This is a genomic window from Kitasatospora sp. NPDC043949 (assembly GCF_056435365.1).
In genome coordinates this window covers 1-115,343 of sequence record NZ_JBWKEQ010000008.1, presented here as the reverse complement: position 1 = coordinate 115,343, position 115,343 = coordinate 1, and the positions used below count along the sequence as shown (strand labels likewise).

The following is a 115,343-nucleotide window of genomic DNA, read 5'->3' as shown; positions in this document are numbered from 1 at the left end:
CCCGGCACGGCCGGGTCGGACCACCCCCGTACCGGACCGGTCAGGCGAAGGAGGAGAGCATGCGCATCACCGGCGACCACAGGGCGCTGGCCATCGAAGGCCGCCTCGACGTGCGCACCGCCGCCGATGCGCGCGCCCGGCTGCACCAGGCCGTGGACGGCGGCCTCGGCGACCTCGTGCTCGACCTCGCCCGGCTGGAGTTCTGGGACGCCACCGGCCTCGGCGTGATCATGGGCACCCACCGCAGGGCCGGCCGGATCGGCCGGCGGCTGGTGCTGCGCTCCGTCCCGGCCCAGCTCCAGCGGCTGCTGGTGGCCACCAAGCTGCACCGCATCCTGGCCGTGGACGGCGTCACCGAGGCCCACGGGATCGCCCTCTAGGGCCTGGCCGCTCCTGCCCCCGTCCGGCCCCGGTGCTCGTTCGTTCCCTGCCTTCGTTCGTTCCCCGCCCGCTCTTCGTCCGGCCCCCGACCTGGCTCTGATCAGCCGTCGTCCGGGCCCCGACCGGGCTCTGATCGGCCGTCGCCCGGCCCCCGACCGGGCCGCCCCTGCGCGGGCGGGCCCGGATGTGCAAGAGTCTGCCCGTCAGATGACGGCCGCCCCAGCCAGCTGCCCCCAGCCCGCGCGCGGCCGCGACCGAGACGTCAGCCGGCCGGCGCGGGACGCCGGCGGCCGAGCAGGATGCGGAGCAGAACGTGGCACAGCCAACCGGGGAGTTCCGGCAGGAGGCCGCCCGCACCCGAGGCGGCGAACTCGTCTCCGGCGCCCTGCTGGTCGGCGTCGGCGCCCCGGACGGCTCCGAGGTCAGGCCCTGTCCCGAGGAGTGGCGGCCCCGCCCGCGCCGGATCGAGCGCAGCGAGCCCGCCCGGGGCCCGGTCGGCGGCGTCGGCCGCGCGGTCGGCCCGCTCGCCCTCGGTGCCGGGCCCGCCGACCTGCCGCTGCTCGACCGCGAGGCCGACGTCGCCGAACTCCTCGGCCTGCTCGCCGAGGGCCGCTCGATACGCCTGGTCGGCCAGGCCGGCTCGGGCCGCAGCGCGCTGCTGTCGGCCGTCGCCGAGGCCGCCGCCGACCTCGCCCCCGGCGGCGTCGTCCAGCTCTGCGGGCACCGCCGCACCGCCGCCGACCTGCTCCAGGACCTCTTCGCGGCCACCCACCACGCCCCCGGCTACCGGCCCGACCCGGGCCAGCTGGCCGTGCACCTCGCCGAGGTCGGCGCGATCGTGGTCGTCGACGGCGCGGAGCAGTCCGGCGCCGAGCTGGAGGACCTGCTCGCCCTCGCCCCCGGCTGCGCCTTCCTGATCTCCGCCGCCCCCGGGAGCCCGGCGCTGTCACCCGGCTCCCGCTTGCAGGACCACCTGGTCGCCGGGCTCTCCCGCTCCGCCTGCCTCGCCCTCGCCGCCCGCCAGGCCGGGCGGCCGCTGGACGTTGAGGAGAAGGCCTGGGCGGTCGACCTCTGGTTCGAGTCCGAGGGGCTGCCGCTGCGCTTCGTCCAGGCCGCCGCGCTGCTGCGCCAGCGGGACGTGGCGGTGGACGCGCTGGTCGCCGCCGAGGAGGACCGGATGGGGGTCTTCGGCGCGGTCGAGGAGCCCGTCCACGACCCCGATCCGGCCGTCCGCGAGAACGCGCTGCGCCGCACCGTCCCGCTGCCGTCCGTCGCCGAGACCGCCTCACCCGCCGTCCGGCTCGCGGAGGGGCTGAGCGAGCCCGCCCAGGCCGTCCTGAGGCTCGCCGTCGCGCTCGGCGGCGAGTGTCCCACCGCGCCGCACCTGCCTGCGCTGATCGACGTCGGCCAGGGCGAGAGCGCCCTCGCCGAACTCGCCGACGCCGGGCTGGCGGTGTCCATCGGCGGGCACCACCGGCTGACCGCCGGGGTGCTGGACCTGCTCGCCCCGCACTGGCCGGCCCGCGGCTGCCTGGACGGCGCCGCCCAGCACTTCGCCTGGTGGGTCGGGCACAGCTCGGTGTCGCTGGAACAGGTCGCGGCCGAGGCGGAGGTCGTGGTCGGCGTGCTGGTCGCGGACCGGGCGGCCGGCCGGCACGACGCCGTCGTGCGCCTGGCCCGGGCGGCCGCGCCCGCGCTGGCGCTGGCGCTGCGCTGGGGCGCCTGGGAGAGGGTCCTGGAGCTGGGGCTGGAGGCGGCCCGCCGGACGGGCTCCGGCACCGACCAGGCCTGGTTCCACCACGAGGCGGGCGTGCACGCGTTCTGCGTCCGGGAGCCGTCCCGGGCGATGGCCGAGCTGGAGACGGCGCTCACCCTGCGGTCCGCCGCCGGCGAGCAGCGCGGCGTCGCGGCAGCCGGCCGGATGCTGGACCTGCTGCGTGCCGACGGGCGGCAGCTGCCGCCCGCGGCGTCCCCCGGGCCGGCGCCCGTGCGGCGGCCCGTCATCCGCGCGATAGCCAAGGTGCCGTCCAGCCTGCGCTCCGGGACCAGGCGTCGGGTGATCGCCGCGTCGGCGGCCGTCCTCGCGCTCGGGGCGCTCGGGACGGCGGTGGCGATGAGCGCCACCGGTCCGGAGCAGCACCCGGGCAACGACCCGCACACCCGGCTCGACGACCCCGACGGCGGGCAGGGCGGGCCGCTCCCGTCCCCGCACGTCGGTGGCCCGACCGCCGGGGCCGGTGCCACCGGTACGGGGGTGTCAGGGACGGGAGCGCCGGGGACGGACGCGGGGGGCGGTGCGGCGGCGGGCGGGACCAGCCCGGAACCGTCGGCGAGCGGTGGCGCCTCGCACTCGCCGAGCGCGTCGAAGAAGCCGAGCCGTGGGCCGAGCGAGACCGCGGGGGCCACCGAGCAGGCGCAGCAGTCGCAGCCGCCCGCACCGGGACAGTCGCAGCCGCCGGCCCAGCAGTCCGGCCCGCCGCAGGGTGGCAGCGGCGGCGGCAGTGGTGGCGGCACCGGCGGCGGCAGCGGTGGCAACTCCGGGGGCACTCAGCCTGGCGGAGGCGCCAGCACGCCGCCCCCGCCGAAGCCGTCGACCACGTCGCCCTCGGCGACCGCGACCACCCAGCCGCCCGCCACGGGCCCCGCGACCGGGACGTCCAGTCCTCCGCCGCCGACGCCCTCGCCGTCCGCGAGCTGACCGGTCAGAACAGCTTGAGCTTGTCGTCGTCGATGCCGCGCAGCTCGTCGTAGTCCAGCACCACGCAGCCGATGCCCCGGTCGGTGGCCAGCACGCGGGCCTGGGGCTTGATCTCCTGGGCGGCGAAGATGCCCTTGACCGGGGCCAACAGTGGGTCCCGGTTGAGGAGTTCGAGGTAGCGGGTGAGCTGCTCGACGCCGTCGATCTCACCGCGGCGCTTGATCTCGACGGCCACCGTGGCACCGTCCGAGTCGCGGCAGAGGATGTCGACCGGGCCGATCGCGGTGGGGTACTCGCGGCGGATCAGGGACCAGCCGGCGCCGAGCACCTCCATCCGGTCCGCGAGCAGCTCCTGGAGGTGCGCCTCGACGCCGTCCTTGATCAGGCCCGGGTCCACCCCGAGTTCGTGGGAGGAGTCGTGCAGCACCTCCTCCAGCGTGATGATGAGCTTCTCGCCGGCCTTGTTCTCCACCGTCCAGACCCCGTCCGCCTCCTTGAGCGCGCACGGCGGGGACATCCAGTTGAGCGGCTTGTAGGCGCGGTCGTCGGCGTGGATGCTGACGCTGCCGTCGGCCTTGACCAGGATGAGCCTGGTGGCGGAGGGCAGATGGGCGGAGAGCCGACCGGCATAGTCGACTGAGCAGCGGGCAATTACGAGACGCACGGTCGACCACGCTAGCCCACCGGGGCCAGTTGATGCGATTCCACGACGACCGGGTGAAGAAACCGGGAACCCCGCGAACATGGAGGCTCGGCAATTCCGCTCACCTCCCGTCGCGGTCTGGCGCCCACGTCCTGGGGTCGCTACCGTACGTGACGGCACGCGTGCGGGATCGCTGTCAACGGGGACGGAGACTTCAGATGAACGATCCGACGGGATCCGGCCAATGTGGTGCACCGCCGCGTATTTCCGAAGCAATCCACAGGAATGACCGGCCCGTCCCGCCGTTGACTGCCACGCTGTTCCGAGCGCGGTCGGTGTCCGGGACGTCACGTCCCGTGGTGCCGCCGCCTTCGCGGGGTGTCAAAAACGCCCGTTCCACGGCGTTCCGGACACCACGCGCGATCCGCCCACCCTCACTGTGAGCTTGGACTACGCACGACCACCCGGGCGCCGCGCGGGTGGACCGCGAGAGGAGAATCCATGTCGCTCGACGTCTCACCGGCCCTGCTGGAAAAGGCCGAGCGGGGCGAGGTCGACGAGCGGGAATTCGTCGACTGCGTCCGCGTCTCGCTGCCGTACGCCTGGGACCTGATCAGCTCGCTGGTCGCCCAGGCGAAGGTCGACGGTACCGACTTCGCCGACAACCAGGTACCGCCGCCCAGCGAGCAGGCCCGCGGCCAGCTCCTGCGGGCCCTCGCCAGCGACGCCATCCGGGGGGCCCTGCAGCGGCACTTCGGGGTGCGGCTGGCCTTCCAGAACTGTCACCGGGTGGCGGTCTTCCTGCCGTCGGACGCCAACGAGGCACGGCACGCACGCTTCACCTCGGTCCGGGAGCAGCTGCTCAACCAGTCCGAGGAGCTGCGGGACTGCTGACCCGGCAGCACCGCCGATGCCGGGCCCTAGGTCCTGTCCGGCCGACCTTGCCGGGCCCGCGACGCCGGACATCCCGCCTGGACGCACGCCCGAATCGCCCAAGTACGCCCAGTACGAGGGCGATCCGGGCGCACGCCCAGCCGGGCGCCCAACGCCGCGGGCTGATCCGCCAAGATCGACCGGATAGGACCTAGCGGCCCGGAAGGTCGTCGGGCCGCCCCCGTCCCCCGGTGCGGGGGGAGGGGCGGCGGCCCGGACCGGGCCCGGCCGCTCCACCCCCGGGCTCACCCCAGCTGCGGCAGCACCTCGGAGCCGAGCCGGGCGATGTTGTGCAGGGTCGCCTCGCGGTCGCCGCTGCCCTCCGCGAGCAGCGCGAAGCGGCGGATGCCGGTCCGCTCGGCGGTGGCCAGCAGCCGGTCGGCGCACTGCCGCGGCGTGCCCACCGCGTGCAGGTCGCAGAGGAGTTCGGTGTACTCGCGCGGGTCGCGCATCTTGCGCTCCCGGCCGTCCACGGTGCGGTGGGCGCCGAGCCCGTACTCGAACCAGCCCGGCATGGCGTTCAGCAGGGTGGCGCGGGCCGCCGAGGTGCGGTCGTCGACCTGGGCCACCCCGGCCGCGACGTGCCGGCGGTTCACCCGGCGCAGCTGCTCCTCGCCGCGCCCGGCGGCCAGCCAGGCGCTGCGGTACAGCTCCAGCATGCGCAGCTTGTCGTCGTCGCCGGAGTGCATGCCGAGCAGCATCGGCAGGCCGCGTTCGGCGGCCAGCCGCACCCCGCTCGGAGAGGTGCACGCGACCACCATCGGCGGTCCGGCCACCGGCCGCCCGGACGGGTCGAGTTCCTCACCGAAGCCCTCGCCGAGGCCCTCGACGTCCTGGCGCTGGCGCGGGAAGCGCACCGGGCCGGACCGCTCGCCGAGACCGAGCCAGCTGCCCAGTCCGGACCGGCGCACCGGTTCGGTGGCGCGCGGCACCACCGCCACCTCGGGGAAGGCGAACTGCGGGCCGTCCGCGCCGACCCGGGAGCCGCGCAGCCAGCGCAGCAGCAGGTCCAGCCGCTCCGGGAAGCCGTTCTCGAAGGCGTCCACGCCGCCGCCGAACACGTCCAGGTCGATCCAGGGGCCGCCGCGGCCCACCCCGAGCGTGAAGCGCCCGTCCGAGGTGAGGTGCAGCAGCGCGGCCTGCTCGCCGAGCGCCACCGGGTGGGCGGTGGAGAGCACGCTGACCGCCGTGCCGACGCCGATCCGGCGGGTGCGGCCGAGCAGCAGCGCGGCCAGCGTGGCGGCGTTGGGGCAGACCCCGTACGGGACGAAGTGGTGCTCGGCCAGCCAGACGCTGTCCAGGCCCGCGCGTTCGGCCTCGACGGCGGCCCGGACGGTGCGGTCCAGCGCCTCGCGGTGGCTCTGCCCGGGGAACTGCGCGGACAGCAGGAACGCGCCGACCCGCACCGGCGCGGTGTCCGGCGGGAGCGCGCCCGCCCGCTGCGGAACGGGCAGCGGCTCGCCCGCCGCGGCCGTGACCGGGGCGGGCGAGGTCAGCACCGGCCCGGGGGCGGGCGGCCGGACTCCGACGGGCCGACGGGTCTCGGCGCGGGCGCTGGTCTTGGTCATGGTGGGGCCTCCTCGGGTGCGCGCAGGGTCTGCGGGCCCCGCCTGTTCCCCTTGTGGGTATCCGATGTCATGTGCCAATGGCACGCGGAAACCCGGATTTCGTCGAAGATCGGGTGGATCTCGGCAAAAACGCGGGAGCGTCGGACGATGCCGTGATAGTGGCCTGCCGGAGGGGCGGCCGGCCGTAGGCTGGAACGACCCGAAATCCCGGAAGAGAGGTAGTCCGACGTGTCGCCGCGCCGCAACCGGATCAAGAGCGCCGACCCGGGCGGGAGCGCCGAGCAGGCCTCCCCGCTCGGCGGATCGCTGCGCCGCACCGAGAGCCACCAGGGCGACGACTGGGTGGTCCAGACGGTCGCCGGGACGGCCGGGCGGCACTACCGGTGCCCGGGCTGCGACCAGGAGATCCCGCCCGGGATGGGCCACGTGGTGGCCTGGCCGATGTACGGCGCGGGCGTGGACGACCGGCGGCACTGGCACCGCGCCTGCTGGGGCGCGCGGGAGCGCCGGGCCTCCAACGTCCTGCGGGGCCGCGGCGCTCCGCGGTACTGAGCCGGTCAGGCGTCCCGGTTCTTGAGCACCAGCGCGCCGCCGAGCAGGGCGGCGAGCGTCCAGGCCAGGCAGATCACGAAGCCCTCCCACGGCCCGTACGGCTGGCCGTGCTGCTCGTACACCAGCAGCATCCGCGAGCCCGCGTAGTCCGGGAAGTAGTGGGCCAGGGTCTTGACCTTCGGCACCGCCGAGAGGATCGGCGAGAGCAGGAAGAAGAACGGGACCAGTACGCCCAGTGCCAGCGTCTGGCTGTGCAGCATCGTGGTGACGCCGGCCGAGAACAGGCAGAGCATCGTCAGGTACAGCGCGGCGCCGAACACCGCGCGCAGCACGTGCGGTTGGTCGAGGCTGGTGGAGTGCGAGCCGAGCAGCGCCTGGCCGGTGAAGAAGGTGACGAAGGCCGTCACCACCGAGACCGCCAGGGCCATCGCGCCGAGCACCACCGCCTTGCCGGTGAGCAGGGTGCCGCGCTGCGGGACGGCGGCCAGGGTGACCCGGATCATGCCGGTGCTGTACTCGTTGCCGATGGCCAGCACGCCGAACACGATGATGGCGAGCTCGCCGAGCATGATGCCGGAGAAGGCCGTGCCGGTGGCGTCGAAGACGGACTGGTCGCCCCGCCGGAACTCGCCGAAGTTGCTGTTGGTGAGCAGGGACAGCAGCGCGCCGATGCCGACGGTGACGACGAAGGTCAGCGCGAGCGTCCAGATCGTCGAGCGGACGCTGCGGATCTTCGTCCACTCGGAGCGCAGGATCGCCGGGAAGGACGTCATCTCAGTTCTCCTCCTGCCGGGCCGCCGCAGTCTGCGGGGCGCCGTCCGCCTTCCAGCCGGCGCCCCAGACGCCGGGTGCGCCGGCCGCGTCCCGGCCCGGGCCGTCGCCCGCGTGGTACTCCACCGAGTCGGCCGTCATCTGCATGAACGCCTCCTCCAACGAGGCCTGCTGCGGGCTGAGTTCGTGCAGGACGACGCCGTGGGCCGCGGCCAGGTCGCCGAGCCGGGCGAGATCGCCGTCGACCACTTCGTAGGAGCCGCCGGGCCCGGGTTCGGACCGGAGCCCGGCGCCGGACAGGGCGTCGAGCAGGCGCTCGGGGTGCGGGGTGCGCAGCCGGACGGCGGAGCGGGAGTTGCGCCGGATGAACTCCGGCATCGGCAGGTCGGCGAGCAGCCGGCCCTTGCCGATGACCACCAGGTGGTCGGCGGTGACGGCCATCTCGCTCATCAGGTGGGAGGAGACGAAGACGGTCCGGCCCTCGGTGGCGAGCCGCTTCATCAGGTTGCGGATCCAGAGGATGCCCTCCGGGTCCAGTCCGTTGACCGGCTCGTCGAACATGACGATCTCCGGGTCGCCGAGCAGTGCGGAGGCGATGCCCAGTCGCTGGCCCATGCCGAGCGAGAAGCCCCGGGCCCGCTTGCGGGCGACCGGGGTGAGGCCCACCAGGTTGAGCACCTCGTCCACCCGGCGGGTCGGGATGCGGTTGCTCTGGGCGAGCCAGAGCAGGTGGTCGCGGGCGGTGCGGCCGGGGTGGACGGCCTTGGCCTCCAGCAGCGCGCCGATGTACTTGAGCGGTTCGCTGAGCTGCCCGTAGCGCTTGCCGTCGATGGTGACCCGGCCGCTGGTGGGGCGGTCGAGGTCGAGGATCATGCGCATGGTGGTGGACTTGCCTGCGCCGTTGGGGCCGAGGAAGCCGGTGACCACGCCCTGGGGGACCTGGAAGCTGAGCCGGTCCACCGCGAGGGTCCTGCCGTAACGTTTTGTCAGGTCGTGCAACTCGATCATTCGCGCTCCCTTACTCCTGGTAAGGCTAGGACAAAGCGGATATCACGGCCCGCTGAGTGGGCCCGCCGGGCGTGCCGGAATACGGTGGGCCCATGACCCAGCCCCCCTCCGCAGTGTCGGTCCGCGAGAGCGGCACCGGAACACCCCTCGTGCTGCTGCACGCCTTTCCGTTGAACGCCTCGATGTGGTCCGCCCAACTGGACGCGCTGCCCGGTCTGACCGGCGACGAGGCCCGGGTGCTCGCCCCGGACCAGCGCGGCTTCGGCGGCACCGAGCTGGGGGCCGACGAACCCTCGCTGGACCTGGTCGCCGACGACCTCGCCCTGCTGCTGGACGCGGCCGGGATCGAGCGCGCGGTGGTCGGCGGGCTCTCCATGGGCGGTTACGTGGCGCTGGCCTTCGCCCGCCGCCACCCGGACCGGCTGGCCGGACTGCTGCTGGCCAGCACCCGCGCCACCGCCGACACCGACGCCGTCCGGGCCAACCGGGAGCGGATCGCGGCCGCCGTCACCGCCCGGGGCAGCGTCCAACTGCTGCTCGACGAGGAGGTCGCCGCCGGGCAGCTCGGGCCGGACTCGCTGCACCTGGTGGAGCGGGTGCGGTCGCTGGTCGCGGCCGCGTCGCCGGCCGCCGTCGCCTGGGCCCAGCGGGCCATGGCGGCCCGGCCGGACGCGCTGGACGTGCTGGCCGGGCTGCGGGTGCCCACCGCCGTCGTCGCGGGCGCGCAGGACGGCCTGGTGGCGCCGGAGGAGGCCGAACCGATGCTCCGGGCCCGGCCGGACGCCGAACTGACCGTCATTCCCGGGGCGGGCCATCTGAGCGCCCTGGAGGCACCGGAGGCGTTCAACACCGCCGTCCGCGACCTGCTGGCCCGGGTGACGGCGGGATGAGGGAGGAAGCGACCGGCTGGGACTTCTCGGCGCTGGAGGTGACCGGCCGGATGCCCGTGACCAACCGCGGCGAGGGCCTGGTCGAACTGACCCTGGAACCGCTCGGCGAGGACTACTGGCTGCGCCCCGGCGAGACCTTCATCGTCACCTCGTACGGCGACCACGGCTCCGGCCACCCGTTCGAGGTGCAGTACTGGCCGGACTCGGTGTCGGTCTGGTGCACCTCGTGGTTCGGCACCGTCTCCGACGACGAGGGCAACCAGCTCAGCAGCGGGCACCAGCGGCCCGACGGGGCCTACCCCAGGTGACGCCCGCTCACCCAGGTCACCCGAGATGATGACGGTGGAAAGACGGCAGGCCCTCACCCTGGTGGGTGAGGGCCTGTCCGCTGTTCCGCACGTGCCGTCCGTTCCGCACGTACCGCCGGGCGCCGGCGCCCGGCGGCGGCGTCAGCGCGACTGCTGGGCGGGCACGCCCATGGTGTCGTCGCCCGGCAGCGAGGCGGCGGCCACGGCCGCGCCGGTCAGCGTCGCCAGCATCTCGCGGACGTTGGTCAGCTGGGCGTTGATGCTGTCGCGGCGGTTGGTGAGCGCCGCCAGCTCGCGCTCGGACTCGCTGCGGATCCGGTCGGCCTTGGCGTTGGCGTCCGCCACGATGTCCTCGGACTGGCGCTGCGCCGTCTCGACGGTCTGGCGGGCGCGGCGCTCGGCGTCGGTGCGCAGCTTCTCGGCCTCCAGGCGCAGCTGCTCGGCCCGGTGCTCGATCTCGGCCAAGCGCTTCTCGGCCTTGGCCTGACGGGCGGCCAGGTCACGCTCGGACTGCTCGCGGCGCTTGGCCAGGTTGGTCTCGAACTCCAGCGCGGCCTGGGCGGCCTTGGTGCGGGTCTCCTCGAAGAGGGCGTCCGCCTCCTCGCGCTTGTTCTGGGCGTCCTTGTTGGCCTCGGCGCGCAGCTGGGCGCTGTCGCTCTTGGCCTTGTCGACGATCCGCAGACCCTCGTCCTCCGCCTTGGCCTTGCGGTCCTTGGCGTAGTTCTCGGCCTCGGTGCGGACCTGCTGGGCAGCGGCCTCGGCGAGCTCGCGGTGCTGCTCGGAGGCGCGGTGCGCCTCGTCGCGCAGGTCCTTGGCCTCCTCCTCGGCCAGTCGCAGGATCTTCTCGACCCGGGCGCCGAGACCGGCGTACGAGGGCTCCGCCTCGGTGACCGCCGCCTGCGCGGTCTGGGTCTCCAGGTGGAGTTCCTCGATGCGCTTCTCGAGCGCGCTGATCCGGGTCAGGGCACTGTCACGGTCGGCCACCAGCTTGGTGATCCGCTCGTCGACCTGGGCGCGCTCGTACCCACGGCGCACCAGGTCGAAGCCGTGAGGGGAGTGACTGTCGCTCATGGGGTTCTGGGCTTCCTGTCGTCAAACCGCTGAGGTGGTTGAGGGAATCCTGACACGGTACCGGAGTGTCGACGGCGAGATGCCGTCGTCCCGCGGACAATGTCCGCTCAATCGGGTGGTGCGTTCTTGGAACGATTGCCGCCCGACCGGGGGGAACCAATTCCGGCACCCGCCTTGGCACCCCCGTCCTTCTTGGTGCTGCTTCCCCCGTTGGTCTGGGCGACCGGTGCCGGTGCCTCGAACGCCTCCAGCGCGGACAGCACGTCCTGCACCCTGGAGATCTCGGTGTTGATGTCCTTGCGCCGCCGCACCAGTTCGTCCAGCTCGCGACGGCCCTCGTCGGTGACCCGCTTCGCCTCGGCCTGCGCTTCGGCGAGCAGCCGTTCGGCCTCCGCCTTCGCCAGTTCGACCTGCTCGTCCGCGCTGCGGTCGGCGTCCCGCAGCCGCTTCTCCGCCTCGGTGGCGGCGGTCTCCAGCCGCTCCTCGGCCTCGGCCTCGGCCGACTGGAGCTTGGCCTCGGCCTTGACGATCAGCGCCTCGGCGCGGCTGGTGGAGTCGGCGAGCTTGGTCTCCGCCTCCTTCAGCAGCCCCTCGGCCTTGCGGACGGCCGAGATCCGGACCTTGCTGGCCTCCGCGGACGCCTCCGAGGTGAGCTCGCCCGCGCGGTCCTCGGCAGCCGCGACCAGCGCCGCCGCCCGGTCCTCGGCCTCGGCGACGGTGGCCACCGCCTGCTCCTCGGCCTCGGTCAGCTGCTCCTGAGCGGCCGTCACCAGGGCGTCGACCCGCTCGCCGGCCGACTTCATGGCCGCCGCGTTCTCCTTGCGGGCGCGCTCGTGCAGCGCCTCCACCTCGGCGTCGGTGCGCTCGCGCAACTCCTCGGCGCGCTCGCGGATCGCGGTGGAGTCCCGGCGGGCCTCGGCGAGCAGCGTGTCGGCGTCGGACCGGCCCTTCTCCACCTCGGCCTGGCCGGCCGCCTCGCCGGCGGCGACCAGCCGGTCGGCCTCCTTGCGGGCGGCGGCGACCATCGCGTCCGCCTGCTCCTCGGCGGCGGCGGTGGTGGCCAGTGCGGTGGTCTGGGCGTCCTCGCCGAGCGACTCGGCGTCCGCGAAGGCCTTCTCCAGGACGGAGTTGGCCTGCTCGCGGGTGGCCTTGTCGAACTGCTCGGCGGCCTCCCGGGTCTCCGCGTCGTACGCGTCGGCGCGGCCGTGGGCGGCGGCGTCGTACTCGTCGGCGAGGGTCCGGGTGGCGAGCGCGTACTCCTCGGCCTCGGCGCGCAGGGCGGCGGCCAGCTCCTCGGCGTCGGCGACCAGACCGGCCGAGCGCTCGTCGGCGGCGGCCATCGTCCGGACGGCCTGGGCCTCGGCGTCCGCGCGCAACTGCCCGGCGGCCTCCCGGGCCGCGTGCAGTACGGCGTCGGCCTCCGCCCGCAGGTGCTCGTCGTAGGCCTGGGCCTCGGCGCGCTGACGGCCCAACTCGGCCTCGTGGGCCTCGCGTTCGGCGGCCAGCTCGCGGTCGGTCAGGTCGCGCAGGGCGGTGGTCTCGGCGTCGGTACGGGCGCGCAGTTCGGCGGTCTCGTGGTCGGCGAGGGCCCGCTGCTCGGCGGTCTCGGCGTCGGCGAGTTCGCGCAGGGCGGTGGTCTCGTGGTCGGCGAGGGCCCGCTGCTCGGCGGTCTCGCGCTCGGCCAGCTCGCGCAGTTCGGCGGCGGCCTGCTCGGCCCGGTCGCGGACCTCGGCGGCCTCCCGCTCGGCGGCGGCCTTCCGCTCGGCGATCTGCTCGGCGGCGGCCTCGTGCATGCCGGCCACCGACTGGCGGACCTCGGCGGCCTCCTCCTCGGCGGCCTCGACCAGGGCGGCGCCCTCGACGCGGGCGGCGGTGACCAGCTCCTCGCCGTCGACCCGGGCCTGCTCCAGGACGGCGGTGGCCTCGGCCCGGATGCTGTCGGCGGTGGCGCGGGCCTCGGACAGCTCGCGGCCGGCCTCGGCGCGGACCGTCTCGGCCTGCTCGGCGGCGAACGCCAGCTCGGCGGCGGCCTTCTCCCGGACGGCCTTGGCGTCCCGGGCGGCCTCGGCCTGGCGCTGCTCGGCGGCGCTCCGGGCGCCCTCCAGCAGTTCCTCGGCTTCGGCACGCTGGGCGGCGACGTGCTGTTCGGTCGCCTCGCGCTGCTCGGTGGTCTCCCGCTCGGCGAGCTCGCGCAGTTCGGCGCTCTCCCGCTCGGCGAGCTCGCGCAGTTCGGTGGTCTCGCGTTCGGCGAGGGCGCGCAGCTCGGCGACGTGCTGTTCGGTCGCCTCGCGCTGTTCGGTGGTCTCGGCGGTGGTGCGTTCGGTGAGTTCGGTGGCGGCCTGTTCGGCCTTGGCCCGGACGTCGGCGGCGTACGCCTCGGCGGCGGTGCGCTGCTCGGTGGTCTCGCGCTCGGCGAGCTCGCGCAGTTCGGCGCTCTCCCGCTCGGCGAGGGCCCGCAGCTCGGTCGCCGTCTGTTCGGCCTGCTCGTGGGCGGCCTGGGCGGCGGCCAGCTGCTCGGCGGTCTCCTCGCGTTCGCGGTGCAGCCCGGCGGCGGCCTCCTCGTACTCGCGCCGGCTCTCCTCGCGCAGCGCGTTCGCGGCGGCCTCGGCCTCGCTGCGGGCACGGGCGGCCTCGGCGTCGGCCTCGGTGCGGACGCGCTCGGCGTCGGCCACCGCGGCGTCCCGGACGGCGTTCGCCTCGGACTGCGCCTCGGCGCTGAGGGCGGTCGCGGCGGCGTTCGCCTCGGCCCGGACCCGCTGGTCGAACTCGGTCGCGTCCCGGCGGAGTTCGGCGGTCTCGCGCTCGGCGGCGGCGCGGTTCTCGGCGGCTGCGGCCTTGGCGGCGGCGAGGGCGTCCTGGCCCTGCTGCTCGGCGGCGGTGGTGGTCTTCTCGGCCTCGGTGCGGGCCCGGGCGAGGGTCTGCTCGGCCCGGCCCTGGGTCTCGGCGGCCTGTTCCTGGGCCTGCGCGCGCAGCCGCTCGATCTCCCCGGCGGCGCCCGCGCGCAGCTCGTCGGCGTCGGCCTTGGCCCTGGTGAGCAGTTCCTCGGCGTTCTTCGCCGACTCCTCGATCTGCACGACGGCCTGGCGGCGGGCCTCGCCGCGCACCCGGTCGGCCTCGGCGGCGGCCTGGGCGCGCAGCTCCTCGGCCTCGGCCCGCAGGCGGGCCGCCTCGTCCTGCATCTGCTCGATCCGCTCGCGGATCGCGGCGGCGTCGTCGAGCGCGGCGTTCTGGGCCTGCTCGACGGCGGCCTGGGCCTGCTCGCGCAGGCGCTGCGCCTCGGCGGCGGCCTCGGTGCGGATCCGCTCGGCCTCGGTGGCGGCCTCGGTGCGGGCGGTCTCGGCGTCCTGGTCGGCCTGGCCGAGCACCTCCTCGGCGGTCTTGGCGGCCTTGGCGAGGTGGACGGTGGCTTCCTTGGCGCCGGCCGCCCGGCCCTCCTCCTCGGCCGCGTGGCGCAGCCGCTGGGCCTCGGCCTCGGCGTGGGCGCGGAGTTCGGCGACCTCCCGGTCGGCCTGGGCGCGCAGGTCGGCGATCGCGGCCTCGGCCTCGGCGCGCAGCTCGCCGGCCACCGATTCGGCGGTGGCCCGCAGCCGTTCGCTCTCCTCGGCGGCGGCGGCCTTGGCGGCCTCCGCCTCGGCCTGCTTGGTGGTGGCCTCGGCGCGGATCGCCTCGGCCTCCTTGGTGGCGTGGGCGACCATCCGGGCGACCTCGGCACGGGCGGTCTGCGAGCGCTGCTCGTTGGCGGCCTCGCCGTCGGCGGCCTTGCGTTCGGCGGCGGCCTCGGCGTCGGCCTGGAGCTGTTCGGCGGCCTGTTCGGCCTGGGCCCGCAGCTCGGCGGACTCGCGGCGGGTGCGTTCGGCCTCGGCGATCGCCTCGGCACGCAGCCGCTCTATCTCGGCCTGGGCGTGGGCGAGCTGCTGCTCGGCCCGGATCTGCTCGGCGGAGGCCTGCTCCTTGAGCCGGCCGATCTCGGCCTTCGCGACGGCGAGCTGCTGCTCGGCGGCGGCGTGCGCGGCGGCCAGCTGCTGCTGGGCCTCGCCGCGGGCGGCGTCCACGTCGGCGGCGGCCTGGGCGCCGGCCTGCTGGGCGTGCTCGGAGGCGGCGCGCAGCAGGCGCTCGGCGTCGCTCTGGGCCCGCTGGAGGGCGGCCTCGGCGGCGGCCTGGGCCTCGCCGCGGGCGGCGTCGACGTCGGCGGCGGTCTGGGCGCGGGCCTGGTCGGAGAGCGCGACGGCCTCCGCGCGGGCGGCGGCGACCATGCGCTCGGCCTCGGCGCGGGCGTCCTGGAGCAGGCGCTGGGCCTCCTGCTCGGAGCCGGTCCTGGTCTGCTCGGCCCAGCCGTTGACGTGCTGCTCGGCGGTGCGGCGCAGCTCGGTGAGCTCGTCCTCCAGCTGGCGGCGGCGGGCGGTGAGCTCGGCCTCCAGTCGGGCGGTGCGCTCGGCGGCCTCGGCCATGATCCGCTGGGTGGCGGCCTGGGAGTCGCGCAGCTGGCGCTCGGCGTCGGCGCGCAGCTGCTGGGCCTGCATCTCGGCAGTGCGGAGCATCTGCTCGGCCTGGCCGGAGACGGCGTCGAAGGCGCGCGGCTGGGCGAGCATGCGGCGGGACTCGTGCAGCTTGGCCCGGAGCACCTCCACCTGGTAGGCGAGGTCCTCGGCATGCTCGACTGCCTTGTCCCGCTCCTTTCGAGTCCGACCCATCTCGGCCTCGAACTGGGAGAGGTGATCGTCAACCTCGTAGCGGTCGTTGCCCCGCACTCCGCGGTCCCATCCATCTCCTGGTCGCGTCCTCGACCCGGCCGGTCCAGGGCACCCGTTGTCCGGGTACTGGTCCGACTGGCTCCTTGCATCCGCAGCCGGTGGACGGCCCGCCGGTCAATCCGGGGCCGCCCGCCGCGGTCGTCGGAGCCCTGGGCGTGGAAGCGCGGTGATGCCGCGTTCCCCCGTCCGGGTGGACTCCTGGGCGAACTCTTGCCTTGTGGAGAATGGTGACAGATCAGTGTTGCGACTGTTCAGCCGTGCCCGCGTTGTGGACTCCCCTGCGACGGGCCGGCCACCGCTGGGCGGACGGGCCTGTCATCGGCCGTGCCCGTCGCCTCCGTCCCCCGGAGCCTTCGCGCACCTGGGCATTGTAGTGGGAGCGCACCGCGGGGGAATGGCCGCGTGGTGGTTTTCCGGCTGTCGGACGAGGTTACTGACGGGTCATGACCGGCGATTCGGGGGTGCCGCCCGGTCGTGGGCGGCACCTGGCGGGGGTCAGTGGGCGTCGTGGACGCCCGGTTCGGCGGAGGTGACCAGCTCGGTCAGGACGCCGCCGCAGTCCTTGGGGTGCAGGAAGGTGATCCGCGAACCCATCGAGCCGATCCGGGGCTCGTCGTAGAGGACCCGCACGCCCTTGGCCCGGACGGCCTCGGCGTCGCCGTCCACGTCGGCGGTGCCGAAGGCGATGTGGTGCACGCCCTCGCCGTTCTTCTCCAGCCACTTGGCGACGGTCGAGTCGGGCCGGGTGGGCTCCAGCAGCTGGAGGTAGGAGGCGCCGCCGTCGCCGGTGTCGTTGATCTTGAGCATGGCCTCGCGGACGCCCTGCTCCTCGTTGACCTCGGTGTGGAACACCTCGAAGCCGTAGGTGGCGCGGTAGAACTCGACCGTCTTGTCGAGGTCGCGGCAGGCGATGCCGATGTGGTCGATACGGGTCAGCACGGCGACCTCCGGGGGCGGGTTGGGTACCTCGGGAACCAGGTGGCACCAGTGCAGCGCATCGCCGCTGACCGGCGCCAGCGCCGGACGTGCGAGTCTGCTCACACGCCGGAGGTCCACCCGGGCCGCACACCGGGGGCTCACCCGGGGCGGACGCCGGGGTTCACCCGGGCCGCGTTGACACGGTGTTGACTGGAAGGTGCCAGTGCGCTCGATCACACTGTCGCTCCGGTGACGGGCGGGTAACGGGTCAGTACATTGAGCGCATCCTCACCTGGCCACGACGTGCGAAGGGGCTCGTCCCATGACCAACACCACCTCTGTGATCGTTGCCGGTGCGCGGACCCCGATGGGTCGCCTGCTCGGTTCCCTCAAGGGCTTCTCCGGTGCCGACCTCGGCGGCTTCGCGATCAAGGCCGCGCTGGAGCGGGCCGGCATCACGGGTGAGCAGGTCCAGTACGTGATCATGGGCCAGGTGCTGCAGGCCGGCGCCGGCCAGATCCCGGCCCGCCAGGCCGCCGTCCGGGCCGGCATCCCGATGAGCGTCCCGGCGCTCACCATCAACAAGGTCTGCCTCTCCGGCCTGGACGCCATCGCGCTGGCCGACCAGCTGATCCGGGCCGGCGAGTTCGACGTCGTGGTGGCCGGCGGCCAGGAGTCGATGACCAACGCCCCGCACCTGCTGCCGAAGTCCCGCGAGGGCTACAAGTACGGCGCGATCGGGATGCTCGACTCGATGGCCCACGACGGCCTCACCGACGCCTACGAGAACATCCCGATGGGCGAGTCGACCGAGAAGCACAACACCCGGCTGGGCATCGCCCGCGAGGTGCAGGACGAGATCGCCGCGGCCTCCCACCAGCGGGCCGCCAAGGCGCAGGCCGACGGCGTCTTCGACGCCGAGATCACCCCGGTCGCGATCCCGCAGCGCAAGGGCGAGCCGGTGCTGTTCGGCCAGGACGAGGGCATCCGCGCGGACACCACCGTCGAGGGCCTGGCCAAGCTGCGTCCGGCGTTCGCCAAGGACGGCACGATCACGGCCGGCACCTCCTCGCAGATCTCCGACGGCGCCGCCGCGGTGGTCGTGATGAGCAAGGCCAAGGCCGAGGAGCTGGGTCTGAGCTGGATCGCCGAGATCGGCGCGCACGGCAACGTGGCGGGCCCGGACAACTCGCTGCAGTCGCAGCCGTCCAACGCGATCAAGCACGCGCTGGCCAAGGAGGGCCTGGAGGTCTCCGACCTCGACCTGATCGAGATCAACGAGGCGTTCGCGGCCGTCGCCCACCAGTCGACCAAGGACCTGGGCGTCTCCTCGGACATCGTCAACGTCAACGGCGGCGCGATCGCGCTCGGCCACCCGATCGGGATGTCCGGCGCCCGCGTGGTGCTGCACCTGGCGCTGGAGCTCCAGCGGCGCGGCGGCGGGGTCGGCGCGGCCGCGCTGTGCGGCGGCGGCGGCCAGGGCGACGCCCTGATCGTGCGCGTCCCCAAGGACGCCAGCCCGAAGGCCTGATCAGCTGACATGCCTTCGGGGCTGCGGACCGCCACGAGCGGCGCCGCAGCCCCGAAGGCATCCGCGCGAGGAGCTCCCGATGATCGATGTCGCCACGCTGGTCGAACAGGCCCGGGCGGGCCGGCCGCGGGCGGTCGCCCGGCTGATCACGCTGGTCGAGAACGCCGCCCCGCAACTGCGCGAGGCGATGGCCGCGCTCGCGCCGTACACCGGTCAGGCCTACACGGTGGGCCTGACCGGCTCGCCCGGGGTCGGCAAGTCCACCTCCACCTCGGCGCTGGTCTCCGCCTACCGGCGGCTCGGCAAGCGGGTCGGGGTGCTGGCCGTCGATCCGTCCTCGCCGTTCTCCGGCGGGGCGCTGCTCGGCGACCGGGTCCGGATGCAGGACCACGCCACCGACCCCGAGGTGTTCATCCGCTCGATGGCCACCCGCGGCCACCTCGGCGGGCTGTCCTGGACGGCGCCGCAGGCCCTGCGGGTGCTGGACGCGGCCGGCTGCGACGTGATCCTGGTCGAGACCGTCGGGGTGGGCCAGTCCGAGGTGGAGATCGCCGCCCAGGCCGACACCACCGTGGTGCTGCTCGCCCCCGGCATGGGCGACGGCATCCAGGCCGCCAAGGCCGGGATCCTGGAGATCGGCGACGTCTTCGTGGTCAACAAGGCCGACCGGGACGGCGCCGACGCCACCGCGCGCGAGCTCAACCACATGCTCGGCCTCGGCGAGGCCCGCGGGGCGGGGGACTGGCGCCCGCCGATCGTCAAGACCGTCGCCGCCCGCGGCGAGGGCGTCGACGAGCTGGTCGAGGCGCTGGAGAAGCACCGCGCCTGGCTGGAGGAGCACGGCGAACTGGCGGCGCGCCGCCGCCGTCGGGCCTCCGACGAGATCGAGGCGATCGCGTTGGCCGAACTGCGCACCCGGATCGGCGACCTGCGCGGGGACCGCCACCTGGCCGGCCTGGCCGAGCGGGTGGTGGCGGGCGAACTGGACCCGTACGGCGCGGCCGACGAACTCGTGGCCGGCCTCACCCGGGGCTGAGGACGGCGCGGGGCCGGCCCCCGGTGGGGCCGGCCCCGGTGTGCCGGGGGGCGGCGCGTCAGGCGCGGCCGCGGAGGCCGCGGAGGTGTTCGGCGACCGGGGCGAGGGCCTCGTACATGGCGTCGAGCTGCTCCTGGGTGAAGCGGTCGATGAAGTGGGCCCGGACGCTGCGCACGTGGTCGGGGGCGACCCGCTGCATGGTCTCCCAGCCGTGCTCGGTGAGGTGGGCGTAGAGGCCGCGGCGGTCGCCGGGACACTCCTGGCGCAGCACCAGGCCGGCGTTCTCCATCCGGGTGATCTGGTGCGAGAGCCGGCTCTTGGACTGGAGGGTGGCGGTGGCGAGGTCGGTCATCCGCATCCGGCGGTCGGGGGCCTCGGAGAGCACCACCAGGATCTCGTAGTCGTTGATCGCCAGGTTGTGCGGCTGGAGTTCACGGCTGAGCTGGTACTCCAGCAGTTTGGCGACCTCCAGATGGGCGCGCCACATCCGCTGCTCCCTGGCGGTCAGCCAGGGAGTCTCCTCCTCGGGCTGCGACGGAGGGGTGTCCGCAGTGTTGATCGTGTGCGTATCCATGGGCTCAGCATACCCTATTTAGTTCAATCTTGTACAAGTTTACAGGCCGAAACGTCGCCCCAGATCGCCCAGATTGCCGAGGCCCGGCACGTTGAGGTTGCCCCCGCCGTGGCCCGACGCCGCCGGCTGCGACGGCACCCCGCCCACCGGCACTCCCGCCTCGGCGTCCACCTGGCCCACCGACCGCTCGGCCATCAGTTTCTCGCTGGACTGCAGCAGCACCTGGCCGGCGCCGATGAACTCGAACTGGTGCTCCTCGCCGGAGGCCCCGCCCAGCCCGGTCAGCCGTCGGATGCCGCCGATCAGCCCGTGCATGTAGTCGTGGTCGTAGTGGTGGCACGGCGCCGGGCAGTCCGCCCAGCCCACCAGCGCCTGCGGGTCCACCCGGATCGGCGGCTCGACGAAGTGCACCGGCCCGTTGGAGGCGGCGACGAACTTCCCGGTGCCGATCAGGGTCAGGAAGCCCGGGATGATCGACTGCTTGAGCCGCAGCGACGGGTCGAAGGCCAGCAGGTTGCCCGAGCGGACGGTCAGGTTGCCGTCGTCCAGGTCGTAGGAGTTGAGGTCGAAGGCCCGGTCGGCCAGCAGCAGCTTGCCGCGGCCCTGGGCGACCACCCAGTCCGCCGCGTGCATCGGCGAGTTGAAGTGCTGGCCGATCGCCCGGTCCAGCATGCCGGCGCCGACGCCCTTGAAGGTGATGTCGCCGTAGTAGGCGACCATCTTGCCCTTCTGGAGGAAGTACGAGCCGTTCAGGTCGACCGAGAAGGCGTACGGGTTGACGTTGTCGTTCACCGGCAGGCTGTACGCGTCGTGCACCACCGGGCCGGAGCCGCCGTGCGCGCTCGGCAGCGGGGCCTGCGGGCCGCCGAACTGCTCCTGGGCGTAGGCCTGTTGGGGCTGCTGCGGGGGAGGCGGTGGCGGGTACCCGCCCTGCTGGGGGTAACCCTGCGCGGGCGGCGGCGCGTAGCCCGGCGGGGGAGGGGCGGCGAAGCCGGGCTGGGTCGGCTGGTCGTACGGCGACTGCCCGTGCGGCGGCTGCGGCGGGTAGGACATCAGAGCTTCTCCTCGCTCGCCTGGACGTACACCGCGCCCTGTCCGGACAGCTCCAGCTGGAAGGCCTCGCCGGAGCCGCGGCCGATCATGTCGCGCCAGCCCAGCGCCGTGGACAGCTTGTTCTGCACCTGGCCGCGGTGCGCCACGTACGCCTGCGGGTCGACGTGCACCGGCCGGCCCGGGACGATCGGCAGCTCGAAGACGCCGCCGTGCGCCATCACCGCGACCGAGCCCTTGCCGTCCAGCTGGGTGGTGAACAGGCCCTGGCCGGTGACCTGGCCGCGGACCATGCCCATCACCCCGCCCTGCGAGCCCATGAACATGGTGGACTGGCGCAGCGTGCCCTCGAAGGCCAGCAGCCGGTCCGCCTCGACGTACAGGGTGTCGCCGGCCAGGTCGATCACGTGCACGTGGTGGCCGCCGTGGCCGAACATCACCCGGCCCTGGCCCTCGACGGTCATCAGCGGGGTGTCCTCGTTGGCCACCCGGCGGCCGATCATCGACATCACGCCGCCCTGCCCGCCGGTGATGTTCGGCGTGAAGCGGACGTCCCCGGTGTACGCGAGCATCGCGCCGCGCTGGCTGAACAGCCGCTGCCCGGGCAGCACCACGGCCTCGACCATCTTGCCGTTGATCTTCGTGAAGCCCATCAGACGTCGCCCCCGATGGTGACCTTCTCCGACGGCTGCACGTACACCAGGCCCTCTCCGGTGAACTCCACCTGGACGGCCTCGCCGCCGCCCTCGCCGATCACCGTGGTCCAGCCCGCGCCCGACTTCAGGCTGCGGTGCAGGCTGCCGGTGTGCGCCACGTAGGCGCCCGGGTCCACCCGCAGCGGCTGGCCCTGGCCGACCCGCAGGATGATCGCGGGCCCGTTCGAGGTGACGGCGGCCCAGCCGTGGCCCTCCACCTTGGTGGTGAAGAGGCCGTTGCCGGAGGACATGCCGTTGAGTCCGGTGAAGGTGGTGCCGGTGCGCAGCGAGCCCTCCGTGCAGAGCAGGTTGTCCGCCTCGACGAACAGCGTCTCGCCGTTCAGCCGGACCAGGTTGATCTCGGTGGCCTTGTCGGCGAAGTAGCAGGTGCCCTGGCCCTTCACCTCCATGACGGTCATCTGCTCGCCGGTGAGCCGGCGGGCGACCATGCCGCGCAGGCCGTCCCCGCCGCCGGTCAGCTTCTTGAAGCTCATCTGGCCGGTGTAGGCGACCATCGAGCCGTGTCTGGCCTTGACGGCCTCGCCGGCCAACTCGACCGCGAGTACTCGGGATCCCTGAAGTCTGAACTGTGCCACGGCCGCAATCTAGCGGGCGCGGCCGGTGCGGGGGGAGGGGCGGGGGCGGAACTGGTACCGGTCTGCGACAAACGCGCCGGTCACGCCCGCGCGTGCGCCCCCCGAGCGGCGTGCGGGACGGCGCCGGCCGCCTCCTCGACCTCCAGCAGCGAGGCCGAGTGGCGCTCTGCCTCGAAGGCCACCACGCCGCCGCGCAGCCCGAACAGCCGCTTGGACAGCATGATCCAGAGCACCGCGGCGATGTTCAGCACCAGCGTGCCGATCTTCACGGCGCTGACGTGCTCGCTCAGCTCGTAGCCCTCCAACGGCAGGAAGGCGGCGGTGGCCACGACGGTGAGGTACTCGGCCCAGCGCCTGCCCAGCCAGAGGCCGACCGCCTCGACGATCTCGATCAGCGCGTAGGCCAGCAGCGCGCCCGCGACGATCAGCAGGGTGCTCTTCCTGTAGTCGAAGGTCTTGCGGATGGTGTCGACGATCGGGGAGTGTTCGAGGTCCCAGTGGAAGTGGTCGGTGACCGGCCGGAAGACCGACAGGTTCTCGTCGAAGACCCGGTGCACGGCGTCCTGGCTGTTGGAGAACTTCCAGACGGCCCAGGCCACGATGATGATCAGCAGGCCGCGCAGCACCCGCTCGACGGCGAGGAAGCGCAGGATGAAGAGGTCCCGCAGCGCCTTGCCGCGCGGCACCAGCGGGGCGTCCTGCGCCGGGCCGGAGCCGTGCGGGGCGCCGAGCGCGAAGTCGCCGCAGCGCAGGCAGCGCCAGGCGTCGCCGAGGGCGGTGGCGGCGTGCAGCCGGGCGGCCAGCTCGGGCTCGGTCGGCGCGTAGGTGGTGTGGCCGCGCTTGGCGCAGGTCCTTCGGTCCCAGTCCCGCTTGAACATGTGGTCGCTACCCCCGGTCGTCCGATGTCTACGGCGCCCGGTGCGTCGGGCGCGGGCAGCAGGATAGGGGCAGCGGGTGACGGGCCGGCGCGACGAGCCGGGTTCTGGCGCACAGCTGTGACACGGACACGACGGCCGTGGCGCTGGGGCGGGACACGGTGGTTGTGACGTCGGGCACGGTGACCACCCCGGCCGGGGCTTCGGACAGGTGCTCGGTGATAATGGCCGGAAGACTTGTGAGTCGCTTCACAAGCAGGTACGCCTCCGACCCCCGTATTGAGGTACCCATCGTGAACAGCAGCGCCGTCCACCGCCTGCGCCTGGTCTCCGGCCCCGAAGGGGTCTCGTTCATCCTGCTGCTGATCTGCTCCGTGCTGAAGCGGACCACGTCCTTCGACGGCGTCCCGGTGATGGGCATGGTCCACGGGATCCTGTTCATCCTGTACGTCGTCTTCTGGATCCAGGCCTGGCAGGCGCAGAAGTGGGACGCCAAGCGCGGCGTGCTGCTGTTCGTCCTCTCGGTGCTGCCCACCGGCGGCTTCTTCGCCGAGCGGATGCTCGCCAAGGAGGAGCGCGGCGAGCTGAAGCCGGCCACCGCGTAGGGACGCGCGCCCGCCACGCGACGGTCGACAGGCTGCCGCGGCCTCCTCTCCCAAAGGGCCGCGGCAGCCTGTCGCCGTTTCTTACCGGGGGTGGCTGGGGGGTGCTGGGGCGCGCACTAGTTGACGTTGACGCCGCTCCACGCGGCCGCCACGGTCTTGTACTCGGTGCTGGTGGCGCCGTACAGGTCGGTCGCGGCCTTCAGGGTCGCCGTGCGGGCGGCCTTGTAGTTGGTGGTGGAGGTCATGTAGACGGTCAGCGCGCGGTACCAGATCGCGGCCGCCTTGGTCCGGCCGATGCCGGTGACCGTCGAGCCGTTGGAGGTCGGGCTGTTGTAGCTGACCCCGTTGACCACCTTGGCGCCGCTGCCCTCGGACAGCAGGTAGAAGAAGTGGTTGGCGATGCCCGAGGAGTAGTGGACGTCGAGGTTGCCGACGCCCGAGTACCAGGAGTCCGCGGAGCTGCCGTCCTTGGAGGGCTTGTCCATGTAGCGCAGCGGCTTGCCGTTGCCGAAGATGTTGAGCTTCTCGCCGATCAGGTAGTCCGGCGGGTCCGCGGGCAGGTTGGCCGACCACTCGACCATGGTGCCGAAGATGTCGGAGGTGGCCTCGTTGAGGCCGCCGGACTCGCCGGAGTAGTTGAGGTTCGCCGTGGCGGAGGTGACGCCGTGGGTCATCTCGTGGCCGGAGACGTCGATCGCGGTCAGCGGGTTGGTGTTGCCGGAGCCGTCCCCGTACGTCATGCAGAAGCAGGAGTCGTCCCAGAACGCGTTGACGTAGTTGGAGCCGTAGTGGACGCGGCTGGCGGCGCCGACGCCGTTGTTCTTGATGCCGTTGCGGCCGAAGGTGTTCTTGTAGTAGTCCCAGGTGGCCGCGGCGCCGTACTGGGCGTCCACGGCGGCGGACTCGCGGTTGGAGGCCAGGCCGTTGCCCCAGGAGTTGCTGGTCTTGGCGAACAGCGTGCCGTTGCCCGAGGTGGCGCCCTTGAGGTCGGTGGTGGACTGGCCGCCGCGCGTGGCGTCCTTCAGCTGGTACGAGGTGCCGCTCTGGGTGGTGGTCAGCGTGACGGTGCCGACGTTGACGCCCTTGCCGGTGCCGGAGGCGGTCTGCACCTGCTCGCGGGTGGACAGCACCTCGCCGGTGGCGGCGTCGGTGACGACCTGCTGGCTGCTCGGGGTGCCGTCGGCCCGCTCGCCGCGGACCACCGTGCGGTGGGCCAGCCGCGGCGCGCCGTCGGCCGCCCACACCACCAGCTCGGCCGCGCCCGCGCCGTCGACCCGGCTGAGCGCCGCCTCGTCCTCGTCGGCGGCCGTCCCGACGGTCGCCCGCACCGCGGCGGTGGCCCGCTCGGCCGCCTGCCCGGCGGCGAGGCCCGGGGCCAGGCTCGGCAGCGACAGGCTGCCGTCGAAGGCCCGGTCGACCGAGTCCACCGAGCCGTCGGCGCGCTGGTGGACGACCAGGTCGCCGCCGAGCACCGGCAGGCCGGCGTAGGTCCGCTCGTAGCGCAGGTGGCGTTCGCCGTTGGCGTCCGCGACGACGTCCTTGACCACCAGCCGCTCCTGGCCGCCGAGGGCCAGGGCCTGGGCGACCGGGCTGCTCTGCCCGGCGGCCACCGCGAGCAGCGCGGCGCGCTGCTGCTCCGGCGACGGGGCGGCGGCCTGGGCGGCGGGGACGATGGCGATCTGGATCACGCCGGCGAGCAGGGCGGTGGCGGAGAGTATGGCGCCGGCTGTCAGCTTTCGCTTCACGTGCGGGGGTTCCTTCCACGAAACCGCGTGTGCGCGCGGTTGCGCCGCGTACCGGGGCGCCGGGGTTGGCGCCGTGGGGCGGTAGGGCGCGGACGTGCTGCTCCCGTGCGGTACCTGACGATCCGTCGACGGGTGGGGGTGACGGGCGTCGGACGGGGCTTGGGCAGAAGCATGACAATCGATGGCAGGAAATGACAGACCACGGACAGGGATTGGCCGGGATCCGCCAGTGTCGGTGCGGATGGTTCGGCTGCCGCCCAGTGCCCGCTACGGGCGGTTCGTCCGGCTGGCGGGACTTCGCCACCCCGGGAGCGGAGCGGAGCGGTCGGGCACGCGCGGGGGAGGGCGGGCGTGCAGGGGCGGGCGTGCGAGGGGGTGCGCGGACGCCCGGGGCCGCCCTCCACGGGGGCCCCGGACGTCCTGTCACCGTGCGCCGTGCGTCAGTTGACGTTGACGCCGCTCCACGCGGCCGCGACCGCCTTGTACTCGGCGCTGGTGGCGCCGTACAGGTCGGAGGCGGCCTTCAGGGTGCCGGTGCGGGCACTCGCGTAGTTGGTGGTGGAGGTGAAGTAGACGGTCAGCGCGCGGTACCAGATCTGCGCGGCCTTGTCCCGGCCGATGCCGGTGACGGCCGAGCCGTTGGAGGTCGGGCTGTTGTAGCTGAAGCCGTTGATGCTCTTCGCGCCGCTGCCCTCGGACAGCAGGTAGAAGAAGTGGTTGGCGATGCCCGAGGAGTAGTGGACGTCGAGGTTGCCGACGCCCGAGTACCAGGAGTCCGCCGAGGCGCCGTCCTTGCTGGGCTTGTCCATGTAGCGCAGCGGGGTGCCGTCGCCGTTCAGGTTGATCAACTCGCCGATCCAGTAGTTCGGCGGGTTGGAGGGCAGGTTGGCGTAGAACTCGACCATCGTGCCGAAGATGTCGGAGGTGGCCTCGTTGAGGCCGCCGGACTCGCCGGAGTAGTTGAGGTTCGCCGTGGCGGAGGTGACGCCGTGGCTCATCTCGTGGCCGGCCACGTCGATCTCGGTGAGCGGGTGGGTGTTGCCGCTGCCGTCGCCGTAGGACATGCAGAAGCAGGCGTCGCTCCAGAACGCGTTCACGTAGTTGGAGCCGTAGTGCACCCGGCTGGTCGCGCCGACACCGTTGTTCTTGATGCCGTTGCGGCCGAAGGTGTTCTTGTAGAAGTCCCAGGTGGCCGCGGCGCCGTACTGGGCGTCCACGGCGGCGGACTCGCTGTTGGAGGCCAGGCCGTTGCCGAAGGCGTTGGTCGAGTTGGCGACCAGCGTGCCGGTGCCGGAGGTCTTGTTCTTCAGGTTGACGGTCGACTGGCCGCCGCGCGTGGCGTCCTTCAGCTGGTACGAGGTGCCGCTCTGGGTGGTGGTCAGCGGGACGTTGCCGACGAAGACGCCCTTGCCGGTGCCGGAGGCGGTCTGCACCTGCTCGTGGGTGGACAGCACCTGGCCGGTGGCGGCGTCGGTGACCAGCAGCTGGCTGCTGGGGGTGCCGTCGGCGCGCACGCCCTCGACGGTGGTCCGGTACGCCAGGCGCGGGTTGCCGTCGCTCGCCCAGACCACCAGCTCGGCCTTGCCGGTCTGGTGCACGGCCGCCAGCGGGGACTCGTCCTTGTCCGCGGCGACGCCGACGGTGGCCTGGACGGCGCCGGTGGCCTGCGCGGCGGCCTTGTCGGCCGGGATCTGCGGGGCCAGGCTCGGCAGGCTCAGCTGCGCGGAGACCGCCTTGTCGACCGACTCCACCGCGCCGCGGGCGCTCTGGTGGACGACCAGGTCGCCGCCGAGCACCGGCAGGCCGGCGTAGGTGCGCTCGAAGCGCAGGTGCCGGGTGCCGTCCTGGTCCACCACGGCGTCCTTCGCCACCAGTTGCTCCTGGCCGCCGAGGGCGAGGGCCTTCGCCAGCGGGCCGGACTGGCCGCCCGCCAGGGCGAGCGCCGCCGCGTGCTGCTCGGCGGCCTGCGCCTGCGCCGCGGGGATCGGGCTGGCCTGGGCGGCGGTGCTCACCTGGACGACGCCGGTGAGCAGGGCGGTGGCGGAGAGTACGGCGACTGCTGCGAGCTTTCGCTTCACGGACGAGTCCTTCCGGGTAACCGCGTGTGGGCGGTCGCGCCGCGTCCCGGGGGCCGGGGTCGGCACCTGAGGGGCGGGACGGGCGCTGACGTGCGGACCCCGTGCGGTCGAGCGGCGGGCCACCGGTGGGTGGGGGTGGTGGCTACCGGACGGGGTTGGCGGAAAGCATGACAATCGAGCAAATCAAATGACAGGTCTTGCTCATGAATTGGCCAAGTCCCGCCAGCCGGAGGGATTGTGAACGGGCGGACAAAAGGTGTGAATCACCCGGCCTTTCAGCGGGTTACCATCCGAACCGAGGCCTGATAGTGCGGCTGCGGACCGATCGGCCGTCAACTCCGCCGCGCCCCGGTCCCGTTGCCCCGCATTCACACCGGCGCAATGTCCTGGTATGGACCTGGCCGCCCTTTTGGCGGGTTCCCGCCACGCGTCGCGCTTGTCCACCATCAGGACGGCTGGTAGCGCCCGCCCCCTCCGCCGGTACGGTAAGGAGGTGCCCAAGCCCCTAGCCCTCGACTTCGACCCGATCGCCCGCGCCGACGAGCTCTGGACCCGCCGCTGGGGCGGGGTCCCCTCGATGGCGGCGATCACCTCGATCATGCGAGCCCACCAGATCCTGCTCTCCCGGGTCGACGCGGTGCTCAAGCCGTACGGGCTGACCTTCGCCCGGTACGAGGCGCTGGTGCTGCTGACCTTCAGCCGGACCGGCGAGCTCTCGCTGTCCAAGATCGGCGAGCGGCTCATGGTCCACCCGACCAGCGTCACCAACACCGTCGACCGGCTGGAGCGGGCCGGCCTGGTCGCCCGCCGCCCCAACCCGCTGGACGGCCGCGGCGTGCTCGCCACGATCACCGGCCGCGGCCGCGAGACGGTCGAGGAGGCCACCCGGGAACTCATGGCGATGGAGTTCGGGCTGGAGGAGTACGACACCGAGCAGTGTCGGCAGGTGTTCGAACTGCTCAGGCCGCTGCGGATCGCCGCCGGCGACTTCACCGACGACCGCGGCGAGGGGGCTGCGCGGGAGCGGCCGTGAGGACGGTTACCCTCGTGGGAGCGGTGCGCGGATCCGGGCGTACCGGTCGATCCCTGCCGAACGAGGCGATGAAGAGTATGAAGGCGACCCCCCTGCTGGGCTGGTACCGGGCCCTGGCCATTGCGACCGGTGTGGCCCTGCTGGTGTTCTGCGGCTTCATGGTCGCGAAGTACGGCTTCGACGCGGCCGAGGACCTGACCACGTACGTCGCGATGCTGCACGGCTACCTGTACATCGGGTACTTCGTGGTGACCTTCCTGCTCGGGCAGAAGCTGAAGTGGCCGCTCGGCCGGATGATCCTGACCCTGGCCGCCGGCTGCATCCCGTTCGCGTCCTTCGTCTTCGAGCGCAAGGTGGTCCGCGAGGCCGCCGAGCGGCTCTCGACCGGCACGGACGCCCGCCAGCCCGCCGGCGTCTGATCCGACGCCCCGGCGAGTGCCCCTTCCCCCGCGGGGGAAGGGGCACTCGCGTGTTTCCGGGCCCCGGGAGGGCGGCCCGCGGCGTTTCGACCCGGGCATCCATCGACAGCTGCTAGGACGTCCGAGTAAATTAGTAGGACGTCCTAATAGCTGTGCCGCCCCGGTGCCGTGGCGGCCGTACGGAGCGGAGTTCGGGGTCATGGACGCCGAGGAGATCGAGCGCGGACGGCAGCGCTGGCAGCAGCGGTACGACAGCGCCCGCAAGCGGGACGCGGACTTCACCACCCTGTCCGGCGACGAGGTCGAGCCGGCGTACGGTCCCGCCCCCGGGCAGGCCGTCGAGGGCTTCGAGCGGATCGGCTGGCCGGGCGAGTACCCCTTCACCCGCGGGCTGCACCCCACCGGCTACCGGGGCCGCACCTGGACCATCCGCCAGTTCGCCGGCTTCGGCAACGCGCAGCAGACCAACGAGCGCTACCGGATGATCCTGGAGGCGGGCGGCGGGGGCCTCTCGGTCGCCTTCGACATGCCCACCCTGATGGGCTACGACTCCGACGACGCCAAGTCGCTCGGTGAGGTGGGCCACTGCGGCGTCGCCATCGACTCGGCCGCCGACATGGAGGTGCTGTTCAACGGCATCCCGCTCGGCGAGGTCACCACCTCGATGACGATCAGCGGCCCGGCCGTCCCGATCTTCTGCATGTACCTGGTCGCCGCCGAGCGCCAGGGCGTCGACCCGGCGGTGCTCAACGGCACCCTGCAGACGGACATCTTCAAGGAGTACATCGCCCAGAAGGAGTGGCTCTTCGCCCCCGAGCCGCACCTGCGGCTGATCGGCGACCTGATGGCGTACTGCGCCCAGGGCATTCCCGCGTACAAGCCGCTGTCCGTCTCCGGCTACCACATCCGCGAGGCCGGGGCGACGGCCGCGCAGGAGCTCGCGTACACCCTCGCCGACGGCTTCGCCTACGTCGAGCTGGGCCTGTCCCGGGGCCTGGACGTGGACGTCTTCGCGCCCGGCCTGTCCTTCTTCTTCGACGCGCACCTGGACTTCTTCGAGGAGATCGCCAAGTTCCGCGCCGCGCGCCGGATCTGGGCCCGCTGGATGCGCGACCGCTTCGGCGCCAAGACCGACAAGGCGCAGTGGCTGCGCTTCCACACCCAGACCGCTGGCGTCTCGCTGACCGCGCAGCAGCCGTACAACAACGTGGTCCGCACCGCCGTGGAGGCGCTGTCCGCGGTGCTCGGCGGCACCAACTCGCTGCACACCAACGCCCTGGACGAGACCCTGGCGCTGCCGTCCGAGCAGGCCGCCGAGATCGCCCTGCGCACCCAGCAGGTGCTGATGGAGGAGACCGGCGTCGCCAACGTGGCCGACCCGCTGGGCGGTTCCTGGTACGTCGAGGCGCTCACCGACCGGATCGAGCAGCAGGCCGAGGCGATCTTCCAGCAGATCTTGAACAAGAGCCGTCTCGACAAGGGCCGCGAGGACCACGGGATCGGCCCGATCACCTCCGGCATCCTGCGCGGGATCGAGGAGGGCTGGTTCACCGGCGAGATCGCCGAGGCGGCCTTCCAGTACCAGCAGTCGGTGGAGAAGGGGGACAAGCGCGTGGTCGGCGTCAACTGCCACCCGCGCAGCGTCACCCCCGAACTGGAGATCCTGCGGGTCAGCCACGAGGTCGAACGCGAGCAGGTGCGGGTGCTGCGCGAGCGCAAGGAGGCCCGGGACGAGGCGGCGGTGCGGGCCGGGCTGGACGCCATGCTGGCGGCCGCGCGCTCGGGCGAGTCGATGATCCCGCCGATGCTGGACGCGGTGCGCGCCGAGGCGACCCTGGGCGAGATCTGCAACGCGCTGCGCGAGGAGTGGGGGACGTACCGGGAGAACGCGTCCTTCTAGGACGTGCCGGTGGGCCGCCCCCTACGGAGCTTCTCCGTGCGGGGCGGCTTCGCCGTGCGTTCGGCCGGACAGGGCCTAGTCGGCCAGCAGGCTGGGGAAGGGGCCGAGCAGCAGGTTGGTGAAGCGGCGGGTCCAGTCGGCGGTGATCGGCTCGCCGCTGACCAGGACGCGGTGCTCGACCGTCCCGGCGATGGTGTCGAAGATGATGTCGATCTCCTCGTCGGCCGTCCGCGGGTCGGCGTCCGGGGCGAGTTCGCCGCGCGCCTGGGCGGCCGCCCGGCCCTGCCGGACCAGGCGCTTCTGCGGGTCGACGATGGCCTCCCGGATGCGGCGGTGCAGGTGCGGGTCACGGGTGCCCTCGGCGAACAGCGCGAGCAGCGCGGCCTGGGTCTCGGGGCGGGCCAGCAGGTCGGCGAACTGGGCGACCACCGCCTCGATGTCGGCCCGCAGGCTGCCGAGGTCGGGCATCACCAGGTCGTCGAAGAGGCTGGCGACGGCGTCCACCACGAGTTCGTTCTTGGACGGCCAGCGGCGGTAGAGGGTGGTCTTGGCGACCTTGGCGCGGGTCGCGACGTGGCCCATGGTCAGCCCGCCCCAGCCGAGTTCGGCGAGGGCCTCGCGGGTGGCGTCGAGGATGGCGCGGTCGGCGGCGGCACTGCGCGGGCGCCCCTTGGCCCTGGTCGTGGCACCCGCCGAGGGGGCGGGGCCGTCCGCGGTCTCCGGGCCCGTGACGTCCGGGTTCGCGGGGGGCTGGGGGGCCGGCAACCGGGCCTCCTTGCGCTCTACTGGTGAGTAACATGGGTGGGGCTGGTAACGGTAGCGGCTGTTCGCCCGTTCGGGCAGCCGGGCCGCCCCGGAAAGTGGGGCAGGTCACGTCGCGGAACCGCCGATGGGGCTTGCGGCCGGGACCCCGGCTCCAGTTACGCTACGACTCGTAGCGAAAGCAGTGACAACCAGGCGCCGCACCCGTGGGACGGGGCGGCGCGGGCGCGGGTGGGGATCCGCGCCGAACGGTTCAGGCTACCGGGGGAGGGCCACCGCGCCCGGGAATCCGCGCCGCGCGGCCCGTGCGGGGCGACTTTCCCGAGGTTGGTTGCCCGCAGGCGGCGCGGACGGGGGAGGATGGTGCCATGCAGCCACGGAATTCGCGTCTCAACAGCTCCGCCCTGCGCGGTGCGGTCGACCTCGCCGCAGTGAAGGCAGCCGGCGAGGCTGCCCAGAAGGCCGAGCAGGCCCGGGTCGAGCGGGCCCGCCAGGCGGCCGCCGACGAAGCGGCCGGGGTCGCCCCCGCGCAGTCCGCCTACGCGCTCGTCATCGACGTCACCGAGGACACCTTCGAGGCCGAGGTCGTCCAGCGCTCCACCGAAGTGCCGGTCGTCATCGACTTCTGGGCCGAGTGGTGCGGCCCCTGCAAGCAGCTCAGCCCGATCCTGGAGGGCCTGGCCGAGGAGTACGCCGGCCGGTTCGTGCTCGCCAAGATCGACGTGGACGCCAACCCGCTGATCTCCCAGCAGTTCGGCATCCAGGGCATCCCGGCCGTGATGGCCGTGGTGGCCGGCCAGTTGGTACCGCTGTTCCAGGGCGCCGAGAGCGCGGCCAACGTCCGCAAGGTGCTGGACCAGCTGATCCTGGTCGCCGAGCAGCGCTTCGGCGTGGTCGGCGGCGCCGGGGCCCCGGGCGAGGCGTCGGACGCCGCCCCGCAGCGGCCGGAGGACCCGGCCCTGGCCGCCGCGCACGACGCGCTGGACAGCGGCGACCTGGGCGGCGCCGTCCAGGCCTACCGGAACGTGCTGGCCGACCAGCCGGGCAACACCGAGGCCAGGCTGGGCCTCGCCCAGGCCGAACTGCTGCAGCGGATCGAGAGCGTGGACCCGCAGGCCGTCCGCGCCGCGGCCGCGGCCGACCCGAAGGACGTCGAGGCCCAGCTGCGGGCGGCCGACCTGGACCTGGTGGGCGGTCACGTCGAGGACGCCTTCGGCCGGCTGGTGGACACCGTCGGCCGGACCGCCGGTGAGGACCGGGACGCCGCCCGGCTGCGCCTGCTGGAGCTGTTCGAGGTGATCGGCCCGGACGACCCGCGGGTCACCGCGGCCCGCACCGCGCTGGCGCGCGTGCTGTTCTGACGCCGCCTCCGGTTCGGGCCCGGTCGGTCCCGGGCGGGTCCTGGCACGGCGGATGACCTGCGGTGTCGCCGGGTGATTTGGCGACAATCCGGTCAACCGGACAGAGGTTTACCAAATCTTGACAACACCCGTGGACAGTCACACCTGGTGACTGTCCACGGGTGTTTCGTTCGTGTTTCCGGCGGATTTCTTCGTCACGTTTCCTTCAAGACGTCACACACGGTGCATGTCGCGTCGATTTCATGATCAACGCTGTCGGGTGTTGCATTACCCGTCAGTAAGGAACCTCTTGTGCTTCGCCCGGGATTCGAGCACGATCGGCGACGCCCGGTCCCTGACTCCACACCCTCCGATCCGGTCGGCCACGTGGAGCACGGGATCCCCACCGGGTGATCCGTCGGCCCCGGTCGGCGGTAGGGAGGGCAGGGGGGTATCCGCGGTCCCACGGCGGTTCCTGTCCTTCGACCGGCCGCGCGGCCCTGCGCGGTCGCTGGTTGTCGCTCGGGGGTGATCGCCGATGTCGTCGGTCCTGCCCGCCGCCCCGCAAGGGCGGCCGGTGGAGGGACGGGAGTGCCGCTGTGTGCCGGCCGCTCCCGCGTCCGACGACGCCCAAGGCGCTCTCCGCTACCGAGGACGTAGCTCTCTCCCATCCCAGTCCCCCACCGGCGCGGGCGCGCCGCCGGGGAGCCGGAGATGTACGTCCTAGAAGGAGGACTCGCATGTCCCAGACCTACGGCAAGACCCGCTGGAAGCGCTTCGCACTGGTGATGGTGCCGAGCATCGCGGCCACCGCGATGGTCGGCGCCGCCATGGCCAACAACGCGCTGGCGGCTTCGTTCAGCGTCTCCGGCCAGAGCTTCAAGGTCACCACGCCGGAGCTGCACGGCAAGAACTTCGCCCAGTTCGGCTCGATCGACGCCGAGGTGAACGGCACTCCGCACCCGGTCGCGGTCTCGGCCTTCGACGAGGCCACCATCAAGGGCCTCTGCCAGTCGGTGGTGACCGACCCCAACGTCATCCCCGGCCTGCCGTGGAAGCTGCCCAAGATCGTCCTTCGCCTGGAGGCGGGCAACAGCGACGACGTCAAAAAGCAGGTCTACGCCAAGAACCTGCTGATCGACCTCGACCAGCTGAACGCGGACGCCGAGTTCACCAACATCAACATCGGCCAGGACGCCTCGACCCTCAAGGGCGAGGCCACCCAGGGCTGGAAGTCCAAGCTCGGCGGCCTGCCGTCCGGCGCGACCGGCTTCGCCCAGGCCGCCGACAAGGCCGACCTGTACAACGTGCAGCAGACCGCCTGGGCCACCTCGGCCGGCACCTTCAAGCTCCCCGGCCTGAAGCTCGCGCTGCACACCGACGGCACCGGCGAGTGCTACTAGGCCGTTGACGGGCGGCGGACCGGGCCCGGTCCGCCGCCCCGACGGCACCTGTGGGACCGGTGGTGGCGCGTGCGCCGTCGCCGGATCCCGTGTCTCGTCCATCCCTCGTTCACACCATCGAGGAGCTGCACCGTGTCCAGCGCCCTTGCCTCATTCCGGCCCGCCGAGCACGAGAACCCCGTCCAGTGGCTGCGCCGGGTGTTCCGTACCTTCCGTCGGACGCGGCCGTACTACGGCGGCCTGCTGGCCATGATCGCCGGCGTCCCGATCATGTACTTCCCGTACGCCAAGCTCTCGTTGGGCGGCATGACGGTGGCCATGGCCACCACGGCGGGCGCCGGATCGCTGATCATCGGCGTGCTGCTGATCGTGCTCGGGCTGACCGCGTGGTTCCAGCCGACCGTGCGGGTCTTCGCGGGAGTCGCCACCACGCTGCTGACGCTGGTCTCGATCCCGGTCTCCAACCTGGCCGGGTTCGGCCTGGCGCTGCTGCCGGGGCTGATCGGCGGCGGCCTGATGGCGTCCTGGGCGCCACTGCCGGAGCCGAAGGCGGCCAAGACCGCCGTCGCCGCGAGCGTCGCCGCCGAGGCCCCTGCTCCTGAGGCCGCCGCACTTGGGACACCGGCCTCCGAGGCCGCCGTCGGCGAGAGCGCGGCCGTCGTCGAGAGCGTCGCCACCGAGCCCGCGGCGGCCGGAGCGCCCACCGCGAAGCTGCCCGCACAGGCCGCGTCGAACGAGCAGGCCGCCGCCGTGGACCCGAAGGAGGCGCGGTGAGCGCGTCGGAGGACCAACCGCAGCGCGCCGGTCGACACGCGGCGCCGCGCACGCCCGTCCGGGTCCGGCTGAGAGGCCGCGCGTTGGCGATGGCCGCGGTGCCGACGGCGCTGCTGATGGCCGCCGCGTACACCCCCAACCCGGCCGTCGCCGAGTCGACGGCGGGCAAGCCCTGTGGGACCGCGCCCGCCACCGTGCCGGACGTCGCACCGCTGGAGACGCCCGTCCCCAAGAGCGAGCTGCCCGAGCCGCCGCCCGGTCCGTCCACGGCGCCCCCCACCGTGCCCTCGACGGCGCCCTCGACGGGGCCGAGCGCGATCCCCACCCAGACGCCGACCACCGCGCCCACCCAGCAGCCCTCCGCGCCGGCCGGTACGCCGAGCGCCGGCGCGACGCCGACCGGCGCCCCGACCGGCGCGGCCACCACCCCGGCGACCACCCCGGCGACCACGCCGCCGGCCGCCCGCTCCGCCGCTCCCGGCGGTTCGGACACGGTCCACCGGGCCGGGCTGATCGACGACGTCCTGGGCGGCGTCAACCACCTGCTGGACCCGGGTGGTTCACCGAGCCCGACGCCGAGCGCCAAGTCGACCGGCACCCCCGCGCCGGCCACCACCCAGGCCCCCGCGCCGGCCGTCCCGGCCCCGCGCACCGGGACGCCGGCCCAGCCGCAGGCCCCGACGACCGGGGCCCCGGCCGACGCGCGGCCCGGCACCCCGCCGCCCGCCGCCGACAGCGGCGAGCAGACCCCGGCGGGCGACCAGGCCTCGCCCGCCGCGACGGCCTCCGCCGCCGGTGGCCCGGCCGGCGGCACGACGGGGAAGCCGAGCGGCAAGGCGAGCCCGAGTACGGCCCCCGCCACCCCGTCCGGGGCCGCCGGCGACACCCCGGCGTCCTCGCCGAGCGCGAACCCCAACTGCGCGGTGGACACCAGCGGCCTGACCGCCGGCGCGCCCGCCACCGGGGACGTCGTCCCGCAGCAGAACTGGACGCTGGCGACCAGCCGGCTGGCGCTGCACGGCGCGGCCTTCCACGGCGTCTACGACGTGCGGACCCCGACCGGCACCAAGCGGGTGCTGAAGTTCGTGGTGGACAGCGTCGACATCGACAACCTCGACATGTCGACGTTGCAGGGCAACGGCAAGACCTTCCACGTGAAGGGCGCCCCCGGCTCGACCTCGACCATGCGCAAGGGCCCGGTCACGATGTACGTGGAGCGACTGTCCGGCCACCTCTCCAAGGTGCTCGGCCTGCCGATCCCGATCGACCTGGGCGAGATCACCCTCACCCCGGACACCCTGCCGCGCTGGCTGTACGACCTGATCGGCTCGATCCCGATCCCGCTGGACCTGGAGCTGACCGGGGTCACCGCCAAGCAGGCCGGCCAGTTCGGCGGCACGCTGACCATTCCCGGCATGCGCCTGTTCAACGACGACGCGCCCTACAGCGACAAGTAGGCGACCGGTAGCCGCGCCACGGCGGCGGCGACGTCGCGAGAACGCCCGTGGGGCGGCCCTCCACCGGAGGACCGCCCCACGGGCGTCGGAACCACGGGGTGTTACTCGCCCCGGGTGCCCAGGTGGTGCACCTGGACCATGTTGGTGTTGCCGGGGATGCCGGGGGGCGAGCCGGCGGTGACGATGACGGTCGCGCCCTCGGCGAGCTGGCCCATGCTGAGCAGCTCGCGGTCGACCTGGGCGACCATCGCGTCGGTGGACCCGACCTGCTCGGTGACGTGCGCCTCGACGCCCCAGCTCAGCGAGAGCTGGTTGCGGGTGGCGACGTCCGGGGTGAACGCGATCACCGGGATCGGCGAACGGTAGCGGGACAGGCGGCGGGCGGTGTCACCGGACTTGGTGAACGCGACCAGCGCCTGGCCGTTCAGGAAGTCGCCCAGCTCGCACGCGGCGCGGGCGATCGAGCCGCCCTGGGTGCGCGGCTTGCGACCCGGGTTGAGCGGCTGGAGGCCCTGGGAAAGCAGCTCCTCCTCGGCCCTCTCGGCGATCCGGCTCATGGTGCGGACGGTCTCGATCGGGTACTTGCCGACGCTCGACTCGGCGGACAGCATGACCGCGTCGGTGCCGTCCAGGATGGCGTTGGCGACGTCGGAGACCTCGGCGCGGGTGGGGCGCGAGGCGTGGATCATCGACTCCATCATCTGGGTGGCGACGATGACGGGCTTGGCGTTGCGGCGGGCCAGCGTGATCAGCTGCTTCTGGACCAGCGGCACCCGCTCCAGCGGGTACTCGACGGCCAGGTCGCCGCGGGCGACCATGATGGCGTCGAAGGCGAGGACGATCTCCTCCATGGCCTCGACGGCCTGCGGCTTCTCGATCTTGGCGATGACCGGCACGCGGATGCCGACCTCGTCCATGACCTCGTGGACGTCCTTGACGTCGTCCGCGTTGCGGACGAAGGACAGGGCGACCATGTCGACGCCCAGGCGCAGCGAGAAGCGCAGGTCGTCCTTGTCCTTCTCGGACAGGGCGGGCACGTTCACGGCCGCGCCGGGCAGGTTGATGCCCTTGTTGTTCGAGAGCACGCCGCCCTCGATCACCACGGTCTTCACCCGCGGGCCGTCGACGCTGACGACCTCCAGGGCGATGACGCCGTCGTTGATCAGGATCGGGTCGCCGGGCTTGACGTCGCCGGGCAGGCCCTTGTAGGTGGTGCCGCAGATGTGCTGGTCACCGGGGACGTCCTCGGTGGTGATGGTGAACTCGTCGCCGTTGTCGACGGTCACCGGGCCGTTGGCGAAGGTCGCCAGACGGATCTTGGGACCCTGGAGGTCGGCCAGGACGCCGATGGCCTTGCCGGTGTCCTCCGAGACCTGGCGGACCTTGCGGTACCGCTCCTCGTGGTCCGCGTGGTTGCCGTGGCTCATGTTCAGTCGGGCGACGTTCATGCCCGCCTCGACGATGGCCTTCAGCTGTTCGTAGGAGTCCGTCGCCGGACCCAGGGTGCAGACAATTTTCGCTCGGCGCATATGGATCAGTCTATCCGTTCGTGTTATAGGTGCATTCGGCACGAATCGTGAGGAATCGCCAACGAAGGATCCCGAGGGGCGAGACGGCGTCCGGTCAGTCCCCGGACCGCCGGTGGACCAGGGCGAAGGCCTGTCGGGCGATCTCCAGTTCCTCGTCGGTGGGCACCACGGCGACCGCCACCCGGGCGTACGCGGGCGAGATGATCCGGGCCTCGCCGGAGCGCACCGAGTTCAGCTCGGGGTCGACCGCGATGCCCAGTTCGTCCAGCCCGGCGGTGGCCGCCGCGCGCACCGGCGCCGCGTTCTCCCCGACGCCCGCGGTGAACGCGATCGCGTCCACCCGGCCGAGCACGGCGTAGTAGCCGCCGATGTACTTGCGCAGCCGGTGGATGTACGCGTCGAAGGCGAGCTTCGCGTCGGCGTCCCCGGCCCCGGCCCGGCGCATGATCTCGCGCATGTCGTTGTCGCCGCACAGGCCGCGCAGACCGCTGCGGCGGTTGAGCAGGTCGTCGATCTCGTCGATCGACAGCCCGCCCACCCGGTGCAGGTGGAACACCACACCGGCGTCGATGTCGCCCGAGCGGGTGCCCATGACCAGGCCCTCCAGCGGGGTCAGGCCCATCGAGGTGTCCAGGCAGCGACCACCGGCGACCGCCGAGGCGGAGGCGCCGTTGCCCAGGTGCAGCACGATCACGTTCACCTCGGCCGGGTCCTTGCCGAGCAGCCGGGCGGTGGCCCGCGAGACGTACTGGTGCGAGGTGCCGTGGAAGCCGTAGCGGCGCACCCGGTGCTCGTCGGCCACGGCCTTGTCGATCGCGTACCGGGCCGAGAACTCGGGCATCGAGGCGTGGAAGGCGGTGTCGAAGACGGCCACCTGGGGGAGGTCCGGGCGCAGCGCGCGGGCCACCTCGATGCCGGTGATGTTGGCCGGGTTGTGCAGCGGCGCGACCGGGATCAGCCGGCGGATCTCCTTGAGCACGTCGTCGGTGACCACGGTCGGCTCGGTGAACCGCTTGCCGCCGTGCACCACCCGGTGGCCGATCGCGGCCAGCTCGGGGGAGTCCAGCCCGAGGCCGTCGGCGGCCAGCTCCTCGGCGACGGCCTTCAGGGCGGCGGAGTGGTCCGGGAAGAGCTGCGGCAGCTCGCGCGGCCCGCCCGAGTGCGGGGTGTGCACCAGCCGCCCGCCGGGCTCGCCGATCCGCTCCACCAGGCCGGAGGCCAGCCGGGCACCGTCCAGCATGTCGATCAGCTGGTACTTCACCGACGAGGAGCCGGCGTTCAGGACGAGAACGCGCGTTCCTTCGCTCATGCCTTCGGCTCCTTCTCGTCCTGGGCCTGGATGGCGGTGATCGCGACGGTGTTGACGATGTCCTGGACCAGCGCGCCGCGCGAGAGGTCGTTGACGGGCTTGCGCAGGCCCTGGAGGACGGGGCCGACCGCCACCGCGCCCGCCGAGCGCTGGACCGCCTTGTAGGTGTTGTTGCCGGTGTTGAGGTCCGGGAAGATCAGCACGGTCGCCCGGCCCGCCACCGCGGAGCCCGGCAGCTTGGTGGCCGCGACGTGGGCGTCCACCGCCGCGTCGTACTGGATCGGGCCCTCGACCAGGATGTCCGGCCGCAGCTCGCGGACCAGCTCGGTGGCCTTGCGGACCTTGTCGACGTCCGCGCCGGACCCGGAGGTGCCGGTCGAGTACGAGAGCATCGCGACCCGCGGCTCCACCCCGAACTGGGCGGCGGTGGCGGCGGACTGGATCGCGATGTCGGCCAGCTGCTGGGCGTCCGGGTCGGGGTTGACCGCGCAGTCGCCGTACACCAGCACCTTGTCGGCCAGGCACATGAAGAAGACGCTCGACACGATGGCCGCGCCCGGCGAGGTCTTGATCACCTCGAAGGCGGGCCGGATGGTCGCGGCGGTGGAGTGCACCGCGCCGGAGACCATGCCGTCGGCGATGCCCTCCTGGACCATCAGGGTGCCGAAGTACGAGACGTCGGTGACCACGTCCAGCGCCAGCTCGACGGTCATCCCCTTGTGGGCGCGCAGCCGGGCGTACAGCTCGGCGAACTGGCGGCGCAGCGGGCTGGTGGTCGGGTCGACGATCCGGACCTGGGCGCGGTCGGTGCCCGACTGCTCCTGCGGGAGGTCGATGCCGAGGCTCGCGGCCTTGCGGCGCACCGCGTCGGCCTCGCCGAGCAGGGTGAGGTCGCAGATGTTGCGGCGCAGCAGGATCTCGGCCGCGCGCAGCACCCGTTCCTCGGTGCCCTCCGGCAGGACGACGTGCCGCCGGCTCGCCCGGGCCCGCTCCAGCAGCTCGTGCTCGAACATCATCGGGGTGACGCGCTCGGACCGGCCGACCTCGATCAGGTTGGTCAACTCGGCCGTGTCGACGTGCAGTTCGAACAGCCCGAGGGCGATCTCGGCCTTCCGCGGACTGGCCGCGGTGAGCTTGCCCTCCAGGTGGGTGAGGGCCGCGGCGGTCGGCCAGCTGCCCTCCGGGACGACCGCGACCGGGGTGCCGGGGGCGAGTCGGGCGGCCAGCGCCATCACGTTCGGGCCGGGGTGCTGGCCGAGCGTCAGCAGCACGCCGGCGATCGGCGGGGCGCCGGCGGCGTGCGCGGCCAGCGAGCCGATCACCAGGTCGGCGCGGTCCCCGGGGGTGACGACCAGGGCGCCCTCGGTCAGGGCGTCCAGGAAGGTGGGCAGCATGGCGCCGCCGAAGACGAAGCCGCGGACGTCCCGGGCCAGGCCGGCGGCGTCCCCGAGCAGGACCTCGGCGCCGGTCGTCTCGACCAGCTGGGCGACGGTCGGCGCGGCCAGCGCCGGCTCCTCCGGGATGACGTAGGCGGGGATCGGCAGCTTCTCGGTGAGCTTGCGCTGGATCCGCTGCTTGGCGCCCGGGGCGACCCGGTTGGCGATCATCGCCAGGGTCTCGCAGCCCAGGTCGGTGAACGCCCGGTGGGCGTTGCGGACCTCGGCGATGACGGCCTCCGGGTCCTCGGCGTGCCCGCCGACGACCGGCAGCACGGCGGCGCCGAACTCGTTGGCCAGCCGGGCGTTGAAGGCCAGCTCGTCCGGGATGTTGGTGTCGGCGAAGTCGGTGCCGAGCACCAGCACCGCCTGGCAGCGCCGCTCCAGCGCGCGGAAGCGGTCGACCAGGGCGGAGACCAGCTCGTCCTGCCCCCGGGCGGCCTGCAGCGCGGCGGCCTCCTCGTAGCTGAGCCCGTACAGCTCGGAACTCGGCAGGTCGATCCGGTACCGGCCGCGCAGCAGCTCCACCACGTGGTCCGAGCCCGGCTCGGACCCGGCCCGGTGGCCGGCAGACGCCCCCGCGTGCGCGTGCACCAGCGGCCGGAACACCCCGACCCGGTCCACCTGGCGGGTGAGCAGTTCCATGACCCCGAGTTCGACCGCCTGCCGGCCGTCCCCCCGGTCGATACCGGTCACGTACACGCTGCGCGCCACGTGGGTGTCTCCGTCCCGTCGTCTCGGAATATGGCCATATCGACCATACCTTCGCACCACGAACGGGCGTCCGCGAGCAGAGCGGCCGAGTCGGGGCAAGGGCTGAACGTCCTGGGCGTGGGGTTTGCGCCGCCGCCCGCCCTTGATGTACCTACATGACGTAGTTACATTGGAGGGCATGGAGACCATGGGACTGCGTGAGCTGAACCAGAACCCGTCCAAGGCGGTCGCGCGGGTCCGGGCCGGCGCGACGATCGTCGTCACCGACCGCGGGCGGCCCGTGCTGAGACTCGTGCCGGAGGAACCCCCGGCGACGGTCCTCGAACGCATGGTCGCGGCCGGCGAGGTCACCCCGCCCGCCGAGGAGGGCATGCCCGAGCTGGCCCTCGACCTGTTGCCGGAGATCGGCAGCCTCTCGGACCTCCTGGTGGAGGACCGCGAACGGGAGCGGAACCGTTGATCTACCTCGACTCCTGCGCGCTGCTGAAGTTCATCAAGCCGGAGCCGGAGACGGCCGCAGTGCGGGCGTGGCGGCAGGCGCTGCCCGCCGGGACCGAGCTGATCACCAGCGCGCTGGCCCGGCTGGAGATCACCCGCACCCTGCTCCGCGCGGGCCTGGCCCACCAGCAGGTCCCCTACTACGTGGACCAGGCGCTCCGGGGCAGCCACCAGGTCGACCTCAGCAGCGCGGTGCTCGCCCGGGCGCTCTCCTACCGCACTCCGCGCCTCGGCTCGCTGGACGCGTTGCACCTGGCCAGCGCGGACCCGTTCCGCACGGAGCTGACCGAGTTCATCACCTACGACCGCGAGCTGGGCAGGGCCGCGGAGGACCTCGGCTTCCCGGTGTCGGCGCCGAGCTGAGCGCCTGCCCGGCCGGGCAGGCGCTCAGACACTCTGGTGCTCAGGCCCTCAGCGGGCCGGGCGGAGCCAGAGGGTGGCGAGCGGGGGGAGGACCAGTTCGGCGGAGCGGGGCTGGTCGTGCCAGGGGGTCGGTTCGGCCTTGACCGGGTGGGAGTTGCCGATGCCGCCGCCGCCGTAGGCCTCGGCGTCGGTGTTGAGCAGTTCCTCCCACAGCTGGTCGCGGCCGTCCAGGTCGGGCAGACCGACCCGGTGGCCGTGCCGGACGACGGGGGAGAAGTTGCAGACCGCGACCAGCGGCGAGCCGTCGGCCCCGTACCGGACGAAGGAGAGCAGGTTGTCCTCGGCGGCGCCGCCGTCGAGCCAGCGGAAGCCGTCCGGGGTGGTGTCCCGCTCCCAGAGGGCGGGGGTGTCCAGGTAGTGCCGGTTGAGGTCGCGGACCAGCCGGCGGACGCCGCGGTGGTCCTGGTGGGCGGGCCACTGCTCGTCGAGCACCCACCACTGCGGGCCCTGCTCGTGGTCCCATTCAGCTCCCTGGGCGAACTCCTGTCCCATGAAGAGCAGTTGCTTGCCCGGGTGGGACCACATGAAGCCCAGGTAGGCGCGGTGGTTGGCGCGCTGCTGCCACCAGTCGCCGGGCATCTTGGAGACCAGCGCCTGCTTGCCGTGCACCACCTCGTCGTGCGAGATCGGCAGGACGTAGTTCTCCGAGTAGGCGTACACCATCGAGAAGGTGATCTCGTTGTGGTGGAACTTGCGGTGCACCGGCTCCTTGGACATGTAGACCAGCGAGTCGTGCATCCAGCCCATGTTCCACTTGAGCCCGAAGCCGAGGCCGCCGGCGTCGGTCGGGCGGGTGACGCCGTCCCAGGCGGTGGACTCCTCGGCGATGGTGACCACGCCGGGGCAGCGCCGGTAGACGGTGGCGTTCATCTCCTGGAGGAACGCGGCCGCGTCCGGGTTCTCCCGGCCGCCGTGCTGGTTGGGCGTCCAGGCGCCGCCCTCGCGGGAGTAGTCGAGGTAGAGCATCGAGGCGACGGCGTCCACCCGCAGGCCGTCGATGTGGAACTCCTCGCACCAGTAGACCGCGTTGGCGACGAGGAAGTTGCGCACCTCCGTGCGGCCGTAGTCGAACTCCAGGGTTCCCCAGTCGGGGTGCTCGGCGCGCAGCGGGTCGGCCGGCTCGTACAGCGGCTCGCCGTCGAAGCGGGCGAGCGCGAAGGCGTCCTTGGGGAAGTGGGCGGGCACCCAGTCGACGATCACGCCGATGCCGTGCCGGTGCAGGGTGTCGACCAGGTGGCGGAAGTCGTCGGGGCTGCCGAGCCGGGCGGTGGGGGCGTAGTAGCCGGACACCTGGTAGCCCCAGGAGCCGCCGAAGGGGTGCTCCATGACCGGCATGAACTCCACGTGGGTGAAGTTCAACTCCTTGAGGTAGCGCGGCAGTTCCTCGGCGATGGCGCGGTAGCTGGTGAGGTCGGGCCGCCAGGAGGCCAGGTGCAGCTCGTAGACGGACATCGGCGCCCGGTGGTGTGCGGCGCGGGCCCGGCGGGCCATCCAGTCGCCGTCCTGCCAGCGGTAGTCGGAGGAGGTGACCACCGAGGCGGTGGCGGGCGGGCACTGGGCGGCCCGGGCGAGCGGGTCGGCCTTGTCGAGCACCCAGCCCTGCCGGGTGTGGATCTCGTACTTGTACGCGGCGCCCTCGGCGAGGCCCGGGACGAAGAGCTCCCAGATGCCGGACGAGCCGAGCGAGCGCATCGGGTGCCCGGTGCCGTCCCAGTGGTTGAAGTCGCCGATCAGCCGGACGCCGACGGCGTTCGGCGCCCAGACCGCGAAGGCGGTGCCGGCGACGCCGTCGACGGTGCGCACGTGCGAGCCGAGGGCCTGCCATAGCTGCTCGTGCCGGCCTTCGGAGATCAGGTGCAGGTCGAGTTCGCCGAGGGTGGGCGGGGTGCGGTAGCCGTCGTGCTGGGCCAGCGGCTCGCCGCCGGGGTAGGTCACCAGCAGCCGGTAGTCCACGGCGTCGGCGCCGGCCACCAGCCCCGTGAACAACCCGCCCTGCTGATGGGTGAGTTCGGCCGGGCCCTGGGTGGTCTCGACGACCACCCGCTCGGCGAACGGGCGCAGCACCCGGATCGCGGTGCCGCCGTGCACCGGGTGCGCGCCGAGCAGGGCGTGCGGGTCGTGGTGCTGCCCGCCGACCAGCCGGTCCACCTCGGACGGCGGCAGCGGCGCCTCGGGCAGGCGCAGCGAGGCCGTGGGCGGGGCCGTGACCGGTGCGGACGCCGCGACTGGTACGGACTCCTCCGTCGGGGCGGGTTCGCCGGCCGGCACGGACTCCTCGGCCGGGACGGGCTCGGGCCGGGGCGAGTCCGGGCCGGCCAGGAAGGTGGCCGGGACGGGGCGGGTGGTGCGGCCGGGCGGGTCGAGCGGCGTCACGGCTGGGTCCTCCTGCGACGGGGGGTGGGCTAACTCCAGGGCGGCGGAACCGGGGGTGCGGGTGGGGCAGGGGGCGGGCAGGGCAGGGGGTGCGGGCGGGCCGGAGCGGTCAGACGGTGAGGGCGAGCCGGTTGATCGCGGCGAGCGGGATCGGCAGCCAGCTCGGCCGGTGCCGGGCCTCGTACACGACCTCGTACACCGCCTTGTCGATCTCCAGGGCCCGCATCAGCTCCGGTGAGGCCGCCGGGTCGGCGCCGCCGCCGGCGGTGTAGCCGGCGCAGAAGGCGGTGCGGTTGCGCTGGGCCCAGGCGGCGGCGAGGTGGGCGAGTTCCGGATCGACCGGGCCGCCGGCGAGCAGGTGGGCGGCCGCGTAGTCGAAGGAGCGGAGCATGGCGGCGACGTCGCGCAGCGCGGGCTGGGGTTCGCGGCGTTCGTTGACGGACTTGGCGGGTTCGCCCTCGAAGTCCAGCAGCACCCAGCCGTGCGGGGTGCGCATGGCCTGTCCGAGGTGCAGGTCGCCGTGGATGCGCTGGACGGGCAGGCCGTCGGGGTGGGCGTCGGCGAGTTGCTGGAAGGCGGTGCGCAGTGCGGCCCGGTAGCGCAGCAGGCCGGGGACGGCGGCGACGGCGCTGTCCAGCCGGTCGGCCATGGTGGTGGCGAGCCGGCTGGTCTGGGCGCGGTCGAGCCGGGCGACCGGCATCGAGCGGGCCAGGACCCGGTGGACTTCGGCGGTGGCCCGGCCGAGCCGGTGGGCCTCGATGGCGAAGTTGCCGGGGGAGGGGTCGCCCTTGAGCCGGCCGACCTGGTCGAGGGCGAGCTCCCAGCCGTCCTCGGCGTCCGGCAGGTAGCGCTGGAGCAGCCCGAGGGTGGCGGGTTCGGCGCGTTCCAGCCGGCTCTCGAACCAGGCGGCGACCCGGGGGATCCGGGTGGAGCCGGCCCGGGAGAGGGCGAGGGAGAGTTCGAGGTCGGGGTTAGTGCCGGGGTGGATGCGGCGGAACAGCTTGAGGATGTACGAGGTGCCGTAGATGACCGAGCTGTTGGACTGCTCGGCGGTGGAGGCGCGGCCTGGGAGGTTGGCGGGGAGCCCGGAGCCGGGGGTCCGGCGGAAGGACAGCGAGCCGAACCGGTCGCCGGTGGCGAGGTGTTCCAGCAGCCGCCCGGTGAGTTCGGGGTCGTGGACGGCGTCGTAGAGCGCCGCGCCGTCGTACGGGCCCTGGTTGAGCCGGCCGAGCACGGCGCTGGGCTCGATGTCCGCGGGCCCCTCCGAGCGGATGCCGAGCAGGAGTTGGTAGATGTCGCCGTGCGGGGCGCCGGCCGTGGTGGCGTGCTCGACCCGCAGCAGCAGGTGCAGCAGGGCGGGGTCGCCGACCTGGAGCGGGGTTCCGACCATCGGGGTGAGGCCGGTGATGGGCCGTCCCTTTCCGGCGTACCACCGCTGGGTGGGGAGCCACTCGGCGATCAGCGGCAGCGCGGCCTGGACGAGTTCGCTGACCCCCAGGGCGGTTCTCCGGGCCCCGGTGCTCCGCGCGCCCGCCGGCGCGGCGGTGTCGGCGGGGGCGTCCTGCTGCACATGGGCTTGAGAACGGGAGGTTTCGGACATGACTCCCTTTCCCCGGAAGCGGGCGGACTGCCCGACGGGTCTGGCCGGGTCCGTCAGTCTTCCGGATTTCGGCGGCGCGGCGGCGGCGGCACGCGAGCGGGGCTCAGGTGTCACGCCTTCGTGTGGGTGGCCGTTGGGCTGTTCTCCGTACGCGGCGGTGCAGAGAACTCCGGGGGCGCAGGGGTTCAACTCGCGCCCCCGGAGGGTCTGGTGGTGCTGTGGGGCAGGGTGTGGCGGATCGTTACTTCGAGCGCCTGGTCCCGCTCAGCCGCGGCGGCTGCCGGAGCTGGAACCAGTAGAAGCCGTGGCCGGCCAGCGTGAGCAGGTAGGGCCACTCGCCGATGGAGGGGAAGCGCACCCCGCCGATCAGCTCGACCGGGTACCGTCCGCCGTACTGCCGCAGATCCAGCTCGGTCGGCTGCGCGAACCGCGAGAAGTTGTTCACGCACATGACCAGGTCCCCCTCGTGTTCGCGCACGAAGGCCAGCACGGCGGGGTTGCTGGAGGGCAGTTCGGTGTACGTACCGAGGCCGAACGCCGGATTGAGCTTGCGGATCTCGATCATGCGACGCGTCCAGTGCAGCAGCGAACTCGAACTGCTCTGCTGTGCCTCGACGTTGGTCACCTGGTAGCCGTACACCGGGTCCATGATGGGCGGCAGACTGAGCCTGCCCGGGTCGGCGGAGGAGAAACCCGCGTTGCGGTCCGGGGTCCACTGCATCGGTGTGCGCACGCCGTCCCGGTCGCCCAGCCAGATGTTGTCGCCCATGCCGATCTCGTCCCCGTAGTAGAGGACCGGCGAGCCGGGCAGCGAGAACAGCAGGGCGGTGAACAGCTCGATCTGGTTGCGGTCGTTCTCCAGCAGCGGGGCGAGCCGGCGGCGGATGCCCACGTTGGCGCGCATCCGGGGGTCCTTGGCGTACTCCGCGTACATGTAGTCGCGCTCCTCGTCGGTGACCATCTCCAGGGTCAGCTCGTCGTGGTTGCGCAGGAAGATGCCCCACTGGCAGCCGCCGGGGATCTGCGGGGTCTTGCTGAGGATCTCCGACACCGGGTAGCGGGACTCCCGCCGCACGGCCATGAAGATCCGGGGCATCACCGGGAAGTGGAACGCCATGTGGCACTCGTCGCCGCCCGCGGTGAAGTCGCCGAAGTAGTCGACGACGTCCTCGGGCCACTGGTTGGCCTCGGCCAGCAGGACGGTGTCGGGGTAGTCGGCGTCGATCTCCTTGCGGACCCGCTGGAGGAACTCGTGGGTCTCCGGCAGGTTCTCGCAGTTGGTGCCCTCGCGGGCGAACAGGTACGGCACCGCGTCCAGCCGGAAGCCGTCGATGCCGAGGTCGAGCCAGAACCGCAGTCCGGCGATCATCTCCTGCTGGACGCGGGGGTTGTCGTAGTTGAGGTCCGGCTGGTGGGAGAAGAACCGGTGCCAGAAGTACTGCTTGCGGACCGGGTCGTAGGTCCAGTTGGAGGTCTCGGTGTCGACGAAGATGATCCGGGCGTCCGGGTACTGCTTGTCGTCGTCGGCCCACATGTAGAAGTCGCCGTACGGGCCGTCCGGGTCCGTCCGGGAGGCCTGGAACCACGGGTGCTGGTCGCTGGTGTGGTTCATGACGAAGTCGATGATCACGCGCATGCCGCGGGCGTGCGCGGCGTCGACGAACTCCATGAAGTCGGCGAGGTCGCCGAACTCCGGCAGCACCGACTTGTAGTCGGCCACGTCGTACCCGCCGTCGCGCAGCGGCGAGGCGAAGAACGGCGGGAGCCAGAGGCAGTCGACCCCGAGCCACTGCAGGTAGTCGAGTTTGGTGGTGAGCCCCTTCAGGTCCCCGACCCCGTCGCCGTTGCTGTCCTGGAAGGACCGCACCAGCACCTCGTAGAAGACCGCACGCTTGAACCACTCCGGGTCCAGGTTCTTCTTCGAGGTCTCCGGGAAGGTGTCGGGGACGGGCTCGTTCACAGTCACGCTGGGTTCCTCCGAACCGTGAGGAGGTGAGCCGGCTCGGCTGAGGGATCGAGCCGGACGTAGTTGTGCCGGCCCCAGGTGTAGACGGCGCCGGTGAGCTCGTCGTGCACCGCGTACGGGCCGTCGCCGTCGAGGGTGACGGTGGCCTCCTGGACGTGGTGCGGGTCGAGGTTGACCACGGTGACGACCTGGTCGGTGAGGCCCTCGGGGGTGGTCGCGGTCTTGGAGTAGGCGAGCACCTGGTCGTTGTCGGTGGGGTGGAAGCGCAGGTTGCGCAGCTGCTGGAGGGCGGGGTGGCGCCGGCGCAGCCGGTTCAGCACGGTGAGTAGCGGGGCGAGGGAGTCGGTGCGGGTCCAGTCGCGCGGGCGCAGCTCGTACTTCTCCGAGTGCAGGTACTCCTCGGAGCCGGGGTGGGCCGGCTCGTCCTCGTACAGCTCGAAGCCGGCGTAGACGCCGTAGCTGGGGGCGAGGGTGGCGGCGAGCACGGCGCGGATCGCGAACGCGGCGCGGCCGCCGTGCTGGAGGTAGCCGTGCAGGATGTCCGGGGTGTTGGCGAAGAAGTTGGGCCGCATGTAGGCGGCGGCGTCACCGGTGAGTTCGGTGAGGTACTCGGTGAGTTCCGGCTTGGTGGTGCGCCAGGTGAAGTACGTGTACGACTGGTGGAAACCGATCTTCCCCAGGGTGTGCATCATCGCGGGCCGGGTGAAGGCCTCCGCCAGGAACACGACGTCCGGGTCGGTGCGGGCGATGTCGGCGAGCACCTTCTCCCAGAACGCCACCGGTTTGGTGTGCGGGTTGTCGACCCGGAAGATCCGAACGCCGTGGGACATCCAGAACCGGAGGATCCGGATGGTTTCCTTGACGATTCCGTCCATGTCCTGGTCGAAGTTGATCGGATAGATGTCCTGGTACTTCTTCGGAGGGTTCTCGGCGTACGCGATGGTGCCGTCCGCGCGGTGGCTGAACCATTCCGGGTGCTTGTTCACCCACGGGTGGTCGGGGGAGCACTGGAGGGCGAAGTCCAGCGCCACCTCCAGGCGCAGGGCCTCGGCCTCGGCGACGAAGTGGTCGAAGTCCTCGATCGTGCCGAGGTCGGGGTGGACGGCGTCGTGGCCGCCCTCGGGGGAGCCGATCGCCCAGGGCGAGCCGACGTCGTGCGGACCGGCCGTCAGGGCGTTGTCCGGCCCCTTGCGGAAGGCTCGCCCGATCGGGTGCACCGGCGGCAGGTAGACCACGTCGAAGCCCATCGCGGCGACGGCCGGCAGCCGCTCGGCGGCGGTGCGCAGGGTGCCCGAACGCGGCGGCTCGACGCCGCTCGGATCCACCACCGCGCCCTCCGAGCGGGGGAAGAACTCGTACCAGGAGCCGTACAGCGCGCGCTCGCGGTCCACCTGGAGCGGCAGCGGGCGGGAGGCGCTGAGCAGTTCGCGCAGCGGGTACCGGGCCAGCAGGTCCAGCACCTCGGGGGCGAGCGCGGCGGCCAGCCGGGACAGCGGCGGCAGGCCGGGGTCGCGCAGCGCGTCGGCGGCCGCCAGCACGTGCGCGCGGCCCTCCTTCTTCGGCACGCCGACCGCGGCCTGCTCCAGCAGCCGGGCGCCGTCCTCCAGGACCAGCGCGGTGTCGATCCCGGCGGGCAGCTTCACGGCGGCGGTCCGGCGCCAGGTGGCGACCGGGTCGCTCCACGCCTCGACCAGGTACGACCAGCGGCCGGGCGCGGTCGGGGTGACGTGCGCGCCCCAGCGGTCGGTGCCCTCGGCCAGCTCGCGCATCGGCGTCCACGGGCCGCCGCGGCCGCGCGGGTCGCGCAGCACCACGTTGGCGTTGACGGCGTCGTGGCCCTCGCGGAACACGGTCGCGGTGACCAGGAAGGTCTCGCCGACGACGGCCTTGGCCGGGCGGCGGCCGGAGTCGACGAGGGGGCTGACGTCCAGGACGGGGATGCGGCCGATCACGGTGTCGCTCTCTGTCGTCTTGCGGGCGGCGGGCTTGCGGGCGGAGGCCTTGCGCGGCGCGGCGCCGGAGGCGCCCTCGGCGGTGGTCCCGGCGGTCCCGGCGGCGTCGGCGGGGGCCTTCGCGGTGGCGGCGGCGCGGCGCGTGGTGGTGGTGCGCCTGCGCGGTGCCGCGGTCCGGCCCTCCTCGGCCCCGGGTTGTCGGGCCGCTTCGGCCGGCTCGGTGCGGACCGCCCCGGCGGCCCGCGGTGCCGGCATCGCCGGATCCGTCCGAGTGTCAGAATCCATCCGTCCGGCGGATTCCGCGACCGCTGCGTCGTGGCTGTCGGCCACCGGTGTGGACTGGTCCCGCGTGTCGCCGTGCATGTCAAACTCCTGCCCGAGATCGGCGGCAGCTCCCGCGGGCCGGGGATGGGCCAGGGGAGTACCGGGAGGACTGCTGGGTGGGGAGGACGTGCGACCGGAAGCCTGCCCGCGCCGCCGTCCCCGGCAACCTGCCCGGCGCCCGCCGAGTCCTCGACGGGAGGCCCTGGAGCCGCGCGCGTCCCGGCGCGCGCCTCCAGGGGCACGCCCCTGGGCGACCCGGTCGACCCGTGAACGAGCAGGCCGAGTACGAGGACACGCGTCGGTGCGAGGTGAGCGCCGAATGGGCTAAGAAGAAGGGGAACGATCAACGCGAAAAGGATTCGGACGTGCTGCTTCAAGGCGGACGCCACCCGCCGCCGCACTCCCCGCAGCATCAACGACCTTGAGTCATCCTCGCACCGGGGACAAGACTTTTGCAGCGGTACGACAGTAGTTTCGGGCTTTGTCCTGAGCGGATGAGCCATCGGAAATGGACCTGTTCCGCAGTGTTCATGCATTGGTAGCGCAGGACCCCGGAAATGTGCGCCGCGCGCGCCCCCCGTGCAGACCAATGCGCCGAATGCGATCTCATCAATAGGCCGAACGGATGCCCAATAGCCCACTTGACGCACTGTCATGACGGACATCGCGGCTACGCTTCACGCCGTGAAGGCAATCCGCAGATTCACCGTCCGCACCGTCCTGCCCGAACAACTCCAGCCGCTGCACGAGCTGGCCCTCAACCTGCGCTGGTCCTGGCACCCCGAGACCAGGGACCTCTTCCGGTCCGTGGACCCGGAGGTCTGGGCCGCGACCGGCGAGGACCCGGTGCGGCTGCTCGGGGAGGTCCCGGCCGCCCGGCTCGCCGCCCTCGCCGCCGACCGGCGGTTCCTGCGCAGACTCGGCGACCTCGCCGACGACCTGCGCGAGTACCTCAGCGGCCCGCGCTGGTACCAGGCCCAGCAGGAGGCCGGCGCCACCCCGCTGCCCGCCGCCATCGCCTACTTCTCGCCCGAGTACGGCATCGCCGCCGCGCTGCCCCAGTACTCCGGCGGGCTCGGCATCCTGGCCGGCGACCACCTCAAGGCCGCCAGCGACCTCGGCGTCCCGATCATCGGCGTCGGCCTGTTCTACCGGCACGGCTACTTCCGGCAGTCCCTCAACCGGGACGGCTGGCAGCAGGAGCGCTACCCGCTGCTCGACCCGGACGAACTCGCGGTCAGCCTGCTCCGGGAGGACGACGGCACCCCCGGCCGGGTCGACCTCGCCCTGCCCGGCGGCCGCACCCTGGCCGCGCACATCTGGAAGGCCCAGGTCGGACGGGTCCCGCTGCTGCTCCTCGACTCCGACATCGAGGCCAACTCGCCCGCCGAGCGCGACGTCACCGACCGGCTCTACGGCGGCGGCAGCGAGCACCGGCTGCTCCAGGAGATGCTGCTCGGCATCGGCGGCGTCCGCGCCGTCCGCGCCTACTGCCGGCTCACCGGGCACCCCGCCCCCGAGGTGTTCCACACCAACGAGGGCCACGCGGGCTTCCTCGGCGTCGAACGGATCCGCGAGCTGGTCTCCACCGGCTCACCCGGCCCCGACAGCGTCGGCCTGGACTTCGCCGCCGCCCTGGAGTCCGTCCGGGCCGGCACCCTGTTCACCACCCACACACCCGTCCCGGCCGGCATCGACCGCTTCGACCGCGAGCTGGTCGCCCGCCACTTCAGCGGCGACGCCGCGCTGCCGGGCGTCCCGGTCGAGCCGGTGCTCGCGCTCGGCGCCGAGACCTGGCCCGGCGGGGACCCGAAGCTCTTCAACATGGCCGCCATGGGCCTGCGGCTCGCCCAGCGCGCCAACGGGGTCTCCACCCTGCACGGCGAGGTCAGCCGCTCCATGTTCAACGGCCTCTGGCCCGGCTTCGACGCCACCGAGGTGCCGATCACCTCCGTCACCAACGGCGTCCACGCCGCCACCTGGATCGACCCGGCGGTCGTGCGGCTCGGCGCCGCCGAGATCGGCGCCGACCGCGCCGAGGACGCCATGACCACCGGCGACGCCAAGCGCTGGACCGGCCTGGAGCGGATCGGCAACACCGAGATCTGGGACCTGCGCCGCAGCCTGCGCGCCCAACTGGTCGACGAGGCCCGCCGCCGACTGCGCGACTCCTGGCGCCAGCGCGGCGCCGGCGAGGCCGAACTCGGCTGGGTCTCCTCGGTGCTCGACCCCGACGTGCTCACCATCGGCTTCGCCCGCCGGGTGCCCTCGTACAAGCGGCTCACCCTGATGCTGCGCGACCCGGACCGGCTGCGCGCCCTGCTGCTGCACCCCGTCCGGCCGGTGCAGATCGTGGTCGCCGGCAAGGCCCACCCGGCCGACGACGGCGGCAAGCGGCTGATCCAGCAGATGGTCGCCTTCGCCGACGACCCGGCCGTCCGGCACCGGATCGTCTTCCTGCCGGACTACGACATGGCGATGGCCCGGCACCTCTACCCGGGCTGCGACGTCTGGCTGAACAACCCGCTGCGCCCGCTGGAGGCCTGCGGTACCTCCGGGATGAAGGCCGCGCTCAACGGCTGCCTCAACCTGTCCGTCCTGGACGGCTGGTGGGACGAGTGGTACGACGGCCAGAACGGCTGGGCGATCCCCACCGCCGACGAGACCGACGGCGTGCTCGACCCGGAGAGCAGCGAGGCCGAGCGCCGCGACGACATCGAGGCCGCCGCGCTGTACGACCTGATCGAGGACCAGGTCGCCGGCCGGTTCTACGACCGGGGCACGGACGGGCTGCCGCACCGCTGGATCGCCATGGTCCGGCACACCCTGGTCACCCTCGGCCCCAAGGTGCTGGCCGGGCGGATGGTCCGCGAGTACGTCGAACGGCTGTACACCCCGGCGGCGCTGGCCCAGCGGGAGCTGGCGGCGGCGGAGCACCACGGCGCCCTGGAGCTGGCGGCCTGGAAGGCGAAGGTCCGGGAGGCCTGGCCGGCCGTCCGGGTCGAGCACGTCGAGGCGGACTGTCCGGACGAGGCGCAGGAGCTGGGCAGCTCGCTGGCGCTGCGGGTGCAGGCCACGCTCGGGGCGCTGGAGCCGGGCGACGTCGAGGTGCAGGCGGTGTCCGGCCGGGTGGACGAGACGGACGGCATCTCGGACGGCTGCGTGCTCGCCCTCAAGCCGGTCGGCGGGTCCGACCTGGACGGCCGGACCCGCTACGAGGGCTCGCTGGAGCTGTGCCGGACCGGCCCGTTCGGCTACACCGTCCGGGTGCTGCCGGCCCACCCCCGGCTGGCCTCCCCGGCGGAGCTGGGGCTGGTGGCCCTGCCCGCCGAGTCGTCGGGGATGGACGCGGGGGTGCTGCGCTGAGGCCCTGCCGGGGGGAGCGCCGGCCCTAGACCAGGCTGTCCCGCCAGGCCTGGTGGAGGGCGGCGAAGCGGCCGGATCCGTCGATCAGCTCCTGCGGGGAGCCGTCCTCGACGATCCGGCCCTGGTCCATCACCAGGACGCGGTCGGCGATCTCCACGGTGGAGAGCCGGTGCGCGATGATCACCGCCGTCCGGCCGGCCAGCACCGTGCGCATGGCCCGCTGGACGGCCTGCTCGCCGGGGACGTCCAGCGAGCTGGTCGCCTCGTCGAGGATCAGCACCGCCGGGTCGGCGAGCAGGGCGCGGGCGAAGGCGACCAGCTGGCGCTGCCCGGCGGAGATCCGGCCGCCGCGCTTGCGCACGTCGGTGTCGAAGCCGTCCGGGAGCGCCGCGATGAACTCGTACGCGCCGATGTCCCGGGCGGCCTGCTCGACCTCCTCGCGGCCGGCGCCGGGGCGGCCGATCGCGATGTTCTCGGCGACGGTGCCGGAGAACAGGAAGGACTCCTGGGTCACCATCACCACGCCGCGCCGCAGCTCGGGGGTGGCGAGGTCGCGCAGGTCCACGCCGTCCAGCCGGATCCGGCCGTCGGTCGGGTCGTAGAAGCGGGCCAGCAGCTTGGCGACCGTCGACTTGCCGGCGCCGGTCGCGCCGACCACCGCCACCGTCTGCCCGGCCGGGATCACCAGGTCGAACGGCGGCAGCACCTGCTTGCCGGTGCGGTAGGCGAAACGGGTCTCCTCGAAGCGGACCTCGCGCCCCTTGCCGGCGGCCTGCGGCAGTTCGGCGGGCGCGGCCGGTTCGGCGACGGTCGGCTCGTGGGCGAGCAGGCCGGCGATCTTCTCCAGCGCGGCGGCGGCCGACTGGTAGCTGTTCAGGAACATCGCCAGCTGGTCGATCGGGTCGTAGAGCCGGCGCAGGTAGAGCACGAAGGCGGTGAGCACGCCCAGCTCGACCGTGCCGTCGGCGACCAGGTAGGCGCCGAGCAGCACCACGCCGGTGGTCCACAGGTTGGCGGTGACGCGGGAGAGGCCGACGTAGCGGGCGATCTCCAGCAGGCCGTCCGCCGTCGCGGTGGCGGACTGCCGGTTGACCACAGCGAAGGCCTCGTCGTTGGCCTTCTCGCGGCGGAAGGCCTGCACCGGGCGGATGCCGTTCATGGTCTCGGTGAAACGGACGATCAGTGAGGCGGCCGAGGTGCGGGAGCGGCGGTAGACCCGGCGCGAGCGGCTGCGGAAGGACCGGGCGATCAGCGCCAGCGGCAGGATCGACGCCAGCGAGACCAGTCCGAGCCGCCAGTCCAGCACCAGCAGCAGCACCGAGATGTAGCAAACCGACAGGAGGACGGTCAGCAGCTCCTGGAGGCCCTCGGAGAGCAGCTCGCGCAGCGCGTCCACGTCGCTGGTGGCGCGGGAGATGATCCGGCCCGAGGTGTAGCGCTCGTGGAAGTCCAGGCTCAGCCGCTGGGCGTGCCGGAAGATCCGGCCGCGCAGCTCCAGCAGGATGTCCTGGTTGACCCGGGCGCTGATCTTGATGAACGCCCACTGCAGCAGCAGGCTGAGCAGCGCGCAGCCCAGGTAGGCGCAGACCACCGCGATCAGCGGGCCGCTGTCGCTCTCGCGCAGTGCCGGGATGCCGCGGTCCATCGCGATGGCGACCAGCAGCGGGCCGGACTGCAGGGCCGCCTGCTGGATGAGGATCACCAGCATCGCGACGGCGATCCGGGCCCGGTGCGGGCCGAGCAGCGAGCGCAGCAGAGCCCGGGGCGCGCCGGGCGGGACGGGGATGTCCTCCTCGTCGGCCGGGGGCGGCGGCAGCTGTTCCTCGACCGGTTCGGCGGTCTCCCGTTCGGCGGGGCCGACGGGCGAGATGGTGGTGGTCATCGGGTGGTGCCCCCCTCGGAGACCAGGACGGCCTCGGGCATCGGGGCGGACTCGCCCGACATCAGTTCGCGGTAGTGCGCGCAGTCGCGCAGCAGGTCCTGGTGGGTGCCGACGGCCTCGATCCGGCCGTCGGAGAGCACCGCGACCCGGTCGGCGAGCAGCACGGTGCTCGGGCGGTGGGCGACCACCAGGGCGGTGGTGGCGCCGAGGACCTGGCGCAGCGCCCGTTCGACCAGGGCCTCGGTGTGCACGTCGAGGGCGGAGAGCGGGTCGTCCAGCACCAGGAAGGCCGGGTCGCCGACCACCGCACGGGCCAGGGCGAGGCGCTGGCGCTGGCCGCCGGACAGGCTCAGGCCCTGCTCGCCGACCTCGGTGTCCACGCCGTCCGGGAGCTTGTCCACGAAGGAGGCCTGGGCGGTGGCCAGGGCGGCGCGCAGCTGCTGGTCGTTCGCGCCCGGTGCGCCCATCAGGACGTTCTCCCGGACGGTGGCGGAGAACAGGGTGGGCTCCTCGAAGGCGACCGCGACCAGCTCGCGCAGCCGCTCCCGGGGGAGGTCGCGGATGTCCCGGCCGTCCAGGGTGATGGTGCCGGCGGTGGCCTCGTACAGGCGGGGGAGCAGCGCGGTGAGCGTGGTCTTGCCGCTGCCGGTGGCGCCGACCAGGGCCATCGTCTCGCCGCTGCGGATGTGCAGGTCGATGCCGGCCAGCAGGTCGGGGGTGTCGTCGGGGGCGTCGGGGTAGCGGAAGCGGACGCCGGTGAAGCGGATGCCGTCGGGGGCACCGCCGAGGCCGTCGGCGGTGCCCGGGTCGGCGGTCTCGGGCTCGTCCAGCACCTCGAAGAAGCGGTCGGTGGCGGTGGCGGCCTCGTTGGCGTAGGCGAGCAGCCAGCCCAGGGACTCGACCGGCCAGCGCAGCGCCAGCGCGGTGGAGAGGAAGGCGACCAGGGTGCCGGCGCTCAGCTCGTCGTGGGCGACCAGGTAGGCGCCGGCGGCGAGGGCGCAGCCGAGGGCGATCTCGGGCAGGCCGACGATGACCGCCCAGAGGTTGGCGAGCAGCCCGGCCTTGCGCAGTTCGGTGCGGCGCAGGTCGTGGGCCTGGGCGCGGAAGCGCTCGGCCATCGAGCGGTGGCGGCCGAAGGCCTTGAGGATGCGGATGCCGAGGACGGACTCCTCGATGACGGTGGCGAGGTCGCCGTTCTGGTCCTGGGCGCGGCGGGAGGCGCCGGAGTAGCCGGCCTCGAACCGCCGGGTGAGCACGAACAGCGGGACGGCGGGCAGCAGGATGATCAGGGCGAGCCGCCAGTCCTGGGTGAACATCACCGCCGTGCCGGCGAGGAACATCACCGAGTTGACGACCAGGAAGACCAGCGGGAAGGCCAGAAACAGCCGCATGGTGTACATGTCGGCGGTGGCCCGGGAGAGCAGCTGGCCGGATCCCCAGCGCTCGTGGAAGGAGATCGGCAGCCGCTGGAGCTTGGCGAAGAGGTCGCCGCGCATGGCCGTCTCCAGCCCGGCCAGCGGGCGGGCCAGGACCACCCGGCGGGTGTAGAACAGCGCGGCCTCGACCAGCCCGAGGACCAGCAGCAGGCCGATCAGCGGCCAGAGTCCGCTCAGGTCGTGTTCGGCGAGCGGACCGTCGACGATCCGGCCGAGGACCAGCGGGACGCCGAGGACGCTCAGCATGGCGACCAGGGCGGCGGCCACCGAGGTGGCCAACCGGCGGCGGACGGCTCGGGCGTAGGGCCACAGGCGCAGGAGGGAGCGGACCGTGGAGCGGTGCCCGGTCGCGGTGTCGTCGTGTTGTCGGTTCTCGGCCATCGTCGTGAGGGTAGGACGAGGTCGCGTCATTTCTCATCAGGTTTTTCACCCCTGACAGAACCCTTCGGCGAGAACCGGCCACCCGTACGGGTGGGGCGCGGGTGAACGGCGGGGCGCGTGGGGCCGGCCGCACGGGCCGGAGTGCGCAGCCCGCGCGGCCGACGCCGCTCAGGCCGTGGCGGCGGGCGCGCGCAGCAGCCGCAGCGAGCGCCCGGCCAGCAGCGTCGCGCCCTGCGGACAGGGCTCGCCGCCGCCCTCGACGGCGGTGTCGACCACCGTCTCGTACGCCTCCTCCGGCGCGGCCCAGGGCTCGCCGGGGAGGGTGAACAGCACCGGTTCGTGACCGGCGTTGAGCAGCAGCAGGAAGCTGTCGTCCAGCGTCGGCCGCCCGGCCTCGTCCCGTTCGGACATCGCGGTGCCGGACAGCAGCATGCCCAGGCAGGCGGTCGGGGCGAACCAGTCGGCCTCGGTCATCTCCTTGCCCAGCGGCGTGAACCAGGCGAGGTCCGGCTGGCCGCCCGGAGCGGCGGCCCGGCCGGAGAAGAACGCCCGCTGCCGCAGCACCGGGTGGGCCCGGCGCAGCCGGATCAGCCGGGCGGTCAGCTCGCACAGCCCGCGCCAGCGGGGATCCGCCAGGAGCGACCAGTCCAGCCAGCCGAGCTCGTTGTCCTGGCAGTAGGCGTTGTTGTTGCCGCCCTGGGTGCGGCCCAGCTCGTCCCCGGCGGTGAGCATGGGGACGCCGGTGGAGAGCAGCAGCGTGGCCAGCAGGTTGCGCAGTTGGCGCAGCCGCAGGGCGTTCACCTCCGGGTCGGTGGTCTCGCCCTCGACGCCGTGGTTCCAGGACCGGTTGTCGTCGGTGCCGTCCCGGTTGGCCTCGCCGTTGGCCTCGTTGTGCTTGCGGTCGTAGCTGACCAGGTCGCGCAGCGTGAAACCGTCGTGCGCGGTCACGTAGTTGACGGAGGCGTACGGGCGGCGGCCGCCGCGCTGGTAGAGGTCGGAGGAGCCGGACAGCCGGTAGCCCAGCTCGCGCACGTCCGGGCGGGCGCCGCGCCAGAAGTCCCGCACGGTGTCCCGGTACTTGTCGTTCCACTCGGCCCACAGCGGGGGGAAGCCGCCGACCTGGTAGCCGCCCGGGCCGACGTCCCAGGGCTCGGCGATCAGCTTCACCCGGCTGAGCAGCGGGTCCTGGGAGACGGCGGCGAGGAAGGGGTGGTCCATGTCGACCCCGTCGGTGCCGCGGGCGAGGGCGGCGGCGAGGTCGAAGCGGAAGCCGTCCACGCCCATCTCGGTGACCCAGTACCGCAGCGAGTCGGTGACCAGCCGGACCACCTGCGGGCGGCGGGTGTCCAGGGTGTTGCCGCAGCCGGTGAAGTCGGCGTAGCCGCGCGGGCGGTGCGGGGCCGGGCGGTAGTAGGCGGTGTTGTCGATGCCGCGCAGCGAGAGCATCGGGCCGAGTTCGGCGCCCTCCGCGGTGTGGTTGAACACCACGTCGAGGATCACCTCGATCCCGGCGGCGTGCAGGGCGCGGACCATCCGCTTGAACTCGCCGACCTGGCCGCCGCGCGAGCCGGCCGCCGAGTAGCCGGCGTGCGGGGCGAAGTAGCCGATCGTGTTGTAGCCCCAGTAGTTGACCAGGCCGCGCGACTGGAGGTGGTCCTCGCTGGCGTACTGGTGCACCGGCAGCAGCTCGACGGCGGTCACGCCGAGGCGGGTCAGGTGGGCGACGGCGGCCGGGTGGGCCAGGCCCGCGTAGGTGCCGCGGAGCTCCGGCGGGATGTCGGGGTGGCGCATGGTGAAGCCGCGCACGTGCAGTTCGTAGAGCACCGTCTCGGCCCACGGGGTCTTCGGGCGGTGGTCGTCGTACCAGTCGTCGTCATCGTGGACGACCACGGATCTGGGCACGTAGCGGGCGGAGTCGCGGTTGTCCCGGACGGTGTCGGCGACGTCCGCCTCCGGCCAGTTGCGGACGGCGGCGCAGACCGCGTCGTGGCTGGTGTAACAGCCGTCCACGGCACGGGCGTACGGGTCGAGCAGCAGCTTCGCCGGGTTCCAGCGGGCGCCGGTCCACGGGTCCCACCGGCCGTGCACGCGGAAGCCGTACCGGCTGCCGGGGCGGACGCCGGGCAGGAAGCCGTGCCAGGTCTGGAAGTCCTGCTCGGTGAGGCGGTGCCGGGCCTCCCGGCCGTCCTCGTCGAACAGGCAGAGATCGACCGCCTCGGCGTCGGCCGCCCAGAGCGCGAAGTTGGTTCCCTGGCGGCCCTGTTGGTCGGTCCGGAAACGGGCGCCGAGCGGCTGCCAGCTGCCGGGCCACGGTGGCTCGGCGGTGTCCCCGCCGGGCGGCCGCACTCCGGCTTCCAGCTCCTGCCCTGACGCCATGGCCGCACCCTCCCTGGACGGGGTGTCCCGGACCCCGTTCACTTCCTCTTTCCCGGATTGCGCAGATCGGAAGCGGCTGAACGGGGGCTTACCGGCGGATGGCGGCCGATGGATGGGGGGATTTCGCGCGGCTGCGCGTGTCCCCGCCGCGATTGCCCTCGTTGTTCCCGGTATCGGGCGTTCCCGCCACCGGACGTTCCTGGCATCGGGCGTCCCCGGTGGCGGAGGCTCCCGGTACCGGACCTTCCCGGTACCGGACGTGGACAGTGGGAGGCCCCGGAATGCGGCGCCGAGGACGGGTGTGGGCGCGGCGGGCGGCGGCGGTGGCCTGGGGCCTCGCCGTCCTGACGGGGTGCGGCGGCTCCCCGGCGGCCCCCGCGCAGGACGCCGCCGGGCCCGGGGCGCACACCCCGCCCCCGCCGCCGTCCCGGGCGGTCGTCACGGCGCTGCCCGCCGACGGCGCCCAGGACGTGCCGCCGGAGGGCCCGGTCCGGGTGACGGCGGCGCAGGGCCGGCTGGTCACCGTCCGGCTGGCCGACACCAAGGGCACCGAGGTCCCCGGCACGATCGCCCCGGACGGCGCCGCCTGGACGCCCGACGGCCCGCTGCCGCTGGGCACCGCGTACACCCTGGACGCCGTCGCCGAGGACGACCAGGGCCAACGGGCGGCCCAGCACTCGGCGTTCTCCACGATGGCCCGGGCGCACACCTTCGTCGCCTTCTTCACCCCGGAGGACGGCTCCACCGTCGGTGTCGGCATGCCGGTGTCGTTGCGCTTCAGCCGGCCGATTACGGACCGGGCGGCGGTGGAGAAGGCCGTCCAGGTGAGCGCCGACCCGCCCGTCCCGGTGGCCGCGCACTGGTTCGGCAACCAGCGGCTGGACGTCCGCCCGCAGCAGTACTGGGCGGCGGGCACCAAGGTGACGGTGGCGCTGCGGCTGAAGGACGTGCAGGGCGCGCCGGGCGAGTTCGGGACCCAGACCAAGGACCTGCACTTCACCGTCGGCCGGGCCCAGGTCTCCACCGTCGACCTGGACGCGCACACCCTGACCGTCCGGGCCGGGCAGGGCGGCAAGGTGGTGCGGGTGCTCAAGGTGTCCGGCGGCAGCCGTGACCACTCCACCTACCGGGGCGTCATGGTGGTGTCGGAGAAGTACAAGGTGACCCGGATGAACTCGCAGACCGTCGGGATGGGCGACGAGTACGACATCAAGGACGTGCCGCACGCGATGCGGCTGACCAACTCCGGCACCTTCGTGCACGGCAACTACTGGGCGGACCCCGGGGTGTTCGGCGCCGCCAACACCAGCCACGGCTGCATCGGCCTGGCCGACGCCAAGGGCGGAGCGAGCAAGGACTCCCCGGCGGGCTGGCTGTTCGAGCACACCATCCCGGGGGACGTGCTGGAGGCGAAGGCCTCCGCGGGGGACTTCGTGCCGCCACAGAACGGCCTCAACGGCTGGAACATGCCGTGGGAGCAGTGGGTGGCGGGCAGCGCCCTCGGGCCGGTTGCCGGGCCCACGGCCGGGCCCACGACCGGGCCCGCCTCCAGCCCCGTCGCGCAGTAGTCGATCTTCACCGCCGATTCACCCCCGATCCACCCACCTCCCCCCGGGACCCGCTCAGACGGCCCGGCTATCCTGCTCCGGCGTGCGCCCTGGTCCGGCGCGAAAGATCGGCGTCCGGTGCAACTCATGGGGGCACTCAACGCGTCGAGAGAGTGAATACCGGGAGGGGAGAAACCGTGAAGACGGGGAAGACGGCCGACGCCGCGATACGTACCACCAGCCGTTACGGGCGCAGGGGTGCGATGGCGTTGGTCATGGGCGGGGTGCTGCTGCTCACCGCGGCCTGCGGCGACGACAAGGGCGGAACGGGCGGCGGGGGCGACAACGCGGCGCCCGCGGCGACGGCGGGTGCGGGCGGGACGGCGGCCCCGGCGGGCGCGTCGGGCGAGCCGAAGGCCTCCGCCGCGGTGCTGGCCGTCGAGCCGAAGGACGGCGCCCAGGACGTCGCACCGAGCAACGCGTTGCAGGTGTCCGTCTCGAACGGCAAGCTCACCACGGTCGAGGTGACCGACAAGAACGGCAAGCCGGTCGACGGGGCGATCACTCCGGACGGCATCGGCTGGAAGCCCGCCGCCGCGCTCACCGTCGGCATGGCGTACAAGGTGAACGCGCAGGCCAAGGACGCCGACGGCCTGGTGACCGCGTCCACCACGACGTTCACCACGCTGACGCCGGACAAGAAGGTCTCCACCAACGACAACATCAGCGACGGCGCCACCTACGGCGTCGGCATGATCGTCTCGGTGAACTTCAGCAAGACCGTCAAGAACAAGGACGCCGTCCTCAAGGGCATCACCTTCGAGACGAACAACGGCACCGAGGTGAAGGGCCACTGGTTCGGCGACAACCGGCTGGACTTCCGCCCGGCCGAGTACTGGAAGCCGGACACCAAGGTCACCATCAAGTACCGGCTGAAGAGCGTCGAGGTCGCCCCGGGCGTCTACGGCGACGTGGACAAGGACGAGCCGTTCACCATCGGCCGCTCCCAGATCGCCACCGCCGACGCCAAGGCGCACCAGATGACGATCGAGCGGGGCGGCAAGAGCACCACCGTGCCGGTCACCATGGGCGCGGAGGCGACGCCGTCCTGGAGCGGGACGATGGTGATCATGTCCAAGGAGAAGGTCACCCGGATGAACTCGCAGACCGTCGGCCTCGGCGGCGAGTACGACATCCAGGACGTGCCGCACGCGATGCGGCTGACCACCTCCGGCACCTTCGTGCACGGCAACTACTGGTCCAACGCGACCAATCCGTTCGGCAGGACCAACGCCAGCCACGGCTGCGTCGCGATGGTGGACGAGAAGGGCGGCAGCGACACATCCGTCGCGGGCAAGTTCTTCAACGACTCGATGATCGGCGACGTGGTCAAGGTCGTGAACAGCAAGGAGAAGACCGTCGCGCCCTCCAACGGGCTGGGCGGCTGGAACATCGCCTGGGCGAACTGGTAGATCCTGCCCGCCGACTGACCGGATAGTCCCGGTTCGTCGGCGCGGTGCGGACGAGCGGCCCGATCCTCACCCGTTGGGGTCGGGCCGTTCGCGTTCTCGGAGCGCACCGGGCCCCGAATGGCGCAACCTTTCCGGAGGCCGGCGCGTGTAGTGGTCGAGCCCGTCGTGTGCGCGGGGTTCTGTGCGGGGTTCCGGGTCGTGGGGTTCCGGGTCGTGGGGTTTCGGCCCGCGGGTTTCGGTCTGCGGGTTTCGGTCTGCGGGTTTCGGTTCGTGGGGTTCGGTTCGTGGGGTTTCTGAGGGAGAGGGATCGACGTTGAGGTCGATACGCAGAGTGGTGGCCGTCGGTCTGGTGGGCGGCGCGATGGCGCTGACGGCCGCGTGCGGCGGCGGGAGTGGCGGGAGCGGTAGCGGGGGCGGGAACGCGGCCAAGGCGGACCTGGGGGCCGGAGCGGCCGCCGGAACGGCCTCCCCGGGCGCCGCGGCGGCGAGCAGCGCGGCGCCGAAGGTGTCGCAGGCCGTGGTGAACATCGAGCCCAAGCCCGGCACGGTGGACGTCGCGCCCGACGCGCTCAAGGTCGGCGCGACCGGCGGCAAGCTCACCACCGTCAAGGTCAGTGACAAGACCGGCGCGGAGGTGCCCGGCACCATCGCCGCCGACGGCTCCAGCTGGACCCCGTCGGCCGGCCTCGCCGTGGGCAGCACCTACCAGGTCAGCGCGATGGCCGCGGACGCCAACGGCGTGGTCGCCAGCGCGGACAGCAACTTCTCCACGCTGACGCCGACGGCCCTCGCCAAGGCCGCCGACAACGTGGACAACAACGCGACGTACGGCGTCGGCATGATCGTCTCGGTGAACTTCAGCAAGGACGTCAAGAACAAGGACGTCGTCGCGAAGGGCATCACCTTCGAGACCGACAACGGCACCGTGGTCAAGGGCCACTGGTTCGGCAACCGCCGGCTGGACTTCCGCCCCGAGCAGTACTGGAAGTCCGGCACCAAGGTGACCGTGCACTACCGCCTCAAGAGCGTCGAGATCGCCCCTGGGGTGTACGGCACCGACCGGGACGAGCCCTTCACGATCGGGCGATCTCAGATTTCGACGGTTGACGCCGCCGCGCACAGGATGACCGTCGAACTCGACGGCAAACCGTCGGACATCGACATCACCTCCGGCTCGCCCGAACACCCGACCTGGAACGGCACGATGGTCGTCATGTCCAAGGAGGGCGTGGTGCGGATGCAGTCCAGCACCCTCCCCGGCATGAGCGGCTCCCCGTACGACCTCCAGGTGCCGCACTCGATGCGGCTCACCGACAGCGGCACCTACCTGCACGGCAATTACTGGAGCAAGCTCATCGGTGAGGACAACGTCAGCCACGGCTGCGTCGCCCTCAAGGACGTCGAGGGCGGCGGCGAATCCACCTCGATGGGCAAGTTCTACGCCGGCTCGCTCGTCGGCGACGTGGTGGTCGTGAAGAACTCCACCAAGAAGGAGACCCTCGACCCGGCGAACGGCCTGAGTGGCTGGAACGTGCCCTGGAGCGCCTGGTAGGCCGACCGGTAGCCGCCCTGGTCGGGGCAGTTCCGTGGCAACCCGGGATTGACGGCGGACGCGCCCCGGGTTGCCTGCTCCCCACCCTCTCCCGACCCCTTCCGGGCCCCCTCCAGGCCCCCGCCTGGCACTCTCCGCGGGGTCTCCTTGCACGCGGCATATGCCGACTCGGAGGAGATCGTTTGCTCATTGTCCGTACGCGGCCGCTTGCGTTCCGCAATGATGGACCGCATGGCGGGTTGGGGCGAAACAGATCAGTCATCAGTTCCCGGGGCCGGATTGGTCGCCGAGGCGTCGTGGATCGATGTCCAGGGCGCGCTGGCGGCGCTGGAGCGGCTCAGCTCGGAGGAACTGGAGGAGATGTATTGCGGCAGGCTGAGCGATCAGTCCGTGCCGAACGAGGTGCGACTGCCGTCCCGGCCGGAGACCGGCCCGGTGGCCCGCCGACTGGTGCTGTCGGTCCTGGAGTCCTGGGACCTCCACCAGCACCTGGAGGCCGGTGAGTTACTCACCAGCGAGCTGGTCTCCAACGCCGTCCGGCACGCCGCCGGACGCACCATCGGACTCCAGGTGATCCGCAAGCCGGGCTGGCTCCGCGTCGAGGTCCGCGACTCCTCCCGGGCGCTGCCCTGCATGATCCTCGCCGAGCCGAAGCCGGTGACCGAGCGGGGGCGGGGCCTGCGGGTCATCGACGACCTGGCCGACCGCTGGGGCGCCGACCTGCTGCCGCGCGGCAAGGGCGTCTGGTTCGAGCTGAAGGTCCGCGAGCGACACTGACCGTTTCGGGCTTTCCCGGGTCTTTCTCGGTCTTCCGGGCTGTCCGGGTCTTTTCCGGCTGTCCGGGTCTTCCGGGTCTTCCCGGGAAAACGCGCAGGGCCCCCGAAGTCGCCGTGGTCCGGCGGATGGGGGCCCCTGCAAGTCATCGCGCCGGCCAAGGGGGTGCGTGCCGTGCGATGGGCGTCGGCCGTGCCAGGTCGGGCCAGCCGAAGTCTCCACGCCCAGGCCGGCGTGCTGTGCCGCCCGCCGTTGGGCTGCTTCGACTATCGCACGGATCTCAGCATGTGGGCAAACCAGGTGACTTGGATTGAAAGGTTTGTAACCTAGTTCACCTTTGGATTTTGCATAGGTTCACGCTGTTGCCTGTGAATATTCACCATCCTTGCCGTCGGGCCTCCGGCGCTTCGTCGCCCGGCCGCCAATTCCTCCGTACACCCCACCACGCCGGAACTGCCGGGTAGCATCAGGCCCGTGGACCTGTACTGGCACGTCGTACTGCCACCGCTCAGCGCCTGATCGGGCGCACACGCCGGTGGCTCGAGCCCCGCGCTCCCTGCTGCGGCCCCTTCGGCCGTCAGGGGGCCGCCGTGTGCGCCCGGTGCGAAACCAACTCCCCTGACGGTCTTCGACGACGGAAGTTCACGACTGTGCCGAACCGCACCTCCACGCCCGCGCCCACCCGGCCCACCACCACCCCCACCGCCCGCCGCACCAGCCCGCTCGGCGGGCCGGTCCCGATCCTGGTCGCCGCACTGCTGTGGGGCACCACCGGGACGGCCAGCTCCCTCGCACCCGACGGCGCCCCTTCGGCGGGCATCGGCGCCGCCGCGCTGGTCCTCGGCGGACTCCTCCTCTTCCTCTCCACCCGCAGCGCCCGCGCGCTGCCCCGGGCCTGCGGCCGCCGGGAGCGGTGGCAACTCGCCGTCGGCGCCGTCGCGGTGGTCGGCTACCCGGTCACCTTCTACCCGGCGGTGACCCGCGCCGGGGTGGCGGTGGCCACCGTGATCGCACTGGGCAGTGCCCCCGTCTTCGCCGGCCTGCTCGGCTGGCTCACCCGGCAGGGGCGGCCGAGCGGCCGGTGGGCCGGTGCCACGGTGACGGCGGTCGTCGGCTGCGCCGTCCTGGTGCTGGGCCCCGAACTCACCGGCGACGGCGCGGCGGTGGACGCCGTGGGGGTGGCGCTGGCCGCGCTCTCCGGCCTCTCGTACGCCGTGTACTCGCTCGTCGGCGGGAGGCTCATCTCGCGCGGGCACCCGTCCGCCGGGGTGATGGGGGCGATGTTCGGCGCGGCCGCGCTGCTCGTCCTGCCGGTGCTGTTCCTCGGCGACCTGCGGTGGCTCGCCTCGCCGCGCGGCGCGGCGGTGGTGCTCCACCTCGCGGTGATCACCACCTTCCTCGCCTACCGCCTCTTCGGCCACGGGCTGCGCCGCACCTCCGCCCAGACCGCCACCACCCTCACCCTCGCCGAACCCGCCGTCGCCGCCCTCCTCGGCGTCGCCGTCCTCGGCGAACGCCTCCCCGCCGCCTCCTGGTGCGGCCTCGCCATCCTCGCCGCGGGCCTCGCCGTCCTCACCGTGCCCATGGGTGCCCGCCGTCGCTGACCTGCGGGTGGCCCCACGCGCAGGAAGTCGGACGGGCCGACTTCCTGCGCGGGTGCCGCTGGTCGGCGGTGCCTCGCGACCGGCCACCCGGCCCTCCGGTGCCGCCCTCCGGCGCCGTCCTCCGATCGCCGATGCCGTTCGGCGGTCGGCGGGCCAGCACGCCGTGCTTCACCCGCTCTTGCGTCGAACCGCTTGCCGCCGGGCGCCCCGCTTGGTGGGCTTGACCGCGTGGAGGAGACCACGGACGGCCGACCGCAGGCGACGTACGACCGCATCGGGGTCGGCTACCGCGCCATCCGCCGGCCCGATCCCCGACTGCACGCCCCGATCGGTGCCGCCCTCCAGAGGGCCCGGTCGGTGGTGAACGTCGGTGCGGGCGCCGGATCCTACGAGCCCGAGGGCGCCGCCGTCACCGCCGTCGACCCCTCCCAGGTCATGCTCGACCAGCACCCGGGGCACCGGAAGGTCAAGGCCGGAGCCGAGCGACTGCCCTTCCCGGACGGCTCCTTCGATGCGGCGATGGCCGTCATGACCGTCCACCACTGGCCGGATCCCGAACGGGGCCTCGCGGAGCTGCGGCGGGTCGCCCGGCGGCAGGTCGTCTTCACCTGGGACCCGGCCCACCGTCCGCAACTGTGGCTGCTGGAGGAGTACCTGCCCGAGATCCGGGAGCTGGAGGAGAGCCGCTTCACGCCGCTGGCCCAGGTCGTCGACGCGCTGGACGCGCACACGGTGCTGCCCTTCCCCGTCCCGCACGATTTCACGGACGGTTACCAGATCGCCTACTGGCGGCGGCCCGAGTTCTACCTCGACCCGGTCGTCCGGCCGGCTCGACCTTCGCCCAGTTGCCGCTCGCAGTGGTGCGGCCGGCGATCGCCCGCTTGCGCGCCGACCTCGAATCCGGCGCCTGGCACCGCCGCCATGCCGAACTCCTCGACCAGGAGCACATGGACTACGGGTACCGGCTGCTCATCGCGGGGGTGCTCTCCTCGGAGTAGGAAGTCGGACGGGCCGACTTTCTGCGCGCGAGGCTGGATAGCGCGTTCGCGCGGGGCCGGAGAAAATATATCGACCGGTCTACATAGGGTGCGTTCGTGGAGGGTTGGGGTGCGCAGGAAGTCGGCGGGGCCGACTTCCTGCGCAGGAGGTGTGTGGGGGTGCACCGAAGAGATAGACCGGTCTGCATATTCCGCACCTGGAATGTAGACCGGTCTACATAATTTCCTCCACCTGGGGGCCGGGTCGCGCTCGGATGTCCAGGCGCGCTCAGATGCCGAGGTGGGTGGCGATGCCGGTGAGGACGCAGTCGAGGCCGGTCTCGAACTGCCAGGTGGGGTCGTCCTTGCGGGTGGCCTCGTGGAGGTAGCGCTGGTAGGTGGGGTAGCGGCCGGTGTCCATCAGGAAGGACATCCGGGGGGCGAGGCCGGCGCGGGTCTCGTCACCGTCGGACCAGCCGTGCTCGCGCTGGAGGATGCGCAGGGCGAGCTCGGCGGCGACGGAGCCGTGGACGTAGCCGGTGACGGTGCGGAAGACCGCCATGGTGGTGTCGGCGTCCAGGCCGTGGTCGGCGAGGGCGGCGAAGGCGCGTTCGGGGATGGCGAGCTGGTTGGGGGTGAGGGGGACGGCGCCGGCGCGGACGACCCACGGGTGGGCCAGGTTCATGGCGCGCAGGTGGAGCGCCAGGGTGCGCATGGTGTCGCGCCAGCCGCTGGAGGGAGTGTCCAGGGAGAGTTCGCCGTAGACGAAGTCGACCATCAGGTCGATGAGTTCGTCCTTGCCGGAGACGTACCGGTAGGCGGCCATCGGGGCGACGCCGAGGGTGGTGGCGAGTCGGCGCATGGTGACGGCGTCGAGGCCTTCGGCGTCGGCGATCGCGATCGCGGCCTCGGCGATCCGCTGCGGGGTGAGGGTGGTGCGCGGCGCGGGGGTCGGGCGGGCGAGGCGCTCCCAGAGCGAGGCCTGGGGCTTGGTCTGGTCGTCGTCCCCGGCGGGGGCCTGCTGGGCGGGCATGACGGCGGGCTCCTTCCGGCTGGGGTTCCCACCGTACCACTGGCGTGTACGGCGTATCGGGAGTAGACGGCGTACGCGCCGATGTGTACGTTGCATCCGGAAGATACGTTGTACACATCGTCCCGGAGGGGGATGTTCATGGCCAAGGACGTTTCGGAGAAGAGCCTGAAGGTCGCGGTCGTCGTCGGCAGCACTCGGAGCGGCCGGTTCGCGCCCGTCGTCGCCGACTGGCTGCTCGGCCACCTCGGCGCGCGCGGCGACATGACCGCCGACCTGATCGATCTGGTCGAGACCCCGCTGCCGACCACCTTCCCGTCCTTCGGTGGTGAACTGGAGCCGGGCGCAGCCGAGTTGCTCGCCGCCGTCACGCCCCGGCTGGAGGCTGCCGACGCCTTCGTGGTCGTCACACCCGAGTACAACCACAGCTTCCCGGCCCCGCTGAAGAACGCCATCGACTGGCACAACAGCCAGTGGCACGGCAAGCCGGTCGGCTTCGTCTCCTACGGCGGCCTCTCCGGCGGTCTGCGCGCCGTCGAGCAACTGCGAGTGGTGCTCGCCGAGTTGAACGCCACGACGATTCGCAACACGGTCAGCTTCCACGGCGCCGCCCAGTGCTTCGGCGTCGACGGCAAGCCGCTCGACCCGGCCGCCGACGCCGCCGCCAAGGCCATGCTCGACCAACTCGCCTGGTGGGCGGAGGCGTTGCGGGACGCCCGGCGCGTCCGCCCGTTCGCGGCCTGAGCAGGCGCCTCGGGGCGACTCGGGACGCTCGGGGCGACTCGGGGCGCCTCGGGACGCCCCGGAACGCCGAGAGCCCCCGGACGGGTCCGGGGGCTCAGGCGACAGCGGGTGTGATCAGCACTCGATGACGTTGACGGCGAGGCCGCCGCGCGAGGTCTCCTTGTACTTGATCTTCATGTCGGCGCCGGTCTCCTTCATCGTCTTGATCGCCTTGTCGAGCGAGACGTGGTGCCGGCCGTCGCCGCGCAGGGCCATCCGGGCGGCGGTGACGGCCTTGACGGAGGCCATGCCGTTGCGCTCGATGCAGGGGATCTGGACGAGCCCGCCGACCGGGTCGCAGGTGAGGCCGAGGTTGTGCTCGATGCCGATCTCGGCGGCGTTCTCGACCTGTTCGGGGGTGCCGCCGAGGACCTCGGCGAGGCCGCCGGCGGCCATCGAGCAGGCGGAGCCGACCTCGCCCTGGCAGCCGACCTCGGCGCCGGAGATGGAGGCGTTCTCCTTGAAGAGCATGCCGATGGCGCCGGCCGCGAGGAGGAAGCGGACGATGCCGTCCTCGTCGGCGCCCGGGATGAAGTTCAGGTAGTAGTGCAGGACGGCGGGGATGATCCCGGCCGCGCCGTTGGTCGGAGCGGTGACCACCCGGCGGCCGGAGGCGTTCTCCTCGTTGACCGCCATCGCGTAGAGGGTCACCCACTCCATCGCGTTGGCCGGGCCGATGCCCTCGGCGCGCATCGCGCGGGCGGCGGCGGCGGCGCGGCGGCGGACCTTGAGGCCACCGGGCAGGATGCCCTCGCGGGACATGCCGGCCCGCACGCACTCCTGCATGACCTGCCAGATCTCCAGCAGCCCGGTCCGGATCTCCTCCTCGGAGCGCCAGGCCTTCTCGTTCTCCAGCATCAGGCCGGAGATCGACAGCCCGGTCTCCCGGGTGAGCCGCAGCAGCTCCTCGCCGGTGCGGAAGGGGTAGCGCAGCGCGGTGTCGTCGGGCTTGACCCGGTCCGCGCCGATGGCGTCCTCGTCGACGACGAAGCCGCCGCCGACCGAGTAGTAGGTCTTCTCCAGCAGCGTGGAGCCGTCCGCCGCGTACGCCCAGATGGTCATGCCGTTGGCGTGGTACGGCAGCGAGCGGCGGCGGTGCAGGACCACCTGGGTGCCCGGGTCGAAGTCGATGGGGTGGGTGCCGAGGAGGTTGAGCCGCTTCTCGGTGGTGATCCGCTCGACGTCCTTGTCCGCCTGGTCGACGTCGACCGTGCGGGGGGAGTTGTTCTCCAGGCCGAGAAGGACGGCCTTCGGGGTGCCGTGGCCGTGGCCGGTGGCGCCCAGCGAGCCGTACAGCTCGGCGCGCACGCTCGCCACCTCGGCGAGCAGGTCCTCGGACCGCAGGCGCCGGGCGAACATCCGGGCGGCACGCATCGGGCCGACGGTGTGGGAGCTCGACGGGCCGATGCCGATGGAGAAGAGGTCGAAGACGCTGAGGGCCACGGGGGACGTCCTTGTCTGTCTCGTGGAAGGACTGGCGGGCGGGGGACGACACGGGTCGGGGCACCGCGCGCACTGTCCAGTGTGCGCGGTGCCCCGGGATCCCAGGTGCCGTGGCGGGGTGAGGCCGGTCACCCCGCCCGAACGATCACCGCGGTGATCAGAGGTTCGGGTAGAGCGGGTACTTCTCGGCCAGCGCGGTGACGCGGGCCTTGAGCGCGGTGGCGGCGTCCTCGTCGAAGGCGGGCTTGAGCGCCTCGGCGATGATGTCGGCGACCTCGCGGAAGTCCTCGGCCTGGAAGCCGCGGGTGGCGAGCGCGGGGGTGCCGATGCGCAGGCCGGAGGTGACCATCGGCGGCCGCGGGTCGTTCGGGACGGCGTTGCGGTTGACCGTGATGCCGACCTCGTGCAGGCGGTCCTCGGCCTGTTGGCCGTCGAGCTGGCTGTTGCGCAGGTCGACCAGGACCAGGTGCACGTCGGTGCCGCCGGACAGCACCGAGGCGCCGGCCTCGGCGACGTCGGCCTGGAGCAGGCGCTCGGCGAGGATCTTGGCGCCCTCCAGGGTGCGCTGCTGGCGCTCCTTGAACTCCTCGGACGCGGCGACCTTGAAGGCGACGGCCTTGCCAGCGATCACGTGCTCCAGCGGGCCGCCCTGCTGGCCGGGGAACACCGCGGAGTTGATCTTCTTGGCGTACTCGGCCTTGGACAGGATGACACCGCCGCGCGGGCCGCCCAGGGTCTTGTGGGTGGTGGTGGTGACCACGTCCGCGTACGGCACCGGGTTGGGGTGCAGGCCGGCGGCGACCAGGCCGGCGAAGTGCGCCATGTCCACCATCAGCAGCGCGCCGACCTCGTCGGCGACCCGGCGGAACGCGGCGAAGTCCAGCTGGCGCGGGTAGGCGGACCAGCCGGCGATGATCAGCTTCGGCTGGTGCTCCTTGGCCAGGCGCTCGACCTCGGCCATGTCGACCTGGCCGGTCTTCTCGTCCACGTGGTACGCGGCCACGTTGTAGAGCTTGCCGGAGAAGTTGATCTTCATGCCGTGGGTCAGGTGACCGCCGTGGGCCAGGTCCAGGCCCAGGATGGTGTCGCCCGGCTTGATCAGCGCGAACATCGCGGCGGCGTTGGCCTGCGCGCCCGAGTGCGGCTGGACGTTGGCGTGCTCGGCGCCGAACAGGGCCTTGATGCGGTCGATCGCGATCTGCTCGACCACGTCGACGTGCTCGCAGCCGCCGTAGTAGCGGCGGCCGGGGTAGCCCTCGGCGTACTTGTTGGTGAGCACCGAGCCCTGGGCCTCCATGACCGCCACCGGGGCGAAGTTCTCGGAGGCGATCATCTCCAGGGTGGTCTGCTGGCGGTGCAGCTCGGCGTCGACCGCGGCGGCGATCTCCGGGTCGAGGGAGTGCAGGGACTGGTTCAGAACCGTCATGGTGTGGTCTTCCCGGGAGGAGAGAGACGGGAGCGGAGAAGGGGGGAGCCTGGCGGGGCGGCCGCCGCGCTGCGACCGCCCCGTCACGAGCGGGTCAGCCGCCGATGAAGGCGGTGTACTCGTCCGCGCTGAGCAGCTCGTCGGTGGACTCCACCTGGACCTTGAACAGCCAGCCGCCCTCGAACGGGGCGCTGTTGACCAGGCTGTTGTCGTCCAGGACGTCCTGGTTGATCTCGACGATCTTCCCGGTCACCGGGGAGAACAGGTCGCTGACCGACTTGGTGGACTCCAGCTCGCCACAGGACTCGCCCGCGGTCACGTCGGCGCCGACCTCGGGCAGCTGCACGTAGACGATGTCACCGAGCGCGTCGGCCGCGTGGGCGGTGATGCCGACCGTGGAGACACCGCCCTCGACGGCGGTCAGCCACTCGTGCTCCTTGGTGTACTGCAGGTGCTGGGGGTTGCTCATGGCGTCATTCTCCAGGATGGGAAGCGGGTACGACGAAGCGGGCCGCCGCACGGACGGCTTCGACGCGGATCAGGCGTGGTTCGGGCCTGGGCCAGGCCTGGGTCAGACCTGGATCAGGCGTGGATCAGGCGTGGCTCAAGCCCGGGTCGGGCATGGTGCAGGCCCGGGTCCACGGGGTCTACGGGGAGGGCGGGGCCTCAGCGGGCGCGCTTGTAGAACGGCAGCGCCACGACCTCGACCGGCTCGTGCTTGCCGCGCACGTCCACCGCGACGGCGGTGCCGGGGGCGGCGTGGGCCGCGTCCACGTAGGCGATCGCGATCGGCCGGCCCAGGGTCGGGGACGGGGCGCCCGAGGTGATCCGGCCGATCGGGGCGCCGTCGGCGGAGACCACGGTGTACTCGGCGCGCGGGACGCGCTTGCCCTCGGAGACCAGGCCGACCAGCACCCGCGGCGGGTTGGCCTCGGCCTCGGCGGCGGCCTTCTCCAGCGCCTTGCGGCCGACGAAGGTGCCCTCGTTGGTGGTCTTGTCGAAGCGCACGACCCGGCCCAGGCCCGCGTCGAACGGGGTCAGGTCGGTGGAGAGCTCGTGCCCGTACAGCGGCATGCCGGCCTCCAGGCGCAGCGTGTCGCGGCACGACAGGCCGCACGGGACCAGGCCGCGGCCCTCGCCGGCGGCGGTCAGCGCCTGCCAGACCCCCTCGGCGTCGCCCGGGTTGCAGAAGATCTCGAAGCCGTCCTCGCCGGTGTAGCCGGTCCGGGCGAGCAGCACGTCGCGGCCGGCGACCTGGGCCGGGAGGATCGCGTAGTACTTCAGGCCGGGCAGGTCGGCGTCGGTGGTCCCGGCCAGGATCGCGGTGGCCTCCGGGCCCTGGACGGCGATCAGCGCGTAGGTGTCGCGGTCGTCCGTGACGACGGCGTCGAAGCCCTTGGCGCGGGCGATCAGCTCGTCCAGCACCAGCTGGGCGTTGGAGGCGTTGGCGACGACCAGGAAGGCGTCCTCGCGCAGGCGGTAGACGATCAGGTCGTCCAGGATGCCGCCGTCCTCGGCGCAGATCATGGTGTAGCGGGCGCGCAGCACGCCCAGCGCGGAGACGAAGCCGACCAGCGCGTGGTCCAGCATCTCGCCGGCCTGCTGGCCGGTGACGGTGATCTCGCCCATGTGGGAGAGGTCGAACAGTCCGGCCCGGGTGCGGACGGCGAGGTGTTCCTCGCGCTCGCTGCCGTAGCGCAGCGGCATGTCCCAGCCGGCGAAGTCGGTCATGGTCGCGCCGAGGGCGCGGTGCAGCGCGTCGAGCGCGGTGAGGCGGAGGGACGACATGGCCTGGAACTCCTCGGTCTGGGCACTCATGGGTGCACGCGCCGGAACCGGACCCGCTCGGGGGCCGACCCTGCGCGCGGGCATGCGGCGGCGTGGGTCTCCCCATCTGTCGTCGAACCTGAGAGCTTCACCGCCCACCTGCCCGCAGCTGTTTCCAGCATCCAGGACAGCATGGTGGCTTGCACCGTGGGTGGGCGCGCGACAGGGCCGTGCGCCACTTTCCAGATGTGCCTAACCCGTGCGGTAAGGGGGCCTGAGAGATTCCGGGGAGGAGTTGCTCCTTCGGCGCCGGCTGTGCCGCCTGACGGGGCACTCCGGGCTCTCCCGCGCGGGTTCGAGCGGCCGGTATGGAGTTGTCGGTCCGCCGGCGCGCCGCGCCGTCGAACGCGCACATCATGGCACGTCCGCGCCGACGACGGGAGAGGGGACCCGGTCACACCGCGCCACCGCGAACCGGCGCCCCCGGGGCGTGCGCCCTAGACTGCTGCGCGTCGGCGCAGCAGAGGGCGGCCGACCGGCAGAGGGCGGATCAGGCGCGCATGGGGTACCCGGTGGAGCAGCAGCAGGGGTGGGGCGGGCCGGAGTCGGCGCCGCCGGGCGGCGGGTGGCCGGCCAACGAGCTGGAGCAGGTGCTGACCGCCGCGCTGGGCGATCCGGGTGCGACGCCGCGGGTGATCGAGGTGCTGGCCCGCAGCCAGGTGTGGATCCCGCTGCCGGCCGGCGGCGACCCGCGGGGGCCCGCGCTGGACCTGCCGACCATCGAGCTGGCCGGCGAGCCGTACGTGCCGGTGTTCTCCTCGCAGGAGGTGTTCCTGCGGCAGGCGCCGGGGATGGCCTTCGCGGTGGCGCCGGTCTGGGAGTTCGCCCGCGGGCTGCCGCTGGGCGTGGGCATCGCGGTCAACCCGGAGGCGGCGGTGGGCATCCCGGTGCCGCCGCAGGGTGTGGCGGAGCTGCGGCGCGGCCCGCGCGAGGAGCGCCTGGCCGACCAGGAGCAGAGCCAGAGTCAGAACCAGAACCAGAACCAGAACCAGGGACAGGGCCCGGAGGCGCCGACCGGTGGCCGGGTGGCGCTGCGCGAGCCGGTGCCGGGGGAGGACCCGGAGCACTTCCTGGCCGCCTGCCGGGCCGAACTGTCCGCCCTGCCCGGAGTGTTGACCGCGCGCCGGGCGCTCGCCAGCATCGAGGGCGAGCCGACCGTGATGTTCGTGGGCGTCCAGCTGGACCAGACGGCCCCGGCCGACCCGGGTGCGGTGAACGAGGCGCTCGGCCGCGCGCTGGGAACCGCGCCGCTGCCGGGGGGCGTCCACCTCGTACTGCTCGATCTCGCCGATGACCCGGTGGTCGAGTGGCTGCTCACCCGGGTACTCCCTTTCTACGCGCGGGGTTGAGCGGGGTTCGTATCGGAGGCACGTCGCCGTGGCGGTGGCCGGTGCCGCGCCATAGGGTGCGTGCAGACGGCCGACGGGTCGGCAGGCTTGAGGAAAGAGGCGCGGCGAGGTGGGCGCATGAGTGCGGGAGCGGTAGCGGGCGGTGCACCGGGGCCCTGGGGCCAGGCACCCGCCGGGCGCCCCGGAGCGGATCCGGGCGCGCTGGAGCGCGCCCTGCGCGAGGTCGCGCCGGAGCGCTACGAGGCGTACGAGCAACTGCTGCACGCACTGGCCGACGGCCAGGTCTGGATGCTGCTGTGGCACGGTGCGCCGGGCAGCGCTGACGCCCAGTACGGGAACATGGAGATCAGCGGCCACGGCTACGCGCCGGCCGTCACCTCGTCCGAGCAGTTGGCGTCGTCCGGCTGGGCGCGGGCCCACGAGGTCATCTCCGGGCGGGAGATCGCCGCTTCGCTGTACCGGACCCGCTGGGGCCTGTGGCTCAACCCGCACGCGCCCGGCGGCGGGGTCGGGGTGCCCTGGGCGGACCTGCGGCGGATCGCCGCGGGCCTGGAGCGGCTGCCGGCCGGGCCGTTGAAGCTGAGCGAGCCGCAGCTGAACGCCCAGCCGTTCTTCGCGCTGCTGGAGCGGCAGGCCGGTGAGGTGCGCGCGGTGCGGGCGCTGCGCCGGGCCTGGGTGCAGCCGGCCGTGGGGGAGCCGTACCTGGCGATCGGCCTGGAGCTGTACGAGAGTTCACCGCCGGCGGTGGAGGCCGTGCGGGCGCTGATGCAGCGGGCGATCGCGGTGGCCCCGGAGGGGCTGGCGGTGTCCACGGTGGCGATGGCGGACGAGTACGACCCGGTGGCGCTGTGGATGCGGGCCCATGCGCGCCCGTTCTTCGACCGGGAGGCGGGGCGGCCGCCGACCGGCCCGTACCCGCCGGTGCCGCCTCCGCCGTACCCCGCGCAGCAGGGGCCGGGCTACGGCTACGGCACGCAGCAGCCCGCGCAGGGCTGGACCGGGCAGCCGCAGCAGCCGTGGCTCGGATACCCGGGGCGCTGACAACCAAAACCTTTTTCCAGAAGCCGACTTGATCTTGCATCAGGTCGGCTTCGGTGCTTTCCGGACGAACTTCCGGCCGTTACCGTCGATCATCTTGACATGCCAGTTACAGCCGTGTGAAGAGGGATATGCCGAAGACGGAGGAGGTGCATGCGCACAGATCACAGTTGGGCATCTGTCGGTTGTCAGGGCTGGCGCAAGCCAGTTCGGATGGCAGAGAGTTCTGCGCAACGCACCGCGCGTACTGGGAACCCCACGAAGGTGAACGCGCACGCCGACCGCCAGAACCACGCGAAGCCCATCCCGCGTTGGGGCAGTACCCGTGCACGACGTACTGCCGCGAACACCCGTTCCAAGCACCTCCGCACGTCCGCAGCCGTACCGCCGAACCGGTGACCGGCGCCCGTGGGCCGGCCACCGTCGGCGAGGGGACCAACTGACCATGACCGCACCCATCGCAACCACCGGGAACGAACCGGAGGCACCCGCCCCCGCGAGCCCGGCCAAGAAGATCGAGGGCCGCTCCCTCGGCCAGATCGCCTGGACCCGCTTCAAGCGCGACAAACTCGCCGTCGCCGGCGGCGTCGTGGTGATCCTGCTGATCCTGCTGGCCGTACTGGCCAAGCCCATCGAGGCCCTGTTCGGCCTCGACCCCGACGCCCTGAACCAGGACCTGCTCGACGCCAACCTGGGCGGCATCCCGCTCGGTGACTGGGGCGGGATGAGCTGGGACCACCCGCTCGGCGTCGACCCGCTCCAGGGCCGCGACCTGCTCTCCCGCGTGATCGAGGGCTCCTGGGTCTCCCTGCTGGTCGCCTTCGGCGCGACCCTGTTGTCGAACACGATCGGCACCGTGCTCGGTGTCATGGCCGGCTACTACGGCGGCTGGGTGGACACCGTGATCAGCCGCGTCATGGACGTCTTCCTCGCCTTCCCGCTGCTGCTCTTCGCCATCGCGATCTCGACCTCGCTGCAGGGCGGCGCGTTCGGCCTGCACGGCCTCCCGCTGCACATCATGGTGCTGATCTTCGTGATCGGCTTCTTCAACTGGCCCTACATGGGCCGGATCGTGCGCGGACAGACGCTGTCGCTGCGCGAGCGGGAGTTCGTCCACGCGGCCCGCAGCCTGGGCGCCCGCGGCCCGTTCATCCTGTTCAAGGAACTGCTGCCGAACCTGGTCGGTCCGATCCTGGTCTACTCGACCCTGCTGATCCCGACCAACATCCTCTTCGAGGCGGGCCTCAGCTTCCTCGGCGTCGGCATCCAGCCGCCGCAGGCCTCCTGGGGCGGGATCCTCCAGGACGCGATCAAGTACTACCAGGTGGACCCCCAGTACATGGTGGTCCCCGGTCTGGCGATCTTCCTCACCGTGCTCGCCTTCAACCTGCTCGGCGACGGGCTGCGTGACGCCCTCGATCCCAAGAGCAACTGACGCAACGTCAGGCCCTCCCTCCTTCCCATCCTCAAGGGGTTGATCTCACCCATGCGCAGGTCCCGTACCGTCGCCCTGACCGCGGCGGCAGCCGCCGCGGTCCTGATCGTGACCGGCTGCACCTCCGGCAGCAAGGGCTCCGGCTCGTCCTCCTCCGCCAGCGGCAGCAGCGCCGGTGGCGGCGGTGCCGACGCCGCCACCAAGGGCATCGTCAACGCCTCGGACAAGAAGGGCGGGACGGTCACCTACGAGATGAAGGGCGCCCCGGACTCCTTCGACCCGGGCAACACGTACTACGCCTACATCTACAACTTCTCGCGCCTGTACGGGCGTCCGCTGACCACCTTCGCCCCGGGCGCCGGCTCGAACGGCAACAAGCTGGTCCCGGACCTCGCCGAGAGCCTGGGCAAGGTCAGCGCGGACGGCCTGACCTGGACGTACAAGCTGCGCGCGGGCCTGAAGTTCGACGACGGCACCCCGATCAGCTCGAAGGACGTCAAGTACGCCGTCGAGCGCTCCAACTTCGCGCCGGACGTGAACTCCAACGGCCCCACCTACTTCCACGACCTGCTGGTCGACAACGAGACCCCGTACCAGGGCCCGTACAAGGACAAGACCGGCGGCCTGAACTCGATCGAGACGCCGGACGACCAGACCATCGTCTTCCACCTGAAGCAGCCGTTCGCGGACTTCGACTACCTGGTCGGCTCCCCGCAGACCGTCCCGGTCCCGCAGGCCAAGGACGACGGCGCCGGCTACGTGAAGCACGTGGTCGCCTCGGGTGCCTACAAGTTCGAGTCCTACGAGGACGGCAAGCAGCTCACCCTGGTGCCGAACACCAACTGGGACCCGAGCACCGACCCGATCCGCAAGCAGCTCGCGGACAAGATCGTGGTCCGGATGGGCATGGAGCAGTCCACCATCGACAAGGACCTGATCGCGGGCAACGCCCAGGTGGACCTGGTCGGCAGCGGCGTCGACCCGCAGACCCAGGCGCAGATCCTGCAGAACCAGAAGCTCAAGGCGAACACCGACAACGCCTACGGCGGCCGCCTGGCGTACGTCGCGATCAACACCAAGGTCGCGCCGTTCGACAACCTGGAGTGCCGCAAGGCCGTCCAGTACGCGATCGACAAGGTCTCCGTGCAGACCACGCTCGGCGGCCCGATCCGCGGCCAGATCGCCAACACGGTGATCCCGCCGGACGTCCCGGGCCACCAGGACTTCAACACCTGGGCGACCAACGGCAACAAGGGTGACGAGGCCAAGGCCAAGGACGCCCTCAAGGCCTGCGGCAAGCCCGACGGGTTCAGCACGGTGATCACCGCCCGCACCGAGCGCGACCCGGAGGTCCAGGCCGCGACCGCGATCCAGGCCGCGCTGAAGAAGATCAACATCAACGTCGAGATCCAGAAGTACGCGCAGGGCAAGTACTTCTCGGACGCCGCCGGTGTCCCGCAGTTCACCCAGGACCACAACATCGGTCTGATGATGATGCAGTGGAGCGCCGACTGGCCGACCGGCTACGGCTTCCTGCAGCAGATCTCCGACGGCCGCGCCATCAAGGCCTCCGGCAACAGCAACCTGGCCCAGCTCAACGACCCCGAGGTCAACAAGCTGCTCGACGACGCCATCACCAACACCGACCAGTCGGCGCGCGAGAAGATCTACGGCCAGATCGACAAGAAGATCATGGACCAGGCGGTCTACGTCCCGCTGACCTACTTCAAGGTCTTCCTGTACCGCCCGGACAGCGCCACCAACCTGGCGTCCACCTCGGGCTTCTCGGGTGAGTACGACTACCTGAACATCGGCACCACCAAGTAAAGAGCCTGGCTCCACATCCCTGAAGGCAGGTGAAGGCAGCGGCCGCCCGCCGCCGTCCGGAAGACCCCGGACGGCGGCGGGCCGCCGGAGCCGCCCAACTGTGTTTGCCTACATCATCCGCAGGATCTTCGCGGCCGTCGTGCTGCTGCTGGTGGTCAGCGCTGTCACCTTCGCGATCTTCTTCCTGCTCCCGCGCATCGCCGGCGAGACCACCGACCAACTGGCCACGCAGTACGTCGGGAAGAACCCCTCCCCCGAGGCGATCGCCGCGGTCAAGAAGAACCTCGGGTTCGACCAGCCGCTGTACACCCAGTACTGGAACTTCCTCAAGGGCCTGGTCAGCGGCGCCGAGTACAAGTTCGGCCCGGACCCGGTCACCTGCCACGTACCGTGCTTCGGCTACTCCTTCAAGAACCACCTGGAGGTCTGGCCCGAGCTGATCAAGCGCGTCCCGATCACCCTCTCGCTCGCCGTCGGCGCGGCCGTGCTCTGGCTGGTCTCCGGCGTCGCCACCGGCGTCGTCTCCGCGCTCAAGCCGCGCTCGGTCTTCGACCGGATCGCCATGGGCATCTCCCTCGCCGGCGTCTCGCTGCCGGTCTTCTTCACCGGCGCGGTGCTGCTCGCCCTGTTCAGCTACGAGTGGCCGATCCTGGACAACCTCCAGTACGTCGACTTCGCCGACGACCCGCTGATGTGGGCCCGCAACCTGATCCTCCCGTGGATCTCGCTGGCCTTCCTCTACTCCGCGCTCTACGCCCGGCTCACCCGCGCCGGAATGCTGGAGACCATGAGCGAGGACTACATCCGCACCGCCCGGGCCAAGGGCCTGGTCGAGCGCAAGGTCGTCGCCCGGCACGGACTGCGCGCCGCGCTGACACCCGTCATCACCATCTTCGGCATGGACCTCGGCCTGCTCCTCGGCGGCGCCCTCATCACCGAGCAGGTCTTCTCGCTCCAGGGCGTCGGCGCCTTCGCCGTCCAGGCGATCGCCGACAACGACCTGCCCAAGATCCTCGGCGTCACCCTGCTCGCCGCCTTCTTCATCGTCGCCTGCAACCTCGTGGTCGACCTCCTGTACGCACTCGTCGACCCCCGGGTGAGGCTCTCGTGACCGAGCTCCAGAAGACCGAGGCGGTCGCCGCCCAGGCCCCGTCCGGCGACCCCTTCCTCTCCGTCCGCGACCTGCGGATCCACTTCGACACCGACGACGGCCTGGTCCGCTCGGTGGACGGGGTCAGCTTCGACCTGCACAAGGGCCGCACCCTCGGCATCGTCGGCGAGTCCGGCTCCGGCAAGTCCGTCACCTCGCTCGGCATCATGGGCCTGCACCGCACCAAGCGGGCCCGGATCACCGGCGAGATCCGGCTGGACGGCGAGGACCTGATCGCGGCGGGCCCCGAACGGGTGCGCCAACTGCGCGGCCGCGAGATGGCGATGATCTTCCAGGACCCGCTGACCGCGATGCACCCCTACTACACCGTCGGCGCGCAGATCGTCGAGGCGTACCGGGTGCACCACCCCCAGGCATCCAAGAAGCAGGCCCGGGCCCGCGCGGTCGAGATGCTCGACCGGGTCGGCATCCCGCAGCCCGACCGCCGGGTGGACGACTACCCGCACCAGTTCTCCGGCGGCATGCGCCAGCGCGCCATGATCGCCATGGCGCTGGTCAACGACCCCTCGCTGCTGATCGCCGACGAGCCCACCACCGCCCTGGACGTCACCGTCCAGGCGCAGATCCTGGACCTCATCCGCGACCTCCAGGACGAGTTCGGCTCGGCCGTCATCATCATCACCCACGACCTCGGGGTGGTCGCCGAACTGGCCGACGACATCCTGGTCATGTACGGCGGCAAGTGCATCGAGCGCGGCCCCGCCGAGACCCTCTTCGACGCGCCCGAACACCCCTACACCTGGGGCCTGCTGGGCTCCATGCCGCGCCTGGACCGCGAACTCCAGGACCGCCTCGTCCCGGTCAAGGGCACCCCGCCCAGCCTGATCAACGTGCCGTCCGGCTGCGCCTTCCACCCGCGCTGCCCGTACGCCGACCGGACCGGCGGGCGCTCCGCGAGCGAGCTCCCGGTGCTGGCCGAAGCCTCGCCCGGCCACTACGCGGCCTGCCACCTCCCGGCCGCCGAACGGCACCGCATCTTCGCCGAAGAGATCGCGCCCCGGCTGTGAGCCCGGCCTCGTACCACCTTTCTGGAGAGAACCGATGACGGACACTCAGGCAGCCACGGCCACCGCGCCCGCGCCCGCCCCCGACCGCGAGCCGCTGCTCCGGGTGACCGGCCTGACCCGGCACTTCCCGATCCGAGGCGGACTGCTGCGCCGCCAGACCGGTGCGGTGCGGGCCGTCGACGGCATCGACTTCACCGTCAACGCCGGTGAGACGCTCGGGGTCGTCGGCGAGTCCGGCTGCGGCAAGTCGACGATGGGCCGACTGGTCACCCGGCTCGACGAACCGACCGGCGGGAAGGTCGAGTTCGAGGGCACCGACATCACCCACCTGGGCGTCGGCGCGATGCGGCCGCTGCGCCGCGACATCCAGATGATCTTCCAGGACCCGTACTCCTCGCTCAACCCGCGGCACACCGTCGGCACCATCGTCGGCGCGCCGTTCCGGTTGCAGAAGGTGGAGCCCGAGGGTGGCACCAAGAAGGCCGTCCAGGAACTGCTGGAACTGTGCGGGCTCAGCCCCGAGCACTACAACCGCTACCCGCACGAGTTCTCCGGCGGCCAGCGCCAGCGCATCGGCATCGCCCGGGCACTCGCCCTCCGGCCGAAGATGATCATCGCGGACGAGCCGGTCTCCGCCCTGGACGTCTCCATCCAGGCCCAGGTGGTCAACCTGCTGGACGACCTCCAGCGCGAACTCGGCCTGACCTACCTGATCATCGCGCACGACCTCTCGGTGGTCCGGCACGTCTCGGACCGGGTCGCGGTGATGTACCTCGGCAAGATCGTCGAGATCGCCGACCGCGACTCCCTCTACGCGAGCCCGCTGCACCCGTACACCAACGCGCTGATGTCCGCGGTGCCGGTGCCCGACCCGCGCCGGCGCCAGCGGGCCGGCCGCGAGCGGATCCTGCTCACGGGCGACGTCCCCTCGCCGATCAACCCGCCCAGCGGCTGCCGCTTCCGCACCCGCTGCTGGAAGGCCCAGGACGTCTGCGCCGGCCAGGAGCCGCCGCTGACGGTGCTGAAGACCGGGCACGAGGTGGCGTGCCACTTCCCCGAGCTGGGCGAGGGGAAGTAGGGCGTGGGCCCACGCGCACGATGCGCCGCACCGGAACACCGGCTTTGATCAGCCGGTCGTTCCGGTGCGGCGCATCGTGGCATCCGGGACCCTCATCCCGGTCGGGGCGGTGCGGTGTTGATCACGCGTCAGGGTCGGGGCCCTTGCCGGCGGGCAGCCGGGTCGCCGCAGGCATCGCGAGCCCGGCCGCGAGGAAGACGGCCGCCAGCGCCACCCACCCGTACTGACCGGCCCCGACGACCGCGACCAGGGCGACCGGCGCGGCCACATTGGCGGCTCCGCGGCCGATGGCCAGGACGCCCTGGTACTGGCCGGTGGCGTGCTCGGGAGCGAGCTGGAAGCTGAGCCCCCACTCGCCGGAGACCTGGTACATCTCCCCCCACGTGTGGGCGATCATCCCCAGGCCGAGGATGCCGGTCGCGACCAGGGCGTTCCCCCAGCCTGCGACGCCGTACAGCAGGCAGGCGCAGCCGAGGAAGAACCCGCCGAGGCGGGAGATCCGCCCCCACAGGCCCGGGGTGGTGTCGTTGCCCTTGGAGCTCACCTGGACCTGGAAGATCACCACCAGGATCGTGTTCAGGACGATCAGGGCGCTGAACAGCCAGGCGGGTGCCTTGGTGTGGGTGACCAGCCACAGCGGAACGGCGATCTCCATGAGGGCGCCGTTCAGCGACAGCACGGCGTTCAGCCCGGTGAACCGCAGGTACCGGAGGTCCTTGAGCGCTGCTCCCAGCGGCTGCTTCTCGATGTGCGCGGGAGGCGGATGCCGTACGGGCATCCGGTTCAGCACGAGGGCCGACCCCGCGTAGGCCAGCGCCGCGACGACCACCATCGCCTCGTACGCGGCCCGGGTGTCCAGGTACAGGGCCAGGCCGGCGGCTCCCGCACCGAGTGAGATCCCGATGTTGCTCACGACCTGCTGGTGCGCGCGCGCGGTCACCCGCTCCTCGGCCGAGGCGATCAGGGACACCAGGGCGGGCAGGACCGTGCGGCAGCCCCGCTGCACGACGCCCACCGCGCACGCCGTGACGGCGAACGGCCAGAAGGAGCCGACGGCCAGGTAGCACAGCACCGCCGGCCCCGCGGCGACGGTGAGGACGAGCAGGACCCGCCGCGGCCCGATGCGGTCGGAGAGGTGTCCGATCGGCAGGGCCGCCAGCAGGCCGGCCAGGCTGGCAACCGTGAGCCCGATGCCCACGTCCACCATCCGCAGACCCACCACCCGGGTGAAGAACAGCACGCTGACGGTGGCGAACAGCCCGTCCCCGAGGGTGGTCAGGAACGTGGACAGCGTCAGTCCGCGCACCGGCCCGGCCGGCGGGACCGCCCTGGCGAGGGCCAGCCGGGCAGCGCTCGTCCGGGTCGGGGGAGCCGTCGTATCCGTTTTCGTCACGTGGCGGCAGCCGCCTGGAAGGTGACCGGCAACGTCGCCAGGTAGCGCATGGTCGCGGTGCGCTGGCGCAGTGGCTCCCCGGCCATCCGCAGGCGTGTGGGGCGCCGCAGAATGGCCTTGATCAGCGCCTGCAGCGTCACCTGGGTGAACAGGTTTCCGACGCAGGTGTGCGGGCCCCGGCCGAATGCCATGTGCTGATTCGGTGTCCGGTCCAGAATGATTTCGTCGGGACGGGTGAATTTTTCGGGATCGCGGTTTGCCGCGCCGAAAAGCACCACGACGACGTCTCCGCGCTTGAGCTGGACGGATCCGACGACGACGGGCTCGGTGACGATGCGGCTGGTCCCCTGAACCGACGCGTCGTAGCGCATGAGTTCGTCGAAACCGCTCGACAGCAGCGCCGGGTCGCGCATCGCCTCGAATTTGTCGGGGTTCTCCAGCAGTGCCAGCATGGCATTTCCGGCACCGGCGACGATCGAGCTGTAGCCGGACTGGAAGACGACCCGCACCGTGTTCCGGACGAAGGAATCGGCGACATCCACCTCGGCGCGGTTGCCGGCGACATGGGCCAGCAGTCCGGGGCGCGGATTGGTCGTGAACCAGGACTCGACCATTTCGCTCAGTCGGCCGCGCGCCTCGATGCCGAGTTTCCTGAGTTCCGCACCGGTCTCGATTCCGTCCCCGGCGGTTTCGGGCGCCAATCCGGCGTCCATGCTCCGCACGATGGCGTCCGATATCGCGGCGAAGGTCCTGACGTCCGGCTGCTCGATGCCCATGAGCTCCGAGATGGTCGCCAGGGCGAGCGGCTCGACGACCTCCGACATGAGATCGAACTCCGCCCTGCCCTCCAGGCCGTCGAGCAGCGACCCGACGAGGGCCTCGCCCTGCTCGCCGACGGCCTCCAGGTCCTGGGCGCGCAGGGCGTTCATGAAGAGGCTGCGGAGCGGGCCGTGGTCCGGCGGGTCGAGGGTCTGGAGGCTCAGCCACGGCTCGGAGACCGACTCGCCGGCACGCCGCCAGTCCGTCGCGAACACCGCGGGGTCCTGCAGCACCATCTGGCAGTCGCGGTACCGGGTCAGCACCCAGCTCTGCATCTTCTCGTGCCAGTGCACAGGCTCCGACGCGCGCAGCTCCGCGTAGACCGAATAGGGATCGGCGAGAGTGGAGCTGTCGAGGGGGTCATAGCGGACCGGGAGTTTCATGGACAATTCCTAGGATTCTTGAACGGCCTATGAGGCCCATGTTCCCGCTGGGCCAAGAGCGTGCGCCGGACCCGGACGCATCCGGGTCCGGCGCCAATTCTCGCCGACGATACCGGGCTCTGCCGCGGTTCGGGCAATATAATTAGTCGTTGTAACGCATGGAAATTCACCTACCCGAGCTAAATGTCCCGGCCATTGGCGCGGACTGTCGACGTTCGGACATCGGGGATGCCGGTGCAATCGGCATCAGGGATTTCAGTCGTTGTAGCGCACGGAAGTCTCCTCTCCGGTTGTTCATGTTCGAAGCCCCAGTGCTTCTCTCGATGGAAATGAAACTACCACCGGCATTCGGCCCCGTCCATGAGTTATTTCCGGGATCAATTTCCCAAACCAGCCAACCCGGGCAAAGGGTGCATCGAATTCGGGAGGGAAATGCGAATTGTATTCTCCATACCGTACGACCCGCAGTATTTCGCGAATATGTCGAAATTTGGTGTTCACGTCAACTCTGCGCAGAGTGTCCGGACCGGCGGCGGTCGTCGCCCGGGCCCGCGCGTCCGAGGCGGGGCCACGGACCGCGGCCGTACGCGGAGGGGGGAAGGGTTTCGTACGGGGCATAGTTGTTCGGTGACCTCGCAGATCTTCCCCTCCGACGTGCAGCAGTCGCTGGACCTCGTCGGCATCTTCGTCTTCGCCCTCTCCGGGGGGCTGCTCGCCGTCCGCAAGAACATGGACATCTTCGGCATCGCGGTGCTGGCCGAGGTCACCGCGCTCGGGGGCGGCGTGATCCGGGACCTGGTGATCGGGGCGACGCCCGTCGCGGCGTTCAGCAACCTCGGGTACTTCATCACCCCGCTGGTCGCCGCGCTGGTGGTGTTCTTCCTGCACCCCGAGGTCGAGCGGATCAACCGGGCGGTGCAGACCCTGGACGCCCTCGGCCTCGGCCTGTTCTGCGTCACCGGCACCGCCAAGGCGCACGACTACGGGCTCGGCGCGGTGTCGGCCGTCGCACTCGGCATGGTCACCGCGGCCGGCGGCGGGGTGATCCGCGACGTGCTGGCCGGCGAGATCCCCTCGCTGCTGCGCTGGGACCGGGAGATCTACGCCGTCCCGGCCCTGGTCGGCGCCGCCCTGGTGGCGGTGCTGATCGGCGTCGACCGGCTGACCGGCGCCACCGGCACCGCCGCCGCGCTCACCGCCTTCGGGCTGCGGATGCTCGCGCTGAAGTACGGCTGGCGCGCCCCGAGGGCCTGGCACCGCAACGGTTCTCGCACCAGCGAGGAGTAGGCGAGCCGCCGTACGCGAGCGAGATCGCCTCCGCCGTGCAGAGCAGTTCCGGCACCATCCGGGCGAGTTCGGCCGGCGGCACCTGGCTCGCCGGGGCGCTCAGCGCGCAGGCCGCGACCGTCCGGCCGCCGCTGCCCGCCACCGGCGCGGCCACGCACGTCACCGGCTCCCGGTGCTCGGCCGACTCCGCCGCCCAGCCCCGCAGCCGCACCGCCGCCAGTTCGGCCGGCAACTCCTCGTCGGGGGTGCCGTCTTCGGGCAGCCCGGCCAGCAGCACCCGGCCGATCGCCGTCCCGCCGGCCGGCGCCCGCCGCCCGATCCGGGACGCCCGGGCGGTGCCCGGCCCGGCCCAGCTCCCGGCCACCTCGTCCAGGTACAGCACCTCGCCGTCCTGGAGCACGGCCAGCTGGACGGTGTAGCCGCAGCGCGCGTTGAGCGCCGCCAGGTACGGCGCGGCGACCTGCCGGACGTCGATCTCCTCCAGCGCCCGGTGGGCCAGTGAGAGCACCCGGCCGCCGAGGCGGTAGCGCAGATCGGGCTGGCGCTGCGCGAAGCCGTGCTCCTCCAGGGTGCGCAGCAGCCGCAGCGCGGTGGACTTGTGCACCCCGATGCTGGTCGCGGCCTGCTCCAGGGAGACCGGCCCGTCGCCGAGCGACCCGAGCAGGGTCAGGGCGCGGTCGACCGACTGCGACATGGCGCACCGCTCCTGTCCGCGCCGATGGGAAGTGAGAGTGGGACGTGATCCCGGGCCGTGCCCGCGGGCCGGGCCGGGGCCCGTCCGCGGGAAGCGTTCGTCAGGCTAACCGCTCGCCCGCGCGGTGGGTCAAACGGGTGCCGGACACCGGTGTCCGGTGGGCGCGCGGTCCGGGAACCGCCCGGGCGACACCCGGGAGTCGTCCGGTGGACGTCCGGTGGCCGGATCGGTGCGCACACCGGGACGGGGCCCGGGGAGTGCCCTCTACAATCGGATGGTTATGCCATACCTGGACCATGCGGCGACCACGCCGATGCTGCCCGAGGCGATCGCCGCGATGTCGGCGCACCTGGGGGTGGTCGGCAACGCCTCGTCCCTGCACGCGGCCGGCCGCCGGGCCCGCCGGGTGGTCGAGGAGGCCCGCGAGTCGCTGGCCGACTCGCTGGGCGCCCGCCCGAGCGAGATCGTGCTCACCGGCGGGGGCACCGAGTCCGACAACCTCGCCGTCAAGGGCCTGTACTGGGCCCGCCGGGACGCCGACCCGGCCCGCACCCGGGTGCTGTGCAGCCCGGTCGAGCACCACGCGGTGCTGGACGCGGTGCACTGGCTCTCCGAGCACGAGGGCGCCGACGTCGAGTACCTGCCGGTCGACCTGCTCGGCCGGGTGCACCCGCAGGCGCTGCGCGAGGCGATCGAGCGGGACCCGTACTCGGTCGCGCTGGTCACCGTGATGTGGGCCAACAACGAGGTCGGCACCGTCCAGCCGGTGCGCGAACTCGCCGCCGTCGCGGCCGAGTACGGCATCCCGATGCACGCCGACGCGGTGCAGGCGCTCGGGCAGGTCCCGGTCTCCTTCGCCGAGTCGGGGCTCACCGCGCTCACCGTCACCGGACACAAGATCGGCGGACCGTTCGGCATCGGCGCGCTGCTGCTCTCGCGCGGCGCCGCGCCCGTCCCGCTGCTGCACGGCGGCGGCCAGGAACGCGACGTCCGCTCCGGCACCCTGGACGCGCCCGCCGCCGCCGGCTTCGCCGCCGCCGCGGCCCTCGCGGTCGAGCGCCAGCCGGAGCACGCGGTCGTGCTCGGCGCGCTGCGCGACGAGCTGATCGCCGCCGTGCTGGCCACCGTCCCCGCCGCGGTGCTCAACGGCGACCCGGCCGCCGAGGGGCGGCTGCCCGCCAACGCGCACTTCTCCTTCCCCGGCTGCGAGGGCGACGCGCTGCTGATGCTGCTCGACGCCCAGGGCATCGAGTGCTCCACCGGCTCGGCCTGCTCGGCCGGGGTGCCGCAGCCCAGCCACGTACTGCTCGCGATGGGCGTCGACCCGGCGCTGGCCCGGGCCTCGCTGCGGTTCTCGCTCGGGCACACCTCGGTGCGCGAGGACGTGACGGCGCTGGTCGAGGCGCTCGCCCCGGCCGTCCAGCGGGCCCACAACGCGGGGCTGGCCTCGGTGCGGCGGTAGTTCCTCCGGGCGGCCGGGCATGGACGGCGGCCCCGTACTCTTGTAGTCACCATGACTGACTTCCCGGGTGCCCCGACCGCTCCGTCCACCGGCCGTCTGCGCGTGCTCGCGGCGATGTCCGGCGGCGTCGACTCCGCCGTCGCCGCCGCCCGCGCCGTCGAAGCGGGGCACGAGGTGACGGGCGTCCACCTGGCGCTGTCCGCCAATCCGCAGTCCTTCCGCACCGGGGCCCGCGGCTGCTGCACCATCGAGGACTCCCGGGACGCGTGGCGGGCGGCCGACGTGATCGGCATCCCGTTCTACGTCTGGGACCTCGCCGAGCGCTTCCGCGAGGACGTCATCGACGACTTCGTCGCCGAGTACGCGGCCGGCCGCACTCCCAATCCCTGCCTGCGCTGCAACGAGAAGATCAAGTTCGCCGCGCTGCTCGACAAGGCGATCGCGCTCGGCTTCGACGCGGTCTGCACCGGCCACTACGCCCGGATCGTCGACCTGCCGTCCGGGGAGCGCCAGCTGCACCGCGCCGTCGACGCGGCGAAGGACCAGTCGTACGTCCTCGGCGTGCTCGACGCCGACCAGCTCGCCCACTCGCTGTTCCCGCTCGGCGACACCACCAAGGACGTCATCCGCGAGGAGGCCGAGCGCCGCGGCCTGGCCGTCGCCAAGAAGCCGGACAGCCACGACATCTGCTTCATCGCCGACGGCGACACCCAGGGCTTCCTGGCCAAGCACCTCGGCACCGCCACCGGGGACATCCTCGACGCCGACGGCACCAAGCTCGGCGAGCACGACGGCGCGTACGGCTTCACCATCGGCCAGCGCAAGGGCCTGCGGATCGGCCGCCCGGCGGCGGACGGCAAGCCCCGCTACGTCCTCGACATCTCGCCGGTGAACAACACCGTCACGGTCGGCCCGCTGGAGGGTCTGGACGTCACCGGGCTCACCGCGATCCGGCCGCGCTGGTGCGGCACCGAGCCGCTCGCCGACGGCCGGTACACCGCCCAACTGCGCGCCCACGGCGAGGAGGTGCCGGTCTCCGCCTCCGTCGTGGACGGCGAGCTGCGGGTGCAGTTGGACAGCCCGGTGCGCGGCATCGCCCCCGGCCAGGCCGTGGTGCTGTACGACGGCACCCGCGTCGTCGGCTCGGCCACCATCGCCGGCACCGAGCGGCCGGCAGTCCGGGCGTAGTCCGGCTCTGAGTGCCCGGCCGTCCGGTGCGGACGGCCGGGCTCGCTCAGTGCTGCGGGACGGGGTTGCCCGGGGAGTCCAGCCAGACGTGCTGGCCCTCCAAGGTGACCGTCAGGCCGAACCGCCCGCACCCGGGGCGGCCCTGGTCCGCCCACCACCGGTAGGCCGCTTCCAGCTCATCCCAGAGGTTCCGGGGGCCGGACTGGTACACCTCGTACCTCGTGCGGTCGCGCTCGTAGTCGGCGGAGGCCCAGGAGAGGGTGTCGCGGCTGTAGAGCCACAGTGTGTAGGCGTCGTTGTCGTAACGCTCTGTCCGCCAGAACGTACCGGGTACGCCGGATCCGATGACGAACTGCTCGAACCACCCGCCCGTGGCCCGAGGGGACAGACTGGTGGTGCTCCGCACCCCGTGTGCTGGCCACTCCTTCCCGTGCAGGTAGGCGTCGAACGACGGCCGGTCCGTGCGCTGGTGGCGGAGTCGCATGAACGCGGAGCCTCGGGTGAACTTGCCGCTCGCGCTGGTCCCGTCGTCGTTCACGGTCAGACGGATGATCTGCTCGCCGCCGTACTCGGTGCCGAACGGGGCGACGATGATTCCGCCGGGGGCCGTCTGTTCCAGCCATGCGGGAGGGATCTCCAGCAGGGAGCAGGTGGCGATGATCCGGCTGTAGGGGGTGTCGTCCGGCCAGCCGTGGCGTCCGTCGCCCTCGATCACGGTCGGTGCGAGTCCGGCCCGGTGCAGGTTCTCGCGGGCGCCGCGTGCGACGTGAGGGTCGTACTCGACGGTCACCACGTTGTGGTTGCCCAGGCGGTGGGCGAGGAGGCCCGCGTTCCAGCCGGTGCCGGCTCCGACCTCCAACACCTTGTGGCCCGGGCGGACGTCGAGGTCCTGGAGCATCGAGAACACCATGGTCGGCATGGAGTTGGAGGAACTCGGGGTGGTGCCGAGCCCGTCGCCCTGGTGGTTGCCGTCGTCCCACTGGGTGGTCAGCGGGATGTCCGAGTAGACGGCCCTGCGCCACGCCTCGGGGTCCTGTGACCGGTACAGCACGGGGTTCTGGCGGGTGCCGTCCGCGATGCCCGGCCAGATGCGGTCCGGGACGAACAGCTCGCGGGGTACCGCGTTGAAGGAGGGGAGCCAGTCCGAGGAGAGTGCGCCGCCGGCCACCAGCGCGGAGGCGAGCCCCTGGGGGCCCGCCTCCTGGTGCGTTTCGCCGGTCACTCCGCCGGGGCCTTGCCGTCGCTGCTGTTGCCGCCTTCGTCGGAGCCCCCGCCGCCGTGTCCGGCGCCCTTGTTGGAGTCGTCCTGCTGCTTGCCGCCCTGGCCGTCGCCGGAGCCGCCGCTGCGCTTACCTATCTCTGTACCTCCGTGTGCTGGTTGGTTGCGACAGGCGGATGCCTGCCGGGTGATGCTCAGCCGCCTCGGGTATACCGGGCGGCAGCTCCCCGAGGGCGCGCGACCGCCCTCGGGGATGCCTCCGCTGTCGACCGTGGATTGCCACTTCGCCGGACGGCGGGAGCCGGTGGGGTTACTGCCTGCCGCCCGTGCCGCTGGCCCGGCGGCACGGGCGGGGGTTTCAGTGGGAGCGGTTGATCAGAATCAGGGCCGCAACGACGATGTGCAGCCCGGCAGCGGCGGACACCCCCAGGGCAGCCCAGACTCGGTCGGGATCGGGATCGGGATCGGGATCGGGATCGGGATCGGGATCGGGATCGGGGTCGGAAACGGACGGCGGCGCGTCTTCGGGATCGAAACCGTCGTCCGGCGGCTGCCGGCTCACGGAGAGGTCGGCTTGGGCGTCGGGAGGTCGGCGTGCACGACCTTCCCGAACGGGCGGGGGCTGGCGCCCCAACGGCCCTGGGTGAGCCGGTGGACCATCGCCAAGCCTCGACCCGACGTGGCGTCGGGCTCGGCCTGGATCATCACGGGCATCGAGCAAGAGCCGTCACCGACGAGGATGCGGATGATTCGGTCGCTCGGGCGGCGCACGGCGACAATCATGCGTGTCTGACAGCCGGTCCTGACGGCGTTGGTGGCCAACTCGCTGGCGATCAGGGAGGCATCGTCCACCAGATCGTCCAACCCCCACTCCCGAAGCTTCGCCACGACGAACCGACGCGCGGCGCCCACCGACTCGGCCTGGTACGGCAGGCGGATGGTCGCCGGTGTGGTGAAGCGAGCGGTATCCGGTGTAGCGACGGCAGTCAGCAGCGTTTCCCCAGTGCAGCCGATCACGTTGGTCGGCAAAGCGGTGAGTGGAGACATCAAGATTCGCTCCCGTGGATGGATCAGGGCGGCTGATGCTCATTCAACGGTCACGTTGCGGTCGCAGGAGACTCCGATCCGGTGACTCCAAATCGGAGTCAGGGCTGGCACCGTGGACCTACGATCAGTACACGCTGTAAGGGGAGCGAGACCATGGGTGTTCAGCCAAGTGTGCGTGAAGTGGCCGCTGGGCTACTCCAGGACGAGCGTCTGCTGCGAGCGTGTGCGACCCGCGACATGGGCGCCGTATTCCGGCTCCTCAACGCGCGCGGCATCAGTACCCGGCGGATTGCAGCCGCTGTGGAGATCAGCCAGGGACGGCTTTACGACTACATGAACGGCAAGACCAGGGTCGAGAAGTTGGCGTTGTTCGAGCAGATCGCCGACGCCTTCCACATTCCGGGGCAACTGCTCGGTCTTGCCCGCAGGTCATGGGAGCCGGACGCCACTCCTGGACCCTCGCCCCTTGCGCAGGCTTTACCGGAAGCCGACGGCGACGACCTGGCCACCGTGGATGCCTTTCGCCATGCGGATCGGCAGGCGGGAGGTGGACGCCTGTACTCGGCTGTGGTTCACCATCTCTCCGGCAAGGTTGCGCCGCGTCTGGTCGATGTTGCGAGCGGCCCGCAGGTGTTCGCTGCCGCCGCTGCGCTCACTGAGATGGCCGGCTGGATGGCCCACGACTCCGGCCGTGACGACCTGGCTGCCCGGCACTTCGCTCGCGCGCTCCCTCTCGCCCGCGCCTCCGGCGATCTGCCGTTGATGGCACACGTAGCAGCCAGCACCAGCCACCTTTCCCTCCAGGCCGGCGATTCGGCGGATGCCGTGCACTGGGCTACCGTCGGCATCGAAATGGCCTGCCAGGGCCCGCATCTGCCAGGCCTCATGGCTCGGCTGAACGCCGTGATGGCCCGAGCGTTGGCAGCCTCTCGGCAGCACGGTCCGGCGGCGCGGGCACTCGACCACGCTCACACCGCACTTGCGGTTGGAGCTGATGATGAGCATCCGTGGTTGAGCCCTTTCGACGACGCTACCCTCGCCAGCGAGTCCGCGTTGGCGTTCAGTGACCTGGGCCGCTCCAAGCTTGCCCTTCGATGCGGTGAGCAGGCTGTGGTCCTACGGGAAGAAGGCCGCGCGCGTTCGCTCACATTCAGCCGCATCACCCTCGCACGCATCCACGCCGATTGCGGAGACTTGGACGCCGCAATCGGCGTCGGAACAGAACTTCTGACCACCAGCCCGACCCTCGGGTCCGTCCGAGTCGTCCATCAGATGGATGGCCTCGGTGAACTCTTCGGGCGGTACCGCGAGTACGGCCCGGTGCGTGAATACCTGGCACGATTCGATGAGGCGCGCAGAGCCCGGCTGCTCCTGCTCGCCGACATCATCCCGTCGCCTCGGGGAGGTTCAACGTGAGACCCGCACCCACCGACACCGATGCCTGGCACGCCTACCTCGCCGAGGGCAATGCCCGGCAGGCTCGCAAGCGCGTCTCTGCGGACGTGATCCTGCGCGACCAGGCTGGTCGCATCCTGACCGTCAACCCGACCTACAAGGAGGGTTGGGACCTGCCCGGAGGGATGGCTGAGGCCAATGAGTCGCCGGACGAGGCCGCAGTGCGGGAACTGCGCGAGGAACTGGGCCTGGAGATCACGGTCCACCGCCTGCTGGTCGTGGACTGGGTTGCCCCGCACGGCCCGTGGGACGACCAGATCGCGTTCATCTTCGACGCGGGCACCCTCTCGTCCGACCTGGCCGCGCGGGTGCGGCCGCACGACGACGAACTGTCCGAGGCCGTCTTCCTGTCCGCGCCGGAGGCCGCCGACCGGCTGCGAACCCGCCAGCGGAACCGGCTGAACGCGGCTGTGAGAGCGATCGCGGATGGCGGCTCACGGTATCTGCGGGACGGGGTGGAGACGTGGTGATGGATCCGGGACAGGAGAAGGACGGCCATGGTTGAGAACGGCAGGCAAAGGGCGCGGCGGGTACCTCTTCGAGGCGGGGATGCTCAAGCGGGCGAAGCGGTCGGGCTGGTGGATCGCCGGGGTGAAGGATCCCGAGACCATCGCGGAGCACTCCTGTGGATCGACAGCAGTCTCGGCAGCCTCAAGACCGAGTCCGCCCGCCAACTCGCCGAGGCGGCACTGTCGATGACCTCGCTGGAGTGGCAGCAGGCCTACCTCGCGTAGCGTGCATCCCGAACTCATGCGCGAGCACTCGCCGCAGTGAATTCATGACTGTCCGTCAAATCCGCTGATCTGTCGGCGTAAACTGCAATGGCCACCGCCCAGTTGGGCGGTGGCCATTCCCGCGTACGCCCGTAAACTTGGCGGTTCCGGCGCACGCGCATAACACCTCGGCCAGTATGCCAGCCCGGACGCGCTCCGGCTCGCATATCGGCCACGAAAGGCCGAACGTGCCCGTCGCCGTCACCACCGAAGCCCTCGCCCTCTCCCGCCCCACCGGCACCCCGCCCGCCAACGAGTTCCGGGTCCGCATCGGGCAGTGGATGCAGAGCGTCCCGACCGGTGGGCCCTGGAAGTCCCTCGGGCCGTCCTTCGTCCTCTTCCTCATGCACGCCGCGCAGAAGGCCGACGCGGACGGGACCAACCTCCACTGCCCGCCGTCCAACCTCTGGTTCTCCCGGGCCTGCCGGGTCTCCAAGGACTCCGTCCCCGGCTTCTACCGGGCCGCCGAGGCGGCCGGGGTCATGGCCCTCGTCCACGGCCCCTCCGGCACCCGGGTTCGCGGCTACGCCGTCACCGTGCCCCTGGGCGGCGTCCCCGACTGGGACGCCGCCCTCGCCGTCCTGCGCGCCGACGCCCGGCGCGTCAAGCAGGAGCAACTCCGCTGCGCCGCCGGTAAGTCCGCACGTGCGGAGTCGGTGAAGTCCGCACCTGCGGCGCTGCCGAGGCCGCGCTGCGGCGAACGGAAGTCCGCACGTGCGGAGCCGGACAAATCCGCACGTGCGGGCTCGTCGCTCCGCACGTGCGGACGCAACCAGGAAGTCCCTTACCAGGACAAGAAGATGGTTGCTGTTGTAGTGACGGGTACCACTCCGCGCGCGAGCGAACAGCCCGCACCGGCACCGCTGCCGCCGCCGCCCGACCCCACGGGCTGGGAGCGGATGACCGAGCACCTGCCGCCCGACCTCCAGGAGCCCGCCCGCGCCGTCCCGGAGGACGACCTGCTGCGCCGGTTCACCACCATGGCCGTCCGGGCGGGCTGGGCGTCCCCGGGTTGGCTGGCCGCCCGCCTGGCGTCCCACCGGCCCGAGAACACGCCCGGCGCCGACCCCGCGGACCGTCTCGCCGCCGGTCTGGTCGCCGTCCTGGGTGTCCTCTCGGACCGACACGCCCACCCGGGCCGGGGGCTCCTGCCCTCCTGCGCGTGAGCGGCAGTGCCGGCCAAGGGGGACGATCACCCTGTCGACCCGGCCGGATCGAACGCTCCTGGCATACTCGCAGTGCCGGCTGCGCGGCTTCCTCGCACGGGACAACGTGACTGCCCGGGCCCGGAAGAGTGGACTGCTACCAGCTCTCAGCAGCCCGAAGGCCGAATCGGCAACTCGCCGCCGCCGGCACACCCTCCGGAGAGGACGGCATGATGCTCGGAGGAGGCTGGCCGAGGCCTAAAGCCGGTGAGTGAGTGCGCCGGGGCGTGATAGACCAGATGGCACTATGAACATCACAGTCTTCTGCTCCGCGTACTCGCTCGACGACCGCTACACCGCCCCCGCCGCCGAGTTCGCGCGGCTCCTCGGCGAAGGTGGCCACACCCTGGTGTGGGGCGGGTCCAACGCCGGGCTGATGGGGCTGCTGGCCGACGAGGTGAAGGCGGCCGGCGGGAAGCTGGTCGGGGTGCTGGTCGAGATGCTCAAGCACAAGGGGTACGTCGGCGCCGACGAGCTCGTCATGACCCGTGACCTGGCCGAGCGGAAGGCGGAGCTGGCGGCCCGGGCGGACGCGATCGTCGTGCTCGTGGGCGGGCTGGGCACCCTCGACGAGGTGACCGAGGTGCTGGAGCTCAAGAAGCACGGCATGTTCGACAAGCCGGTGATCGTCCTGGACACCGAGGGCTTCTACGCGGGCCTGCGCACGCAGATGGAGCGGATGGACGTCGAGGGCTTCCTGCCCCGCCCGCTCGCCGAGCTGATCCGGTTCGCCGACACCCCGGCCGAGGTCTTCGCGCAGCTCAAGGCCTGAGAGGATCACCACCATGGCCACTCATCTGATCACCGGCGCCGGCTCCGGCATCGGCGCCGTCCTCGCCGAACGCCTCGCCGAGCGCGGGGACGACCTCTGGCTGCTGGCCCGCGACGCCCGCCGCGCCGCCGAGCTGCGCGAGCGCTTCCCCGGGGCGAAGACCCTGGTCGGGGACCTCGGCGACCCGGCCAAGCTCTCCTGGGCCTTCGGCCACCAGGCGCTGCCCGTCGAGCTGGACTCCGTGCTGCACGTCGCGGGCATGGTCGAGCTGGGCACGGTCGGCGACCTGTCGGTCAAGGCCTGGCAGGAGACGCTGAACGTCAACCTGGTCGCCCCCGCCGAGCTGACCCGGCTCCTGCTGCCCTCGCTGCGCCTGGTCAAGGGGCACGTGGTGTTCGTCAACTCCGGGGCCGGGCTCTCCGCCCATGCCGAGTGGTCGGCCTACGCGGCGAGCAAGCACGGCCTCAAGGCGCTGGCCGACGCGCTGCGCCAGGAGGAGCACCCGAACGGCGTCCGGGTCACCTCGGTCTACCCGGGCCGCACCGCCACCGCGATGCAGGCCAAGGTGCACCAGCAGGAGGGCAAGGCCTACGACGAGGACCGCTGGATCGCCCCCGAGTCGGTGGCCAAGGCGATCCTCGCCGCCCTCGACGCCTCCCGTGACGCGGAGCTCACCGACATCACCGTCCGCCCGGGGCGCTGAAACGCGCGCGGCGCCGCGCACTAGGCTCGGGCGGGTGAGCACCCCACAGCCCTTCCCCGACCTGCGCGGCGCCGCCACCGGCGTCGGTTCGCTGCCCGGCACCGACGCCCGGGAGGCCGCCAAGACCTCCACCGGGGCGTTGGAGCAGCTGCCGTTCCTGCCCGAACTGCCCGCCCGCGGGCCGGGTGCCGACATGATCGGCCGTGGCGCCGGCCTGCTGGTCGAGCTGTTCGCGCAGACCGAGCCGAGCGGCTGGCGCTTCGCCGACCGCCCCGGCCGGGACACCCGGCGCGCCCACTCCTGGCTGCGCGAGGACCTGGACGCGCTGGAGGAGTTCACCCAGGGCTACCAGGGCGCGCTCAAGCTGCAGGCCGTCGGGCCGTGGACGCTGGCCGCCTCGATCGAGCTCAAGTACGGCGAGAAGGCGCTCTCCGACCCCGGCGCCTGCCGGGACATCGCCGGTTCGCTCACCGAGGGCCTGCGCCGCCACCTCGCCGACGTCCGCAGTCGGGTCCCGGGCGCCCAACTGGTCCTCCAGCTCGACGAGCCCTCGCTGCCCGCCGTGCTGGCCGGTTCGGTGAAGACCGCCAGCGGCTTCCAGCGGCTGCGCTCGGTGGACCGGCAGGTCGCCGAGGAGGTGCTGCGCGAGGTCATCCGGGGCCTGGACGTGCCCGTCGTCGTGCACTGCTGCGCGCCGGACGTGCCGATCCCGCTGCTGCGCCGGGCCGGTGTGGCCGGGGTCTCGCTGGACTTCTCGCTGCTGACCGAGCGGGACGACGACGACCTGGGCGAGGCGGTCGAGGCGGGCACGGCGATCCTCGCTGGTGTCGTGCCCTCCACTGACCAGGCGGTGTCCGACCCGGCCGGTAGTGTCCAGGGTGTCAGGACCTTGTGGCGCAGGCTCGGGTTCGCCCCGGAGCTGCTGGGCCGCCGCGTGCTGGTGACGCCGACCTGCGGGCTGGCCGGGGCGTCCCCGGCGTACGCGCGCAAGGCGCTGTCGCTTGCGGCGCGGGCGGCGCAGAGCCTGGTGGACAACCCGGAATGAGAACGTAGGAGGGCTTGCGGTGGTGGCTGTCGAGGGCTGGGAGGACGTCCCTGCGGAGGTGCGCAGGCGGCACGCCGAGCTGGTCGTGGAGATCACCGAGCACCGCGCCCGGTACTACGTGCAGGACGCCCCGGTCGTCAGCGACGCCGAGTTCGACGTCCTGATGCGCGAGCTGGAGGCGATCGAGGCCGCGCACCCGGCCCTGGTGACGCCGGACTCGCCGACGCAGGAGGTCGGCGGCGACGTCGCGGAGGGCTTCACCAAGGTCGAGCACCGCGAGCGGCTGCTCAGCCTCGACAACGCCATGGACGACGAGGAGCTGGCGGCCTGGGCGGACCGGGTCGCCCGCGAGCTGGACGGCATCGACTACCACTACCTGTGCGAGCTCAAGGTGGACGGCCTGGCCGTCAACCTCACCTACGAGCGCGGCCAGTTGGTCCTCGCCGCGACCCGGGGCACCGGCCGGGTCGGCGAGGACATCACCGCCAACGTCCGCACCATCAAGGAGATCCCGCAGCAGCTCACCGGCGACGACCTGCCCGAGCTGGTCGAGATCCGCGGCGAGGTCTACCTGCCGACCGAGGCCTTCGAGGAGCTGAACGCCTCGCTGGCGGCGGAGAACGAGCGCCGCCGGGCGGAGAACGAGGAGCGCGCGAAGGAGGGCAGGCGTCCGCAGGCGCTGGTCCACCTGTTCGCCAACCCCCGCAACGCCGCCGCCGGTTCGCTGCGCCAGAAGGACCCGCTGGTCACCGCGTCCCGTCCGCTGCACATGGTGGTGCACGGCATCGGCGCCCGGGTCGGCTTCGACATCGACTGCCAGTCGCACGCCTACGACCTGCTGCGCGCGTGGGGCCTGCCGACGGCCCGGCACAACAAGGTGGTCGGGACGCTCGACGAGGTGCGGGCGTTCATCGAGCACTTCGGCGAGCAGCGGCACTCGGTCGAGCACGAGATCGACGGCGTCGTGGTCAAGGTGGACGAGATCGCCCTGCAGGGGCGGCTCGGTTCCACCTCCAAGTCCCCGCGCTGGGCGATCGCCTGGAAGTACCCGCCGGAGGAGGTCACCGGCAAGCTGGCCGCGATCAAGGTCGGCATCGGCCGCACCGGCCGGGCCACCCCGTACGCGGTGCTGGCCGAGCCGGTGAAGGTGGCCGGCTCGATGGTGCAGTACGCGACGCTGCACAACCAGCAGGTCGTCAAGGCCAAGGGCGTGCTGCTCGGCGACACCATCGTGCTGCGCAAGGCCGGTGACGTCATCCCGGAGATCCTCGGCCCGGTGGAGAGCCTGCGGGACGGCACCGAGCAGGAGTTCGTGATGCCCTCGCACTGCCACGAGTGCGGGGCCGAGCTGCGCCCGATGTCCGAGGGGGACATCGATCTGCGCTGCCCCAACGCGCAGTTCTGCCCGGCGCAGATCCGCGAGCGGATCGCCTTCCTGGGCGGCCGTTCCTCGCTGGACATCGAGGGCCTGGGCTATGTCGCGGCGACCGCGCTGACCCAGCCGCTGGAGCCGGCAGAGGCGCCGGTGCGGGACGAGGGCGACATCTTCGGCCTGACGATGGAGCAGTTGCTGCCGATCGAGGTGCTGGTCCGCGACCAGAAGACGGGCATGCCCAAGCTGGACGACCGCACCGGCAAGGAGAAGAAGGCCACCTTCTTCGCGAACCAGAAGGGCGAGCCCAAGAAGACGGCGGGCGTGCTGCTGGAGAATCTGGAGAGGGTGAAGGAACGTCCGCTGTGGCGCTTCCTCAACGGCCTCTCGATCCGGCACGTCGGGCCGGTCGCGGCGCAGGAGCTGGCACGGGAGTTCCGGGACCTCGACCGGATCTTCTCGGCCACCGAGGAGGAGCTGGCCGCCGTCGAGGGGGTCGGGCCGATCATCGCCCGCTCCGTCGTCGAGTGGTACCAGGAGGAGTGGCACCGGGGGATCCTGGAGAAGTGGCGCGCGGCCGGCGTCCGCTTCACCGAGGAGCCCGCCGACGAGGAGGAGGCGGAGCGCCCGCTGGAGGGCCTGACCGTCGTGGTCACCGGCACCCTGGCCGGGCACACCCGGGACGGGGCCAAGGAGGCGCTGACCTCGCGCGGCGCGAAGGTGACCGGTTCGGTATCGAAGAAGACAGATTTTGTTGTGGCCGGTGACAACCCCGGGTCCAAGTACGACAAGGCCGTTCAGCTCGGACTGCCGGTCCTGGACGACGCCGGCTTCGCCGTGCTGCTCGCCGACGGACCGGCCGCGGCCCGTGCCCACCTCGGCCTGCCCGAGGTCGGGGAGGCCCCCGCCGAGGCCGCTCCGGAGGCCGACCCGAGCGGAGCGTGACCGAGCCCGTCTTGTTATCGTCCTGATGCAACGTCACCGGGTGTCGCGCCGTGGAAGCGGGCATTGTGTCACTGTGCGACACCCGGGCGCGGTGGCGCGTTTCCGGTTGTCCGAAAGTCTGCCCACCGGGTGGACCCCGGCATACCCTGGAGCGCAACAGAGTGTCAGCAGGGGTGGGGGCACCGGCTGAGCCGGTGCTCCGCGGGGTCGCTCCATGCCCGGCAGCTGTCGGTACCGGCACGGTGCCTCACCGTAAGGCGGCCTGACGGGGCGGGCCCGACGGAGGACAGGGCTTATGGATCGTACGACCGGCGGTGCGCCCACACGCCCGCCGCAGGGGGTGGCAGGTGCGGTCCTGCTGCTCGGCGTGCTGCTGGCCGGCGCCGCGCCGCTCATCCCGCTGGCCGTCCTGGTCTACCGGTACGAGCCCGAACTGCTGCCGCTGTTCGCGGTGCCGCTGGCGGTGCTGGTCGCCGCCTGGCGGATCGCCCGCGACCGCGCCCGTGACCAGCTGACCGACCCGCTGACGGATCTGCCCAACCGTCAGGCCCTGTTGATGGCCGCCCAGGAGGCGATCGCGGAGCGCGCGGAAGGTTACAGCGTCGGTCTCATCCTGCTCGATCTCGATCGCTTCCGATCGCTCAACGACACCCTCGGTCACACCGCCGGCGACCGGCTGCTGGTGCACATCGCCCGCCGGCTGCACCGCGCGCTGCGCTCCGGAGGCCCGGCCGGCAGCGCCACCCGGGAGTCCATCGACGACGTCTTCGCCGGCCTGCCCCGGAACTACCGGCGCGGCCGTCCGATGGTGGCCCGGATGGGCGGCGACGAGTTCGCCGTGCTGCTGCCCGGCATCAACTGCCCGGACAGCCTGGAGCGGGTCGCCAAGGCGCTGATCGCCGAACTCGCCGCGCCGATCCGGCTGGACGGGCTGCTGCTCGTGCTGGAGGCCAGCGCCGGCGTCTGCGTCTACCCGCAGCACGCCCAGGACGCCGAGGCGCTGCTGCGCCGCGCCGACGTGGCGATGGGCCACGCCCAGCGCGGTTGCAGCGGCGTCGCGCAGTACGACGAGACCCAGGACGCCGACACGCCGTACCGGATAGGGCTGCTCGGCGACCTGCGGCGGGCGCTGGAGACCGGCGAGGTGCAGCTGCACTACCAGCCCAAGGTGGCCTTCGACGGCCGGGTGGTCGGCCTGGAGGCGCTGCTGCGCTGGGAGCGCCCCGGCCAGGGCCGGGTCTCGCCGGACGAGTTCGTCGGGCTCGCCGAGTCCAGCGGCCTGATGCCCCGGCTCACCGACTACGTGCTGGAGGCCGCCGTCGGGCAGCTCGCCTACTGGCGGGAACAGGGCCTCCAGGTGCAGGTCGCGGTCAACGTCTCCCCGCGCGACGTGCTCAACCCCGGCTTCGCCCAGCGCGTCGCCGGCCACCTCGTCCGCCACCAGGTGCCGGCCCACGCGCTCCAGCTGGAGATCACCGAACGGCTGCTGCTGGACGACTCCCGCCGGGCCGCCGACACCCTCGCCGAACTGCGCGGCTACGGCGTCGGGATGTCCCTGGACGACTTCGGCACCGGCCACTCCTCGCTGGTGCGGCTGCGCAGCCTGCCGGTCGGCGAGCTGAAGATCGACCGTTCCTTCGTCTCCCGGATGGTCGCCGACGACCACGATGCGGCGGTGGTGCGCTGCTCGGTGGAGCTCGCCCACTCGCTGGGCCTGACCGTGGTCGCCGAGGGCGTCGAGGACGACGAGACCTGGGAGCGGCTGCACTGCATGGGCGTGGACGCCGTCCAGGGCTGGCTGGTGTCGGCGGCGCTGCCGGCCGAGCAGGCCACCGCCTGGCTGCGGGTGCACCGCACCGGCGCCCCGCCGGTGGAGCGGCTGGTCCCCCCGCCGGGCCGGCTGCCGTCGGCCCTCCACGCGGTGCAGGGGGGCCAGGGCCTGCCGGTCCAGCCGGTGCTGCCGCAGGCCGTCCAGCCGGTGGTCCAGCAGGCCATCGCGCCGGTGCTGCCCCCGACCCTCCCGTCGGTGCTGCCCCCCGTGCTGCCCCCGACCCTCCCGCAGGCCGTGCAGGCCGTGCAGGCCGTTCAGACGGTCCAGGCCGTGCCCGCGCCCCAGCCCGTGTCGGCCGCGCAGATCGAGATCAAGGCGCCGGGCGCGCAGAGTTGGGCCCGCACCAGGCCGCAGTGACGGGCGCGCTCGCTCACTCGTTGGCCGGTGGCCGGGCCGGGCCCCATAGGATGGGGTCCAAAGACCACGAGGACGGAGCACCGGACCGGTTGCTCCTGCCCGGGCCCGGCACCGCCTGCGCGCGGCGCCGGGCCTCACCAGAACTCACCCTGAGGATCGCTGCATGCCTGGCATCACGCGCGAGGAGGTCGCCCACCTCGCCCGGCTGTCGCGTCTTGAGCTGAAGCCCGAAGAGCTGGACCACTTCGCCGAGCAGCTCGACGTGATCATCGGCGCGGTCGCCCGCGTTTCCGAGGTCGCCGGACAGGACGTCCCGCCGACCTCCCACCCGCTCCCGCTGACCAACGTGATGCGCGCGGACGAGGTGCGGCCGTCGCTCACCCCGGAGCAGGCGCTGTCCGGCGCCCCCGCCGCCGAGGAGCAGCGTTTCCGTGTGCCGCAGATCCTCGGGGAGGACTGACCGAGATGACCGAGTTGATCAAGTACACCGCCGCTGAGACGGCCTCCGCCATCGCCAAGGGCGAGGTGTCCGCCGTCGAGGTGGCGCAGGCGCACCTGGACCGCATCGGCGCCGTCGACAAGAAGGTCAACGCCTTCCTGCACGTCGACACCGAGGGCGCGCTGAACGCCGCCAGGGCCGTCGACGAGAAGCGTGCCAAGGGCGAGGAGCTGGGCCCGCTGGCCGGCGTCCCGCTCGCGCTGAAGGACGTCTTCACCACCAAGGGCGTGCCGACCACCTGCGGCTCCAAGATCCTCGAAGGCTGGATCCCGCCGTACGACGCCACGCTGACCACCCGTCTCAAGGACGCCGGCGTGGTCATCCTCGGCAAGACCAACATGGACGAGTTCGCGATGGGCTCCTCCACCGAGAACTCCGCCTACGGCACGACCGGCAACCCGTGGGACCTCTCCCGCATTCCCGGCGGCTCCGGCGGCGGTTCGGCCGCCGCGCTGGCCGCCTTCGAGGCCCCGCTGGCGATCGGCACCGACACCGGCGGCTCGATCCGCCAGCCCGGCGCCGTCACCGGCACCGTCGGCGTCAAGCCGACCTACGGCTCGGTCTCCCGCTACGGCCTGGTCGCCTTCTCGTCCTCGCTGGACCAGGGCGGCCCGTGCGCCCGCACCGTGCTGGACGCGGCGCTGCTGCACGAGGCCATCGCCGGGCACGACCCGCTGGACTCCACCTCGATCGACGCGCCCGTCCCGGCCGTGGTCGAGGCCGCCAAGCTGCGCGACGTGCGCGGCATGCGGATCGGCGTGGTCAAGGAGTTCGCCGGCGAGGGCTACCAGGCCGGCGTGATGGAGCGCTTCAACGAGTCGGTGGAGCTGCTGCGCGAGCTGGGCGCCGAGGTCGTCGAGGTCTCCTGCCCGTCCTTCACCCTGGCGCTGCCCGCGTACTACCTGATCGCGCCCAGCGAGGCCTCGTCCAACCTGGCCCGCTTCGACGCGATGCGCTACGGCCTGCGGGTCGGCGACGACGGCTCCCGCTCGGCCGAGGACGTCACCGCCCTGACCCGCGAGGCCGGCTTCGGCCCCGAGGTCAAGCGCCGCATCATCCTCGGCACCTACGCCCTCTCCTCGGGCTACTACGACGCCTACTACGGCTCGGCCCAGAAGGTCCGCACGCTCATCTCGCGCGACTTCGACGCCGCCTTCGCGGGCGTGGACGTGCTGGTCTCGCCGACCACGCCGACCACCGCCTTCCCGATCGGCGAGCGCGCCGACGACCCGATGGCGATGTACCTGGCCGACCTCTGCACGATTCCGTCGAACCTCGCGGGCAACGCGGCCATGTCGCTGCCCTGCGGTCTGGCCCCGGAGGACAATCTCCCGGTCGGCCTGCAGATCATCGCACCCGCGATGGCGGACGACCGCCTGTACCGGGTGGGCGGCGCCGTCGAGGCCGCACTCAACGACAAGTGGGGGCACACCCTGCTGGAGGAGGCACCGGCACTGTGAGCAGGATCGAGAAGGCCAAGGCCCCGTCGTCCCTCAAGGCACCGTCGTCCCTGAAGGGCTTCAAGCACAGCAAGCCGGGTCTGTGGCTGTCCATCGGCACCAGCGCCTTCGGCGCGGTCTCGGTCGTCAAGGACGTCCGGAAGGCCCGCGAGGAGAGCGACACCCTCAAGCTGGTCAACGCCTTGGTCGGCGCCGCCGCGCTGATCACCGGTACCGCCCTGCTGGTGCGCGAGCTGCGCCAGCTCGGCTCCGACGACGTCCTGCTGGGCTGAGCTGAGCGCCCCGGCCCGGCCCCGCGCGAGCGGCGGCCGGGCCCGTACCTCCCAAGTCTTTTAGTGAAGGGGACGCTGTGAGCGTCATGAACCTGGTCTCCTACGAGGACGCTCTCGCGTCGTACGACCCGGTGATGGGCCTTGAGGTCCACGTCGAGCTGGGCACCAAGACCAAGATGTTCTGCGGTTGCTCGACCGAGCTGGGTGCCGAGCCGAACAGCCAGACCTGCCCGACCTGCCTGGGCCTGCCCGGCTCGCTGCCGGTGGTCAACGAGATCGGCGTGGAGTCGGCCGTCAAGATCGGCCTGGCGCTGAACTGCGAGATCGCCGAGTGGTGCCGATTCGCGCGGAAGAACTACTTCTACCCGGACATGCCCAAGAACTTCCAGACCTCGCAGTACGACGAGCCGATCGCCTTCAACGGCTACCTCGACGTGCAGTTGGAGGACGGCTCGACCTTCCGCGTTGAGATCGAGCGCGCCCACATGGAGGAGGACACCGGCAAGTCCAGCCACGTCGGTGGCGCCACCGGCCGCATCCACGGGGCCACTCACTCGCTGCTCGACTACAACCGGGCCGGCATCCCGCTGATCGAGATCGTCACCAAGCCGATCGTCGGGGCCGGCGAGCGCGCCCCCGAGGTCGCCAAGGCGTACGTCGCCGAGCTGCGCGAGCTGATCAAGGCGCTGGGCGTCTCCGAGGCGCGGATGGACAAGGGCCAGATGCGCTGCGACGTCAACCTGTCGCTGCGCCCCAACGGCACCGAGACCTTCGGCACCCGTTCGGAGACCAAGAACGTCAACTCGCTGCGCAGCGTGGAGCGGGCCGCCCGGTTCGAGATCCAGCGGCACGCCACGGTGCTGACCGACGGCGGCACGATCATCCAGGAGACCCGGCACTTCCACGAGGAGGACGGCAGCACCACCTCGGGCCGGATCAAGGACAACGCCGAGGACTACCGCTACTTCCCCGAGCCGGACCTGGTGCCGATCGCCCCCGCCCGCGCCTGGGTCGAGGAGCTGCGCGCAGGCCTGCCCGAGCTGCCGCGGGTGCGCCGGGCCCGGCTGCAGGCCGAATGGGGCCTGTCCGACAAGGACATGCAGTCGGTGCTGAACGCCGGCGCCGTCGAGCCGATCCAGGAGACCATCGCCGCCGGCGCCCCGGCCGACCAGGCCCGCAAGTGGTGGATGGGCGAGCTGGCCCGCCGGGCCAACGAGACCGGCACCGAGCTGAGCGAGCAGCCGATCACCCCGGCGCAGGTCGCCCGGGTCACCGCGCTGGTCGCCGAGGGCAAGCTGAACGACAAGCTGGCCCGCCAGGTCATCGAGGCCGTGCTGGCCGGCGAGGGCGAGCCGGACGAGGTCGTCGAGAAGCGCGGCCTGGCCGTCGTCTCGGACGACTCCGCGCTCGGTGCGGCCGTCGACCAGGCCATCGCCGAGAACGAGGCGATCGCCGCCAAGATCCGTGACGGCAAGGTCGCCGCGGTCGGCGCGCTGGTCGGTGCGGTCATGAAGGCCACCCGCGGCCAGGCCGACGCGGCCCGCGTCAAGGACCTGATCCTGGAGCGGCTCGCCGTCGAGGGGCAGTAAGCACAACCCAGAGAATCTGGGCGTCTTTGCCTGAGGTCCTAAGGCGTCTAAGGCGCCTAAGGCCCTCTAAGTAAGGCCTAAGGCCCGGTCTCACCTCGAAAACGAGGTAAGACCGGGCCTTTGTCGTTCCCGGGGCCCCGATCTAAGGCATCCGGGGCCCGGAAGATCGGTAGGGCTTCCGATGCGGCACCCCCCGCTGGGAGAGGAAGCTCTTACTCGACAGCGAAACGCAGTGAAACCCACAGGGGGAACCGAAAGTGATCGAGTACGAGCTCATCCAGCAGCACGCCCACGAGCTGGCCGTCCGCGCCGAGCACGAGCGCCTGGTCCGGGAGGCCAAGGAGGGACGCCGCCTGCGGCAGCGTCCGGTGGCCGCCCGCTTCCAGCGGCGCCCCGCGCGCCAGCGCGAATGCTGACGGACCGGCACCACGACGGTGCCGAGGGAGTTTCGGAGGGGGAGGCGCAGCAGGGGAGCGCCTCCCCCTCCGGGCGTTCGCCAGGGGAGATAACCCCTCGGCCCGCCACCTCCGGCTATGGCATGCTCGCCTCCATGCAGCAGATATCGGTGAGTCCCGTCTTCGTCGGCCGCGGCAGCGAGATCACCGAACTGACCGACGCGCTGCGCCGGGCGGGCTCCGGCAGCCCGCAGGCCGTGCTGATCGGCGGCGAGGCGGGCGTCGGCAAGACCCGGCTGCTGGAGGAGTTCCTGCAGCGGGCCGCCGCCGGGGGAGCGGTCACCACGCTCGGCGGCTGCCTGGAGATCGGCGCCGAGGGCCTGCCGTACGCCCCGCTGGCCGCGGCGCTGCGCCGGCTGCACCGCTCGCTGGGCGCCGAGCTGGAGGCCGCGGCGGCCGGCAGCGAGGGGCACCTGGCCCGGCTGCTGCCCGAGTTCGGCGAGGCCGACGGCGAACCCAACGACGAGTACGGCCGGGCCCGGCTGTTCGAGCACACCGCGAGGCTGTTCGAGCGGCTCGGCGCGGAGCGTACCCTCGTGTTCGCCGTCGAGGACCTGCACTGGTCCGACCGCTCCACCCGCGAACTGCTCGCCTTCCTGGTCCGCACCCTGCACCGGTCCCGGGTGCTGCTGGTCGCCACCTACCGCTCCGACGACCTGCACCGCCGCCACCCGCTGCGCCCCTTCCTGGCCGAGCTCGAACGACTGCGCACCGTCCAGCGGCTGGAGCTGGAGCGGTTCGGCCGCGGCGAGGTCGCCGCCCAGCTGGCCGGCATCCTCGGCACCGCCGACCCCGACCGGAAGCTGGTGGACCGCATCCACCGCCGCTCCGAGGGGAATCCGTTCTTCGTCGAGGAGCTGGCCACCGCCTTCGAGGACGGCTGCGGTGCCGGGCTCACCGACTCGCTGCGCGACATCCTGCTGGTCCGGGTGGAGAGCCTGGACGAGGAGGCCCAGCGAGTGGTGCGGATCGCCGCCGAGGGGGGCTCGCACGTCGAGCACGCCCTGCTGGCGGCCGTCCTGCACGACGACGAGGAGGCGCTGATCGAGGCGCTGCGGGCGGCCGTCGGCGCCAACATCCTGCGCCCGGACGGCGAGGGCGAGGGCTACCGCTTCCGGCACGCGCTGGTCCGCGAGGCGGTCTCGGACGACCTGCTGCCCGGTGAACGGCACCGGATCAACCGCAAGTTCGCGCTCGCCGTGGAGGCGAAGCCGCAGCTGGTCTCCTGCGACGCCCTGCCCGCCCGGCTGGCCAACTACTGGTACCACGCGCACGACCCGGCCCGCGCCCTGCCGACCGCCCTGGACGCCGCCCGGGCGGCCCGCCGCCGCAACGCCTTCGCCGAGCAACTGGGCATGCTGGAACGGGCCCTGGAGCTGTGGGACATGGTCTCCGAGGAGGTGCTGGCGCACACCCTGCGCCCGTACGACTGGGCCGAGACCTATCCGCCCGGCTCCTGCGACCACAGCACCGCCGACGGGGACTGCGACCGGATCCAGCTGGTCGACGTGCTGGCCGAGGCAGTGGTCGCGGCCCGGCGCTGCGGCGACCGCGAGCGCGGCCTGAGCCTCGCCAGGCGGGGGCTGCGGCTGGTCGACGAGGCCGTGCACCCGGTGCGCGCGGCCTGGTTCCGGATCAACCGGGCCCGGATGCTGGGCAATCTGCGCCGCTCCGGTGACGACGAGGAGATCCTCCACGCGCACCGGCTGGTCGACCACCTGCCGCCGTCCGCCGTCCAGGCCGAGGTGTTCGCGCTCGGCGCCGGGGTGGCGATGCTCAAGAAGCCCGGCCCCGAGCACATCGAGCTGGCCGAGCGGGCGATCCGGATCGCCCAGGAGGTCGGCGCGCACTCCGTCGAGGTGCACGCCCGGATGACGCTCGGCGGCCTGCGCTACGACGTGCACGGCGACGCCGACGGCGGGCTGGCCGAACTGGCCGGGGCGGTCGAGGCGGCCCGCCGGCTGGGCGTGCCCGACCTGCTGCTGCGCGGCGTCAACAACCTGGCCAGCATGCAGCGCGGGGTGGGCCGGGCCGAGGAGGCGGTGGTGCTGGCCCGCGAGGGCCTGGTCTACGCGGACGGCAACGGCCTGCTGCGCAACATCGGCACCATCCTGACCGGCAACCTGGCCGAGGCGCTGACCGACCTGGGGCGGATCCGGGAGGCCGCCGAGGTGCTCGACGCCTGCGAGCTGACCAGCCTGACCGGCACCCACGCCGAGTTCCTGGACCGGATGCGCGGCGACCTCGCGCTGCTGCGCGGGGACCTGGCCGGCGCGGCGACCATGCTGGCGCAGGCCCGGTCGGCCAACCGGGTCGGCCAGCTCCAGCACAGCGTGCCGATCAGTCGGCTGGCGGTGCGGATCGCCGCGCTCGCCGGCCGGCCGATGGAGGCCCGGGAGGAACTGCTCGCCGCGCTGGCGGAGGAGGGGCGGCTCGGCCACGAGTCCGACGTGTACCCGCTGCTGGTCGAGGCCGCCACGGTGGAGGCGGACAGCCGGGGCCTGCCGGAGGCCGCGGCGGGCCGGGCCGAGGCGCTGGCCGCGATCGCCGCGCGGGCGGCCCGGCTGCGGCCGCGGGCGCCGGTGCACCACGGCTGGGCCCGGCTGCTGGAGGGCGAACTGGCCCGCGCCGAGGCCGCCGACACCCCGGAGCAGTGGGCCGCCGCGGTCGCCGCGCTGCGCCCGACCGGGCTGCCGTACCCGCTGGCGGTCGCCCTGCTGCGGGCCGGCGAGGCCGAGGTGCTGGCCGGGCGGCGCGAGGCCGGGGCCGAACTGCTGCGCGAGGCTCGGGAACTGGCCACCGTCCGGGGCGACCGTCCGCTGCTGGCGGAGGTCGCGGGCCTGGCCGACCGGGCCGGGCTGACGCTGACCCCGGTGGCGGCCGCGCGCCCGGCCGCCGGGCCGGCCGCGACCCCGCCCGTCGGGGAGTCCTTCGGCCTCACCCCCCGTGAGCGGGACGTGCTCCGGTTGCTGGCGCGCGGCTGGAGCAACCGGCAGATCGCGGAGGAGCTGTACATCTCTCCGAAGACCGCGAGCGTGCACGTTTCCAACATCCTGGGCAAGCTCGCGGTCACCGGCCGGGGTGAGGCGGCGGCGCTGGCGCACCGGTTGCGGCTGTTCCCGGACGATCCGGCTTAGGCCGGACAGGACCTGGGCCGTGTCCGGCCCGGGCCTCCCGATGACCCGTGCGCCCGGCGCCGGGCCCCCGGCCGTCTCCGGTCCGGGTGGCCCGGGGCCGGGCGCCGTCGCGTGCTCCCGTGCGCGCCGCGTGAGCCCCCGGCCGCGCGCCGCCGCCAACCGGGCCGATCCGCCGGAATCGGGTGCATTTCCCCACCCCGTCGCCATTACTCTAAGTTGAGTGCATGTGTCATTGAGTGACGGATTTGGTGTAGGGTCCCGATCGGGAACATCGGTGCGGTGTGGTGACCGGAAGGCCGCCCACCCCCTGGGCCTCCGTCCTGACGGGGCGCCAGGCCACCGCGTACGGCCAAGAGGCGCGCGGCCGGTGGCCCGTGGCCGGGGCGCCAGGCCCCGGGCCGGAGGGGGAGAGGCCGAGTGAGCTCCACCGATACGGTGCTGCCCGGGGCCGGACGGCCGGGCGTGCCACCCGCCGACGCGTCCGAGCCCGACGCGTCCACGCCCGGCGCAGCCGCAGCCGGCGCGTCCGCCCCCGGCCGGCGCGGCCCGCTGTGCCGGCTCCGGGAGAGCCGGACGCTGCCCGGCCTCGTCCTCGGCGCGCTCTGCCTGGCCTACGCCCTGGGTGCCGCCACCGGCTGGGGCTCTTTCCAACTCTCCATCTTCATGGGCGACTTCGGCCTGGCCGCGGCGGCGCTCGCGGCCGCGCTGTCCTGCCTGGTGTACGGCTGCACGGCCGGCGGGCGCGCCCGCCCGGCCTGGCTGCTGTTCGGCCTCTCCTCGCTCATGGTGGCCTGCGGCAACGGCACCTGGGGCTGGTACGAACTGGTCGCCCGCAGCCCGCTGCCGCAGGACTCGCTCGCCGAGTACGCCTTCCTGCTGTTCTCCCCGCTCGCCATCACCGGTGTGCTGGTGCTCGCCCAGCGCCCGCGCTCGGCCGCCGGCTGGCTCTGCCTGCTGCTCGACGGCTGGCTGATCGCCGGCTCGCTGTTCACCCTCAGCTGGAGCCTGGCGCTCGGCCGGATCGCCGCCGGCGAGGCCGGCTCGCCGCTGCGGCTGGCCCTCAACCTGGCCTACCCGGTCCTGGACATCCTGCTGGTCAGCCTGGTCGTCGGGCTGCGCTTCGGCGGCCGGGACGGCAACCGGGCGGCCGTGCACACCGCGATGGTGGCGCTGGCCGTCACCGTCCTGTGCGACGCCCTGTTCACCTCCCCGGAGCTGCGCAGCAGCTACCGCTCGGGCGAACTGCTGGACGCCGGCTGGTTCTCCGGCAGCCTGCTGCTGGCCTGGGCGCCGTGGTCGCCGCGCTGGCGCCGCCCGCTGCGCGAGCACCCCTCGGCCGGAGGCCTGCCGCGCCGCCGGGTGGCCACCACCTTCAGCGCGCTCACCCCGTACGCGGCCGCCGCGGTGTGCACCGCCGGGATCCTCTACAACGCCCTCGGCGGGCGGGAGTTGGACCGGGTGGTGGCCGCGGCGGCCTGCACCGTCGGCCTGGCGCTCATCCTGCGCCAGGGCGTGATGCTGCTCGACAACCTCTCGCTCGCCCAGGAACTCGCCCACAAGGAGGCGCACTTCCGCTCCCTGGTGCAGGGCTCCAGCGACGTCATCATGATCGCCGGTGCCAACGGCGTGCTCTCCTACGTCTCCCCGGCCGCGCTCGGCGTCTACGGGCGGGACCCGGAGGAACTGGTCGGCGGCAACCTGCTGGACCTGGTCCACCCGGAGGACGTGGACCGGGTGCTCGCCGAGGTCCGCCGCTACCTGGCGAGGGTCCGGCTCACCGCCCACCGCTCCCCGGGCACCGCCGAGCCGTCCGCCCGGGTGGAGTGCCGGATCAGCTCCGGCGGCGGCGAGTGGCTGCACGTCGAGTCGACGGTCAGCCGGCACCGCGACGGCCTCATCCTCAACAGCCGGGACGTGACCGAACGCGTGATACTCCAGGCCCAGTTGCAGCACAACGCCTTCCACGACCCGCTCACCGACCTGCCCAACCGGGCGCTGTTCGCCCAGCGGCTGCGGGCCGCCCTCGGCGCCCGCGGCCAGCAGGGCGAGGGCGGCGCCGGGGTCGCGGTGCTCTTCCTCGACCTGGACGGCTTCAAGGCGGTCAACGACACGGCCGGCCACCAGGTGGGCGACGAACTGCTGGTGCAGGCGGCCCGCCGGCTCCAGGGGGCCGTCCGCTGCGGGGACACCGTCGCCCGGTTCGGCGGCGACGAGTTCGCCGCGCTGGTCTGCGGCCCGCTCGGCCGGCTCCAGGTCCAGGAGCTCGCCGAGCGGCTGCGGGTCGCGCTCTCCGAGCCGTACTGGATCGGCGGCGCCGAACTCGGTGTCGCCGCCAGCATCGGCATCGCCTTCGGCACCCCCGAACGCGGCCCGGCCGCCGACCCGAGGGCGGCCACCGACGAGCTGATGCGCAACGCCGACCTCGCGATGTACCGGGCCAAGTCCGAGGGCAAGGGCCGGGTGGTGCTCTACAACCCCGCGATGCGGGCCGATCTGGAGCGCCGCACCGAACTGGAGGAGCGGCTGCGGGCCGCCGTCCGCGAGGGCGGCTTCACCCTGCTTCACCAGCCCGTGGTGGACCTCGCCAGCGGCGCGGTGACCGGCGTCGAGGCGCAGGCCCGCTGGCGCTCGGCGGGCGGCCTGCTGCTCACCCCGGCCGAGTTCCTGCGCTCGGCCGACCACGGCGACGCGGCCACCCGGTTCTCCCGCTGGCTGGTCCAGGAGGCGGTGACGGCCGCGGCCAACCGGCGCGGCCAGTCCGGCCGCAGCCGCAGCGGCCCCGCGCCCGTCCCGGTCGCGGTCCGGCTCTCCACCGAGCGGCTGTGCTCGCCCGGTCTGTACGAGACGGTGGCCGCGGCGCTGCGCGACAGCCGACTGCCGGCCGGCGAGCTGGTGATCGAGGTGGCCCGGATGGGCCCGGACTCGCTCGCCGACGAACTCGGCCGCCGGCTGGCCGCGTTGCGCCGGCTCGGGGTGACCACCGTGCTGGCCGGCTACGGCGCCGGCAGCGGCTCGCTCGGCGAGCTGGCCCGGCTGCCCCTGGACGGCCTCAAGCTGGACCGCACACTGGTGCAGGACCTCGGGGAGTCCGCGCTCAGCCGCACGCTCGCCGGGCACGCCCTGCGGCTCGGCCACGACCTCGGTCTGGTCACCGGCGCCGAGGGGGTGGACCTGCCCCGCCAGGTCGCCGCGCTCCAGGAGCTGGGCTGCCGGCAGGGCCAGGGTTCGGCCTTCGCGCCGCCGCTGGACGAGACCCGGCTGCGCCGGGCGCTGGTGCGCCGGGGCTACCCGCTGCCCAGGCCGCTCGGCTCGGTCTCGGCCCGGCGCGCGTACCTGGCCGCGGAGGCCCGGACGGGTGGCCGCGGGGAGGGCGGCGGGGGGCGTGTCGTGCATCACCACGGTGCCCCCGACCTGCCCGAACGCCGCGCGGTGACCGGTCCAGGGCCGGGTCCGCATGGCGAGACGGTCATCCCACCTGCTTGACACGCGCCCCCGGACAGGAGGAGGGTCGTTGCCATGCGCACCCGAATTCTCGTACTTGGCGGGCGCGTCGGCTGAGCGGGCTCACACGCCCCGCTTGTGACAGACCGACGCGCCACCCCTCGCATGCCCTTGGCACGAGGGGTTTTTTGTTGCACTGACGCTGTTCCACCACCGCAAGACCCCTGGCTCCGACCGCCCGATCCGCCCCGATTCCCGGGGAGGAAGCGGGACGATTGGGGCAGAGCCGGCGATCGGCCCGCAACCGGGACCCCACCCTCGCACCACCGGGGCCCGCAACCACCGGGCCGGCACATTCCGAGAAGAGACAGGCAGATGACTGAGCACGCCGCATCCCCCCGCCGCGGGGACACCACGGCCGCCCACGCTCCCGCTCCCCAGCACGTCGTCGAAACCATGACCGGCGCCCAGTCGCTCATCCGCTCGCTGGAGGCCGTGGGCGCGGACACCGTCTTCGGCATCCCGGGCGGGGCCATCCTTCCCGCGTACGACCCGCTGATGGACTCGGCCAAGGTGCGCCACATCCTGGTCCGGCACGAGCAGGGCGCCGGCCACGCCGCCACCGGCTACGCCCAGGCCACCGGCCGGGTCGGGGTCTGCATGGCCACCTCCGGCCCGGGCGCGACCAACCTGGTGACCCCGATCGCCGACGCCTACATGGACTCCGTGCCGATGGTCGCGATCACCGGCCAGGTCTCCTCCAAGGCGATCGGCACCGACGCCTTCCAGGAGGCGGACATCTGCGGCATCACGATGCCGATCACCAAGCACAACTACCTGGTCACCGACCCCTCCGAGATCCCCCGGGTGATCGCCGAGGCGTTCCACATCGCCGCCACCGGCCGCCCCGGCCCCGTCCTCGTCGACATCGCCAAGGACGCGCTCCAGGCCACCACCACGTTCCGCTGGCCGGTCGAGCTCTCGCTGCCCGGCTACCGGCCGGTCACCAAGCCGCACGCCAAGCAGATCCGCGAGGCCGCGAAGATGCTGGTGGGCGCCAAGCGCCCGGTGCTGTACGTCGGCGGCGGCGTGATCAAGGCACAGGCCACCGCCGAGCTGCGGATCCTCGCCGAGCTGACCGGCGCCCCCGTGGTCACCACCCTGATGGCGCTCGGTGCCTTCCCCGACAGCCACCCGCAGCACCTGGGCATGCCCGGCATGCACGGTTCCGTCCCGGCCGTCACCGCACTCCAGAAGACCGACCTGCTCTT

General features: G+C 72.5%; 86 protein-coding genes, 3 pseudogenes and 1 riboswitch. Of the genes and pseudogenes, 53 read left to right on the top strand and 36 right to left on the bottom strand.

Going from position 1 to position 115,343, the window contains the following annotated elements; translation table 11 throughout:
* Window positions 1-59 precede the first annotated feature (59 nt).
* Window positions 60-380 (top strand): STAS domain-containing protein, encoded by a 321-nt coding sequence (locus AC07AL_RS09410; protein WP_363582008.1) that lies wholly within the window; start codon window positions 60-62, stop codon window positions 378-380.
* A 314-nt stretch (window positions 381-694) separates the two neighbouring features.
* On the top strand, window positions 695-3,079 hold the full coding sequence (locus AC07AL_RS09405; RefSeq protein ID WP_478317272.1) for a P-loop NTPase family protein: 2,385 nt from the start codon (window positions 695-697) through the stop codon (window positions 3,077-3,079).
* Window positions 3,080-3,083: 4 nt separating this feature from the next.
* Here the strand turns inward: AC07AL_RS09405 and nucS are convergent, their stop codons facing one another.
* The gene (gene nucS, locus AC07AL_RS09400; protein WP_280676005.1) at window positions 3,084-3,743 is read right to left on the bottom strand and encodes an endonuclease NucS; all 660 of its coding nucleotides are present in this window, start codon (window positions 3,741-3,743) and stop codon (window positions 3,084-3,086) included.
* A 480-nt stretch (window positions 3,744-4,223) separates the two neighbouring features.
* Between nucS and AC07AL_RS09395 the strand changes: the two genes are divergently transcribed.
* Window positions 4,224-4,616 carry an SCO5389 family protein gene (locus AC07AL_RS09395; protein ID WP_063347790.1) on the top strand — a complete coding sequence of 131 codons (393 nt, stop codon included), beginning with the start codon at window positions 4,224-4,226 and terminating at the stop codon, window positions 4,614-4,616.
* A gap of 284 nt (window positions 4,617-4,900) precedes the next feature.
* Here the strand turns inward: AC07AL_RS09395 and AC07AL_RS09390 are convergent, their stop codons facing one another.
* Window positions 4,901-6,061, bottom strand: a complete 1,161-nt coding sequence (locus AC07AL_RS09390; RefSeq protein WP_363582152.1) for an LLM class flavin-dependent oxidoreductase — start codon at window positions 6,059-6,061, stop codon at window positions 4,901-4,903.
* 390 nt (window positions 6,062-6,451) lie between these two features.
* Here AC07AL_RS09390 and AC07AL_RS09385 point away from each other — a divergent pair, with 390 nt between their 5' ends.
* A complete protein-coding gene (locus AC07AL_RS09385) occupies window positions 6,452-6,775 on the top strand; it encodes an ATP/GTP-binding protein (protein ID WP_363582013.1) in 324 nt (107 codons plus the stop codon).
* A 5-nt stretch (window positions 6,776-6,780) separates the two neighbouring features.
* Here the strand turns inward: AC07AL_RS09385 and AC07AL_RS09380 are convergent, their stop codons facing one another.
* Window positions 6,781-7,548, bottom strand: coding sequence for an ABC transporter permease subunit (locus AC07AL_RS09380; protein ID WP_363582015.1), 768 nt, complete (start codon window positions 7,546-7,548; stop codon window positions 6,781-6,783).
* A 1-nt stretch (window position 7,549) separates the two neighbouring features.
* Window positions 7,550-8,554: an ABC transporter ATP-binding protein gene (locus AC07AL_RS09375; RefSeq protein WP_363582018.1), complete on the bottom strand. Its 1,005-nt coding sequence runs from the start codon at window positions 8,552-8,554 to the stop codon at window positions 7,550-7,552.
* Between the two features lie 92 nt (window positions 8,555-8,646).
* On the opposite strand from AC07AL_RS09375, the gene AC07AL_RS09370 reads away from it, so the two are divergent.
* On the top strand, window positions 8,647-9,444 hold the full coding sequence (locus AC07AL_RS09370) for an alpha/beta fold hydrolase (protein ID WP_363582020.1): 798 nt from the start codon (window positions 8,647-8,649) through the stop codon (window positions 9,442-9,444).
* Complete coding sequence (locus AC07AL_RS09365; protein WP_363582022.1) at window positions 9,441-9,752, top strand: hypothetical protein; 312 nt, start codon at window positions 9,441-9,443, stop codon at window positions 9,750-9,752. The genes AC07AL_RS09370 and AC07AL_RS09365 overlap by 4 nt, the downstream gene beginning before the upstream one ends.
* Before the next feature lie 141 nt (window positions 9,753-9,893).
* Here the strand turns inward: AC07AL_RS09365 and AC07AL_RS09360 are convergent, their stop codons facing one another.
* The 3 genes from AC07AL_RS09360 to mce all read right to left on the bottom strand — a co-directional run bounded on the left by AC07AL_RS09360 (window position 9,894) and on the right by mce (window position 16,513).
* Window positions 9,894-10,823 carry a coiled-coil domain-containing protein gene (locus tag AC07AL_RS09360; protein WP_063347784.1) on the bottom strand — a complete coding sequence of 310 codons (930 nt, stop codon included), beginning with the start codon at window positions 10,821-10,823 and terminating at the stop codon, window positions 9,894-9,896.
* Between the two features lie 107 nt (window positions 10,824-10,930).
* Window positions 10,931-15,571, bottom strand: a complete 4,641-nt coding sequence (locus tag AC07AL_RS09355) for a hypothetical protein (protein ID WP_478317271.1) — start codon at window positions 15,569-15,571, stop codon at window positions 10,931-10,933.
* Between the two features lie 498 nt (window positions 15,572-16,069).
* Entirely contained in the window at window positions 16,070-16,513 is a 444-nt protein-coding gene (gene mce / locus AC07AL_RS09350; RefSeq protein ID WP_363582154.1) for a methylmalonyl-CoA epimerase, read from the bottom strand.
* Window positions 16,514-16,814: 301 nt separating this feature from the next.
* Between mce and AC07AL_RS09345 the strand changes: the two genes are divergently transcribed.
* The gene (locus tag AC07AL_RS09345) at window positions 16,815-18,023 is read left to right on the top strand and encodes an acetyl-CoA C-acetyltransferase (protein WP_363582026.1); all 1,209 of its coding nucleotides are present in this window, start codon (window positions 16,815-16,817) and stop codon (window positions 18,021-18,023) included.
* Window positions 18,024-18,102: 79 nt separating this feature from the next.
* Entirely contained in the window at window positions 18,103-19,059 is a 957-nt protein-coding gene (gene meaB / locus AC07AL_RS09340) for a methylmalonyl Co-A mutase-associated GTPase MeaB (RefSeq protein ID WP_363371930.1), read from the top strand.
* Between the two features lie 58 nt (window positions 19,060-19,117).
* Here the strand turns inward: meaB and AC07AL_RS09335 are convergent, their stop codons facing one another.
* From AC07AL_RS09335 to AC07AL_RS09315, 5 genes are all read right to left on the bottom strand, one after another.
* Window positions 19,118-19,633: a MarR family winged helix-turn-helix transcriptional regulator gene (locus AC07AL_RS09335; protein WP_350879579.1), complete on the bottom strand. Its 516-nt coding sequence runs from the start codon at window positions 19,631-19,633 to the stop codon at window positions 19,118-19,120.
* A gap of 39 nt (window positions 19,634-19,672) precedes the next feature.
* The gene (locus AC07AL_RS09330) at window positions 19,673-20,482 is read right to left on the bottom strand and encodes an AIM24 family protein (RefSeq protein ID WP_363582156.1); all 810 of its coding nucleotides are present in this window, start codon (window positions 20,480-20,482) and stop codon (window positions 19,673-19,675) included.
* Between the two features lie 203 nt (window positions 20,483-20,685).
* A complete protein-coding gene (locus AC07AL_RS09325; protein ID WP_363582028.1) occupies window positions 20,686-21,336 on the bottom strand; it encodes an AIM24 family protein in 651 nt (216 codons plus the stop codon).
* On the bottom strand, window positions 21,336-21,974 hold the full coding sequence (locus AC07AL_RS09320) for an AIM24 family protein (protein WP_079135621.1): 639 nt from the start codon (window positions 21,972-21,974) through the stop codon (window positions 21,336-21,338). Before AC07AL_RS09320 ends, AC07AL_RS09325 begins: the two co-directional genes overlap by 1 nt.
* 80 nt (window positions 21,975-22,054) lie before the next feature.
* Entirely contained in the window at window positions 22,055-22,852 is a 798-nt protein-coding gene (locus tag AC07AL_RS09315; RefSeq protein ID WP_363582030.1) for a DUF2127 domain-containing protein, read from the bottom strand.
* Window positions 22,853-23,142: 290 nt separating this feature from the next.
* Between AC07AL_RS09315 and AC07AL_RS09310 the strand changes: the two genes are divergently transcribed.
* The gene (locus AC07AL_RS09310) at window positions 23,143-23,454 is read left to right on the top strand and encodes a DUF3817 domain-containing protein (protein WP_371517107.1); all 312 of its coding nucleotides are present in this window, start codon (window positions 23,143-23,145) and stop codon (window positions 23,452-23,454) included.
* Window positions 23,455-23,570: 116 nt separating this feature from the next.
* Here the strand turns inward: AC07AL_RS09310 and AC07AL_RS09305 are convergent, their stop codons facing one another.
* Window positions 23,571-25,199: a M4 family metallopeptidase gene (locus AC07AL_RS09305; RefSeq protein ID WP_363582032.1), complete on the bottom strand. Its 1,629-nt coding sequence runs from the start codon at window positions 25,197-25,199 to the stop codon at window positions 23,571-23,573.
* 440 nt (window positions 25,200-25,639) lie between these two features.
* A complete protein-coding gene (locus tag AC07AL_RS09300) occupies window positions 25,640-27,277 on the bottom strand; it encodes a M4 family metallopeptidase (protein WP_363582034.1) in 1,638 nt (545 codons plus the stop codon).
* 493 nt (window positions 27,278-27,770) lie between these two features.
* Between AC07AL_RS09300 and AC07AL_RS09295 the strand changes: the two genes are divergently transcribed.
* The 3 genes from AC07AL_RS09295 to AC07AL_RS09285 all read left to right on the top strand — a co-directional run bounded on the left by AC07AL_RS09295 (window position 27,771) and on the right by AC07AL_RS09285 (window position 30,629).
* Entirely contained in the window at window positions 27,771-28,310 is a 540-nt protein-coding gene (locus AC07AL_RS09295) for a MarR family winged helix-turn-helix transcriptional regulator (RefSeq protein ID WP_363582036.1), read from the top strand.
* 77 nt (window positions 28,311-28,387) lie between these two features.
* Complete coding sequence (locus AC07AL_RS09290) at window positions 28,388-28,729, top strand: DUF3817 domain-containing protein (protein WP_363582038.1); 342 nt, start codon at window positions 28,388-28,390, stop codon at window positions 28,727-28,729.
* A 199-nt stretch (window positions 28,730-28,928) separates the two neighbouring features.
* Window positions 28,929-30,629: a coenzyme B12-dependent isobutyryl-CoA mutase large subunit gene (locus AC07AL_RS09285; protein ID WP_363582040.1), complete on the top strand. Its 1,701-nt coding sequence runs from the start codon at window positions 28,929-28,931 to the stop codon at window positions 30,627-30,629.
* A gap of 75 nt (window positions 30,630-30,704) precedes the next feature.
* Here the strand turns inward: AC07AL_RS09285 and AC07AL_RS09280 are convergent, their stop codons facing one another.
* Window positions 30,705-31,265, bottom strand: coding sequence for a TetR/AcrR family transcriptional regulator (locus tag AC07AL_RS09280; RefSeq protein ID WP_400806488.1), 561 nt, complete (start codon window positions 31,263-31,265; stop codon window positions 30,705-30,707).
* A 494-nt stretch (window positions 31,266-31,759) separates the two neighbouring features.
* Here AC07AL_RS09280 and AC07AL_RS09275 point away from each other — a divergent pair, with 494 nt between their 5' ends.
* The 4 genes from AC07AL_RS09275 (at window position 31,760) to AC07AL_RS09260 (ending at window position 36,365) form a co-directional block, all read left to right on the top strand.
* Complete coding sequence (locus AC07AL_RS09275) at window positions 31,760-32,752, top strand: tetratricopeptide repeat protein (protein ID WP_363582044.1); 993 nt, start codon at window positions 31,760-31,762, stop codon at window positions 32,750-32,752.
* Window positions 32,753-33,471: 719 nt separating this feature from the next.
* The gene (locus AC07AL_RS09270) at window positions 33,472-34,134 is read left to right on the top strand and encodes a DUF6230 family protein (RefSeq protein WP_063347768.1); all 663 of its coding nucleotides are present in this window, start codon (window positions 33,472-33,474) and stop codon (window positions 34,132-34,134) included.
* 132 nt (window positions 34,135-34,266) lie between these two features.
* Entirely contained in the window at window positions 34,267-34,908 is a 642-nt protein-coding gene (locus tag AC07AL_RS09265; protein ID WP_363582046.1) for a DUF6114 domain-containing protein, read from the top strand.
* A complete protein-coding gene (locus AC07AL_RS09260) occupies window positions 34,905-36,365 on the top strand; it encodes a DNA polymerase III subunit gamma/tau domain-containing protein (protein ID WP_478317270.1) in 1,461 nt (486 codons plus the stop codon). Before AC07AL_RS09265 ends, AC07AL_RS09260 begins: the two co-directional genes overlap by 4 nt.
* Window positions 36,366-36,466: 101 nt before the next feature.
* Here the strand turns inward: AC07AL_RS09260 and pyk are convergent, their stop codons facing one another.
* From pyk to pta, 3 genes are all read right to left on the bottom strand, one after another.
* Window positions 36,467-37,894 carry a pyruvate kinase gene (pyk, locus tag AC07AL_RS09255; protein ID WP_063347766.1) on the bottom strand — a complete coding sequence of 476 codons (1,428 nt, stop codon included), beginning with the start codon at window positions 37,892-37,894 and terminating at the stop codon, window positions 36,467-36,469.
* 94 nt (window positions 37,895-37,988) lie between these two features.
* Window positions 37,989-39,203, bottom strand: coding sequence for an acetate kinase (locus AC07AL_RS09250; RefSeq protein ID WP_363582050.1), 1,215 nt, complete (start codon window positions 39,201-39,203; stop codon window positions 37,989-37,991).
* Window positions 39,200-41,353 carry a phosphate acetyltransferase gene (gene pta, locus AC07AL_RS09245; protein ID WP_363582052.1) on the bottom strand — a complete coding sequence of 718 codons (2,154 nt, stop codon included), beginning with the start codon at window positions 41,351-41,353 and terminating at the stop codon, window positions 39,200-39,202. The genes AC07AL_RS09250 and pta overlap by 4 nt, the downstream gene beginning before the upstream one ends.
* A 178-nt stretch (window positions 41,354-41,531) precedes the next feature.
* Between pta and AC07AL_RS09240 the strand changes: the two genes are divergently transcribed.
* Together AC07AL_RS09240 and AC07AL_RS09235 are read left to right on the top strand one after the other, a co-directional pair.
* On the top strand, window positions 41,532-41,813 hold the full coding sequence (locus tag AC07AL_RS09240) for a type II toxin-antitoxin system Phd/YefM family antitoxin (protein ID WP_363582054.1): 282 nt from the start codon (window positions 41,532-41,534) through the stop codon (window positions 41,811-41,813).
* On the top strand, window positions 41,810-42,214 hold the full coding sequence (locus AC07AL_RS09235) for a type II toxin-antitoxin system VapC family toxin (protein ID WP_363628719.1): 405 nt from the start codon (window positions 41,810-41,812) through the stop codon (window positions 42,212-42,214). The genes AC07AL_RS09240 and AC07AL_RS09235 overlap by 4 nt, the downstream gene beginning before the upstream one ends.
* A gap of 48 nt (window positions 42,215-42,262) precedes the next feature.
* Here the strand turns inward: AC07AL_RS09235 and glgB are convergent, their stop codons facing one another.
* The 4 genes from glgB to AC07AL_RS09215 all read right to left on the bottom strand — a co-directional run bounded on the left by glgB (window position 42,263) and on the right by AC07AL_RS09215 (window position 50,165).
* Window positions 42,263-44,647: a 1,4-alpha-glucan branching enzyme gene (gene glgB / locus AC07AL_RS09230; RefSeq protein ID WP_478317269.1), complete on the bottom strand. Its 2,385-nt coding sequence runs from the start codon at window positions 44,645-44,647 to the stop codon at window positions 42,263-42,265.
* A 109-nt stretch (window positions 44,648-44,756) separates the two neighbouring features.
* Window positions 44,757-46,247, bottom strand: coding sequence for a maltokinase N-terminal cap-like domain-containing protein (locus AC07AL_RS09225; RefSeq protein ID WP_363582060.1), 1,491 nt, complete (start codon window positions 46,245-46,247; stop codon window positions 44,757-44,759).
* A gap of 241 nt (window positions 46,248-46,488) precedes the next feature.
* Window positions 46,489-48,213, bottom strand: coding sequence for a maltose alpha-D-glucosyltransferase (treS, locus tag AC07AL_RS09220; protein WP_063347760.1), 1,725 nt, complete (start codon window positions 48,211-48,213; stop codon window positions 46,489-46,491).
* Window positions 48,210-50,165 carry an alpha-1,4-glucan--maltose-1-phosphate maltosyltransferase gene (locus AC07AL_RS09215; protein ID WP_363582158.1) on the bottom strand — a complete coding sequence of 652 codons (1,956 nt, stop codon included), beginning with the start codon at window positions 50,163-50,165 and terminating at the stop codon, window positions 48,210-48,212. Before AC07AL_RS09215 ends, treS begins: the two co-directional genes overlap by 4 nt.
* Window positions 50,166-51,173: 1,008 nt before the next feature.
* On the opposite strand from AC07AL_RS09215, the gene glgP reads away from it, so the two are divergent.
* Complete coding sequence (gene glgP / locus AC07AL_RS09210) at window positions 51,174-53,855, top strand: alpha-glucan family phosphorylase (protein ID WP_478317268.1); 2,682 nt, start codon at window positions 51,174-51,176, stop codon at window positions 53,853-53,855.
* A gap of 25 nt (window positions 53,856-53,880) precedes the next feature.
* On the opposite strand, the gene AC07AL_RS09205 is transcribed toward glgP, so the two are convergent.
* The 3 genes from AC07AL_RS09205 to glgX all read right to left on the bottom strand — a co-directional run bounded on the left by AC07AL_RS09205 (window position 53,881) and on the right by glgX (window position 59,930).
* Window positions 53,881-55,737 carry an ABC transporter ATP-binding protein gene (locus AC07AL_RS09205; RefSeq protein ID WP_363582065.1) on the bottom strand — a complete coding sequence of 619 codons (1,857 nt, stop codon included), beginning with the start codon at window positions 55,735-55,737 and terminating at the stop codon, window positions 53,881-53,883.
* Window positions 55,734-57,554: an ABC transporter ATP-binding protein gene (locus tag AC07AL_RS09200; protein ID WP_363582067.1), complete on the bottom strand. Its 1,821-nt coding sequence runs from the start codon at window positions 57,552-57,554 to the stop codon at window positions 55,734-55,736. The genes AC07AL_RS09205 and AC07AL_RS09200 overlap by 4 nt, the downstream gene beginning before the upstream one ends.
* A 168-nt stretch (window positions 57,555-57,722) precedes the next feature.
* On the bottom strand, window positions 57,723-59,930 hold the full coding sequence (gene glgX / locus AC07AL_RS09195) for a glycogen debranching protein GlgX (protein ID WP_478317267.1): 2,208 nt from the start codon (window positions 59,928-59,930) through the stop codon (window positions 57,723-57,725).
* A 281-nt stretch (window positions 59,931-60,211) separates the two neighbouring features.
* On the opposite strand from glgX, the gene AC07AL_RS09190 reads away from it, so the two are divergent.
* The 6 genes and pseudogenes from AC07AL_RS09190 (at window position 60,212) to AC07AL_RS09165 (ending at window position 67,877) form a co-directional block, all read left to right on the top strand.
* Window positions 60,212-61,498 (top strand): L,D-transpeptidase, encoded by a 1,287-nt coding sequence (locus AC07AL_RS09190; protein WP_400989266.1) that lies wholly within the window; start codon window positions 60,212-60,214, stop codon window positions 61,496-61,498.
* Window positions 61,499-61,674: 176 nt separating this feature from the next.
* Window positions 61,675-62,949 (top strand): L,D-transpeptidase, encoded by a 1,275-nt coding sequence (locus AC07AL_RS09185; protein ID WP_363582073.1) that lies wholly within the window; start codon window positions 61,675-61,677, stop codon window positions 62,947-62,949.
* A gap of 313 nt (window positions 62,950-63,262) precedes the next feature.
* Entirely contained in the window at window positions 63,263-64,501 is a 1,239-nt protein-coding gene (locus AC07AL_RS09180) for a L,D-transpeptidase (RefSeq protein ID WP_400989264.1), read from the top strand.
* A gap of 279 nt (window positions 64,502-64,780) precedes the next feature.
* Window positions 64,781-65,278 (top strand): ATP-binding protein, encoded by a 498-nt coding sequence (locus tag AC07AL_RS09175; protein WP_244293363.1) that lies wholly within the window; start codon window positions 64,781-64,783, stop codon window positions 65,276-65,278.
* Window positions 65,279-65,925: 647 nt separating this feature from the next.
* On the top strand, window positions 65,926-66,879 hold the full coding sequence (locus AC07AL_RS09170; protein ID WP_363628727.1) for a DMT family transporter: 954 nt from the start codon (window positions 65,926-65,928) through the stop codon (window positions 66,877-66,879).
* A 294-nt stretch (window positions 66,880-67,173) separates the two neighbouring features.
* Window positions 67,174-67,877 (top strand): annotated as a pseudogene (locus tag AC07AL_RS09165) (class I SAM-dependent methyltransferase).
* Window positions 67,878-68,145: 268 nt separating this feature from the next.
* Here the strand turns inward: AC07AL_RS09165 and AC07AL_RS09160 are convergent.
* On the bottom strand, window positions 68,146-68,889 hold the full coding sequence (locus AC07AL_RS09160; RefSeq protein ID WP_478317266.1) for a TetR/AcrR family transcriptional regulator C-terminal domain-containing protein: 744 nt from the start codon (window positions 68,887-68,889) through the stop codon (window positions 68,146-68,148).
* A 138-nt stretch (window positions 68,890-69,027) separates the two neighbouring features.
* Between AC07AL_RS09160 and AC07AL_RS09155 the strand changes: the two genes are divergently transcribed.
* Entirely contained in the window at window positions 69,028-69,630 is a 603-nt protein-coding gene (locus tag AC07AL_RS09155) for an NADPH-dependent FMN reductase (protein WP_478317265.1), read from the top strand.
* A 114-nt stretch (window positions 69,631-69,744) separates the two neighbouring features.
* Here the strand turns inward: AC07AL_RS09155 and AC07AL_RS09150 are convergent, their stop codons facing one another.
* From AC07AL_RS09150 to gcvT, 4 genes are all read right to left on the bottom strand, one after another.
* Complete coding sequence (locus AC07AL_RS09150) at window positions 69,745-71,112, bottom strand: L-serine ammonia-lyase (RefSeq protein WP_363582083.1); 1,368 nt, start codon at window positions 71,110-71,112, stop codon at window positions 69,745-69,747.
* Window positions 71,113-71,269: 157 nt separating this feature from the next.
* Window positions 71,270-72,538, bottom strand: a complete 1,269-nt coding sequence (gene glyA, locus AC07AL_RS09145; RefSeq protein WP_363582085.1) for a serine hydroxymethyltransferase — start codon at window positions 72,536-72,538, stop codon at window positions 71,270-71,272.
* A gap of 94 nt (window positions 72,539-72,632) precedes the next feature.
* The gene (gcvH, locus tag AC07AL_RS09140) at window positions 72,633-73,007 is read right to left on the bottom strand and encodes a glycine cleavage system protein GcvH (protein ID WP_350884663.1); all 375 of its coding nucleotides are present in this window, start codon (window positions 73,005-73,007) and stop codon (window positions 72,633-72,635) included.
* 197 nt (window positions 73,008-73,204) lie between these two features.
* On the bottom strand, window positions 73,205-74,356 hold the full coding sequence (gcvT, locus tag AC07AL_RS09135; RefSeq protein WP_400331156.1) for a glycine cleavage system aminomethyltransferase GcvT: 1,152 nt from the start codon (window positions 74,354-74,356) through the stop codon (window positions 73,205-73,207).
* Between the two features lie 201 nt (window positions 74,357-74,557).
* Window positions 74,558-74,663, bottom strand: a riboswitch (glycine riboswitch).
* A gap of 202 nt (window positions 74,664-74,865) precedes the next feature.
* Between gcvT and AC07AL_RS09130 the strand changes: the two genes are divergently transcribed.
* The 7 genes from AC07AL_RS09130 to AC07AL_RS09100 all read left to right on the top strand — a co-directional run bounded on the left by AC07AL_RS09130 (window position 74,866) and on the right by AC07AL_RS09100 (window position 83,270).
* Window positions 74,866-75,714, top strand: coding sequence for an enhanced serine sensitivity protein SseB C-terminal domain-containing protein (locus AC07AL_RS09130; protein WP_478317264.1), 849 nt, complete (start codon window positions 74,866-74,868; stop codon window positions 75,712-75,714).
* Window positions 75,715-75,831: 117 nt separating this feature from the next.
* Complete coding sequence (locus AC07AL_RS09125) at window positions 75,832-76,755, top strand: enhanced serine sensitivity protein SseB C-terminal domain-containing protein (protein ID WP_478317263.1); 924 nt, start codon at window positions 75,832-75,834, stop codon at window positions 76,753-76,755.
* A gap of 442 nt (window positions 76,756-77,197) precedes the next feature.
* Window positions 77,198-78,187, top strand: a complete 990-nt coding sequence (locus AC07AL_RS09120) for an ABC transporter permease (RefSeq protein ID WP_363582092.1) — start codon at window positions 77,198-77,200, stop codon at window positions 78,185-78,187.
* A gap of 51 nt (window positions 78,188-78,238) precedes the next feature.
* Window positions 78,239-80,014, top strand: a complete 1,776-nt coding sequence (locus AC07AL_RS09115; RefSeq protein WP_400331148.1) for an ABC transporter substrate-binding protein — start codon at window positions 78,239-78,241, stop codon at window positions 80,012-80,014.
* Window positions 80,015-80,114: 100 nt separating this feature from the next.
* A complete protein-coding gene (locus AC07AL_RS09110) occupies window positions 80,115-81,125 on the top strand; it encodes an ABC transporter permease (RefSeq protein WP_363582096.1) in 1,011 nt (336 codons plus the stop codon).
* Window positions 81,122-82,192, top strand: coding sequence for an ABC transporter ATP-binding protein (locus AC07AL_RS09105; protein ID WP_363582098.1), 1,071 nt, complete (start codon window positions 81,122-81,124; stop codon window positions 82,190-82,192). The genes AC07AL_RS09110 and AC07AL_RS09105 overlap by 4 nt, the downstream gene beginning before the upstream one ends.
* Window positions 82,193-82,226: 34 nt before the next feature.
* Window positions 82,227-83,270, top strand: a complete 1,044-nt coding sequence (locus AC07AL_RS09100; RefSeq protein WP_363582100.1) for an ABC transporter ATP-binding protein — start codon at window positions 82,227-82,229, stop codon at window positions 83,268-83,270.
* Window positions 83,271-83,391: 121 nt separating this feature from the next.
* Here the strand turns inward: AC07AL_RS09100 and AC07AL_RS09095 are convergent, their stop codons facing one another.
* Both AC07AL_RS09095 and AC07AL_RS09090 read right to left on the bottom strand, forming a co-directional pair.
* The gene (locus AC07AL_RS09095) at window positions 83,392-84,663 is read right to left on the bottom strand and encodes an MFS transporter (protein WP_363582102.1); all 1,272 of its coding nucleotides are present in this window, start codon (window positions 84,661-84,663) and stop codon (window positions 83,392-83,394) included.
* Window positions 84,660-85,865 carry a cytochrome P450 gene (locus AC07AL_RS09090; RefSeq protein ID WP_478317262.1) on the bottom strand — a complete coding sequence of 402 codons (1,206 nt, stop codon included), beginning with the start codon at window positions 85,863-85,865 and terminating at the stop codon, window positions 84,660-84,662. Before AC07AL_RS09090 ends, AC07AL_RS09095 begins: the two co-directional genes overlap by 4 nt.
* 627 nt (window positions 85,866-86,492) lie before the next feature.
* On the opposite strand from AC07AL_RS09090, the gene AC07AL_RS09085 reads away from it, so the two are divergent.
* Complete coding sequence (locus tag AC07AL_RS09085) at window positions 86,493-87,152, top strand: trimeric intracellular cation channel family protein (protein WP_363582106.1); 660 nt, start codon at window positions 86,493-86,495, stop codon at window positions 87,150-87,152.
* On the opposite strand, the gene AC07AL_RS09080 is transcribed toward AC07AL_RS09085, so the two are convergent.
* Window positions 87,058-87,846, bottom strand: a complete 789-nt coding sequence (locus AC07AL_RS09080; RefSeq protein WP_363619264.1) for an IclR family transcriptional regulator — start codon at window positions 87,844-87,846, stop codon at window positions 87,058-87,060. The two genes, AC07AL_RS09085 and AC07AL_RS09080, sit on opposite strands and share 95 nt — an antisense overlap.
* A 280-nt stretch (window positions 87,847-88,126) precedes the next feature.
* Between AC07AL_RS09080 and AC07AL_RS09075 the strand changes: the two genes are divergently transcribed.
* Window positions 88,127-89,308 (top strand): cysteine desulfurase family protein, encoded by a 1,182-nt coding sequence (locus AC07AL_RS09075; protein WP_363582110.1) that lies wholly within the window; start codon window positions 88,127-88,129, stop codon window positions 89,306-89,308.
* Between the two features lie 51 nt (window positions 89,309-89,359).
* Window positions 89,360-90,496, top strand: coding sequence for a tRNA 2-thiouridine(34) synthase MnmA (mnmA, locus tag AC07AL_RS09070; protein ID WP_478317261.1), 1,137 nt, complete (start codon window positions 89,360-89,362; stop codon window positions 90,494-90,496).
* A 46-nt stretch (window positions 90,497-90,542) separates the two neighbouring features.
* On the opposite strand, the gene AC07AL_RS09065 is transcribed toward mnmA, so the two are convergent.
* The 3 genes from AC07AL_RS09065 to AC07AL_RS09055 form a co-directional block, all read right to left on the bottom strand.
* The gene (locus tag AC07AL_RS09065) at window positions 90,543-91,718 is read right to left on the bottom strand and encodes a methyltransferase domain-containing protein (protein ID WP_478317260.1); all 1,176 of its coding nucleotides are present in this window, start codon (window positions 91,716-91,718) and stop codon (window positions 90,543-90,545) included.
* Between the two features lie 354 nt (window positions 91,719-92,072).
* Window positions 92,073-92,276: a hypothetical protein gene (locus AC07AL_RS09060; protein WP_478317259.1), complete on the bottom strand. Its 204-nt coding sequence runs from the start codon at window positions 92,274-92,276 to the stop codon at window positions 92,073-92,075.
* Entirely contained in the window at window positions 92,273-92,761 is a 489-nt protein-coding gene (locus tag AC07AL_RS09055) for an ATP-binding protein (protein WP_363582118.1), read from the bottom strand. Before AC07AL_RS09055 ends, AC07AL_RS09060 begins: the two co-directional genes overlap by 4 nt.
* 153 nt (window positions 92,762-92,914) lie before the next feature.
* On the opposite strand from AC07AL_RS09055, the gene AC07AL_RS09050 reads away from it, so the two are divergent.
* From AC07AL_RS09050 to AC07AL_RS08970, 17 genes and pseudogenes are all read left to right on the top strand, one after another.
* Complete coding sequence (locus AC07AL_RS09050; RefSeq protein ID WP_363582120.1) at window positions 92,915-94,177, top strand: helix-turn-helix domain-containing protein; 1,263 nt, start codon at window positions 92,915-92,917, stop codon at window positions 94,175-94,177.
* The gene (locus AC07AL_RS09045) at window positions 94,174-94,686 is read left to right on the top strand and encodes an NUDIX hydrolase (protein WP_363633237.1); all 513 of its coding nucleotides are present in this window, start codon (window positions 94,174-94,176) and stop codon (window positions 94,684-94,686) included. The genes AC07AL_RS09050 and AC07AL_RS09045 overlap by 4 nt, the downstream gene beginning before the upstream one ends.
* 79 nt (window positions 94,687-94,765) lie before the next feature.
* Window positions 94,766-94,840, top strand: a pseudogene (locus AC07AL_RS09040) (HD domain-containing protein); the annotation flags it as partial.
* Window positions 94,841-95,177: 337 nt separating this feature from the next.
* Window positions 95,178-96,155 (top strand): hypothetical protein, encoded by a 978-nt coding sequence (locus AC07AL_RS09035; protein WP_400471428.1) that lies wholly within the window; start codon window positions 95,178-95,180, stop codon window positions 96,153-96,155.
* Window positions 96,156-96,441: 286 nt separating this feature from the next.
* Window positions 96,442-96,966, top strand: coding sequence for an LOG family protein (locus tag AC07AL_RS09030; RefSeq protein ID WP_400806275.1), 525 nt, complete (start codon window positions 96,442-96,444; stop codon window positions 96,964-96,966).
* A 13-nt stretch (window positions 96,967-96,979) separates the two neighbouring features.
* Entirely contained in the window at window positions 96,980-97,669 is a 690-nt protein-coding gene (locus AC07AL_RS09025; RefSeq protein WP_363582130.1) for an SDR family oxidoreductase, read from the top strand.
* 34 nt (window positions 97,670-97,703) lie between these two features.
* Window positions 97,704-98,714: a methionine synthase gene (locus AC07AL_RS09020; protein ID WP_363582132.1), complete on the top strand. Its 1,011-nt coding sequence runs from the start codon at window positions 97,704-97,706 to the stop codon at window positions 98,712-98,714.
* A 22-nt stretch (window positions 98,715-98,736) separates the two neighbouring features.
* Window positions 98,737-101,031, top strand: coding sequence for an NAD-dependent DNA ligase LigA (ligA, locus tag AC07AL_RS09015; RefSeq protein WP_400989271.1), 2,295 nt, complete (start codon window positions 98,737-98,739; stop codon window positions 101,029-101,031).
* Between the two features lie 358 nt (window positions 101,032-101,389).
* Window positions 101,390-102,877: pseudogene (locus AC07AL_RS09010) on the top strand (putative bifunctional diguanylate cyclase/phosphodiesterase); the annotation flags it as partial.
* 505 nt (window positions 102,878-103,382) lie between these two features.
* Window positions 103,383-103,679 (top strand): Asp-tRNA(Asn)/Glu-tRNA(Gln) amidotransferase subunit GatC, encoded by a 297-nt coding sequence (gene gatC / locus AC07AL_RS09005; protein ID WP_030057414.1) that lies wholly within the window; start codon window positions 103,383-103,385, stop codon window positions 103,677-103,679.
* Window positions 103,680-103,684: 5 nt separating this feature from the next.
* Window positions 103,685-105,178 (top strand): Asp-tRNA(Asn)/Glu-tRNA(Gln) amidotransferase subunit GatA, encoded by a 1,494-nt coding sequence (gene gatA, locus AC07AL_RS09000; RefSeq protein ID WP_363582136.1) that lies wholly within the window; start codon window positions 103,685-103,687, stop codon window positions 105,176-105,178.
* Complete coding sequence (locus AC07AL_RS08995) at window positions 105,175-105,450, top strand: hypothetical protein (RefSeq protein WP_363582138.1); 276 nt, start codon at window positions 105,175-105,177, stop codon at window positions 105,448-105,450. Before gatA ends, AC07AL_RS08995 begins: the two co-directional genes overlap by 4 nt.
* A gap of 77 nt (window positions 105,451-105,527) precedes the next feature.
* Window positions 105,528-107,039, top strand: a complete 1,512-nt coding sequence (gene gatB, locus AC07AL_RS08990; protein WP_363582140.1) for an Asp-tRNA(Asn)/Glu-tRNA(Gln) amidotransferase subunit GatB — start codon at window positions 105,528-105,530, stop codon at window positions 107,037-107,039.
* Window positions 107,040-107,296: 257 nt separating this feature from the next.
* Complete coding sequence (locus AC07AL_RS08985; protein ID WP_159398431.1) at window positions 107,297-107,455, top strand: hypothetical protein; 159 nt, start codon at window positions 107,297-107,299, stop codon at window positions 107,453-107,455.
* Between the two features lie 134 nt (window positions 107,456-107,589).
* Complete coding sequence (locus AC07AL_RS08980) at window positions 107,590-110,631, top strand: helix-turn-helix transcriptional regulator (protein ID WP_363582142.1); 3,042 nt, start codon at window positions 107,590-107,592, stop codon at window positions 110,629-110,631.
* A gap of 549 nt (window positions 110,632-111,180) precedes the next feature.
* The gene (locus tag AC07AL_RS08975; protein WP_363633249.1) at window positions 111,181-114,114 is read left to right on the top strand and encodes a putative bifunctional diguanylate cyclase/phosphodiesterase; all 2,934 of its coding nucleotides are present in this window, start codon (window positions 111,181-111,183) and stop codon (window positions 114,112-114,114) included.
* Window positions 114,115-114,447: 333 nt separating this feature from the next.
* A partial coding sequence (locus AC07AL_RS08970) for a thiamine pyrophosphate-binding protein (RefSeq protein WP_478317258.1) occupies window positions 114,448-115,343 on the top strand: 896 nt, incomplete at its 3' end.

Bases quoted from the DNA above. Each gene is read 5' to 3' on its own strand.
- AC07AL_RS09410 (WP_363582008.1), top strand. From the start codon at position 60: ATGCGCATCACCGGCGACCACAGGGCGCTGGCCATCGAAGGCCGCCTC.
- AC07AL_RS09395 (WP_063347790.1), top strand. From the start codon at position 4,224: ATGTCGCTCGACGTCTCACCGGCCCTGCTGGAAAAGGCCGAGCGGGGC.
- AC07AL_RS09380 (WP_363582015.1), bottom strand. From the start codon at position 7,548: ATGACGTCCTTCCCGGCGATCCTGCGCTCCGAGTGGACGAAGATCCGC.
- AC07AL_RS09375 (WP_363582018.1), bottom strand. From the start codon at position 8,554: ATGATCGAGTTGCACGACCTGACAAAACGTTACGGCAGGACCCTCGCG.
- AC07AL_RS09370 (WP_363582020.1), top strand. From the start codon at position 8,647: ATGACCCAGCCCCCCTCCGCAGTGTCGGTCCGCGAGAGCGGCACCGGA.
- AC07AL_RS09365 (WP_363582022.1), top strand. From the start codon at position 9,441: ATGAGGGAGGAAGCGACCGGCTGGGACTTCTCGGCGCTGGAGGTGACC.
- AC07AL_RS09360 (WP_063347784.1), bottom strand. From the start codon at position 10,823: ATGAGCGACAGTCACTCCCCTCACGGCTTCGACCTGGTGCGCCGTGGG.
- AC07AL_RS09345 (WP_363582026.1), top strand. From the start codon at position 16,815: ATGACCAACACCACCTCTGTGATCGTTGCCGGTGCGCGGACCCCGATG.
- meaB (WP_363371930.1), top strand. From the start codon at position 18,103: ATGATCGATGTCGCCACGCTGGTCGAACAGGCCCGGGCGGGCCGGCCG.
- AC07AL_RS09335 (WP_350879579.1), bottom strand. From the start codon at position 19,633: ATGGATACGCACACGATCAACACTGCGGACACCCCTCCGTCGCAGCCC.
- AC07AL_RS09325 (WP_363582028.1), bottom strand. From the start codon at position 21,336: ATGGGCTTCACGAAGATCAACGGCAAGATGGTCGAGGCCGTGGTGCTG.
- AC07AL_RS09315 (WP_363582030.1), bottom strand. From the start codon at position 22,852: ATGTTCAAGCGGGACTGGGACCGAAGGACCTGCGCCAAGCGCGGCCAC.
- AC07AL_RS09290 (WP_363582038.1), top strand. From the start codon at position 28,388: ATGAAGGCGACCCCCCTGCTGGGCTGGTACCGGGCCCTGGCCATTGCG.
- AC07AL_RS09285 (WP_363582040.1), top strand. From the start codon at position 28,929: ATGGACGCCGAGGAGATCGAGCGCGGACGGCAGCGCTGGCAGCAGCGG.
- AC07AL_RS09275 (WP_363582044.1), top strand. From the start codon at position 31,760: ATGCAGCCACGGAATTCGCGTCTCAACAGCTCCGCCCTGCGCGGTGCG.
- AC07AL_RS09270 (WP_063347768.1), top strand. From the start codon at position 33,472: ATGTCCCAGACCTACGGCAAGACCCGCTGGAAGCGCTTCGCACTGGTG.
- pyk (WP_063347766.1), bottom strand. From the start codon at position 37,894: ATGCGCCGAGCGAAAATTGTCTGCACCCTGGGTCCGGCGACGGACTCC.
- AC07AL_RS09250 (WP_363582050.1), bottom strand. From the start codon at position 39,203: ATGAGCGAAGGAACGCGCGTTCTCGTCCTGAACGCCGGCTCCTCGTCG.
- AC07AL_RS09240 (WP_363582054.1), top strand. From the start codon at position 41,532: ATGGAGACCATGGGACTGCGTGAGCTGAACCAGAACCCGTCCAAGGCG.
- AC07AL_RS09225 (WP_363582060.1), bottom strand. From the start codon at position 46,247: ATGTCCGAAACCTCCCGTTCTCAAGCCCATGTGCAGCAGGACGCCCCC.
- AC07AL_RS09205 (WP_363582065.1), bottom strand. From the start codon at position 55,737: ATGACCACCACCATCTCGCCCGTCGGCCCCGCCGAACGGGAGACCGCC.
- AC07AL_RS09200 (WP_363582067.1), bottom strand. From the start codon at position 57,554: ATGGCCGAGAACCGACAACACGACGACACCGCGACCGGGCACCGCTCC.
- glgX (WP_478317267.1), bottom strand. From the start codon at position 59,930: ATGGCGTCAGGGCAGGAGCTGGAAGCCGGAGTGCGGCCGCCCGGCGGG.
- AC07AL_RS09190 (WP_400989266.1), top strand. From the start codon at position 60,212: ATGCGGCGCCGAGGACGGGTGTGGGCGCGGCGGGCGGCGGCGGTGGCC.
- AC07AL_RS09160 (WP_478317266.1), bottom strand. From the start codon at position 68,889: ATGCCCGCCCAGCAGGCCCCCGCCGGGGACGACGACCAGACCAAGCCC.
- AC07AL_RS09155 (WP_478317265.1), top strand. From the start codon at position 69,028: ATGGCCAAGGACGTTTCGGAGAAGAGCCTGAAGGTCGCGGTCGTCGTC.
- glyA (WP_363582085.1), bottom strand. From the start codon at position 72,538: ATGACGGTTCTGAACCAGTCCCTGCACTCCCTCGACCCGGAGATCGCC.
- gcvH (WP_350884663.1), bottom strand. From the start codon at position 73,007: ATGAGCAACCCCCAGCACCTGCAGTACACCAAGGAGCACGAGTGGCTG.
- gcvT (WP_400331156.1), bottom strand. From the start codon at position 74,356: ATGAGTGCCCAGACCGAGGAGTTCCAGGCCATGTCGTCCCTCCGCCTC.
- AC07AL_RS09130 (WP_478317264.1), top strand. From the start codon at position 74,866: ATGGGGTACCCGGTGGAGCAGCAGCAGGGGTGGGGCGGGCCGGAGTCG.
- AC07AL_RS09125 (WP_478317263.1), top strand. From the start codon at position 75,832: ATGAGTGCGGGAGCGGTAGCGGGCGGTGCACCGGGGCCCTGGGGCCAG.
- AC07AL_RS09120 (WP_363582092.1), top strand. From the start codon at position 77,198: ATGACCGCACCCATCGCAACCACCGGGAACGAACCGGAGGCACCCGCC.
- AC07AL_RS09115 (WP_400331148.1), top strand. From the start codon at position 78,239: ATGCGCAGGTCCCGTACCGTCGCCCTGACCGCGGCGGCAGCCGCCGCG.
- AC07AL_RS09100 (WP_363582100.1), top strand. From the start codon at position 82,227: ATGACGGACACTCAGGCAGCCACGGCCACCGCGCCCGCGCCCGCCCCC.
- AC07AL_RS09090 (WP_478317262.1), bottom strand. From the start codon at position 85,865: ATGAAACTCCCGGTCCGCTATGACCCCCTCGACAGCTCCACTCTCGCC.
- AC07AL_RS09080 (WP_363619264.1), bottom strand. From the start codon at position 87,846: ATGTCGCAGTCGGTCGACCGCGCCCTGACCCTGCTCGGGTCGCTCGGC.
- AC07AL_RS09075 (WP_363582110.1), top strand. From the start codon at position 88,127: ATGCCATACCTGGACCATGCGGCGACCACGCCGATGCTGCCCGAGGCG.
- mnmA (WP_478317261.1), top strand. From the start codon at position 89,360: ATGACTGACTTCCCGGGTGCCCCGACCGCTCCGTCCACCGGCCGTCTG.
- AC07AL_RS09055 (WP_363582118.1), bottom strand. From the start codon at position 92,761: ATGTCTCCACTCACCGCTTTGCCGACCAACGTGATCGGCTGCACTGGG.
- AC07AL_RS09050 (WP_363582120.1), top strand. From the start codon at position 92,915: ATGGGTGTTCAGCCAAGTGTGCGTGAAGTGGCCGCTGGGCTACTCCAG.
- AC07AL_RS09030 (WP_400806275.1), top strand. From the start codon at position 96,442: ATGAACATCACAGTCTTCTGCTCCGCGTACTCGCTCGACGACCGCTAC.
- AC07AL_RS09025 (WP_363582130.1), top strand. From the start codon at position 96,980: ATGGCCACTCATCTGATCACCGGCGCCGGCTCCGGCATCGGCGCCGTC.
- gatC (WP_030057414.1), top strand. From the start codon at position 103,383: ATGCCTGGCATCACGCGCGAGGAGGTCGCCCACCTCGCCCGGCTGTCG.
- gatA (WP_363582136.1), top strand. From the start codon at position 103,685: ATGACCGAGTTGATCAAGTACACCGCCGCTGAGACGGCCTCCGCCATC.
- AC07AL_RS08980 (WP_363582142.1), top strand. From the start codon at position 107,590: ATGCAGCAGATATCGGTGAGTCCCGTCTTCGTCGGCCGCGGCAGCGAG.